Source organism: Mycobacterium sp. NGS68, from assembly GCF_059812195.1.
The window spans coordinates 114,897-203,385 of the sequence record NZ_JCALCE010000011.1 but is presented as its reverse complement, the minus strand read 5'-3'; the positions used below and the strand labels follow the sequence as shown (position 1 = coordinate 203,385).

The 88,489-nt window shown below is 68.2% G+C and carries 89 protein-coding genes and 3 pseudogenes (1 of these 92 running past the window's edge); 46 read left to right on the top strand and 46 right to left on the bottom strand.

Translation table 11 applies throughout. The features are described 5' to 3' along the window. The 6 genes from AC5Y5V_RS14910 to AC5Y5V_RS14885 form a co-directional block, all read right to left on the bottom strand. On the bottom strand, positions 1-360 hold a 360-nt coding region (locus tag AC5Y5V_RS14910; protein WP_499936417.1), incomplete at its 3' end, for a DUF222 domain-containing protein. A 143-nt stretch (positions 361-503) separates the two neighbouring features. Beyond that, complete coding sequence (locus tag AC5Y5V_RS14905) at positions 504-1,274, bottom strand: SDR family oxidoreductase (RefSeq protein ID WP_499936413.1); 771 nt, start codon at positions 1,272-1,274, stop codon at positions 504-506. Beyond that, positions 1,261-2,310 carry a 3,4-dihydroxy-2-butanone-4-phosphate synthase gene (locus tag AC5Y5V_RS14900; RefSeq protein ID WP_499936411.1) on the bottom strand — a complete coding sequence of 350 codons (1,050 nt, stop codon included), beginning with the start codon at positions 2,308-2,310 and terminating at the stop codon, positions 1,261-1,263. The genes AC5Y5V_RS14905 and AC5Y5V_RS14900 overlap by 14 nt, the downstream gene beginning before the upstream one ends. After that, on the bottom strand, positions 2,310-3,371 hold the full coding sequence (locus tag AC5Y5V_RS14895) for an alpha/beta fold hydrolase (protein ID WP_499936409.1): 1,062 nt from the start codon (positions 3,369-3,371) through the stop codon (positions 2,310-2,312). The genes AC5Y5V_RS14900 and AC5Y5V_RS14895 overlap by 1 nt, the downstream gene beginning before the upstream one ends. 13 nt (positions 3,372-3,384) lie before the next feature. Next, entirely contained in the window at positions 3,385-5,901 is a 2,517-nt protein-coding gene (locus AC5Y5V_RS14890) for an FAD-binding oxidoreductase (RefSeq protein WP_499936406.1), read from the bottom strand. A gap of 4 nt (positions 5,902-5,905) precedes the next feature. Further along, positions 5,906-7,015: an LLM class flavin-dependent oxidoreductase gene (locus tag AC5Y5V_RS14885; protein WP_499936404.1), complete on the bottom strand. Its 1,110-nt coding sequence runs from the start codon at positions 7,013-7,015 to the stop codon at positions 5,906-5,908. 236 nt (positions 7,016-7,251) lie between these two features. Between AC5Y5V_RS14885 and AC5Y5V_RS14880 the strand changes: the two genes are divergently transcribed. The 3 genes from AC5Y5V_RS14880 to AC5Y5V_RS14870 are packed head-to-tail and all read left to right on the top strand — an operon-like array spanning position 7,252 to position 10,516. Then, a complete protein-coding gene (locus tag AC5Y5V_RS14880; RefSeq protein WP_499936401.1) occupies positions 7,252-8,202 on the top strand; it encodes an enoyl-CoA hydratase in 951 nt (316 codons plus the stop codon). 12 nt (positions 8,203-8,214) lie between these two features. After that, complete coding sequence (locus tag AC5Y5V_RS14875) at positions 8,215-9,444, top strand: acyl-CoA dehydrogenase family protein (RefSeq protein ID WP_499936399.1); 1,230 nt, start codon at positions 8,215-8,217, stop codon at positions 9,442-9,444. Position 9,445: 1 nt separating this feature from the next. Continuing rightward, a complete protein-coding gene (locus tag AC5Y5V_RS14870; RefSeq protein WP_499936395.1) occupies positions 9,446-10,516 on the top strand; it encodes an acyl-CoA dehydrogenase family protein in 1,071 nt (356 codons plus the stop codon). Positions 10,517-10,563: 47 nt separating this feature from the next. On the opposite strand, the gene tpx is transcribed toward AC5Y5V_RS14870, so the two are convergent. Next, positions 10,564-11,058: a thiol peroxidase gene (gene tpx, locus AC5Y5V_RS14865; protein ID WP_499936392.1), complete on the bottom strand. Its 495-nt coding sequence runs from the start codon at positions 11,056-11,058 to the stop codon at positions 10,564-10,566. A gap of 128 nt (positions 11,059-11,186) precedes the next feature. Between tpx and AC5Y5V_RS14860 the strand changes: the two genes are divergently transcribed. From AC5Y5V_RS14860 to AC5Y5V_RS14850, 3 genes are all read left to right on the top strand, one after another. Next, the gene (locus AC5Y5V_RS14860; RefSeq protein ID WP_499936390.1) at positions 11,187-12,137 is read left to right on the top strand and encodes a GlxA family transcriptional regulator; all 951 of its coding nucleotides are present in this window, start codon (positions 11,187-11,189) and stop codon (positions 12,135-12,137) included. Between the two features lie 21 nt (positions 12,138-12,158). After that, positions 12,159-12,896 (top strand): DJ-1/PfpI family protein, encoded by a 738-nt coding sequence (locus AC5Y5V_RS14855; RefSeq protein ID WP_499936388.1) that lies wholly within the window; start codon positions 12,159-12,161, stop codon positions 12,894-12,896. 72 nt (positions 12,897-12,968) lie between these two features. Further along, positions 12,969-14,042, top strand: a complete 1,074-nt coding sequence (locus tag AC5Y5V_RS14850) for an alpha/beta hydrolase (RefSeq protein WP_499936385.1) — start codon at positions 12,969-12,971, stop codon at positions 14,040-14,042. Here the strand turns inward: AC5Y5V_RS14850 and AC5Y5V_RS14845 are convergent. Then, a complete protein-coding gene (locus AC5Y5V_RS14845) occupies positions 14,032-14,493 on the bottom strand; it encodes a nuclear transport factor 2 family protein (RefSeq protein WP_499936381.1) in 462 nt (153 codons plus the stop codon). The genes AC5Y5V_RS14850 and AC5Y5V_RS14845 overlap by 11 nt on opposite strands. A gap of 91 nt (positions 14,494-14,584) precedes the next feature. Here AC5Y5V_RS14845 and AC5Y5V_RS14840 point away from each other — a divergent pair, with 91 nt between their 5' ends. Beyond that, positions 14,585-15,295 carry a DUF4190 domain-containing protein gene (locus tag AC5Y5V_RS14840; protein WP_499936379.1) on the top strand — a complete coding sequence of 237 codons (711 nt, stop codon included), beginning with the start codon at positions 14,585-14,587 and terminating at the stop codon, positions 15,293-15,295. Between the two features lie 7 nt (positions 15,296-15,302). After that, entirely contained in the window at positions 15,303-16,070 is a 768-nt protein-coding gene (locus tag AC5Y5V_RS14835) for an SDR family oxidoreductase (protein ID WP_499936376.1), read from the top strand. Here AC5Y5V_RS14835 and AC5Y5V_RS14830 read toward each other — a convergent pair. Next, positions 16,067-16,825 carry a YqjF family protein gene (locus tag AC5Y5V_RS14830; RefSeq protein ID WP_499936372.1) on the bottom strand — a complete coding sequence of 253 codons (759 nt, stop codon included), beginning with the start codon at positions 16,823-16,825 and terminating at the stop codon, positions 16,067-16,069. The genes AC5Y5V_RS14835 and AC5Y5V_RS14830 overlap by 4 nt on opposite strands. Positions 16,826-16,851: 26 nt before the next feature. Continuing rightward, on the bottom strand, positions 16,852-18,687 hold the full coding sequence (locus AC5Y5V_RS14825) for a fatty acyl-AMP ligase (RefSeq protein ID WP_499936370.1): 1,836 nt from the start codon (positions 18,685-18,687) through the stop codon (positions 16,852-16,854). 142 nt (positions 18,688-18,829) lie between these two features. On the opposite strand from AC5Y5V_RS14825, the gene AC5Y5V_RS14820 reads away from it, so the two are divergent. Beyond that, positions 18,830-19,213 (top strand): hypothetical protein, encoded by a 384-nt coding sequence (locus AC5Y5V_RS14820; protein ID WP_499936368.1) that lies wholly within the window; start codon positions 18,830-18,832, stop codon positions 19,211-19,213. 24 nt (positions 19,214-19,237) lie between these two features. Further along, a complete protein-coding gene (locus AC5Y5V_RS14815; RefSeq protein WP_499936366.1) occupies positions 19,238-20,665 on the top strand; it encodes a TIGR00366 family protein in 1,428 nt (475 codons plus the stop codon). 86 nt (positions 20,666-20,751) lie between these two features. On the opposite strand, the gene AC5Y5V_RS14810 is transcribed toward AC5Y5V_RS14815, so the two are convergent. From AC5Y5V_RS14810 to AC5Y5V_RS14795, 4 genes are read right to left on the bottom strand one after another with little or no spacing between them, the layout of a single operon-like run. Then, positions 20,752-21,861, bottom strand: coding sequence for a serine hydrolase domain-containing protein (locus AC5Y5V_RS14810; RefSeq protein WP_499936364.1), 1,110 nt, complete (start codon positions 21,859-21,861; stop codon positions 20,752-20,754). Between the two features lie 22 nt (positions 21,862-21,883). Continuing rightward, entirely contained in the window at positions 21,884-23,176 is a 1,293-nt protein-coding gene (lipL, locus tag AC5Y5V_RS14805; protein ID WP_499936362.1) for an esterase/beta-lactamase LipL, read from the bottom strand. A 57-nt stretch (positions 23,177-23,233) separates the two neighbouring features. Beyond that, positions 23,234-23,821: a maleylpyruvate isomerase family mycothiol-dependent enzyme gene (locus AC5Y5V_RS14800; protein WP_499936359.1), complete on the bottom strand. Its 588-nt coding sequence runs from the start codon at positions 23,819-23,821 to the stop codon at positions 23,234-23,236. After that, the gene (locus tag AC5Y5V_RS14795) at positions 23,818-24,570 is read right to left on the bottom strand and encodes a lysophospholipid acyltransferase family protein (RefSeq protein WP_499936446.1); all 753 of its coding nucleotides are present in this window, start codon (positions 24,568-24,570) and stop codon (positions 23,818-23,820) included. The genes AC5Y5V_RS14800 and AC5Y5V_RS14795 overlap by 4 nt, the downstream gene beginning before the upstream one ends. A 190-nt stretch (positions 24,571-24,760) precedes the next feature. Between AC5Y5V_RS14795 and AC5Y5V_RS14790 the strand changes: the two genes are divergently transcribed. Beyond that, positions 24,761-25,219: an SRPBCC family protein gene (locus AC5Y5V_RS14790; protein ID WP_499936356.1), complete on the top strand. Its 459-nt coding sequence runs from the start codon at positions 24,761-24,763 to the stop codon at positions 25,217-25,219. A gap of 56 nt (positions 25,220-25,275) precedes the next feature. Continuing rightward, positions 25,276-26,871, top strand: coding sequence for an FAD-dependent monooxygenase (locus tag AC5Y5V_RS14785; RefSeq protein ID WP_499936353.1), 1,596 nt, complete (start codon positions 25,276-25,278; stop codon positions 26,869-26,871). Here the strand turns inward: AC5Y5V_RS14785 and AC5Y5V_RS14780 are convergent. The 4 genes from AC5Y5V_RS14780 to aceA form a co-directional block, all read right to left on the bottom strand. Next, a complete protein-coding gene (locus AC5Y5V_RS14780) occupies positions 26,841-28,010 on the bottom strand; it encodes an LLM class flavin-dependent oxidoreductase (RefSeq protein WP_499936351.1) in 1,170 nt (389 codons plus the stop codon). The two genes, AC5Y5V_RS14785 and AC5Y5V_RS14780, sit on opposite strands and share 31 nt — an antisense overlap. A gap of 64 nt (positions 28,011-28,074) precedes the next feature. Continuing rightward, entirely contained in the window at positions 28,075-28,482 is a 408-nt protein-coding gene (locus AC5Y5V_RS14775) for a hypothetical protein (protein ID WP_499936349.1), read from the bottom strand. Positions 28,483-28,755: 273 nt separating this feature from the next. Next, the gene (locus AC5Y5V_RS14770) at positions 28,756-28,956 is read right to left on the bottom strand and encodes a hypothetical protein (RefSeq protein ID WP_499936345.1); all 201 of its coding nucleotides are present in this window, start codon (positions 28,954-28,956) and stop codon (positions 28,756-28,758) included. A 176-nt stretch (positions 28,957-29,132) separates the two neighbouring features. Then, the gene (gene aceA, locus AC5Y5V_RS14765) at positions 29,133-31,433 is read right to left on the bottom strand and encodes an isocitrate lyase ICL2 (protein ID WP_499936340.1); all 2,301 of its coding nucleotides are present in this window, start codon (positions 31,431-31,433) and stop codon (positions 29,133-29,135) included. 229 nt (positions 31,434-31,662) lie between these two features. Between aceA and AC5Y5V_RS14760 the strand changes: the two genes are divergently transcribed. Further along, positions 31,663-32,031, top strand: a complete 369-nt coding sequence (locus AC5Y5V_RS14760; RefSeq protein ID WP_499936336.1) for a hypothetical protein — start codon at positions 31,663-31,665, stop codon at positions 32,029-32,031. A 7-nt stretch (positions 32,032-32,038) separates the two neighbouring features. Here the strand turns inward: AC5Y5V_RS14760 and AC5Y5V_RS14755 are convergent, their stop codons facing one another. Next, positions 32,039-32,752, bottom strand: coding sequence for an MBL fold metallo-hydrolase (locus AC5Y5V_RS14755; protein WP_499936334.1), 714 nt, complete (start codon positions 32,750-32,752; stop codon positions 32,039-32,041). Positions 32,753-32,802: 50 nt separating this feature from the next. Here AC5Y5V_RS14755 and AC5Y5V_RS14750 point away from each other — a divergent pair, with 50 nt between their 5' ends. The 5 genes from AC5Y5V_RS14750 (at position 32,803) to AC5Y5V_RS14730 (ending at position 36,721) form a co-directional block, all read left to right on the top strand. Continuing rightward, the gene (locus AC5Y5V_RS14750; protein WP_499936331.1) at positions 32,803-33,513 is read left to right on the top strand and encodes a hypothetical protein; all 711 of its coding nucleotides are present in this window, start codon (positions 32,803-32,805) and stop codon (positions 33,511-33,513) included. A gap of 30 nt (positions 33,514-33,543) precedes the next feature. Continuing rightward, positions 33,544-34,566: a hypothetical protein gene (locus tag AC5Y5V_RS14745; protein ID WP_499936328.1), complete on the top strand. Its 1,023-nt coding sequence runs from the start codon at positions 33,544-33,546 to the stop codon at positions 34,564-34,566. A gap of 38 nt (positions 34,567-34,604) precedes the next feature. Continuing rightward, positions 34,605-35,609 carry a zinc-binding dehydrogenase gene (locus AC5Y5V_RS14740; RefSeq protein ID WP_499936323.1) on the top strand — a complete coding sequence of 335 codons (1,005 nt, stop codon included), beginning with the start codon at positions 34,605-34,607 and terminating at the stop codon, positions 35,607-35,609. A gap of 68 nt (positions 35,610-35,677) precedes the next feature. Beyond that, positions 35,678-36,124, top strand: coding sequence for an SRPBCC family protein (locus tag AC5Y5V_RS14735; RefSeq protein WP_499936318.1), 447 nt, complete (start codon positions 35,678-35,680; stop codon positions 36,122-36,124). A 39-nt stretch (positions 36,125-36,163) separates the two neighbouring features. Continuing rightward, positions 36,164-36,721, top strand: coding sequence for a YbhB/YbcL family Raf kinase inhibitor-like protein (locus tag AC5Y5V_RS14730; RefSeq protein ID WP_499936314.1), 558 nt, complete (start codon positions 36,164-36,166; stop codon positions 36,719-36,721). A 35-nt stretch (positions 36,722-36,756) separates the two neighbouring features. Here AC5Y5V_RS14730 and AC5Y5V_RS14725 read toward each other — a convergent pair whose 3' ends face one another. After that, positions 36,757-38,334, bottom strand: a complete 1,578-nt coding sequence (locus tag AC5Y5V_RS14725; RefSeq protein ID WP_499936311.1) for a phytoene desaturase family protein — start codon at positions 38,332-38,334, stop codon at positions 36,757-36,759. Positions 38,335-38,371: 37 nt separating this feature from the next. Between AC5Y5V_RS14725 and AC5Y5V_RS14720 the strand changes: the two genes are divergently transcribed. Then, positions 38,372-38,980: a TetR/AcrR family transcriptional regulator gene (locus AC5Y5V_RS14720; protein WP_499936307.1), complete on the top strand. Its 609-nt coding sequence runs from the start codon at positions 38,372-38,374 to the stop codon at positions 38,978-38,980. 71 nt (positions 38,981-39,051) lie between these two features. On the opposite strand, the gene AC5Y5V_RS14715 is transcribed toward AC5Y5V_RS14720, so the two are convergent. Next, positions 39,052-39,825, bottom strand: a complete 774-nt coding sequence (locus AC5Y5V_RS14715) for a hypothetical protein (RefSeq protein WP_499936303.1) — start codon at positions 39,823-39,825, stop codon at positions 39,052-39,054. A gap of 135 nt (positions 39,826-39,960) precedes the next feature. On the opposite strand from AC5Y5V_RS14715, the gene AC5Y5V_RS14710 reads away from it, so the two are divergent. From AC5Y5V_RS14710 to AC5Y5V_RS14700, 3 genes are all read left to right on the top strand, one after another. Beyond that, a complete protein-coding gene (locus AC5Y5V_RS14710) occupies positions 39,961-40,593 on the top strand; it encodes a nitroreductase family protein (protein WP_499936299.1) in 633 nt (210 codons plus the stop codon). After that, the gene (locus AC5Y5V_RS14705; RefSeq protein WP_499936295.1) at positions 40,593-41,087 is read left to right on the top strand and encodes an SRPBCC family protein; all 495 of its coding nucleotides are present in this window, start codon (positions 40,593-40,595) and stop codon (positions 41,085-41,087) included. Before AC5Y5V_RS14710 ends, AC5Y5V_RS14705 begins: the two co-directional genes overlap by 1 nt. Before the next feature lie 67 nt (positions 41,088-41,154). Further along, positions 41,155-42,147 carry an MBL fold metallo-hydrolase gene (locus AC5Y5V_RS14700; RefSeq protein WP_499936293.1) on the top strand — a complete coding sequence of 331 codons (993 nt, stop codon included), beginning with the start codon at positions 41,155-41,157 and terminating at the stop codon, positions 42,145-42,147. A 15-nt stretch (positions 42,148-42,162) separates the two neighbouring features. On the opposite strand, the gene AC5Y5V_RS14695 is transcribed toward AC5Y5V_RS14700, so the two are convergent. Further along, on the bottom strand, positions 42,163-42,657 hold the full coding sequence (locus tag AC5Y5V_RS14695) for a CHAP domain-containing protein (protein WP_499936291.1): 495 nt from the start codon (positions 42,655-42,657) through the stop codon (positions 42,163-42,165). A 78-nt stretch (positions 42,658-42,735) separates the two neighbouring features. On the opposite strand from AC5Y5V_RS14695, the gene AC5Y5V_RS14690 reads away from it, so the two are divergent. Together AC5Y5V_RS14690 and AC5Y5V_RS14685 are read left to right on the top strand one after the other, a co-directional pair. Beyond that, positions 42,736-43,239, top strand: coding sequence for an Rv1352/Rv1906c domain-containing protein (locus AC5Y5V_RS14690; protein WP_499936287.1), 504 nt, complete (start codon positions 42,736-42,738; stop codon positions 43,237-43,239). Between the two features lie 17 nt (positions 43,240-43,256). After that, the gene (locus AC5Y5V_RS14685; RefSeq protein WP_499936284.1) at positions 43,257-44,219 is read left to right on the top strand and encodes an FAD-dependent oxidoreductase; all 963 of its coding nucleotides are present in this window, start codon (positions 43,257-43,259) and stop codon (positions 44,217-44,219) included. Between the two features lie 30 nt (positions 44,220-44,249). Here AC5Y5V_RS14685 and AC5Y5V_RS14680 read toward each other — a convergent pair whose 3' ends face one another. The 3 genes from AC5Y5V_RS14680 to AC5Y5V_RS14670 form a co-directional block, all read right to left on the bottom strand. Then, positions 44,250-44,672 carry an anti-sigma factor antagonist gene (locus AC5Y5V_RS14680; RefSeq protein ID WP_499936276.1) on the bottom strand — a complete coding sequence of 141 codons (423 nt, stop codon included), beginning with the start codon at positions 44,670-44,672 and terminating at the stop codon, positions 44,250-44,252. Positions 44,673-44,882: 210 nt separating this feature from the next. Then, positions 44,883-45,278: a phage holin family protein gene (locus AC5Y5V_RS14675; RefSeq protein WP_499936271.1), complete on the bottom strand. Its 396-nt coding sequence runs from the start codon at positions 45,276-45,278 to the stop codon at positions 44,883-44,885. A gap of 12 nt (positions 45,279-45,290) precedes the next feature. Continuing rightward, positions 45,291-46,358: an amidohydrolase family protein gene (locus AC5Y5V_RS14670; protein WP_499936267.1), complete on the bottom strand. Its 1,068-nt coding sequence runs from the start codon at positions 46,356-46,358 to the stop codon at positions 45,291-45,293. Positions 46,359-46,447: 89 nt separating this feature from the next. On the opposite strand from AC5Y5V_RS14670, the gene AC5Y5V_RS14665 reads away from it, so the two are divergent. Next, positions 46,448-47,659 (top strand): MFS transporter, encoded by a 1,212-nt coding sequence (locus AC5Y5V_RS14665; RefSeq protein WP_499936443.1) that lies wholly within the window; start codon positions 46,448-46,450, stop codon positions 47,657-47,659. Positions 47,660-47,691: 32 nt separating this feature from the next. Here AC5Y5V_RS14665 and AC5Y5V_RS14660 read toward each other — a convergent pair whose 3' ends face one another. Next, positions 47,692-48,975 carry a competence/damage-inducible protein A gene (locus AC5Y5V_RS14660; protein WP_499936265.1) on the bottom strand — a complete coding sequence of 428 codons (1,284 nt, stop codon included), beginning with the start codon at positions 48,973-48,975 and terminating at the stop codon, positions 47,692-47,694. Positions 48,976-49,164: 189 nt separating this feature from the next. Here AC5Y5V_RS14660 and lipJ point away from each other — a divergent pair, with 189 nt between their 5' ends. Then, positions 49,165-50,532 (top strand): bifunctional lipase/adenylate cyclase LipJ, encoded by a 1,368-nt coding sequence (lipJ, locus tag AC5Y5V_RS14655; protein ID WP_499936256.1) that lies wholly within the window; start codon positions 49,165-49,167, stop codon positions 50,530-50,532. Here lipJ and AC5Y5V_RS14650 read toward each other — a convergent pair. The 3 genes from AC5Y5V_RS14650 to AC5Y5V_RS14640 all read right to left on the bottom strand — a co-directional run bounded on the left by AC5Y5V_RS14650 (position 50,529) and on the right by AC5Y5V_RS14640 (position 54,220). Further along, positions 50,529-50,834 (bottom strand): hypothetical protein, encoded by a 306-nt coding sequence (locus AC5Y5V_RS14650; protein WP_499936252.1) that lies wholly within the window; start codon positions 50,832-50,834, stop codon positions 50,529-50,531. The genes lipJ and AC5Y5V_RS14650 overlap by 4 nt on opposite strands. An 88-nt stretch (positions 50,835-50,922) precedes the next feature. Then, positions 50,923-53,622 carry a PE family protein gene (locus tag AC5Y5V_RS14645; protein WP_499936250.1) on the bottom strand — a complete coding sequence of 900 codons (2,700 nt, stop codon included), beginning with the start codon at positions 53,620-53,622 and terminating at the stop codon, positions 50,923-50,925. 292 nt (positions 53,623-53,914) lie between these two features. Continuing rightward, positions 53,915-54,220 carry an MTH1187 family thiamine-binding protein gene (locus tag AC5Y5V_RS14640; protein WP_499936247.1) on the bottom strand — a complete coding sequence of 102 codons (306 nt, stop codon included), beginning with the start codon at positions 54,218-54,220 and terminating at the stop codon, positions 53,915-53,917. 30 nt (positions 54,221-54,250) lie between these two features. On the opposite strand from AC5Y5V_RS14640, the gene dtd reads away from it, so the two are divergent. The 3 genes from dtd to AC5Y5V_RS14625 are packed head-to-tail and all read left to right on the top strand — an operon-like array spanning position 54,251 to position 56,442. Further along, on the top strand, positions 54,251-54,682 hold the full coding sequence (gene dtd, locus AC5Y5V_RS14635) for a D-aminoacyl-tRNA deacylase (RefSeq protein WP_499936243.1): 432 nt from the start codon (positions 54,251-54,253) through the stop codon (positions 54,680-54,682). Between the two features lie 41 nt (positions 54,683-54,723). Next, the gene (locus AC5Y5V_RS14630) at positions 54,724-55,641 is read left to right on the top strand and encodes an SAM-dependent methyltransferase (RefSeq protein WP_499936240.1); all 918 of its coding nucleotides are present in this window, start codon (positions 54,724-54,726) and stop codon (positions 55,639-55,641) included. A gap of 15 nt (positions 55,642-55,656) precedes the next feature. Then, positions 55,657-56,442: an HAD family hydrolase gene (locus tag AC5Y5V_RS14625; RefSeq protein ID WP_499936236.1), complete on the top strand. Its 786-nt coding sequence runs from the start codon at positions 55,657-55,659 to the stop codon at positions 56,440-56,442. Here AC5Y5V_RS14625 and AC5Y5V_RS14620 read toward each other — a convergent pair. Further along, positions 56,439-57,464 carry an alcohol dehydrogenase catalytic domain-containing protein gene (locus AC5Y5V_RS14620; RefSeq protein ID WP_499936231.1) on the bottom strand — a complete coding sequence of 342 codons (1,026 nt, stop codon included), beginning with the start codon at positions 57,462-57,464 and terminating at the stop codon, positions 56,439-56,441. The genes AC5Y5V_RS14625 and AC5Y5V_RS14620 overlap by 4 nt on opposite strands. 10 nt (positions 57,465-57,474) lie before the next feature. Next, positions 57,475-59,418 carry a flavin-containing monooxygenase gene (locus AC5Y5V_RS14615; protein WP_499936226.1) on the bottom strand — a complete coding sequence of 648 codons (1,944 nt, stop codon included), beginning with the start codon at positions 59,416-59,418 and terminating at the stop codon, positions 57,475-57,477. 229 nt (positions 59,419-59,647) lie between these two features. On the opposite strand from AC5Y5V_RS14615, the gene AC5Y5V_RS14610 reads away from it, so the two are divergent. From AC5Y5V_RS14610 to AC5Y5V_RS14600, 3 genes are read left to right on the top strand one after another with little or no spacing between them, the layout of a single operon-like run. Then, on the top strand, positions 59,648-60,607 hold the full coding sequence (locus tag AC5Y5V_RS14610; RefSeq protein ID WP_499936222.1) for a metal-dependent hydrolase: 960 nt from the start codon (positions 59,648-59,650) through the stop codon (positions 60,605-60,607). Then, positions 60,604-60,792, top strand: coding sequence for a ferredoxin (locus tag AC5Y5V_RS14605; RefSeq protein ID WP_499936218.1), 189 nt, complete (start codon positions 60,604-60,606; stop codon positions 60,790-60,792). Before AC5Y5V_RS14610 ends, AC5Y5V_RS14605 begins: the two co-directional genes overlap by 4 nt. A gap of 5 nt (positions 60,793-60,797) precedes the next feature. Beyond that, entirely contained in the window at positions 60,798-62,006 is a 1,209-nt protein-coding gene (locus tag AC5Y5V_RS14600; RefSeq protein ID WP_499936216.1) for an NAD(P)/FAD-dependent oxidoreductase, read from the top strand. 174 nt (positions 62,007-62,180) lie between these two features. On the opposite strand, the gene malQ is transcribed toward AC5Y5V_RS14600, so the two are convergent. The 3 genes from malQ to AC5Y5V_RS14585 form a co-directional block, all read right to left on the bottom strand. Next, a complete protein-coding gene (malQ, locus tag AC5Y5V_RS14595) occupies positions 62,181-64,178 on the bottom strand; it encodes a 4-alpha-glucanotransferase (RefSeq protein WP_499936214.1) in 1,998 nt (665 codons plus the stop codon). 109 nt (positions 64,179-64,287) lie between these two features. Further along, on the bottom strand, positions 64,288-65,349 hold the full coding sequence (locus AC5Y5V_RS14590; protein WP_499936210.1) for an NAD-dependent epimerase/dehydratase family protein: 1,062 nt from the start codon (positions 65,347-65,349) through the stop codon (positions 64,288-64,290). A gap of 53 nt (positions 65,350-65,402) precedes the next feature. Next, the gene (locus AC5Y5V_RS14585) at positions 65,403-66,143 is read right to left on the bottom strand and encodes a glucose 1-dehydrogenase (RefSeq protein WP_499936206.1); all 741 of its coding nucleotides are present in this window, start codon (positions 66,141-66,143) and stop codon (positions 65,403-65,405) included. A 73-nt stretch (positions 66,144-66,216) separates the two neighbouring features. Between AC5Y5V_RS14585 and AC5Y5V_RS14580 the strand changes: the two genes are divergently transcribed. Next, a complete protein-coding gene (locus AC5Y5V_RS14580; RefSeq protein ID WP_499936202.1) occupies positions 66,217-66,678 on the top strand; it encodes a hypothetical protein in 462 nt (153 codons plus the stop codon). Between the two features lie 117 nt (positions 66,679-66,795). Then, the gene (locus AC5Y5V_RS14575) at positions 66,796-67,926 is read left to right on the top strand and encodes a nitronate monooxygenase (protein ID WP_499936199.1); all 1,131 of its coding nucleotides are present in this window, start codon (positions 66,796-66,798) and stop codon (positions 67,924-67,926) included. A gap of 18 nt (positions 67,927-67,944) precedes the next feature. On the opposite strand, the gene AC5Y5V_RS14570 is transcribed toward AC5Y5V_RS14575, so the two are convergent. The 3 genes and pseudogenes from AC5Y5V_RS14570 to AC5Y5V_RS14560 all read right to left on the bottom strand — a co-directional run bounded on the left by AC5Y5V_RS14570 (position 67,945) and on the right by AC5Y5V_RS14560 (position 68,923). After that, positions 67,945-68,175 carry an Rv1893 family protein gene (locus tag AC5Y5V_RS14570; protein WP_499936194.1) on the bottom strand — a complete coding sequence of 77 codons (231 nt, stop codon included), beginning with the start codon at positions 68,173-68,175 and terminating at the stop codon, positions 67,945-67,947. Positions 68,176-68,232: 57 nt separating this feature from the next. Then, positions 68,233-68,519: pseudogene (locus AC5Y5V_RS14565) on the bottom strand (hypothetical protein). Next, on the bottom strand, positions 68,516-68,923 hold the full coding sequence (locus AC5Y5V_RS14560) for a hypothetical protein (RefSeq protein ID WP_499936192.1): 408 nt from the start codon (positions 68,921-68,923) through the stop codon (positions 68,516-68,518). Before AC5Y5V_RS14560 ends, AC5Y5V_RS14565 begins: the two are co-directional and overlap by 4 nt. A 259-nt stretch (positions 68,924-69,182) precedes the next feature. Here AC5Y5V_RS14560 and AC5Y5V_RS14555 point away from each other — a divergent pair, with 259 nt between their 5' ends. Genes AC5Y5V_RS14555 through AC5Y5V_RS14545 form a run of 3 tightly spaced genes read left to right on the top strand, consistent with a single transcriptional unit; the run spans position 69,183 to position 72,031 of the window. Continuing rightward, entirely contained in the window at positions 69,183-70,448 is a 1,266-nt protein-coding gene (locus tag AC5Y5V_RS14555) for a cytochrome P450 (protein ID WP_499936190.1), read from the top strand. 24 nt (positions 70,449-70,472) lie between these two features. Further along, the gene (locus AC5Y5V_RS14550) at positions 70,473-71,486 is read left to right on the top strand and encodes an alcohol dehydrogenase catalytic domain-containing protein (RefSeq protein WP_499936188.1); all 1,014 of its coding nucleotides are present in this window, start codon (positions 70,473-70,475) and stop codon (positions 71,484-71,486) included. After that, a complete protein-coding gene (locus AC5Y5V_RS14545; RefSeq protein WP_499936186.1) occupies positions 71,483-72,031 on the top strand; it encodes a YceI family protein in 549 nt (182 codons plus the stop codon). The genes AC5Y5V_RS14550 and AC5Y5V_RS14545 overlap by 4 nt, the downstream gene beginning before the upstream one ends. A gap of 20 nt (positions 72,032-72,051) precedes the next feature. Here the strand turns inward: AC5Y5V_RS14545 and AC5Y5V_RS14540 are convergent. Continuing rightward, positions 72,052-73,044 (bottom strand): annotated as a pseudogene (locus tag AC5Y5V_RS14540) (DUF7159 family protein); the annotation flags it as partial. Between the two features lie 601 nt (positions 73,045-73,645). Between AC5Y5V_RS14540 and ag85B the strand changes: the two are divergent. Further along, positions 73,646-74,620, top strand: a complete 975-nt coding sequence (ag85B, locus tag AC5Y5V_RS14535) for a diacylglycerol acyltransferase/mycolyltransferase Ag85B (protein WP_499936183.1) — start codon at positions 73,646-73,648, stop codon at positions 74,618-74,620. 82 nt (positions 74,621-74,702) lie between these two features. Here the strand turns inward: ag85B and AC5Y5V_RS14530 are convergent, their stop codons facing one another. Next, positions 74,703-75,251 carry a lipoprotein LppJ family protein gene (locus AC5Y5V_RS14530; RefSeq protein ID WP_499936441.1) on the bottom strand — a complete coding sequence of 183 codons (549 nt, stop codon included), beginning with the start codon at positions 75,249-75,251 and terminating at the stop codon, positions 74,703-74,705. 73 nt (positions 75,252-75,324) lie between these two features. On the opposite strand from AC5Y5V_RS14530, the gene AC5Y5V_RS14525 reads away from it, so the two are divergent. The 8 genes and pseudogenes from AC5Y5V_RS14525 to AC5Y5V_RS14490 all read left to right on the top strand — a co-directional run bounded on the left by AC5Y5V_RS14525 (position 75,325) and on the right by AC5Y5V_RS14490 (position 81,683). Beyond that, positions 75,325-75,906 (top strand): chorismate mutase, encoded by a 582-nt coding sequence (locus AC5Y5V_RS14525; RefSeq protein WP_499936181.1) that lies wholly within the window; start codon positions 75,325-75,327, stop codon positions 75,904-75,906. Between the two features lie 111 nt (positions 75,907-76,017). Beyond that, positions 76,018-76,431, top strand: a complete 414-nt coding sequence (rpfC, locus tag AC5Y5V_RS14520) for a resuscitation-promoting factor RpfC (RefSeq protein WP_499936179.1) — start codon at positions 76,018-76,020, stop codon at positions 76,429-76,431. 45 nt (positions 76,432-76,476) lie between these two features. Continuing rightward, positions 76,477-76,949 (top strand): annotated as a pseudogene (locus AC5Y5V_RS14515) (SRPBCC family protein). Positions 76,950-76,961: 12 nt separating this feature from the next. Beyond that, positions 76,962-77,804, top strand: a complete 843-nt coding sequence (locus AC5Y5V_RS14510) for an SDR family oxidoreductase (protein ID WP_499936177.1) — start codon at positions 76,962-76,964, stop codon at positions 77,802-77,804. A 73-nt stretch (positions 77,805-77,877) separates the two neighbouring features. Continuing rightward, the gene (locus AC5Y5V_RS14505) at positions 77,878-78,312 is read left to right on the top strand and encodes a lipoprotein LpqH (protein ID WP_499936175.1); all 435 of its coding nucleotides are present in this window, start codon (positions 77,878-77,880) and stop codon (positions 78,310-78,312) included. 16 nt (positions 78,313-78,328) lie between these two features. Further along, positions 78,329-79,657, top strand: a complete 1,329-nt coding sequence (locus AC5Y5V_RS14500) for a cytochrome P450 (RefSeq protein WP_499936173.1) — start codon at positions 78,329-78,331, stop codon at positions 79,655-79,657. A 114-nt stretch (positions 79,658-79,771) separates the two neighbouring features. Then, a complete protein-coding gene (locus tag AC5Y5V_RS14495) occupies positions 79,772-80,218 on the top strand; it encodes a nuclear transport factor 2 family protein (RefSeq protein ID WP_499936171.1) in 447 nt (148 codons plus the stop codon). Positions 80,219-80,312: 94 nt separating this feature from the next. After that, entirely contained in the window at positions 80,313-81,683 is a 1,371-nt protein-coding gene (locus tag AC5Y5V_RS14490) for a phenylacetate--CoA ligase family protein (RefSeq protein WP_499936169.1), read from the top strand. A gap of 66 nt (positions 81,684-81,749) precedes the next feature. Here the strand turns inward: AC5Y5V_RS14490 and AC5Y5V_RS14485 are convergent, their stop codons facing one another. The 7 genes in view from AC5Y5V_RS14485 to bfr are tightly spaced (at most 30 nt apart) and all read right to left on the bottom strand, a layout consistent with a single transcriptional unit that may run on beyond the window. Then, a complete protein-coding gene (locus AC5Y5V_RS14485) occupies positions 81,750-82,184 on the bottom strand; it encodes an SRPBCC family protein (protein WP_499936167.1) in 435 nt (144 codons plus the stop codon). Continuing rightward, positions 82,184-83,017, bottom strand: a complete 834-nt coding sequence (locus AC5Y5V_RS14480) for a lysophospholipid acyltransferase family protein (RefSeq protein ID WP_499936165.1) — start codon at positions 83,015-83,017, stop codon at positions 82,184-82,186. The genes AC5Y5V_RS14485 and AC5Y5V_RS14480 overlap by 1 nt, the downstream gene beginning before the upstream one ends. A 30-nt stretch (positions 83,018-83,047) precedes the next feature. Further along, complete coding sequence (locus AC5Y5V_RS14475; RefSeq protein WP_499936163.1) at positions 83,048-84,154, bottom strand: amidohydrolase family protein; 1,107 nt, start codon at positions 84,152-84,154, stop codon at positions 83,048-83,050. Continuing rightward, a complete protein-coding gene (locus AC5Y5V_RS14470; protein WP_499936160.1) occupies positions 84,142-85,494 on the bottom strand; it encodes a type I glutamate--ammonia ligase in 1,353 nt (450 codons plus the stop codon). Before AC5Y5V_RS14470 ends, AC5Y5V_RS14475 begins: the two co-directional genes overlap by 13 nt. A gap of 10 nt (positions 85,495-85,504) precedes the next feature. Continuing rightward, positions 85,505-85,999, bottom strand: a complete 495-nt coding sequence (locus AC5Y5V_RS14465) for a carboxymuconolactone decarboxylase family protein (protein ID WP_499936157.1) — start codon at positions 85,997-85,999, stop codon at positions 85,505-85,507. Beyond that, positions 85,996-88,077, bottom strand: a complete 2,082-nt coding sequence (locus AC5Y5V_RS14460; RefSeq protein ID WP_499936439.1) for an MDR family MFS transporter — start codon at positions 88,075-88,077, stop codon at positions 85,996-85,998. The genes AC5Y5V_RS14465 and AC5Y5V_RS14460 overlap by 4 nt, the downstream gene beginning before the upstream one ends. Further along, positions 88,074-88,489 carry the 3' portion of a bacterioferritin gene (gene bfr / locus AC5Y5V_RS14455; protein WP_499936153.1) on the bottom strand. It continues 64 nt past the right edge of the window, so only the last 416 of its 480 coding nucleotides appear in the window; the start codon falls outside the window, past its right edge — the gene reads right to left on this strand; the stop codon is at positions 88,074-88,076. The genes AC5Y5V_RS14460 and bfr overlap by 4 nt, the downstream gene beginning before the upstream one ends.

Here is an 88,489-nt window from a genome sequence, read left to right as displayed (position 1 = left end):
CGCCTGTGCGGTGGCTTCCAGCCGCGGGGCTAAAGCTTCGCCGGTTAAGGCGCGGCGCGCACCGAGGTCTTCGGCTTCGGCGATCCGTCGTGAGGCCTCGGCTTTGGTGATGCGTAGCCGATCCGCGGTCGCCGCGCACAGTGTCCCGCCGAGTTCGTCCTGTCCGGCCTGGGCGGCGAGTTGGTTGATCACCGCGTGCTGGGGTGCACGCAGGCGCCGCGCGACGATCTCCAGGCGTTCCATGGCCCGCATCAACTCGGGGGTGGTGAACACGTCAAAAGTCAGCTCGCACAGCCGCTCCATCTGAGCATCGAGCGCGGTGAAGACCTCCACGATCTCCTCACGCGTGCTCGCTGCCATGCCCCACAGTCTAGGAACACCCACCGACAAGAAACCCACAGTGGCGCAGGGGGTTCCAGCCCCCGGCGAGCAGACGCAAACGCCCCCCGAAAGGGCCCAAGGCGGCTCTTGCGTCTGCTCGCGGGACCAGGGTTCCCGCGCGCTCACCACAGCGCGGCGATGGCTCCGCCGTCGGCGATCTGCGTGGTGCCGGTGATCATTGACGCATCGTCGGACAGCAGGAAAGCCACGATGCTGGCCATCTCCTCCGGTGCGGCCATCCGGCCCTGCAGCCGGGCGATCAGAGCGCGTGCGCCGCCGTCGCCGAGCGCCTCGTCGAACATGGTCATCGCGGTCTGCTGCATGGGGGTGTCGACGAACGCCGGCAGCAACGAGTTGGCGCGAATGTTGGCTGAGCGCAGTTCCGCTGCGGTGGCACGGCTCAGGTGGCTGATTCCCGCCTTGGACATGCCATAGGCCGCGCTGCCGCTCACCCCGATGTGGCCGGCCAACGAGGACATGTTGACGATCGCTCCCCCGCCGCGCTCGATCATCCGTGGCGCCGCGTATTTGGTGCACAGCCAGGCCCCACGCAGGTTGATGGCGACGACGCGATCGAAGTCCTCGACGGTGGTGTCGATCAGCGAAGCGAAGTGCACGACACCGGCATTCGCGACCAGTTTGTCCACCCCGCCGAACGCGTCGACACAGGCCCCGACCATGCCGATGACCTGCTCCTCGTCGCTGACGTCAGCCTGATGACCAACCGCGCCGCAGCCTATCTTCAGGGCGGCGGCATCGGCTGCGGCAGAGTCGATGTCCGCACACAGCACCTGGCAGCCCTCGGTGGCGAGGCGCTGCGCCACCGCCAGGCCGATGCCGGCACCGGCCCCGGTAACGATCGCGGCTTTGCCCGCAAGGTCAGGATGCCTCATGGATTACCTCGCGGATGGCGCCGAACAGGACCAGACCGAATCCTGGCATGTCGTCGGACAGTTTCAGGGCATACACCCCGAGATCGCGCAGGATCCAGCCGAGGACGTCGGATGTCTCAGCTGTCTCAGCGGCGGCGAACAGACCACAGGCGCGCGGTTGTCCAGCCGGCCTCAGGTACACGACCACGCCGCTGCCCTGCGCCGACATCCGAGCCAGCGCCCCACTCAGTTCCGCGCCGCAGCGGCACGCCTTCGATCCGAACACATCTCCGGTCAGACATTCGGTGTGGACGTGCAGCGGCACCGGCACGCCCGCGCCCGCGGTGCCCACGATGAGCGCGAGATGCTCACCGCCGCCAGACATGTCGCGAAACCCGATGACCCGCGCCTTGCCGGCCCAGGTGGGCAGGACGGTTTCGGCCAGGCGGACAACCTGGGGTTCGGTCCGGCGCCGGTAGGCCACCAGTTCGGCGATGGAGACCACGGCCAGGCCATGTTCGACGGCGAATTCGACCAACTCGGCGCCGCGGGCGATCAGGGTCGGATTGCGTCGGGACACGATTTCGCATAGCGCCGCGGGCTTTCCGCGGCCGGCCAGGTGCGCCAGATCGGCGGCAGCCTCGCCCGGGGCGCGGCGGCCCAGCACCCCGTCGTGGTGGGCGCGCAGCGGTACGACGTGACCCGGCCGCTGGAAGTCCGAGGCCGCGGACCTACCCGACGCGAGGGCGGCGATGGTCCGCGCCCGGTCGGCGGCCGAGATTCCGGTGCCCGTTCCGCGGACGTCCACCGACACGCAGTCCGCACTATCGCCGTGGCACATGGGCGGGAGGTTCAGCCGCGCACATTCTTTGGCCGGCAACGCGACTCGGACATAACCCGAGGTGTGGCGGATGGTGAAGTGCAGCAGCCGCGGGGTCGCGGCGTCGGCGGCGAACACCAGAAAGCCGTCCCCGTCGGTGCCGTCGGTCAGGACGACGGCCTGCCCCATGGCCATCGCGGTGATGGCACGACGCACCCGTAGGTCGGTCGTCTTCATTAACGCAGCCCGCCAAGAAAATCGAGCAACAGCCGGTTGGTCTCCCCGGGAGCCTCCTGCTGAATCCAGTGCCCGACATCGGCGATCATGTGCGTGCCGCGGTAATCCGACATGACCTCGTCGGCGCGCTTGACGGCCTCGAAGCCCCACGTGGTGCCGACGTCGTACTGGCCGCCGATGAACAGCGCCGGCGGGGTGAGCGGCTTGCCTTCCTGGTCGGCCAGGTCGTGCCAGTCGTTGTCGATGTTGTGGTAGAAACTCAGCGGCCCGCCGAAGCCGGATCGCTCGAATTCGCCTGTGTAGAAATCGACGTCGGCGTCGCTGAACCACGCGGGCATCGTCTCCGGATACACGAACGCGTCCTTGAGCCGTGCCCCTTCGGCCATGCAGAGCGGGCCCGCCCGGATCACGTCGATCGGGTCCATCGCGGCCAGGTCGACGCCCGCATCGACGGCCGCCTTGGTCGCCGCGATCATCCCCTCGCCGGAGACGGTGTACGTCAGCCCTAGCAGCCAGCTGCGCACATCCTCTTCGATCTCGGCGATGATTCCGTCCTGCGCGGAGAAATAGTCCTGGTACCAGACCCGGCCCTCACCGGCGAGCTCCAGGTGGTAGTCGTTGGGCCGGTGCTCACCGAAAGGGCTCCCTGGCAACCCGATTACGCCGCGGCCCGCGAACGGAACGCTGATCCCGACGACTCCGGCGCAGCGCTCGGGGTGCAGCCAGGCGAACGTCCATGCGACCGGTGCGCCCCAGTCGTGCCCGACGACGTAGGCGGTATCCGCCCCGTAGGCGTCCAGGACCCCGACGACGTCGCCGACCAATTCCTTGATGCGGTAGGCGGTCTGCACCCGGTACTTCGACGAACGCCCGTAGCCGCGCTGGTCGATCGCCACCACTCGGTAACCGGCTTCGGCGAGCGCGGGAATTTGATGGCGCCACGAATACCACGACTCCGGAAATCCGTGCACCAGCACCACCAAGGGCCCGTCGGTTCCGGGTGGGCCGGCCTCGACGGCGTGGATGCGGGTGCCCCGGCAATTCAAGATCCGGTGAAGCATGTTGGCCTCTTTCCTAATTCACGTCACCGGCGACCGCACCCACGAGCTGATTCTCGGGTTCGGCGGGCAGCGCGCGGTTTTCGTAGTTGCGGGCGATCAACGTCTTCTCACCCGACAGCCGGGTGCGCGCCCACTTGCCGATGACCCGACCGGCGATCCCCGGCTTCATCAGCGCCAGTGGCGGTTTGACGAGGTGGACGACGGCCAGGAACTCTCGGTAGGCGTCCAGGTCGTCGTGCACCAACTCCAGCAGCCGGTCCATGTACCACGTGAGCACGCCGAAATAGAAGGGGCGCTTCTTGTCCACGTCCTTCATCCAGTCGAACCGCAGGTTCTGCTCGCGGATCACGAACCAGGCGGTGTCGGCCATCTTGGCAATCGACCGGTAGTAGCGGCGCGGCAGATCGCCGTGCCCTGGGCCGTATTTGGCCAGCAGCACCTGCATCTGGCGAACCTCCTTGAGCGCCAAGCTCATACCCAGCCCGGAGACGGGGTCCGCGCTGGTGTAAGCGTCGCCGACGGCCAGCAGCGCCCGCGGCAGGTTGCGCTTCTTCTCGTAGTGCAGGCGCAGCATGTTGGGATAGCGGAAGTTGTAGATCGGGGAGGCCGGTTCCAGCCCGTCGATGTTCTCCCCGACGACTGGTGACGGCATCAGATCGGCGAACTCGCGGAACTCCTTGGCCGTGCGCGGCGGCGAATAACAGTTGTATGCCACCAGCGAGGTGGACAGCAGGGTGCGCGTGCTGTCGGTGTAGTACTGCGCCGCGTAGGTGTCCTCGAACGGGCGGTACGCGTAGCAGATCACCATCACCTTGTCCTGCCACTGTCGTTCGGGCGGAACCCGGTGTTGCATCGTCGAATAGAAGCAGTTGATGATGTCCTGCTCTACCTCCGGCGCGCCAATCCCGATGCGGTCCAGGAACTCCGGCACGCGGGTGTTCTTGCCCGACGCGTCCACGACGAACTCGGCGGGTATCAGTTGCGCGTCCGGTCCGACGGCGACACCGATCACGGCGTTGCTCTCGCGGTCGAAGACCAGGTCGGTGACTTCCGACTCGTAGCGGAAGTCGATCCTCGGCTCGTCGTCCAGCCGTCGCCGCACACACCACTCCAGCAGCGGCCGCCCGGCGCAGACGATCTCGATGTCGCTGGTGCCCGGCTTCTTCCAGGTGCCGCCCAGGCGGATCCGGTACTGCGCGGCCATGTCGACCTTGAAGGCGCCCTCGCGCACCATGTCGTCGACGATGCCGGGGAACAAGCGCTCCAACTCGATCTGGCCGGCGGTCAGCAGGTGATGCAGGTGCCAGCCCTGCGCGGCGCCCGGCCTGCCCTCCCGGCGGCGGTGCGGGTCGTCCTTCTCGAGCACGATGACGTGCTCGAAGGTTTCGCTGCACACCTTGGCCGCGGCGATCCCCGCGATGCTGCCGCCGATCACCACCGCGGTCCCCCGGCCGCGCCGGCGGACCGCGGCGACGTCCACGGCCGCATAGTCGACGCGCGCCGGGGTCCGTCGTCGCGCGGCCCCGGTGGCGACGAACTTCTCGTAGTACAGGCCCACGCCGTGGAAGCCGTTTTTGTCCAGCCACGTTCGGGTGGCTTCGACCATCGCGGCGGGGCCGCAGAGATAGATGTCGGCGTCGCCGTCGGCCAGCATGCGTGGATCCAGCAGGTCGGTGACCAGGCCGGTCGGCCCGTCCCATCCGGGGTTCGGGCGGGCGACGATCACATGCAGCTCCAAGCCCGCTACGCGACGCCTGAGCTCGGTGAGTTCGTCGAGCTTGCAGAGGTCTTCGGCGCCGGTCACCCCGTGCAGCAGGTAGACCGGCCGGCCGGGCTCGGCGGGCAGGCTCTGGGCCATGGCCAGGATCGCCGACAGACCGGTGCCGCCCGCCACCAGGATCACCGGTCGCACGACGGGACGCAGGTAGAAGTTGCCCTTGCTGCAGCGCAACGCGATCCGGTCACCCGGCTGCGCGCGCTCGCGCAAGTAGTTCGACATCACGCCGTCGGGCAGCAACCGGATGAGGAACTCCAGTTCGCCGTGCTCGGTCGCTGGGTGCGCGTAGGAGTAGTTCCGCCAGGCGTCGGTGCCCGGCACCTGCAACTGGGCGAACTGCCCGGCCTTGTAGTTCAGCGTGCCCGCCATGCCCGAGACGTCCACCCGCAGGATGGCCGTGCTGGGCGACACCAGATCGACCCCCGTCACCAGGCCGTCGCCGGTGACGAGCAGGGCGGCGTTGTCGTCGACCGGGTACTGCAGCTCGATCCGGCAATCGGACTCGGGAAAGGTCTGGCACGTCAGGATCTTTCGCGCTGTCCGCTCGACGTCGGACAGGCCCTCGGTGCGGCCCATCTCGTAGCGGCCCGCGGTGCAGGTGGCCACGCACGTGCCGCAGATGCCGCTCTGGCATTCGTTGACGATCGCGACGCCGTGTTCCTCGGCGGCGTCCAGGATCGACTGGTCCGGCCGCACCGGCATCGCCTTGTGTGTTCCGTCCGAATAGCCGACGGTGACCTGACGATCCGCCATGGCGCTAGACGACCAGCGCCAGAGGTTTCTTGGCGATGCGAGCGTTGAGTCTTGGCATGACCTCCTCGGCCAGCAGCCGCAGCGACTCCTTCCAGGGGTCGGGGTTCTCCCGGTAGTCGAAGCCGAGGACCAGCAGGTGGCCGAACCCGCCCACCTGGTCGTAAGTGGCCTCGAGCTTGTCCACCACAGTCTCCACCGACCCGACCACGAACGTTTTCTCGGCCAGGTATTCCGGCGTGACGTCGTCGTCGGGCACCGAGGGATTGTGCTTGTAGAACTTGGTCATGCCGAACATTCGGAACGTCGGCAGCACGTATTCGCGCATCGCGCGTCCCATCGTGCCGTCCACGGCGTAGCGGAATGCCTGCTCGTCGGTCTCTGCGACCATCACCTCACGCACCAGGCGCCAATCGCGGCGATCCGGGGTGCGGCCACTGCGTTCGGCGCCTTCCAGCACCGCATCCCAATGTGTGGCAACGTACTCCGTGTTGAGGTCCAGACTCATTGGTAGATAACCGCGTTCACCGGCCAGCTTCAGGGTTTCCGAGCCCGCGCTGAATCCCGTTACCCCGATGGGCGGGTGCGGCTTCTGGTACGGCTTGATGTGGCGCTTCATCAGCCCCTCGAACATCGGCGCGATTCCGTTGGCGTTCCAGTACTTTCCGCGATGCTCCCAGGGCTCGTCCTCGGTCCAGATGCGCAGCATGATCTCGAGCGCCTCGCGCGTCATCTCGCGGTGCTCGCCGTTCTTGCCGTCCACGTCGTACAGGGCCCAGTCGCCGGGGATGCCGCTGGCGCCGACGCCGAGCATGAAGCGACCCTGCGCCAGGTGGTCGAAATACGCTACGCGGTGGGCGAGTTCGACCGGGTGGTGGTACGGCAGCAGGTGGGCGCCCGGCGCGAGCTTGATGCGCGACGTGCGCAGCAGCGCTTGGGCGAGCAGCAGATCCGGTGCGCAGATGGGTTCCCACGGCACGGTGAAGTGTTCGCCGACCCACGCTTCGACGTAGCCGAGCTGATCAGCCAGCTCGATGATGTCGAGGTCCCACTGGGTGGCGTCATACAGCGTCCGCTCCGGTGGGTGAGCCGGCATGAGGAAAATTCCGATCTCCATTTTCAACCCTTCTCGGTTGTGCCCGGGCCGGCTCTCCGGCACCCTGCGATGACGTCTGAAGTAGGTATACCACAGTACTAGCAAGATACTTTGCTACTTACAAGAGCCATTTTGCTTGGGTTTTTATGTGAGCACTCGGCGGATCAGGCCGTATTGGCTATGGACATGTTGACGGAACGCCGCGTAACCTCGCACACGTCACCCGTAACGCGCGCAACGAGCACTAAGGAGCCGCCATGAGCGTCACCGGGGTCAGGCCGGTTGATCGCAGGTCCGACGGGGAGCAGACCGCACCGGATTTCGACTACGTCCGTTACGACACGATCGACGACGGTCGCATCGCGGCGATCACCCTCGACCGTCCGAAACAACGCAACGCCCAGACGCGCGGAATGCTGGTGGAGTTAGGTGCGGCATTTGAGCTCGCCGAGGCCGACGACACGGTCCGAGTCGTCATCCTGCGCGGAGCCGGCCCCGCCTTCTCGGCCGGCCACGACCTGGGCTCCGTCGACGACGTCCGCGAGCGCGCGCCGGGGCCGGAGCAGCACCCCACCTATCAATGCAACGGCGGCACCTTCGGCGGCGTGGAGTCGCGCAACCGGCAGGAGTGGCACTACTACTTCGAGAACACCAAGAGGTGGCGCAATCTGCGCAAAATCACCATCGCCCAGGTGCATGGCACCGTGTTGTCGGCCGGCCTGATGCTCGCGTGGTGCTGTGACCTGATCGTCGCCAGCGAGGAGACGGTGTTCGCCGACGTCGTCGGCACCCGGCTCGGCATGTGCGGCGTCGAGTATTTCGGTCACCCGTGGGAGTTCGGGCCGCGCAAGGCCAAGGAACTCCTGCTCACCGGCGACTCGCTGGGCGCCGACGAAGCCCACCGGCTCGGGATGGTCAGCAAGGTCTTTCCGGCAGGCGAATTGGTAGACAGCACAATCGAATTCGCGCGGCGAATCGCCAGGGTGCCGACGATGCCGGCGCTGCTGATCAAGGAATCGGTGAACCAGTCCGTCGACGCCATGGGGTTCACCACGGCGCTGGACGCGTGCTTCAAGATCCATCAGCTCAACCACGCCCACTGGGGCGAGATCACCGGCGGCAAGCTGTCCTACGGGACGGTGGAGAACGGGCTCGACGACTGGCGCGCGGCGCCGGAGATCCTGCCCGCCGTCAAGCAGCGACCCTGACCCGCCGACGCCGTGGACGTTGACTACCCACTCCAAGCGGAGGCCTTCCGCGGCCGGATCCGCGAATTCCTGGCCGAACACCTGCCGGCCGGCTGGTCGGGCCCCGGCGCCCTCGACCCCGACGAACGGGCGGCCTTCGCACGGCGGTGGCGGCGCTGCCTCGCCGACCACGGACTGATGGCGGTGTCCTGGCCGAAGCGGTACGGCGGCAGTGGCCTCTCCCCCGCCGAACAGGTGGTGCTCGCCGAGGAGTTCGCCCGCGCGGGAGCGCCCGAAGGTGACGAGAACGACCTGCTGGGTATCGACCTGCTGGGCAACACGCTGATCGCGCTGGGGTCCGAGGAGCAGAAGGCGCGTTTCCTGCCGCGCATCCTGTCCGGCGCGGATCGGTGGTGCCAGGGGTTTTCCGAGCCGGAAGCCGGGTCGGACCTGGCGGGGGTGCGCACCCGCGCCGTCCTCGACGCAGGGCAGTGGGTGATCAACGGACAGAAGATCTGGACGTCGGCCGGGCCCACCGCGAACTGGATCTTCCTGCTCGTCCGCACCGATCCCGAGGCGCCCAAACATCGTGGCCTGTCATTGCTGCTGGCGCCGATGGACCAGCCCGGCGTGACGGTTCGGCCGATCGTCAACGCGGCCGGGCACGCGTCGTTCAGCGAGGTCTTCCTGACCGACGCCCGCACCGCGTCGGGCAACGTGGTCGGCGGCGTCGGCAACGGATGGTCGACGGCGATGACCGTGCTGGGATTCGAGCGGGGGTCGCAGGTCATGACCGCGGCCATCGAGTTCGGCCGCGACCTGGAGCGGCTGTGCGAACTGGCAGCCGAACGCGGCGTGCACACCGACCCGCGCATCCGGGATGGCTTGGCGTGGTGCTATGCCCGGGTCCAGATCATGCGGTACCGGGGCTATCGCGACCTCACCCTGTCGCTGCAGGGTGGCTTGCCGGGCGCCGACGCCCCGATCTCGAAGGTCATCTGGAGCGAATACTTCCGGCGCTACACCGATCTGGCCGCCGAGATCCTGGGTCCGGACGCGGTGTGTCCGCGCGGACCCGGCAATGGCGGGGCCCGGCTGGTGCCGCAGGTGGGCACCCCGAATTCCCCCGCGTGCTGGATGGACGAGCTGCTCTACGCCCGTGCCGCGACGATCTATGGCGGCAGTGCGCAGATCCAGCGCAACCTGATCGGTGAGCGACTGCTGGGGCTGCCGAAGGAGCCGCGTGTGGAAGTCGCTCGCTGACATGGACTTTCGGTACGGAATCGAGCAGGACGACTTCCGCGCGGCGCTGCGTGGATTCCTCGGCAGCCGCGGACCGTCGGCGCGGATGCGCGCGGCGGCCGACCGGCACGACGACGGGCTCTGGCATCGGCTGTGCGCCGAGCTGGAACTGCCCGCGTTGCACACCCCGGCCGAATACGGCGGTGTGGGCGCGTCTTTGGTCGAGACCGCGATCGCGTTCGACGAGCTCGGCCGGGTGCTCGCCCCGGTTCCCTTCGCCGCGACGACGTTTGCGATCGAGGCGGTGCTGCGGGCCGGCGACGACGAGCAGCGCAAGCGCCTGCTCTCCGGCCTGCTGTCCGGCGAAGTCATCGGCGCGATGGCCGACCCGTCGGCGGCGACGGTGCGGGCGAATCGGATTGCCGGGGGCAGCGCGCTCACCGGTGAGTGCGGCCTCGTCCTGCACGGGCATGTGGCGGGCTTGTTCGTGGTACCCGCCGTCGCCGACGACGTCGTGGCGCTGCACATAGTCGCCGCCGATGCCCCCGGGGTGACCGTCGAGCGGCTGCCGTCGTTCGACCTCACCCGACCGGTGGCCCGGCTGCGGCTGACCCAGGCCCCCGCCGAGGAGTTGGCGGCAGGCTCCCCGGACGACGTCGAGCGGGTGCTGGACGTGGCGCGGGTGCTGCTGGCCGCCGAGATGCTCGGCGGAGCGGAGGCGTGTCTGCAGATGGCGGTCGAATATGCCCGCAGCCGAAAGCAATTCGGTCGGCCGATCGGATCCTTCCAGGCGGTCAAGCACCTGTGCGCCGACATGATGATCGAGATCGATGCGACCCGGGCGGCGGTGATGTTCGCCGCCATGAGCGCCGCCGACGGGCGCGAGCTGCCCATCGCCGCGCCATTGGCCAAGGCGCAAGCCGCCGAAACTTTTGCGCTGTGTGCCACCTCGGCCATCCAGGTGCACGGCGGTATCGCGTTCACGTGGGAGCACGACCTGCACCTGTACTACCGCCGGGCGAAGACCACCGAGGCGCTGTTCGGCAGTAGCGCGCAGCACCGGGCGCTGCTCGCGGACCGCGCCGGGCTGTAGCGAGGCGACGCAGAGGTGCCGCACACTCAGTACAGCTAGGCCCGCAACTAGCTCAGAGCGGCCAGGGCGGCGTCGTAGTCGGGCTCTTCGGCGATCTCCGGTACGAGCTGGGTGTAGGCGACGTTCCCGTCGGCGCCGATCACCACGACCGCGCGGGCCAGTAGCCCCGCCATCGGGCCGTCGGCGATGGTGACGCCGTAGTCCTCGCCGAAGCTGTCCCGAAACGCGGACGCGGTCTGGACGTTCTCGGTGCCCTCGGCGCCGCAGAACCGCTTCTGGGCGAACGGCAGGTCCTTGGACACGCACAGCACCGTCGCACCGGTCGCGCCGGCGCGCTCGTTGAAGGTCTTCACGCTGGTCGCGCACACCGGCGTGTCAACCGACGGAAAGATGTTTAACAACACGGATTTGCCGCGGAACTGGTCGTTGCTGACGGTTCCCAGGTCCGCGCCGGTCAGGCCGAAGCCGGGGGCCGGGGACCCGACAGCGGGCAGGTCGCCGACGGTGTTGATCGCATTTCCGCGCAAGGTTATCTGTGCCATGCGGACAGTCTGCCAAGGCCGGGCACGCGTCCGACGGCCAGGTCCGCCTGCGTGGCCACCCGACGGATGTCCCAAATTGTGGGGTGCATGGCGTAGACGACATGGCGTGGCCGGCCAACACTGAGTTCATGGTGCGCAAGGTGGTCATGCTCGGCTTCCCCGGTGTGCAGGCGCTCGACGTGGTGGGCCCGCATGAGGTGTTCAGCGGCGCATCGTTGCTGACCAACGGCGCCTACGACGTCGTCTTCGCCTCACCCGGCGGCCTCCCGGTGACCAGCCCGAGCGGCCTGGCCTTCGTGGCGGATCCGCTGCCGGCTCCTGACGATCCGGTCGACACCGTGGTGATCCCCGGCGGTATCGGCGTCGACGCGGCGCGCTCCAACGCCGAACTGGTCAGCTGGATCAAGGCCGTCGCGCGCACCGCCCGGCGCGTCGTCACGGTCTGCACGGGCGCCTTTCTGGCGGCCGAGGCGGGGTTGCTGGAGGGTCGACGCGCGACTACGCACTGGGCTTTCGCCGCCAGGCTGGCCGACGAGTTTCCCAGCATCGACGTCGATCCGGACCCGATCTTCATCCGCAGCTCCGAGACGGTGTGGACGGCCGCCGGTGTCACCTCGGGCATCGATCTCGCGCTCGCGCTGGTCGAAGACGACCATGGCACCGAGGTCGCGCAGACCGTCGCCCGCTGGCTGGTGCTGTATCTGCGCCGCCCCGGCGGCCAGACGCAGTTCGCCGCGCCGGTCTGGATGCCGCGGGCCAAGCGTGCCCCCATCCGCGAGGTGCAGGAGTCCATCGAGGCCCAACCGGGTGCCGCGCACAGCATCGACGACCTGGCCCGACGGGCCGCGATGAGCCCCCGCCACTTCACCCGGGTGTTCACCGACGAGGTCGGCGAAGCGCCCGGCCAGTACGTCGAACGCATCCGGACCGAGGCCGCACGCCGGCAGTTGCAGGAGTCCGACGACACCGTCGTCGTGATCGCCGCCCGATGTGGCTTCGGCACCGCGGAAACGATGCGGCGCAACTTCATTCGGCGTGTCGGCATCTCGCCGGACCAGTACCGCAAAGCCTTCGCCTGACACGAGAAAGGAAGACAACTAATGACGCAAATCGCCTTCGTGGCCTACCCCGGGTTCACCGCGCTGGACATGATCGGTCCCTACGAGGTGCTGCGGCAGCTGCCGCAGGCCGACGTGCGCTTCGTGTGGCACGAATCCGGACCGATCACCGCCGACTCCGGTGTGCTGGTGCTCGGCGCCACGCACTCGCTGGCCGAAACACCTTCTCCCGATGTGATTCTGGTGCCGGGCGGACCCGCGACGCCGGTGCACGCACGTGACGAGAAGCTGCTCGAGTGGCTGCGGCAGGCCCATCGGACCGCCAGCTGGACCACGTCGGTGTGCTCCGGCTCGGTGATCCTGGCGGCCGCCGGCCTGCTCGAGGGCAGGCGCGCCACGTCGCATTGGATCGCGCTGCCCGCGCTGAAGGCGTTCGGCGTCACGCCCGTCGGCGACGAGCGCATCGTGCAGGAAGGCAACGTGATCACCAGCGCGGGCGTGTCCGCGGGGCTCGACCTCGCGCTGTGGCTGGCCGGACAGGTGGGCGGCGAGGCCCGCGCCAAGGCGATCCAGCTCGCCATCGAATACGACCCGCAGCCGCCGTTCGACTCCGGTCACATGTCCAAGGCCAGGACGTCGACGAAGGCGGCCGCCACGGCGCTGTTGTCCAAAGAAAGCGTCACACCGGCCACGCTCAAGGCCACGACGATGCTGGCGTGGCAGCAGGCGCTGAACGCGGCCCGGTCGCGGCGGCGCAAACGGCAGCCGGTGAACGCCTGAGATCCCCCGGCTCGGCGGGGCTGCTAGCTGCGTTCCAAGGATTCTTTTAGGTGGCTTAACAAACATAGGCGCATGACCACGCTAGCCACTTGGGAAACCCCCTACACCAGCGACGAGTGCTCGCCCAACGGACGCGGCTCCCGCTTCGACGACGGCGACCCGGTTGAGGTTGTCGAAGGTGCCCCCAGTCTGGCCGGTCGGCTGCTCTCGTTCGGCGCAAAGCTCGCCATCCGCCCGGCGCTGTCGTTCGGCAGCCAGTTGCCGGTTCCGTGGCCCTACGGCGCACTCGATTTCGTCGCCCGCGCGCTGGTGCCCGCGCCGGGAACCGTGCGCTCCACGGTGGAGCTGGCGAACTGCGGCGCCGAACTGGTCCGGGCCAAGGGCGTGCGACCGGCCAATGGCAAGGGCCGTGTCATCCTCTTCCTGCACGGCGGCGCTTTCCTGGCCGGCGGCAACCACACGCACGTCCGGCTCGTGTCGATTCTGTCGCGGTACGCCGACGCGCCGGTGCTGATGGTGGACTACCGCTTACTGCCCAAGCATTCGCTGGGCCAGGCGATCGACGACTGCGAGGACGGCTACTACTGGCTGCGCGAGATCGGCTACCAGCCGGACCAGATCGTCGTCGCGGGTGATTCCGCCGGCGGCTACCTTTCGCTGGCACTGGCCGAGCGGCTGCTGACCGACGGCGAACGACCGGCCGGCCTGGTCGCCATGTCACCGCTGCTGCAATTGCGCGCCGAAGCCAAGCAGGCCCACGCCAACATCGCGACCGATTCCCTGTTCGCGGCCGGGGTTTTCGACTTCCTCAACGGTCTCATCGAAAAGGCCGCCGCCCGCCGCGTCGTCGACGGTGCCGCCGAAGACGTCATCGAGCCGCTCGACCGCGTCGAATCCGGGCTCCCGCCCACGCTCATCCACGTGTCGGGTTCGGAAGTCATGCTGCACGACGCGCGTCTGGGCGCACGCCGCCTGGCCGATGCCGGTGTGCCGGTCGAGGTGCGGATCTGGCCGGGACAACTGCACGGCTTCCAGATCGCGGCCGGGCTTGTCCCGGAAGCCGACCGCTCGCTGCGCTACATCGCCCAGTTCGTCCGCACGGCCACCAAGGCGTCGGCCGCGCCGCTCAGATCGGTCAGCCGATAGGCGAACGTAGCGTGCCGCCTGCCTGCAGCCACTCGCCGACGACCCGCGGCGCATCGCGGTTGGGGTTGTAGATGTCTTCCTCGCTGGAAAACAGGCCGTTGCCGGCGTAAACCAGCCGCGTCCAGTTCGGGAACCAGAAGGGTTCACCGTTGGGGTCGGTCGGGTGGTCGAGCAGGTTCCTGATCATCATGACCACTGCGTCGTTGTCCTCGTCGTAGGCGACCCAGTCGCTGGGGAAGCGCATGTGCGGGAACGGCGCCATCACCCCGACGATCCAGTCCCGCACCGCCTCTCGCCCGTGAAAGACCCCGTAATGGTGTTCGGTGTAGACGACATCTTCGGTGAAGAGGTCGGCAAAGGGATTCCAGTCACCGGAGGCGGAGCACTCCGCGGCGACGGTCGTGTAGTGCCTGACGGCTTCTTCGATTTCAGCCCTGGTGAACGTGCCCATAATCGACACAGTAGGGCGTGGCCCACCGAGTTGGGACCAGTCCGCGCGAAGTTGCTGCGCAGGGTGCCTCGACGGTTTGTACCCTTACGCAATGACGCAACCACCTGCAGGTCCGCCGTACCCGTACCAGCCACCGGGCGGAGAGCCGTACCAGCCGCAGCAACCGGGGGGTCAGTACCCCGCCCCCTACCCGCCGCCGGCGCCCGGGTATGGCTTGCAGCCGGGACCGCAGTTCCAGACCACGAGCGGGTTCGCCGTCGCGTCGCTGGTGCTCGGCATCCTGGGGGCGTGTCTGCTCGCCATTCCGTTCGGCATCATCGGCCTGATCAGAACCAGGCCCGGCGGCCAGAAGGGCCGGGGCCTGGCCATCGCCGGTCTGGTGTTCTCGGGTTTGTGGTTAGTAGCTATCGTCGCCCTCGCCGCTCTCGGCGCCTTCGCGTCGAACGGCAGTCATTCCACCAGTGTTCGCAACATCAAGGTCGGTGACTGCTGGTCCGAACTGCCCACCGGGGACCGCGTCAAGCACGTGGACACCATCAGCTGCGATCGAATGCACAGCGCCGAGGTGGTCGGGGTGCTGAGGATGCCGGGCGGATCTTTCCCGGCCGAGTCGGTATTCGACGAGTACCGGCACAAGTGCCATGACGCGCTTTCGTCGTATGCCCCGAGTGCGTCCGACGACACCTCCGGTACCGGCTTGGCTTTCATGCCTCCATCGCAGGAGTCCTGGAAGCAGGGAGATCGCGAGATGGTTTGCATCGCAACGTTTTCCACTCAGCGCACGGGGTCGATCAAGGGCTGAGCGCAGCATGAGCGTATTGGACTTGTTCGACCTGAGCGGCAAGCGGGCGTTGGTGACCGGGGGCTCCAGCGGTATTGGCAGGCGGGTGGCGCAGGCCTATGTCGAAGCGGGGGCGCAGGTCGCCATCGCAGCGCGGAGATCCGACGGCTTGGAGCGGGTAGCGGCTGAACTCGCCGCTGCGGGCGGCACGGTGGTGCCCATCCGCTGCGACGTCACCGACGAGGAGCAGGTGACGAGCATGCTCGACCAGGTGACCGAGAAGCTGGGCGGGATCGACATCGCCGTTTGCAACGCCGGCATCGTCTCCGTCACCCCGATGTTGGAGATGTCGCTCGAGGAGTTCCAACGCATCCAGGACACCAACGTGACTGGTGTCTTCCTCACCGCTCGGGCGGCGGCCCGGGCGATGGTGCGGCAGGGAGAAGGCGGGGTCATCATCAACACGACCTCGATGTCCGGGCACATCATCAACGTCCCCCAGCAGGTCGGGCACTACTGCACGTCCAAGGCGGCGGTGATTCACCTGACCAAGGCCATGGCCGTGGAGTTCGCGTCGCACAACATCCGGGTGAACAGCGTCAGCCCGGGCTACATCCTCACCGAGCTGGTGGAACCGCTGGCCGAGTACCACGCGCTGTGGGAGCCGAAAATCCCGCTTGGCCGCATCGGCCGGCCCGAGGAACTGACCGGCCTCTACCTCTACCTGGCGAGCGCGGCATCCAGCTACATGACGGGCTCGGACATCGTGATCGACGGCGGGTACACCTGTCCTTAAACGAGCTGGGGTCGGCCGAAATGCGTTGCCACACCGGGTGAAAACAGCGCGTCCAGCCTCGCGCCGGCGGGATGCACGCCGCTGGCCCCCAGCAGTTCGTCGTGCAGTTCGACGACCTGCGCCGCCCGAAAGGGCCACGGCTCATGCTCGTTCGGCACCCACCAGGTGCGGCCGGCCTTGCGGGTGTGTGCGCCCCAGCGGGCGGTGAGCCACACCTGCAGCGGCGTCGGCTCGACGACGTCGCCGACTGCCACCGTCACCCTGCTGCGCAGCCCACGCCGCGGCCAGCGCCGCACGCTGTCGTAGGTGATCCGGTCGGCTGAGCGCGTCACCCGCATCTTCGCCCACGTGTACGGGACACCCAGGGTGATGCGGGTGAGCGGCACCACGGCCAATCGCTCCGTCTCTAACGACCGGAACAGCACGCCGTGGCGCCCCGCGTCATCGACCGAATAGAGCCGGATGTTGGTCTCGGCGAAGCGGCCGAAGTACGGCAGCGGCAGTGCCGTTCCGAGCTTGGTGCTCGTCATCACGAACGGAATCAGCCCGACGTAGGTGTTGCCGTCGGCGAAGACGTCGGGACGGGTGCCGGGCGGGTACAGGTCGGCGACACCCTCCGGCCGCACCGGCCAGTGGATAAAGGACACGTCGCTCCAGCGCTGGTCAAACGTGACCGGGCGCGGCAGCGGCGGCGGCGTCACCGGGTAGCCCGCCAGCTCCGGATTCGGCTCGGCGGCAGACGGACTCGAGGTCACCGCTCCATCGTGGCATGCGGCCCGCGTTAGTGGGCGCCCAATTCGCCGTCGAGGTATTGCGCGCGGCAGGCCCGGCGGGCCAACTTCCCGCTGGTCGTGCGCGGAATTGCGCCGGCCGGCAGGAATACCACGTCGGCCACCGACAGCCCGTGCCGCTTCGACACCGCCGCGCGGATGGCCTCGATCGCCGGCGCCGGGTCGGCGCGGCTGGTGCCGGGCGCCCGTTCCGCGACGATCACGAGCCGCGGGCCGGCATCACCGGGCACCGCGAACGCGGTCACGTATCCGCGTCGGACCAGCGGCGACGCTTCCGCGGTGGTGGCCTCGATGTCCTGCGGATAGTGGTTGCGCCCGTCGATCACGACGAGGTCGGCGATCCGCCCGGTGACGTAGAGCTCGCCGTCGAGGTACACGGCCAGATCCCCAGTGCGCAACCACTTTCCGTCGATCTTCGCCCCGCCCGCGTGGCTGCCCTCTTCCAGCCGGGATTGCAGCGTGGCGCCGAACGCCCACCGGGTGTCCTCGGGCCGCCGCCAGTAACCCCGGCCGACGTTGTCGCCCTGCAACCAGACCTCGCCGACGACGCCGTCGGGCAGTTCGGTTCCGGTCTCCGAGTCGACGATGACTGCCCATAGGCTGCGCGCGACCTGACCGCACGAGACCTGTACGACGGCGTTGGGATCATCGGCCGCGACACGCACCGCGCGGCCCGCGCCCAGCTGTTCCCGGTCGAGGTGGATGACCGACGTCTCGGCGGCGTGGTCGATGGTGGCGATCATCAGCGTCGCCTCCGCGATGCCGTACGAGGGCTTGAACGCGGTGCGCGGTAATCCGTACGGGGAGAACGCTTTATCGAACGTCGTCACCGCGTCGATGCTGACCGGCTCGGACCCGATGATCAGGACGACGTTGCCCAGGTCGACGTCATCGCCGGCCGCCGGCAGCCCACGTTGCGCGGTCCACTCGTAGGCGAAGTTGGGCGCCGCGGTGACCACGCGTCCGGTGCGGGACCCGGCGGACAGCGCCTGGATCCAGCGCAGCGGGCGGCGGACAAATGCCGTCGGGGACATCAGGGTGGTGTGCCCGCCGTACACCGTCGGGAAGCCGATCATGGACAGGCCCATGTCGTGGTAGAGCGGCAACCAGCTGACGCCGTGGGTGTTCCGGTTCAGCAGGTCGATCGACAGAATCATCTGCACCAGGTTCGTGCCGACGGCGCGGTGGGTGATCTCCACGCCGACCGGCGGCCGCGTCGCTCCCGACGTGTATTGCAGATGCGAGACGGCGGCCATCTCCAGTTCGACCGGGGTGAACAACTCCCCCGCCGAATCGGGAATCTGGTCGATGTAGGCGACATGCGGCCGTGGCACGCGCGGGTGGTTGGCCAGAAACGACTCGACGGCGTCGCGCGCCGCCGTCGTCGTGAGCACCAGCGTGGGCGCGGAATCGAGCAGTGCCGTTTCCAGGCGTTCCGCGTGGCCCGGCAGTTCGGGGGCAAAGAGTGGCACCGCGATGGCGCCGGCCTTGATCGCCGCGTAGAAACCGGCTACGTAGTCGATCCCCTGCGGCGCGAGAATCGCGACCCGGTCGCCCGCGCCCGCGAACCGTTGCACCGCGGCGCCGATGGCCTGCAGCCGAACGCCGAGTTCGGCCCACGTCACCTCGTGGGCCTGCCCCTCGGTGCGGGCGTAGTCCAGGTAGCGGAAGGCCACGAGGTCGCCGACGTTGGTGACATTGCGTTCGATGAGCGAGATCAGCGTGGTGCCCGCGGGCAACGCGATGTTGCCGTCGGCATCCAGGCAATCCTCGATCTCTAGCAGACCTTTTGGAGCCACGGAGTCCTGGCGGGAACCGTAATCCATGACCGAAGTCTATGCAGACGCAATTCGCCCCGCGGCGATCGCGATCGCGATCGCGTCCCGCGCCGAGACTCAATCCAGCGCGAACGTTGTCGGCGTGTCGCGATCGTTAGCGCGGTGGAGTCGTGCCGACTACAGTCCGTGCGTGGACTCCGGCGGCCAGAGCACGGCGCAGAGCGCGCGCGAGGCCGCGCTCGCCCGGGTGCTCGCCTACCGCGAACGCGGTCGGGCCAGGCCGACGGTCGTTCGGGTGGGCCTCGCGGTGCTGGCAGGCGTGCTGCTGCTGGTGTGCATCCCGCTGGTTGTACTGCTCCCCGAGGCCGGTATCCCCGCGCTGCTGATCGCCTTTCGCCTGCTGGCCGTCGAGGTCGACTGGGCCGCCCGCGCCTACGCCTGGACGGACTGGCGCTGCATCCAGCTGCACCACTGGTTTCGCCGTCAGTCCGGATTTGCCCGCGCGTCGATCCTGGCAGTGCTATTGCTGGTGGCCGCGGCCCTCGTGGGGCTGATCGTCTACGAATTCGTGTAATCCCACTCGACAAAAGGCAGGTCGATGACGGCGACAGAAGACCGCGAGGTCCCGCTCCCGGACCGCGAGCGGCGCGGGGTGATGCGGCACCTGACCACGCTGTGCGTGCGCTACGTCGAACGCTTCATGCCGGACCCGTACCTGTTCGCGGTCATCCTCACGGTCATCGTGGCGGGGCTGGTGGCGCTGCTGGTCGCGGGCGCGACGCCGTCGGGCATGCTCAGGGCCTGGTACGGCGGGGTGTGGGGCCAGCAGAACATCTTCACCTTCGCCTTCCAGATGGTGCTGATTTTGGTGACCGGCTACACGCTCGCCGAGGCCCCCGTCCTCAAGCGGGCCATCGTCAAGATCGCCGGCAAGCCGCAGAACCAGGCGCAGGGGGCCCTGCTGTGTTTCGGTGTCAGCGCGGGCCTGTCGCTGCTGAACTGGGGGCTTGGTCTGGTGGCGGGCGCCCTGGTCGCTCGTCAGGTCGCGAAAAGGCTTGCGGGGGGGCATTTCGGCTACCTGATCGCCGCGGCGTTCATGGGCTTCATCGTGTGGACACAGGGGCTGTCTTCATCGATAGCGCTGGCGAACACCGACAGCGCCAGCCCAATCAACGTGATACACAAGCTAACCGGCGCGAACGTGCCGCTGTCGCTGACCATCTTCCAGCCCTACAGCTGGGTGGCGGTGATCGTGGTGCTTGCCCTGCTCGCCCTGGCGATCTGGCGGATGGCGCCGACGCAGGGCCTGGAACCCGATCCCGCGGTGTTCGAGGAGGAACCCGAGCCCGTCGCGGAGGCCGAAGGCGCCAAGCGCACGTTTGCCGAGTGGCTGGAGAATCTGTGGATCCTCAACGTCCTGATCTTCGCCGCGGGCATAACGTACTTCGCGCTCAGCCGATTTGCGCTCAACATCTCGTCGATGATCATGCTGTTCACCGTGACCAGCGCGTTGCTGCACCGCACCCCGATCCGTTTCATCCGCGCGTTCTCCGGCGCCGCCAAGGTGTCCGGTCCACTGTTGCTGCAATACCCGCTCTATGGGGGGCTGGTCGGCCTGCTGGGCTATGTGCCGTCGGGCTCGGGCAAGCCGCTGCAGACCGTGCTTGCCGAGGCACTCGTGACGGGCGCCAACCAGTACACGCTGCCCTTCCTGACTTTCGTTGGGTCGCTGATCATCTCGTTGTTCGTGCCGTCCGGCGGCGGCCACTGGGCCGTGCAGGGGCCGGTCGCGGTGGACTCAGCGCTGGCCGTCGGTCAACACTCGCCGGCCTACCTGGGGCTCATCTCGATGTCGGTCGCGGTCGGAGAGGGCGTCGCGAACATGATTCAGCCGTTCTGGCTGCTGCCGCTGCTGGCCATCGCGAAGCTCAATGTTCGTCAGGTGATGGGATTTACGATCATCGCGTTCCTGATCGGATTCGCGGTGTTGGGTGCCGCGGTTCTCATTGCGCCGCACGTGCTCTGACGTGGCACGTCGATGCGGGTGAGTATGCGTTGACTGCGGTCGCTACTCGATCTTTTCCGCAGTGGACGCAGAGTCAAATGCCGGCCCTAGTACATCCAGAGTTTCGCCAGTGCGTCGGCCAGGGCTTCGGTGTCCTGCTTGTCGGTGTTGCAGCTGACGGCCAGCTCCTTACCGCGATCGGCGCTGATGCGGAACGCGGTCAGGAAGCCGCCCCAGGCTCCGTCGTGGTCGAGTGTTCCGTTGGACATCAAGTAGATTCCGGCGCCGTAGCGGTTCGCGCCACCGGGTTCGGTTTCTACCGCACCGGCCAGCTGATCGTCGAGGAGCCTCCTGCCGCCCACCGCCCCGGTCCGATAGTTGTCCGCCCAGCGCACCAATTGGCTTGGCGTGGTTTGGATACTGCCGTCGCCGACCTGCTCCCAGGGCGAGTCGGCAACCTGGTATCGGCCCTCGGCCCTTTCGTACGAGACGGCCTTGTGTGGAACCCGCCCGACCGGATCCACGACCATGGCCAGGCCGAGCGGCCGGAAGATGACGGCGTCCAGGTGCTGGGGCAGCGGCTGGCCCGATAACCGCTGCACGATCTCGCCGAGCAGCAGGTAGTTGGAGTTGGAGTACTCGAAGCTGCTGCCGGGCGCGAAGTCCAGCGCCGACACGCCCGCCAACGCCTGCAGGGCCTGCTCCTGCGTGGTGCGGTCGTGGATCCCGTAGCCCTGCGCTTGCAGCAACCCGGTGTAGTCGGGAATGCCGCTGGTGTGGTGGATCAGCTGCGTGACGGTCACGGTCCTCGCCCACGCCGGCAGGCTGGGCATGTGCTGCGACAGCGGGTCGTCCAGCGTGAGCTTTCCGGCTTCGACCAACAGCAGAATCGCGGTTGCCGTGAATTGCTTTGAGACCGAGGCGATGTCGAACACCGTGTCGGCGTTGATCGGCTCACCGCTCGCCAGGTTCGCCAAGCCGCGCGCCCCGGTCCAAACGGGTTTACCCTTCACGCCCACCGCGGCCGAACACCCCGGTGCGCCGGCCTTGACGGCGGCATCCAGCACCCGCTCGCTGCCCGCGACGACGGCAGGGTCGGTTGTCGTGAGCGCGGGGTCGGATGTCGTGGTGCCGACGACCGCGCCGTGGCCGCCGCACGCGCCGAGCAACAGTGCGACCGTGACGACGAGCGGAAGCCGTATCACGTTGTTGCGCAACGTCGGTAAGGGGGCTTACCGGTCAGGACGCACTGCCGGAGGCCGCATCCTGCGGGGCGGACCCGGCGGGCTCGCCGTAGCCCGCACCCATGTGCGGCACCTCGAGTGGCTCATCCTTTCGCGCGGCCGCGATAGCGCCGGTCAGCAGGGGTGCCAGCCCGGCGAACGACCCCACGTCGAACAACATCAGCGTCAGCAACCGGTTGTGGACGTACGCAAGCGAGCTCCCGGTGGCCGGGTCGGCCCACCCGACCGTGCCGCCGAGACCGATGTGTCCGTACCCGGGCAACAGTCCTGGCACGGGCGACGATTGATAGCCCTTGTGGTAGGTGAACGGGATGCCGAGGTTCAGATCCGGTGTCAGGTCGGGCTTGCCCTGGAGTTCGTCCACCAACCCCGACGACAGCAACCGCGAACCCTCGATCTCGCCACCGTTGGCGATGGCGCCGTACACCTTGGCCAGCGCACGTGCGGTCACGACGCCATTCACGGCCGGGACCTCGCCGTCCAGAAACGGCATGTCCCCCTGCAGCAGCGAGAGGATACCGGGGAAGTAGATCGAGCCGAGCAGCCCGGAGAACGACAGGCCCGCGATCTTCGGCGCGACAAAGTCGAGCACCGGCGTGGGGAACTTGGTCTGCGGCAGCAGCGTCTGGGCCGCGGTGGTCGGAGCGTCGGCCGGCGGCCGGCCCAGGTGCAGGCCGTCGGTGTCGAGGGTTTGGGCCAGCTCTTCGCGGAACAACTCGCGCATGCCCTTGCCGGTCACGGCGCGGGCCAACCCGGACAGCAGCCATCCGTAGGTGATGGCGTGATAGGCCAACTTTCCGTGCTGGGAATCCAGCGGCGCCGCGGCCAGCCGTGCTTCCATCCCGAGGTGATCGAGGATCTCCTCCTTGCCGACGCCCTTGAGATGCGCCAGGCCCGACCGGTGCCGCAGCACGTCTTCGACGGTCACCTCGGACTTGCCGTTCTCGCCGAACTCCGGCCAGTACTCGGCGAGGGGCACGTCGTACTCCAGCAGCCCGCGGTCCACCAGGCGGTGGATCACCGTCGCGGCCAGGCCCTTGGTGGCGGAGAACACCATCGCGCCGGTGTCGGCGGTCCACGGCACCTTGCCGTTGCGGTCGGCAAACCCCGTCCACACGTCGACGACCTGAACGCCCTCGACATACACCGACAGCGCACCGCCGCCGAACAGGCGCTGAGGGAACAGCGCGGAGAACGCCTTGATCGCCGCCGAGAAGCGTGAATCGCAGGCACCTTGGACGCCGGAGGGCAGGCCATTGTCAGGGGTGAGGACAGCCGCTTTCGCCATACGTGCATGATTGCGCCCCGAGCTGCCCGGCGCACGGGAAATCGCGATTTACAGATTTCAGTTGGGCCGCGCGGCACCGCGCCAGGACGGATCCCGGCCGAGGCGGGCCAGCAACCTCGATTGCAGGTCGGCGTCATCGGAAACGGCGACCGGCGCGGCGAACATCCCGGAGCCGGCCAGGGCGTCGGGATCGGCCGGCAGCTGGTCCCAGAAGATCGCACACCACGCGGGATCCAGCGAATCGTCGGCGCCGACTGCGCGCGCCAGGTCCCAGGTGTGCACCAGCACGTCCCGGGTAAGCCGAGGGACCAACGTGTCCGCATCCAACCGCGTGGCCGGTCTGTTTCCGATCGGCGGCACGTCAACGACGCGACGGAAAAGTTCTCTATCGTCCAGAGCCTGCCGGACGCTTCGGTAGGTCAGCTCCCACCGTCGCAGCGGATCATTCTGGGGGCGTTGCGGTTTACGGCCCAGCGGTCGCAGCAGCAATACGTCGTGGAAGCCGATCACGTGCTCCAGCACATCCCTGGCATGCCAGCCAGCACATGGTGATTCGCAATTCCATTTGCCGTCCGCTGCTGCGACCGCGGAGCCGAACCGGCGGCATACCGCCAGGTGCAGGTCGGCGCCCGCCGGAAACGTCACTTGTCCGACCGCAGCAGCCTGCCGACCAGCGAACGGTTCGGGTCGGCGTCGCGCTCGGCGAGCATCAGCTCGATGCCCTTTTCGACCGCGGCGGCGGTGCGCTCGCGCACCTTGCGCGCCAACGCGTCGTCGGCCTCCTGGCCCTTGAACGCTTTGGTGGGGATGGGCTTACCGAACCAGTAGTACTGGCGTTCCGGACGCGGCAGCGGCGTCAGGCCCACACCGCGGACCACAATCGGGGCGTCCGGCGAGCCGAGGAGCTTCTCGGTGAGGAAGCCGACCGGCGCCAGCAGCTTGGAGTCGCCGTCGAGCAGGATGTCGATGCCGTGTTCGGCTCCCACCGACGCGAACGGCACGATCGGATAGCCATGCTGAATTGCCAGGCGCGCGAATCCGAGTCGGTTCTTCCACACCAATTTGTATTGCTCGTTCTTGCGCTTGTTGACCTCGCGTCCGCCGCCGGGGAATACCATGACCAGCTCGCCGCGCCGCATCAATTCCGACGTGATCTCCCGAGTGCCCTCGACCACACCCATGCGCGTCAACGCATCCCGCCAGCCCGGGATCTTGAAGTGCGCGTGGTCACCGAGCGAACGGACCATCCTGCCCTGCTTCCACAGCTCTGCGGCCAGGAACGGCGCGTCGACCATGCCCAGCGTGTTGTGGTTGCCGACCAGCAGTGCCCGCTTGGTGGGCACGTTCTCGATGCCGTAGACCTTGGGCTTGATCACCCTTCGCAGCGGCTCCATCAGTCGCAGGACCGCGGCGACGTCGGCCTCCGTGGGCGCGGGCGGAACGGCAAGGGTGGCGGCGCGACTCACACGGCGAGTATGCGCGCGCTCCCCCGCTGAAGGCAGCGTTTTCCGACGGCACCGGCACAGGTAGGGTACGCGGCAGTCCCAGTCAGGGTCGTTCGGTCGTTTCACCAGGGAGTCGGGCATGTCGGGTCGGAAGTATTCGTTCGAGGTCAACAAGACCAGCAGCGCGCCGCCGGCGACGGTGTTCCGGTTGGTGACCGACGGGGCCAACTGGTCGAACTGGGCCAAGCCGATCGTCGTCAGCTCTAGCTGGGCGCGGCAGGGAGATCCCGCGCCGGGCGGCGTCGGGGCCATCCGCAAGATCGGCGCCTGGCCGGTGTTCGTGCAAGAGGAAACCGTCGAGTACGAGCAGGACCGCCGCCACGCGTACAAGCTGGTAGGGCCGGCGCCGGTCGACGACTACTTCGCCGAAGTGGTCCTGACCCCGAATGCAGCCGGCGGCACTGACATTCGTTGGACAGGCTCCTTCGTCGAAAAGGTGCGTGGGACGGGTCCGTTGGTGCGGGCCGGCATGGGCGGCGCAGTGAAGTTCTTCGCGGGAAAGCTGGTGAAGGCGGCCGACCGCGAGGCGGGTCGGTAGCGGTCCGGGAGCACCGCCGTTTGTCGGCGTCGGCCGAAACTACTAAGCTGGGCTAAGTGATTGACGTCCTGATCGCGGGCGCCGGGCCCAACGGGCTGATGCTGGCCGGCGAGCTGGGGCTGGCGGGTATCCGGCCGGTAGTGCTGGACCCGCTGCCTGGCCCCAACCCGGAGCCTCGGGCCAATGGCGTTGTGGGTCAAGGGGTTCGGGTCTTCGACCACCGAGGCTTGTACGAGGAGCTGTCCGGTCTGGCGGGTCGGCCGCAGCTCGCGCCGCGCGCCATGTTCGCGGCCTTCGCGCTGGATCTGGCTCTGGCGCCGGATTCTGAACTGTTCATGCTCCCCATCCAGCAGCCCCGACTGGTTCGGCTGCTCGCGCAGCGCGCCAGCGATAACGGCGCGGACATTCGCTGGGGTCACGTGCTGACCGGATTCGACCAGCACGACGGCGCCGTCACGGCACACATCACCGGGCCCGACGGCGCCTACGACCTGAAGGCCAGATACCTGATCGGCGCGGACGGCGGCACCAGCACGACCCGCAAGCTCGCGGGTATCGAGTTTCCCGGCATGTCGTCCCACGACGCCGTGGCCAGCATGGGCTTTGAGGTGCTGCCGCCCGCCGAATGGGTCGATCCGATCAGCGGCGGCCTGGACGTGCCGGGGTTCGGGCGCGTCCCGCCCCTGCAGTTTCAGCGCGTGGAGCGGGGCGTCTTCGCGTGGGGTGCGCTCGGTGGCCGTGCCGCGGTGATCGTCTTCGAATTGGACGGCACCGCCCGCGAAGACCCTGGCCTCATCAATCGCGGCGACGGTGTCGACCCGCCGATGAGCCTGGCCGAGCTGGAGGCCAGCGCCAAGCGAGTACTCGGCGCGGACATACCGTTGCGGCCCACCTCCCCCGGCGCCCCGCTCGACCTGCGCCGGTTCTTCGGCATCAACTCACGACAGGCGTCCCGATACCAGGTGGGACGGGTGATTCTGGTCGGCGACGCCGCTCACGTGCACTCGCCGATGGGCGGACCGGGGCTGAACCTCGGTCTTCAGGACGTGATGAACCTGGGCTGGAAGCTGGCCGGCGTCCTGCGCGGGCGCGTGGGGCCTGAGTTGTTGGCCACCTATGAATCCGAGCGCCGGCCGGCCGCCGAGCGGGTCATCATGCACAGCCGCGCTCAGCTGGCGCTCGTCCGGCCCGGTCCCGAGATCACCGCGCTGCGGCAGCTTTTCGCCGAACTGCTCACCGATCCCGCCGCGGTGCGTCGCCTCACCGAGCTGGTGTCGGGGGCGGAGAACCGCTATCCGGCAAACCCGGGTGCGCATCCGTTCGTCGGGGGGTGGGTGCCCGATTTCGCTATCGAGATCTCCTCCGAAAAAGGTTATGTGACACGGCGTGTAGCGGAGCTGGCCCGCAACGGACGTCCACAGCTGCTCGACCTCACCGACCGAGGCGTGGTGGCGGCCGCGCTCCCCGGTGTCGACGACGGGCTCAGCGTCACGGTCGGACGTGCGGTCGGCGATGTCGACGCGACTGCCCTCCTGGTGCGCCCCGACGGCTACGTGGCCTGGGCATCATCCGCCGGCGCACCCGCCGCCGACGAATTGCGCGAACTGCGTCGCCTGCTGACCTATTGGTTCGGCGTGGCGACCTCGTCCTGATACTTCTTCGTCATGTGCTCGACGGCCTGCAGCTGCGTCTGCGCGAGACCGTCCCGGACCTGCCCGGCCCGCGCCGCCGCGTCCAGCGTGGGTTGCGCCTGACCCTGAAAGTGCGGGATTACTTCGGCGGCGAACAACTCGGCGGACCGCTTCGTGGCTGCGGGGTTGGCCCACTCGTGGCCCATCTGCAGGAAGCAGCCGAATCCGCCGGACTGGTCCCACAGCCGTTGCACCTGGGCTCGCGCCCGTTCCGGGCCGCCGATGACACCCGCGCCGCTTTCGTTGATGATGTCGATCATCTCGTCGAGCTGCTCCCCCGGCATGGTCATCTGCGGGAACGCGGCAACCTTCTGGAAGTAGTTGAACCACGACTCGATGCCGAACTTGACGTCTTCCCTGGCCTGCGCGTCGGTCTCGGCGATGTGCATGGGGCCAACCAGGCTCCAGCTGCCGCGGTCAACCTGCGTGCCGAAGGTCGCGGCGCGCTCTTCGACGATGTCCCAGTGGTAGGACAGCGCGTTGAAACCGTCCACGATCAGCGTCGCGCCGATGGACAGCAAGCCGATGCCGTGCTTGCCGGCCAGCCGCGCGCCCGTCGGTGAGGCGACCGCGGCCACCGCCAGCGGGATGCCGCCGTCCGAGTACGGGGCCAGCTGCAGCTGCGCGTCGAACAGCTGATGCGTGGCGGTCTTGGCGCTGACCGTCTCCCCCGCCAGCAGGCGTACCACGATGTCGAGGTTGGTTTCGAGAAGCTCACGCGTGTCGGTAGGAGTCAACCCGATCATCGCGGAATCGGTGGGCAGCGAGCCCGGCCCCACGCCGCCGATCACCCGGCCGTGGGTGAGGTGATCCAGCAGCATCAGTCGGTCGGCGACCCACAGCGGATTGTGATACGACAGCGAAATCACGCCGGTGCCGAACCGGATCCGCTTGGCGCGCTCCGCGGCTGCGGCGATGAAAACCTCAGGCGAACTGATGATTTCGCTACCGGCCGAATGATGTTCGCCCAGCCACACTTCGTCGAAGCCCACCGCATCCAGGTGCTCGATGAACTCCAGGTCGCGCTGCAAAGCGAGCGTCGGGTTGGTGCCGGCCCGGTGGAATGGGGCGATAAAGTATCCGAATCTGAGCTTGCCCATGGCGGAACCTTAACGCGAATCGGTTGACCGCCCCAGCCCCGGACCTGGCCGGTATGGGCTCAGATCACGGGGTGCCCCCGCAGATCGTGCCGACGCAGCCGCCGCCACCGCCCGGACCGCCGCCGCCACCGCCGACGCCGGGAATGCTGCCGCCCCCGCCGTTGGGCCCGCCACTGCCGGTGGGGCCACCCGGAATGCTGCCGCCTCCGCCGCCCGGGCCGCCACCGCCGGTGGGACCGCCCGGGACGCTGCCGCCTCCGCCGTTGGGTCCGCCGCCGCCGGTGGGACCCCCGGTGCCGGGCGCGGTCGTGGGCGCGCCACTGGTTGCGGGGGCGGACGTCGACGTCGTAGGAGTCGCCGGGGTCGTGGAACTGCTGGGACCCTTGTTCTCGCTACCGCCGCAGCCGACCAGCAGGACAAGCATCGCCGCGCCGCCGAACACCGCAGCGGCCGTACGAGTTTCAGTTCTCATCGGGCTCCCCTAAGTCTCGTTCAGTTCGTGAGTGTGCCTACCCCGTCGCCCGCGGGCGCAAACGGAACGATGAGGACCCGGACGGCCGAGGACGCCAAAGCGCCCGCACGCGGTGCGTGCGAGCGCTTTGGCGTCTAACCCGAGAAGGCACTAGGCCGCCGTTGGGTTGAGGGGTGCAACCCAACGGCGGCCTAGTCTCATTGACGGCGACCCGCTGCGCGCGGCCCTGCCGCGCTGGCGGTCGCCTTGGTCGGGGCCCGCCGATGCGGGCGGCTAGCAGGGGCTCAGGCCGGCGATGCAGCCGGCGGCGAGGTCGGTGGTGTGCGCGCCGGTGCTGGGAGCCACGTGATACGCCGGGTTCGGGGTCGTCATCGCCGTGGCGAAGGTGTTGACGGCGCTGCCGCCGAACCCGACCGTCAGCGCGATCGCCGCGGCCCCACCGAACATCGCGGCCACTTTCTTGATTCCAGTCATTGCGCTCTGCCTCTCTGTTTGAAGCTTGTTGCCGATGGGTAAACAGTATCCGTCTGCAACTGTTTCAGCAAGGGAGACTTGCATCACTAAATAGTGTGCTGTGCCGAGCAGACGCGAAAGCCCCCATTTCGGTCCCGAAATGGGGGCTTTCGCGTCTGCTCGCGAGGGGTGGCCCGCTACCCCTCCTTGAGGATCAGCCGGCGCAGCGCCTCACGGTCAGGCTTGAGCAGCTCTTCGATCCGCGGGTGATTCACCTCGGCGACGATGATCTCGCCGACCTCCGGGTAGACCTCGGTGAAGATGCCGTGCGACTTCATCTTCTCGGTCTGGTACAGGTTGTCCTCGGTGGGCGTGACGTAGTACACCGCGTCGGCCTTGAAGCGGTGCACCAGCCAGAGGTGGATCAACGTCATCAGCCGCTTCTGCCGCAACTTCTCGGCAAAGGTGTTCTGGTCGCGCACCTGCAGGATGCTGCGGCCGTGCCGATCCTTGATGGGGTCGACGACCACGTTGGCCAGCTGCTCGTCACCGGTGCCGTAGATGCCCAGCTCGAGCACGTCGGACCCGGCACGGCGGGGCCGCAGCGTCACGCGGAGCTTCTCACCCAGCTTGTAGTGGTCGCTCCACAGCGCCAACCACTCCTCCAGCAGCTTCTTGGGCACCTCGGTCTGCACCAGGTGCTGATGCTGCGTGGAGCCCTTGCCCATGGCCTTGGTGGTCGCGGTGCGGCCCGACGAGGCGGACAGCGCGGCATCGCTGCGCGGACCACCGACCAGCGTCTGCGGTGTGCGGTACGGCGATTCGACCAGCCGCATCTTGCGCTGCAACCGAGCCAGCGCCAGCATGCCGTCCTGCCTGAGGTTGGTGGCGAACTCCTCGGCGGCCACGCCGTCGATCTGGTGCCCGCCGTAGGTGATGAAGTTGAAGACAAAGCCCATCTTGCCCAGTTCCGCCGGGAACTGCTTCATCTCCTCGTCGGTCATACCGGTGGTGTCCCAGTTGAACGATGGCGACAGGTTGTAGGCCAGCATCTGGTCGGGGAACACGGCGTGGATCGCGTCGGCGAACTGCTTGGCGTCGGCGAGGTCGGCGGTCTTGGTCTCCATCCAGAGGATGTCGGCGAACGGCGCCGCCGCGAGCGACTTGGCAATCGCGTACGGGATCCCGCCGCGGATCTGGTAGTAGCCCTCGGGGGTCTTGGTCAGCTCGCAGTCCCACGGCGGGTCCACGCCCAACTCCTTGGCCTTCGCCCGCGCGGTGTAGAGCGACGCCCGCTCGGCGAACGCGCGCCACTCGTCGGAGCTCATCTCGGCCGGCTCGCCCTCGCTCTGGTCGAAATCGAGCACCTCGGCTACCGCCTCGGCGTAGGTCATCACGCCGGCGTCGTCCTCCCAGGCCGCCACGAACCGCGACTCGGCATGGTCGAAAAGGTCGTCGACCGAACCCTTTTCGTTCTCCCGCCACGCGTTGACGGCCTCGGAGATGACGCCCATGATGCCCTGCCGTTCCAGCCAGGCGGTGGCGGCGGCGTACTCACCCTCGGCGAGCGCGTAGAGCAGATGGCCGTTGAGGTCCTTGACACCCAGCTCGTAGAAGCGCCGGACCATCGCCAGGAAGCACGACTTGTACGACGGCACCTTGAGGTTGGTGGCGCCGAGCAGGAAGGGCTGGTCGCGCTCGTCGGCGCGGCTGTCGATCAGGTTCGCTGCCTCGGCGTCGGTACGGGCGACGATGATGCCGGGCACCCGCATGACGTCGAGCTGGAAGCGCGCGGCGTTGAGGCGCTTGATCTGCTCGTCCGACGGCACCAGAACCTTGCCGCCCTGGTGGCCGCACTTCTTGGTGCCCGGACGTTGGTCCTCGATGTGGTAACCCGGTACGCCGACTTCCACGAAACGACGGACCAGGTTGCGCACGTGTGGGTCGCCGCCGTGGCCGGTGTCGGCGTCGGCGATGATGAACGGCCGGAAGTCGAACTCCGGGGTGGTGGCCCGCTGCTGTTCGCTCATGTTCAGCCGCAGGTACTGCTGATTGCGGTCGGCGGTGAGCAGCGCGCGCACCAGCACCGCCGCGTCGTCCGGCACTTGGCTCAGCGGGTAACTGGCCAGGTCCGGGCCGGGGTCTTCGGTGACCGATCCCTTGGCCGATGTCGCCCATCCGCCGAGGTAGATGCCCTCGATGCCCATCCGCTTCATGCTCACGGCCTGGCCCGGCGAGTAGGGGCCGAACGTGGTGATGCTCTTCTTCTCGGCGAACAGTTCGCGCAGGCGCTCGTAGAACGCCGCTGCCGCATTACGCGCGACGGTGTAGTCGGTGGGGATGGTGCCGCGCTGCTCCACTACCTGGCGGGCCGTGTAGAGGCGGGTTATCCCGTTAAACCGCGGGCCGTCGATGTATCGCTGCGTGGCGGCTACTTCATTGTCAAAGTTTTGTTCGAAAGGTGAATGGACCTCGGTGTCCGATTCGACGATGGCCATCGGTTTACGCTCCCTCTTCAGCACGGTTCCGCTGACTGACAGAGTGTATCCCCGGCCCGGGCGATTAAATCATCGGTCACTAGGGACTCATCGCTTCGACTGTTGAATCCTTGGGCCGTAACTGTTTTCACCGAGGCTGACGCCGGCGGTCGCGGGTTGGCCGCGGCACCTGCCGGGGCGTCTCGCCACAGCGGTCCCAAACGGCCCGGCGGCGAGTAGTGTGTCCGCCGTGCAGCCGGAATTGCGCTTTGACAGTTGGTACCGCCCCCTGGCGGTGCCCGTGGGCCTCGGACCGAAAAACAGCGAGCTCCGCATCGAGGGCGGAACCCTGCGCGTGAAGATGGGCTGGGCGTTCACCGCCGACATTCCCCTCGCGTCGATCAGGCAGGCCGAACCGAGCAACGAGCGGGTGTTCAGCGCCGGCGTGCATGGGCTGGGCTCGCGCTGGTTGGTCAACGGGTCGCGTAATGGCTTGGTGGCGCTGACGATCGAGCCCCCGGTCCAGGCGAAGGTCTGGGTGAGGTCGGTGCGGCTGAGCAAGCTGGTGCTCAGCGTGACCGACCCGGACGCGTTCATCGCCGCCTGCACCACGAAGTAGCTGGCGGCTACCGGGACCGGCCGCCCGGCTGTCGTCGCAGCCAATCCCGCTGACGGCGTACGAATTCCGCGTCGACGGCACTGCCGTGGCCGGGGACATAGATGCCGTCGGGTCCGCCGAGCTCCAGCACCCGGTCCAGCGTTGCCGGCCACGCGGCCAGGTCCGAGTCGCGGTCGATGGCGGGGTCGGCGGACTCCTCGACAAGATCGCCGGTGAACACGACGACCCGACCGTCGGTGCCGGGAGCGACGACGACCAGGTCCGCGGTCGTATGGCCACCGCCAGGGTGGCGCACGGTGACGCGGCGGTCGGCGAGATCGATTACGGCGTCGTGGATTTCGTGCTGCGGTGGCCGCAGGGCGGCGATCGCGCGGTCGATCTCGTCGGCGTCCGCGCCGTGGTTCAGCGCGTCGTCGCGAATCAGCCCGGTGCCCGACGCGAGGTAGCTGGCGACCTCGGGAGCGCAGTACACCTCCGCCCCGGCAAAGTGCGACGAGCCGAGCACATGGTCGAAGTGCTTGTGCGTCAACACAATATGGCTCACCGGGCCGCCGGTGATCCGCCGAACGTCGGCCTCGGTTGCGGCGGCTTCGGCGAGTGTGCTGCCGGTGTCGACGAGCAGTGCCCCGGCACTCCCCCGCACCAGCCCGACGCTGACGTCGCAAAAGGGCAGCCGACAGCGATATACGCCGTCCGCCAACCGTTCCCAAACGAAATTCATAAAAAGAATGCTGGCCGCAGTCGCGCGAGACGCGTCGGTAGGATTCGCGCATGGGGTGGAAGTCTCCGAGCCGGATCATCCTCGTGGTGATCGCCCTCGTGGTCGTGGTCGTGGGCGGCGCGACGTGGTTGCTGATCCACTTCAACAAGATGCCCACAAACGACGGCGGCTCGCTGCATCCGACCGCAATGAATGGCACTCACGTCATCATGGTCGTCGCCGTCGACGCCAACGGGCAACCGGCCAACGGTTACCGGCTGCTGCCCGGTTCGGACCCCAACACCGTCGCCGAGGTCTTCGACTGCACGGTGTCGCCCTCGACGGTGGCCGGCAACGTCTACTTCTGCGCGCCGAGTGCGGCGGCGGCCGACGTGTGCTGGGCGGGAACCCCCGGGTCCCTGCTGTGTCTGAACGATCCGTGGGACAAAGGGCTGCACCGCGTGACCTACACCGGAGAGCTTTCACACGTGAAGGCGCCGACCTCGCCCGAGCCGTTTGCGCTGGAACTCGAGGACGGCACGCGATGCCGGCTGCGCAACGGCGGCGCCTGGGGCGGCCGCGACGACGGTCTGGTAGGCGTTTACGGGTGCAACAACGCAAACCTGAACGTACTCGGATCGGGGCCGGATGCCCGCAGCACGGCGATCGACCGGTCGCAGCCGATGTGGTCGGTCAAGGTGGGCGCGCTGGGCGCCGGCAATCCGCAGCTGCCGTCGCCGCAGAACCGCTCGGTGAAAACGGCGTGGTACGCCGGCACGTGAGCACACCGGGCGGCGCGATGGCGCACCGGAATGTTTGAGGGCGCGACCGCCGAGCAGGCCCACGCGATCCTCGCCGCCGCACACCGTGTGGTGCAACAGATTCCGGTTGCCGACGATCCGCGCTCGGGTCGCGGCGACGGGGTCGTGGTCGCCGCCGGACGGCTGTTGTTCCGCCCGGCTCTGCACGTCGACGTGAGCACGCTGCCGCGCATTGAACCGCAGGACCTGGCGCGCGCGGTCGGGCCCGACCGGGAGCTGGCCGAGCACGCGGCCGCGCTGATCGCCTGCGCCGCACTGGCTGACGGACACATCGATGCCGAGCGGCTGCGCAAGGTGGTCGAGTACGCCCACGCGATGCACGTTCGTGCGGGCTGGGTGCGCGACATCCTGCAGGTGGCGCGCGGACATCTGGCATGGGCGATGGCCGACATGACACGTCGCAACCGCTCGACGTTCCCGGGTTGGGGTACCCCCGACGACGTGCTTGCGCCGATGACGCCCTATACGGCGCAGACCGACGAGGACAAGCGGCTGGCCGCCCGGTTCTGGGCGCTCGAGGAGCTGCCCAAGCGTAGCTACGGCCATCAGTTCTGGGCCCATTTCCGCAAGCACGGGTTTGCCTTTCCCGGTGAAACAGACGCCTTCACAGAACTTTTCGCCGTTCCGCACGACGGCCTGCACGTGTTGTCGGGCTACGGCACCTCGATCCAGGGCGAGCTGCTGGTCAGCACGTTCACCGGCGCGATGCACCGGCGGGACGCGCTGCGGGCGCACATCCTGCCGGTGATCTTCGAATGGCATGTGGGCCACGAAGTCAACGGCATCGGAGCCCAGCAGGGCGCGCTGGACCCGATCAAATTCCTGATCAGCTGGCAGCGCGGCGCGTCGACCACCACCGACGTGCTGTCCGAGGATTGGGATTTCTGGGCCGCGGCCCCGCGCGACCTCGACGAACTGCGCGCCGAATACGGCATCCAGCCGCTGCTGCCGGCCGACGCCGCGTCCGGCGACGAAGTGGTCGTCGCCGGCAACGCGGACCCGTACGCTAACTAAGCCCGCGTCGAGGCGGCGCCCGGCTCGAGGAGGCAATAGTGCGTGCAGTTGTCATCACCAAGCACGGCGACCCGTCCGTCTTGCGGGTGCAGCAGCGGCCCGACCCGCCGCCGCCGGGTCCCGGGCAGCTGCGGATCGCGGTCCGGGCCGCCGGTGTGAACTTCGCCGACCACCTCGCCCGCGTCGGTTTGTATCCCGATGCGCCGAAGCTTCCGGCGGTGGTCGGTTATGAGGTGGCCGGGACCGTCGACGCCGTCGGCGACGGCGTCGATAAAGCCCGGGTGGGCCAGCGGGTCCTGGCCGGCACGCGGTTCGGCGGGTACGCCGAAATCGTCAACGTCGCCGCGAGTGACTCGGTGCCGCTGCCCGATGCGCTGAGCTTCGAACAGGGCGCGGCGGTTCCGGTCAACTACGCGACGGCCTGGGCCGGGCTGCACGGCTACGGGTCGTTGCGCCCCGGCGAGCGGGTCCTGATCCACGCCGCGGCAGGCGGGGTGGGCACCGCGGCGATCCAGTTCGCCAAGGCCGGCGGGGCCGTCGTGCATGGCACTGCTTCCCCTGGAAAGCATCAGCGGCTGACCGAGCTGGGCGTGGACCGCGCGATCGATTACCGCCGCGACGGCTGGTGGAAGGGTCTTGAGCCCTACGACGTGGTGCTCGACGCGCTGGGCGGCACGTCGCTGCGCCGCTCCTATGATCTGCTGCGCCCGGGTGGACGGCTTGTGGGCTACGGGGTTTCGAACATGCAGGAGGGCGAAAAGCGCTCGCTGCGCAAGGCGGCGCCGCATGCCCTGGCGATGCTGCGCGGCTTCAATCTGCTCGACCAACTCTCTGACTCGAAGACCGTCATCGGCCTGAACATGCTGCGACTGTGGGACGATCGCGGCACGCTGGAACCGTGGATCACGCCGCTGGCCGAGGCGCTCAACGACGGAACGGCCGACCCGATCGTTCATGCGGCCGTGCCGTTCGCCGAAGCGCCCGAGGCACACCGAATCCTGGCCGCACGGGAAAACTTCGGCAAGGTGGTGCTGGTGCCCTAGGCAAACCCTAGGCCGGCCCTAGGCCCGCACGGTGTTTTTGGCACCGCGAATCTGGCAATATCTGCGCAATGGCAGTCAGAGATAACCGCGACATCGTCATCGAAGCCACCCCGGACGAGATCCTGGACGTCTTGTACGACCTCGAAAAGTTGCCCGAGTGGTTCCCGACGACCAAGTCGGTCGAAGTCTTGGAGCGCGACGAGGAGGGCCGTCCGCTCCTGGCCAAGCAGGTCGTCAAAGTCGTGGGCATTCCTGACGAGCAGGTACTGGCTTATGCGTCCGAAGACGACGGGGTGAGCTGGACGCTGGTCAGCGCCAAAGGGCAACGCGCGCAGGAGGGCCGGTACACGCTTACCCCGCAGGGCGATTCCACCAAGGTCCACTTCGACCTGATGATCGACCTCACCATCCCGGTCCCTGGATTCCTGATCAAGCAGGGAACCAAGGGAATCATGGACCTGGCCACCAAGGGCCTGCGCAAGCGGGTGCTGGAGCAGAAAAAGCGCGCCAAGTAGCGCTGGCGATGCGAATCGCGGTCAGCAAGACTGTCCTCCATGGGTAATGCATCTCGGCGCATCGGAGGGCTCGGTGCGGGGCTGGCACTTCTGGCGGTGCTCGGCCTCGGTGGTCCCGTCGGGCCCGCCGCGGCGGCGCCCGCCGACGTGCCGTTGACGATCACCAGCCCAGCGTTCGCCGACGGCGCCGCGATTCCGGTGCAGTACACCTGCAAAGGGACCAATATTTCGCCGCCGTTGGCCTGGTCGGCGCCGACGGGTGCGGCCCTGGTCGTGGACGACCCGGACTCCGCGGGCGGGGCGTACGTCCACTGGATCGTGACGGGAATTCCTCCCGGCCCGGGCAGCGTCCCGGAGGGGCAGATTCCCGGTGGGGGCAAGGTGCTGCCGAATACCAAGGCGCAGAAGTCTTATAGCGGTCCCTGCCCGCCGGCGGGCAGTGGTGTGCACCACTACCGGTTCACGCTGTATCAGCTGCCCAACGACTACAAGATCCCCGGCCACGTGGCCGGCGCCCAGGCGGCCCAGACGATTGCCGGCGCCGCGACCGGGCATGCCCAGCTCACCGGGACCTTCGAACTCGCGCTGCACGGGTGAATCAGGTTGTACGAATAAGGCTTTGACAACCGCCGCTAGGACGCGTCGTCCAGCGCCTGATAACCCGCGTTGTAGCCCGGCGTGAAGGTGATCCCCGGGCCGCCATGGCAGCCCGCGCCGCCGAGGTAGAGACCGTCGATCGGAATCGCCATGTCGAGGAAGCCCTTGGGGCCGGGGCGGTTGGGGCCCATCAGATCCGGGTGCAGCAGGCCGTGGCAGAAGTCGCCGGCGGGGGCACCGAACATGGTGTTCATGTGATACGGCGCAAAGGTGATGTGACGTATCACGATGTCCTTGAAGTTCGGGGCTAGCCGCGTGATCTTGTCGATGACCCGCTGTGCCATCTCGTTTTTCAGGTGCCCATGTTGATTCCGACTGGCTTCCACGGGAAACGCGTAGGCGTAGGCGCTGGCGGCGTGCTTGCCGGGTGGGGCCATCGCCGGATCGTGCACCGACGGTATCTGCATTCCCATCGACGGGTTGTCAGGGATGAGGCCCCGGCGGCAGGTTTCCCATTGCAGCTGTTGCTCTTCCGGGGAGCCGAAGATGCCGACCGACTGCTGCATGCCCTCCTCGTTGAGCAGCTCGTACGGCGGGGCGAACTCGGGTAGCCCGTCCAGCGCGAAGTGGATCTGCACGAACGAGGCCCGGTGATCCCGATCCGACACCCGCGAGATGAGTTCCGCCGGAACATGTTCGGAGGCGATCAGTTCGGTGAGCGTGCAGTCCGGCGACAGGTTGGACACGACGATCGGCGCGGACAGCGTCGAGCCGTCCCGTAGGCGTACGCCGGTCACCGCGCCGCGCTCGACCAGGATCTCCTCGACCCTGGCGCGAAAACGGATCTCACCGCCGTGCGAGATGAACAGCTCGCGCAGGTGTTCGGTGAGCGCGCCGATGCCACCCCTGAGTTTGGTCATCATCGCGGTGCTGTCTGTATCGTCCTGGGGCACCGCCAGCGCGAACGCCAGGCATGTGGCGCTGCCCGGGGTGTACGGCCCGCGATAGGTGGAGTTGACGGCCAGGAAGGCGAGCATCCCCCGCATGACCGCGTGCCGGTCCTTGTCGGGCAGGTACCGGTCGATCACGTCCATCGCCGAACCGAACAGCATCTCGTGGATCGCGCGACGCTCGGCGTCGTTGGCCGCGCAGGCATACATTTCGTCGATCGTTTTGGGTGGCTGGCGAACATCGAAGCGGCCCAGCGCTTTTGCGGGTCCCTGGCTCCAGCCGATCAGCTCGGCCATGCCGGTGACGGCGTCGAAGCCGTGCTTCTCGCCGAGGTGGGCCATCAGCCGCATCGGGTCGCGGTAGAAGACCATCGGCTCCTCGCCGTGGTCGCCGATGTTGGTCGACATCACGTCCGGCTCCACCGTGGGCAGCGTGTCGAGCCCGAGGTCCTTGGTGATCTGGCTCGCTGTCGGGAACTGCACAGAGCCCGCGATCTCGTAGCGGAACCCGTCGATCAGCTCGACCGTCGCCGCCATTCCGCCGGCGTAGGTGTTGGCTTCCAGGCACACCGTGCGCAGGCCCGCGCGCTGCAGGATCGCCGCGGCCGTCAGCCCGTTGTGCCCCGCGCCCACCACGATCGCGTCATAGCCCGTCTCGCCCATAGTGGCAACAATATGTCAGTACTGACATGATTGGAAGGTGTCAGAACCGACCGCGCCGACCAATCGCCACGAGCTGCGCCGACGATCCACCCACGAGGCGCTTCGTCAAGCTGCGCTGAAAAGCTTCGCGCGCAAGGGATTCACCAATGTGACCGTAACGGAGCTGGCGCAGGAGGCCGGCGTCACCGAGCGCACCTTCTTCCGCCACTTCCCCACCAAGGAGGCGGTGCTCTTCGGTGACTACGAGACGCACCTGGAATGGCTGGCCGAGGCGCTGGGCGGGCGTCCGGCCACCGAGCCGCTGTTCGACGCGGTGCTGGCCAGCGTCGCCGCCTTCCCCCACGACCTGGAGCTGGTCCGCCAAGCGGCGACGGCGCGTGCGGAGCTGATCAGCGCGGAGCGTATCGCGGGCCATCTGCGGGTGGTGCAGTCGTCGTTCGCGCGGGTGCTGACGGAATTCGTCCGCGGCCGGCACCCCCAGGCGCCGAACCCCGACCTGACCGCCGAGGTCGCGGGCGCCACGCTGGCGGCGGCTCTCGTTGCGGCGGTGGAGCATTGGGGCCGCAGCGGGTGCGACGGCGACCTCGGGGAACTGGTGGCGACGAGCCTGGACCTGGTGCGCTCGGGCCTGGCGTCGCTGACCTAATGGGTGTCGGCGGCCAGCCGGATCAGTCCGCGGCGCAACGACGTGTCGCGCTTGCCGGCGGTCGCTGACGCTCAGTACAGGGGTGACCAGGCGGACGTGCGCAGCAGCCGGCTGGTCCACTGATCGCGCAGGTCCAGCGCGTCGTGCAGCCAGGTGCCGGGGGCGCGGTGTTCCGGCGGGACGTGGCTGCGCAGCAGCTCGAGGAGCGCCTCCGGGCGGCGGATGCGCTGCATCAACGTCACCTCGCGGCGCAGATGGCTGCCCAGCGCCGGCTGGAAAGCCGCCTGGATCGACATCATCGCCGAGGGGCGCTCGAGGCTCTTGGCGTACACCAGGCCGCAGCGTTCGATGTACTCCTCGAACTTGTCCTGGTAGGGCCACATGGTGTCTTCCATGTAGAGGCTCAGTTCGTGCTCGCGCCCGTCGACCGGCACCTCGCGCAGCGACACGTCCTGCAGCGGCGACCACGGCAGCGGGACCAGCAGCTTGGCCTCGACGTCGTGGCGGAGTTCGTCCACGCGGCGCACCCACTTCTGCAGGTCGCCCTGCTGCACGCGCAGGGCCAGGCGCTCCCAGGCCGCCCCGCCCTGGATCGCGGTGACGGTGACGACGGTATAGGCGGGTCCGCTGCCCTGCGCGTGATCGGCGTACCAGAGCAATCGGGCGTCGTCACCGTCGGCGAGCATCGGCATCCAGCCGTCCCGGTAAGCGGCCTCGAAGTCGTCTTCGGCGCGCCCGCGCACTTTGTGTACCTCGTGCATGAACAGCACGCCGAGCCCTCCCGGATGCAAGGCGCTCTGCTCCGAACGCTCTTCGTTGCTACGGACGGTATCCCCGGTGGTCACGCCTGTCGACTCGGGGCCACGTGTGCGCCTTCTATGACCTACGTAGGCGCGGCGGCGCTGGGTTCAGCACCGTAGACAGCTGCGCCGAAAATCTGGTTTGCTCACGCTTAGACATCGACGACAGCTGAGGTTCGAGTGGACATTGCATCGGTTGACGAACTGCTCACCACGACGCGGTCGGTGCGCAAACGGCTGGACCTGTCCCGGCCGGTCAGCCGCGAGGTCATCCTCGAGTGCATCCGGCTGGCGATGCAGGCGCCGACGGCCAGCAATGCCCAGGACTGGCGGTGGTTGGTGATCACCGACCCGGGCAAGCGCGCCGCGATCGCCGACGTGTACCGCAGCATCGGCGAGCAGTATCTGGCCTACGCCGCCAACAGCGCGACAGATCCGCAGACGCGGCGCGTGTATCAGAGCGCAATGAGCCTGACCGACACGCTGGCCCAGGTTCCGGTACACGTCATCCCCTGCCTGGACCGCCGCATCGACACCGCCGAGCTGGGCATCGCCGCGGCGGCCTGGGCGTCGATCATTCCGGCGGGCTGGAGCTTTCTGCTCGCACTCCGGTCGCGCGGGCTGGGATCGGTGTGGACGACGATGCACCTGTTCAAGGAGCAGGAGGTGGCCGCGTTGCTCGGCATCCCGCCGACCGTGACGCAGGCCGCGCTGTTCCCGGTGGCCTACACGATCGGCACCGACTTCCGGCCTGCCGCCCGGCCGCCCGCCGAGAGCATCACGTACTGGGATGCCTGGGGTGATCCGGGCTGATGCAGTCCTACACCGTGCGCTTCCACGTCGATGCGCCCCCGAGGAAGGTGTGGCGAGTGCTGCATCCCCCGGCGCCGCCGAACTCGCCGCGCCCGCGGGTCCTCGAGTGGCCTGGCGGCAGCATGGAGATCCTGCACGAGGGTGACGAAGCCGGTGAGGGCCTGGTCCGCACCTGCATCTACGAGGTGCCCAAATACCTGCTCTCCGGCGGTCGGGCGCGGTCCTGGGAGACCGTGACCGAGGCCAAGATGCACAAGCTGTCCCGCTACGTGGCCGTCGGCGCGCCGCTGTGGTCGCGTGCGGAGGGCTACCACGAGCTCGAGGAACAGCCCGACGGCAGCACGGTGCTGACCTTCCACGAGACGTATCACGCCTACCACCCCGTGCTGCGGTTCTTCCTGGAACGTCCTGTGCACGCGAAGATTTCGCGCGACAACCTCAAGACGTACGAGCATGCGCTGGCCTATGCCGGGCAGGTGCGGCGGCTGCCCTGAGCGCGCCGATTCGGGCAGGACGGCGAAAACGCAGCCCCCGGTGAGACCGGCATGGGAAGGTGCCGTCATGGCCGAGGACGCTGACGTGCTTGTTCCGCTCGATTCCCTGGTTGTCGAAGTCCTCAGCGACAACGTCAGCGACAACTATGTGACCAAGACGCCGTTCGCCACGTCCGAGTTCGCGAACGTGGTGGACGCCGGCGCCACCGTGATTTCGGGTCGAAACCTGCTGGTCGCCAACCTGGGCTACGGCCTGCGGTTGACGTCGAGGGTCGGGTCCGTGGAACACGTGATCCTGTTCGACACCGGCACGGAGGGTGCGGCCTTCCTGCGCAACTGCGCCAGCCTCGGCATCCGCCTTGGCGACGTGGAGGACATCGCGGTCACCCACGGCCATTGGGACCACATGGGCGCGCTCGTCGACGCGATCGATTCGATCGTCGCGCAGCGCGGGTCGGTGACCGTTCATGTCAACCCGCTGATGTTCCGGGAACGCGCGGTGACGCTCGCGGACGGGCTGGTCATGCCGACCGAAAAGGTCCCGACACCCGCGCAGATGCGGGCCCACGGCGCTGTCGTGGTCGACGACGCCGGCGAACGCAGCCTGCTCGAGGGCCATTTCTACTACAGCGGCGAGATTCCACGGGTCAGTGCGTTCGAGAAGGGCCGGTCGGATCACCTTTGCCGTACCGCCGACGACGCCGCCTGGGAGCCCGATCCCCTGCTGCTGGACGAAAGGATGTTGGTGGCGCATGTGCGCGGCCTGGGGCTGATCGTCTTCAGCGCGTGCTCGCACGCCGGCATCGTCAACGTGTGCACCGAGGTGAACCGCCGCTTTCCCGGCATCCCGATACATGCGGTGATGGGTGGTTTGCACCTGGGCGGGGTGATGGAACGCATCATCGGCCAGACGGTGCAGGCCTTGGCGCCGTTCGGGATTCGTCACATCATCGCCGGCCATTGCACGGGTTGGCGGGCTGTCCATGCGCTGGCCGACGCGTACGGCGACCGGGTGAGCCAATCCGCCGTGGGGACCAGTTACCGTTTCGCGGACGCGTGAGTCCGGCGGCACGCCTCAGGGGATCAGGATGAAGCTCATCCCCGGCCAGGCTTCGGTGGTGAGCACGTCGAATTCGTTGAAGCCCGTCGAGCGGAATCCGTTGGCCTCGCTCGCCCCGGTGCCGTTGTTCATCTCGATGAGCGTGATGCGGTTGCCGCTGACGGCGTCGACCCAGGCGACGTGTCCGTAGCCCCCGACCAGCGCTGTGCTGTAGACGGCGATCGAGTGCGGCTCCGGGTCGCTGACCACCGTCCAGCCCGCCGCCCTGGCCTGGTCGGCCCAGTCGGTGGCGTTTCCGGTGAGTGCTTTTGCGTAGTAGCCGGTGTGCTCGTGTATCTGCTCCTGGGCGCCCCAGGTGCAGTACCCCTCGTAGCCGCCGAGGGGGTTGCGGTCGGTCGTGGCGCCTTTGGTCCGATCGGCGCTCGCATCCGACGGTGTGGCCAGCGAGAGCACGCAGCCCATCGCAACGGCGGCCACAACTCTGCGGCACCAACGCGTCGGCGCGTTCACGTTGGTTTTGTCGCCGCGCGGCCACCATTCGTTTCAGCGGATTCGAAATGGGCTGCTCATCCCGGTAACCTGTTCGCTATGTGGTTCAAGTCGGCTTCGGATGCGAAGAGGCTTTTGGCGGCGGGGCTGCTGGTCGCGGGCGCGGTCGCGTCCGCGGGAGTCGCCGGCGCGGATCCGGAGCCGTCGCCGTCCGGGCCCCCGCCGGGTCCCGCACCGGCGCCCGCCGCCGCACCCAAGCCTGCTATGGACCACGACGGCACCTACCTGGTCGGCAAGGACATCGCGCCGGGCACCTACAGCTCCGGCGGACCGGTCGGCAACGGCACCTGTTACTGGAAGCGGTTGGGCAACCCCGACGGCAACCTCATCGACAATGCGCTGAGCAAGAAGCCGCAGGTAGTGCAGATCGAAGCGACCGACAAGGCATTCAAGACCAACGGCTGCCAGCCCTGGCAGAACACCCCTGGCGCGGCGGCACCGCCGGCCGTGCCCGGACCCATCGCCGGAGCCCAGCTCCAAGGTGACCTGGGCGCCCTCAACGGCCTGCTCGGCCCCAACGGCCAGCGAGTGCCGGGGACCTGACGGGCCCCGATTCCGCCATGACGGCCCCCCAGCAGGTGGTCGTGATCGGTGCCGGCGTGAGCGGTTTGACTTCTGCGCTGTGTCTGGCCGAAACGGGATGGCCGGTGCGCGTGTGGACGGCCGCGCCGCCGCGACAGACGACGTCGGCGGTGGCGGGCGCGGTGTGGGTTCCCCCGCGGCCGGGCAAACGTGCCGCCGAGACGCTGGCCTGGTCCGCGGAATCGCTGGGGGTGTTCCGTGAGCTGGCACAGGACCCCGCCACCGGCGTGCAGTTGGCGCCCGCGCTGACTGTCGGCGATCTGACCGGTGACGACGCGATGTCGTCCGCGGCTCATCTGATTCCCGACCTGCGTCCGGCCGATGCCGGTGACGTCCCCGACGGTTTCCGCGTCGGGTTTCACGCCACCGTGCCGATGATCGACATGCCGCACTACCTCGACTACCTCACCGGGAGATTGGCCGCGGCCGGCTGCGAAATCGAGATCCGACCAGTGCGCTCGCTGACCGAGGCCGCCGACGCCGCGCCGATCGTGGTGAACTGCGCCGGGCTGGCCGCCGGGGCGCTGACCGGCGACGATTCAGTTCGCCCGCGGTTCGGTCAACACGTCGTGCTGTCCAATCCCGGTTTGCGGCAACTCTTTCTGCAGATCGACAGCGACCCGGAGTGGACCTGCTACTTCCCGCACCCGCGGCGCGTAGTGTGCGGCGGCATCAGCATCGCTGACCGCTGGAACCTCACTCCCGATCCTGCGCTGACCAATCGCATCCTGCAGCGCTGCCGTCGGATCCAGCCTCGGCTGGCCGACGCGGAGGTGCTCGAGACGATCACGGGACTACGGCCAGACCGGCCGACGGTGCGGGTGGAGGCCGAGTCGCTCGGGCGGGCCCGTTGCATCCACAACTACGGCCACAGCGGCAACGGGGTGACGTTGTCGTGGGGATGCGCGCGCGACGTGCTGCGTCTGATCGCCGGAACGTGAAGCTGGCCGCACGTTGGGCGGCCGGAGCTGTTAGCCGGTGGGCGACAGCGCGTTGTCCACCGAGGAATACATGGGCAGCAGTTGATGCAGTCCGCACGCGGCGATGGTCTGCGCCACCACCGGCTGACTGGTGACCAGTCGCAGCAGGACACCGCGCTGCTCACAGCGTTCGGCCTCCTGGGCCAGCACGGCGTAGCCACAGGACCCCATGAACTCGAGTTCGCGGACGTCGATCACGAATGGACCCGGTGCGATCGCGATGGATGCGCTGCGGCTCAGCAACCGCTGCCAGGAATTCTCGTTGCTGGCGTCGATATCACCGCCCACGTGAACGACGACCGCGGAGCCACTGCATTCGGTGAATGCCCGGAGACCACTCTGGGTGTCACCGAAATGTGGGCGTAACCGCGTGCTCGAACGGGCGGGAAATGCGCCGATCCCAACAGCGTCCATCCTGTGCGGGTTCCCGTCTTTACGTGGTGCGGGGGGTGCATATAGGTGACGCCTTCCTGTGTGCCAGAAGGGCCACCAGCGGCGTTGCGTCATGGGAAAGGTATGCCCGTTTTCGCGGTGTTGCTAAGCATATGTGCAACAAGGGCTGACAACCAGCGCTGTCAACTACCGAAATTCGGAGGTCAGAGGCGGTGGTCGGGCGATCGAGTTTTAGGTGCTTCGCCGGATCCGCCGCGTCACCAACGACAGGATCCAGCTCACGATCGACAGCAGGATCGCCGCCCAGATTGCGTCCCACCAGAAGTGGTCGACCTGCAGTCCCCAATGCGTGGTGTGCTCGGTGATCCAGGCGGTGAGCCACAGCATGAAGCCGTTGATGACGATGTGGAAAAGGCCCAGCGTCAGGATGTACATCGGGATCGACAGGATCTGCACTATCGGCTTGACGAACGCATTGACCAGCCCGAAGACCACCGCGACGGCGAAGATGACGCCGATCTTCTGCGCGTCGTTGTGATAGCCGACGAAATGCAGGCCTTTGACAAACAGTGTGACCAGCCAAAGGGCGAGTCCGGTTAACGCGGCACGCAGCAGGAAGGGGCCCATACGTCGATCCTTTCAGTTCAGGCTGTAAAAGCGTTGCGCATTACGGCCGCCGATCTTTTCTCGGGATTGTTCGCTGATATCGGGGCGGGTGCGCAGATGTTTCGTGCTTTCGGGCCACTCTCCGTCCCAATGGGGGTAGTCGCTGGCGAACATGATGAAGTCGTCGCCGAGCACGTCGATCACACCGGGCAGGATCGGCTCCTCGGGCTCGCAGGTGACCCAGATGTTGCCTGCCTTCAGGTATTCGTGCGGGTCGCGGCGCCAGCCACGCTCGACCCAGTCGCCCCGCTTTTCGTAGTGCTCGTGCAGTCGGTCCATGAAAAACGGCACCCACCCCGCGCCGGCCTCCAGGAAGGCGACCCGCAGCTGCGGATGCCGCTCGAACACCCCGCCGGAGACCATCGCCGTCATCGCCGTCATCTGGTCGAACGGGAAACTGACGCAGTGCACCTGAATGTAGTTGGTGAACCGGTCGACGCCGATCTTGGGCAGGTGCACGCCGGGTGCGCCGTGGATGCCCAGCGGCATCTGCAAGTCCACGGCGGCGGCGTAGAACGGGTCGAGGTCGGGGTGGTCGAGGTTGCGGGTCTTCAGGGCCGGCGGCACCAGGGTCGCGACCAGGCCCAGGTCCTTGGCCTCGCGCATGATGTCGATGGCCACGTGGCCGTGTTCGACGGGTGTCACGGCGACGCCCCGCAACCGGCCGCCCGTCGGCGCGCAGAAGTCGGCGATCCACTGGTTGTAGAGCCGCGCGAAACCGGCAGCGAACTCGGGCTCTTCGAGGCTGGGCACGCACAGCCCGAGACTGGGATAGAGCACCATCGTGTCGAGGTGGTCGCGGTCGGCGTCGCCCAGCATGCCCTCCGCGGTGGCGCAGTTAAGGCCAGCCGCCTTGGTGATGCCGTGCTGGACCGGACAGCCGGCGCCCGGTCCCTCGTCCTCGGGGTACCGGCGGCCCTCGATCACGAGCCGGGGCCGCTCCTCGGTGCTGATGCTGACGTGCTCGGGCCAGCGCTTGAGCGCTTCGGCGGCCAGCGTCGGGTTCTCGGCGACGTGTCCGTCGGCGTCGATGATCCGCATATCTGGCGAACTTACTCGCGCTAGGCAACGATGCTGACGTGGCAACGCAAAAGATCACCGGTGACCAACGCAATTCGTTCGTCGCAGCGATGCTCGGGTGGACCATGGACGCCTTCGACTACTTCATCGTGGTGTTCGTCTACGCCGATATCGCCAAGACGTTCGGCCACAGCAAGGCCGAGGTCGCATTCCTGACCACCGCCACGCTGATGATGCGGCCCGTCGGCGCCCTGATCTTCGGGCTGTGGGCCGACCGGGTCGGCCGGCGCCTGCCGCTGATGGTGGACGTGATCTTCTACTCGATCGTCGGGTTCCTGTGTGCGTTCGCGCCCAATTTCACTGTGCTGGTGATCTTGCGGTTGCTGTACGGCATCGGGATGGGCGGCGAATGGGGACTGGGTGCCGCGCTGGCGATGGAGAAGGTCCCCGTCGAGCGGCGCGGCTTCTTCTCCGGGCTGCTGCAGGAGGGCTACGCGTTCGGCTACCTGCTGGCCAGCGTGGCGGCGCTGGTGGTGATGGATTGGCTGCACCTGTCGTGGCGCTGGTTATTCGGGCTGTCGATCGTGCCGGCGCTGATCAGCCTGATCATCCGGTACCGCGTGCAGGAATCCGAGGTGTGGGAAGCGGCCCAGGACCGGATGAAGCTGACCAGCACCCGGATCCGCGATGTGCTGCGCAACGGCGCCGTCGTGCGCCGGTTCTTCTACCTGGTTGCGCTGATGACCGCGTTCAACTGGATGAGCCACGGCACCCAGGACGTCTACCCGACGTTCCTGCATGCGACGGCCAACCAGGGCGCGGGGCTGGCCAGTTCGACCGTCAAGTTGATCGTGGTGGTTTATAACGTCGGTGCGATCATCGGCGGCCTGTTCTTCGGCACGCTGTCGCAGCGGTTCAGCCGCCGCTACACCGTGGTGTTCTGTGCCCTGCTGGGTCTGCCGATCGTGCCGCTGTTCGCGTTCTCGCGGACCGCGGCGATGTTGTGCCTGGGCTCGTTTCTGATGCAGATCTGCGTGCAGGGCGCGTGGGGCGTGATCCCCGCACACCTCACCGAGATGTCGCCGGACGCCATTCGCGGGCTCTACCCCGGCGTGACCTACCAGCTGGGTAACCTGCTGGCCGCGTTCAATCTGCCGATCCAGGAACACCTGGCCGAGACGCACGGCTACCCGTTCGCACTGGCCGTGACGATCATTCCGGTGTTGATCGCTGTCGCGGGCCTTACGCTGATTGGCAAGGACGCCACCGGGATTCAGTTCGGCACCGCCGAGAGTTCTTTCCTGCCAAAGGGAGCGACTTAGCCGAGCGAGGGGCCTCGCGCCAGGGGGCCTCGCTACAGACTCAGCGCGCGGCGCAACATGTGCATCGCCACCGTCGTCGAGCGTTCGCGGACATCGGAGCGATTTCCCGGCAGTCGGATCGTCCGGGTATCCAGGGACCCTTCGGCCAGGGCCACGGTGAAACAGACTGTGCCCACCGGCTTTTCGGGCGTGCCCCCGGCGGGGCCGGCGATCCCGGTGATCGCGACGGCGGTGTCGACGCCGAAGCGTTGCAGCGCACCGGCGGCCATCGCCTCGGCCACCGGCTCGGACACCGCCCCATGCTCCTCGATCAGCGCCGGGTCGACGCCCAACAGCTCGGCCTTGGCCTGGTTGGAGTAGGACACCACGCCGCCCATCACGTAATCCGACGACCCGGCCCGGTCGGTGAGCCGCGCGGCCAGCAGGCCCGCGGTGCAGGACTCGGCGGTCGCGATCCGGCGCCCCGCCAGCAGTCGGGCGACCTGGTCGTCGACGGTGGAGCCGTCTTCGGAGTAGAGCTGATGACCGTGCTTGTCCCGCAGCAGTTGGGTCAGCCGGACGTAGGCGTCGGCAGCGTCGGGCTCGTAGCGGGTGACCATCTCCACCTCCCCGCGCCGCAGGCAGGTGGTGATCTCGAGCCGCCCGAAGCCGGGCACCGCGGTTTCGGCGTCGCGCAGGGTTTCGGCCAGCCCGGACTCGGGCAGCCCGAACATCCGCAGCATCTCCTGCCGGTAGACGGTCCGGCCGGCGATAGCGTCCTGCGCCGCGGGCGCCTCGATGGCGGTGTGCCACATCGGCTGCAACTCGCGCGGCGGGCCGGGTAGCACGACGACGGTCGGTTTGCCGGGTACGACGACGCCCGGCGCGGTGCCCACCGGGTCGAGCACCTGTGCGCCGGCGGGAACCATGGCCTGCTTGCGGTTGGCGGCGCGGATCGAGTCGAAAGTGCCTGGTTCCAAGGCGGATTGGAACGCGGGGTTGCGACCCATCAGCTGCCTGAGGATGTTGGCGATCTTCTCCTCGACCACTTCGTCGAGCACTAACTCGCGACCGCAGAAGCGGGCGACCACCTCGACGGTCATGTCGTCGGCCGTCGGGCCGAGACCGCCGCTGGTGACGATCAGGTCCACGCCCTGGTCGGCCATGAAGCGCAGCTGCGCCTCGATGTCGGTGGGACGGTCGCCGCAGATGGTGATGTGGGCGAGTTCGACGCCCAGCTCCAACAGTCGGTCCGCGATCCAGGGGCCGTTTCTGTCCTGCACTCGGCCGGTGAGGACTTCGGTTCCGGTGACCACGATGCCCGCGCGTGCGCTCACCCGGACGAGCCTAAAGCGTGCCGGTTGCCCCGCGCGCAGCCCCCGTCGACTCAGCCGGGGCTGCTGCCCGTCGCTGCCGAGTTCGCCAAGCATATTCAGCTATCACTCGGCAGGGATCATTGAATTTGCTTTTCGGCCAGGGCGCCGTAAGCCACAGGCGCCGTTTCAGCATGATCTAGCCTGAGCCTCGTGGCACAGGCCCCGCGAACTCGGTACGCCAAGTGCGGCGACATGGATATCGCTTATCAGGTGCTGGGTGAAGGCCCGAGCGATCTGCTGGTGTTGCCCGGCCCTTTCGTCCCGATCGACTCGATCGACGACGAGCCGGCGCTGCACCGGTTCCACCGGCGGCTGGCGGCGTTCAACCGGGTGATCCGGTTCGACCAGCGTGGCGTCGGCCTGTCCTCGCGAAATCCAGCGATGAACATGCTCGAGCCCAAGTTTTGGGCCGAGGACGCGATCGCGGTCCTGGACGCGATCGGCTGCGAGACGGCGACCATATTCGCGCCCAACTTTCACGCGATGAGCGGGCTCGTCCTGGCCGCCGATTACCCCGAGCGAGTACGCAGCCTGATTGTGGTCAACGGCTCCGCTCGCGCGTTGTGGGCGCCTGACTACCCGGTCGGCGCGCAGCCGGATCTGCTGGATCCGTACCTGACGGTCGCCCTTGAGCCGGACGCCGTCGAGCGGGGTTTCGACGTGCTTCGCATCGTCGCGCCGACGGTCGCCGACGACGTCGTGTTTCGCACGTGGTGGGATCTTGCGGGGAACCGCGCCGGGCCGCCGAGCATGGCACGGGCGGTGGCCAGGGCGTTGTCGGAGGCCGATGTGCGGGATGCGCTGGCGCGCATTAGCGCCCCGACAATGGTTCTGCACCGCGTCGACGCGAAATTCATCCCCCTTGGACAAGGCCGTTACATCGCTGAGCACATCGCGGGATCGCGGTTTGTCGAATTGCCGGGCGCCGACGTCCTGTACTGGGTCGGCGACGCCGCGCCGATGCTCGATGAAATCGAGGAATTCGTCACCGGGGTACGCGGGGGTGCCGACGCCGAGCGATTGCTGGCGACGGTCATGTTCACCGACATCGTCGGGTCGACGCAGCGCGCCGCCGCGCTCGGGGACGGCCGCTGGCGCGACCTGCTGGACAACCACGACACGATCGTGCGCCACGAGCTGCATCGGTTCGGCGGACGTGAGGTGAACACGGCCGGAGACGGCTTCGTGGCGACGTTCGTCAGCCCGAGTGTCGCGATCGCGTGCGCCGACGAAATCGTCTCTGCAGTACGCGTTTTGGGTATCGAGGTGCGGGTCGGCATTCACGCCGGCGAGGTCGAGGTGCGCGGGGTGGATGTCGCTGGCCTGGCGGTGCACATCGGCGCGCGGGTGGCGGCGCTGGCGGGCCCGAGCGAAGTGCTGGTGTCCTCGACGGTGCGTGACATCGTCACCGGGTCACGGCGCAGATTCGTCGACCGCGGTAAGCACGAACTCAAGGGCGTGCCGGGACGCTGGCGGGTGTACGCGCTGATACGCGACGAGGTGGTCGCGGGGCCTTAGCGGCCGGGCTGGCCGGGCTGGCCGGGCTGGCCGGGTTCGCCGGGCTGGCCGGGTTCGCCGGGCTGGCCGGGCTGGCCGGGGGCGCCGCCCTGGCCGGGTGCGCCGCCGGCACCACCCTCCCCGCCTTGACCAGGCTGGCCACCGCGGCCGCCGTCACCACCGCGGCCACCGTCGCCACCGCGGCCGCCGGCACCACCCTGTCCGCCGGCACCACCGCGGCCGCCGGCACCACCACGACCGCCGGCACCACCCTGTCCGCCGGCACCACCGGCACCACCCTGTCCGCCGGTACCTTCAGTCATCTCGTGTCCGCCTTTCGGGTCGTTCAGAGTCTCGTTTTGCCTGGCGGCCACCGCCGAGAGACGCACCGTCTTCATACTCCCCCGGGAATCAGACCTGAACGCCGGGTTGTCCGGGACCACCGGGAACGATGACGGCCGTGCCGGGTTCGCCGGGGGCGCCGTGGCTGCCACCGGCACCACCGGCTCCGCCGCCGCCACCGTGGCCGCCTCCGCCGTTGGCCCCGACGCCGCCCCCGGACCCGACGCCGCCCGAGCTGCCGCCGGCGTGGTAGTTGCCGCCGTCGCCCCCGGTGCCGCCGCTGGTGCCCTGGCCGCCCTTGCCGCCTGTACCACCATCACCGCCGTCGAAGCCTTCGCTGTTGGCGTCGCCCCCGCCGCCGCCCACACCGCCGTCTCCGGCCGCACCGCCGTCGCCGCCCCTGCCGCCGTTGCCACCGGTCAGGCCGGTGCCACCATGCCCGCCGGAGCCGGCCGCGGCGGCATCACCACCGTTGCCACCGGTACCACCGATCCCGGCGGGTCGCCCGGCCGATTTGGTTCCGTCGGCGCCGCCACCGCCGGCACCACCTTTGCCGGAGTTGCCGCCACCGCCACCGTCGCCACCCTTGCCCGCCTGCTGGGCATCGCCGCCGGCCCCGCCGGTGCCGCCGGCACCCGCACCGCCGCCGTTGCCCCCGGCGCCACCGTCTGCTCCGTTACCCCGGGTCAGGCCGCCGTCGCCACCGATGCCACCGTCCGAGCCGATGCTGGCCGCCCCGCCGTTGCCGCCGTTACCCGACCCGAAGGCCGTACCGCCGGCCCCGCCGTCACCGCCGCGGCCGCCGTCACCTCCGATGCCGCCCAGGCCGGAGTCACCCCCAAAGCCAGAAGTGCCGCCGATGCTGCCGGCGCCGCCTCTGCCCGCAACACCTCCGTCGCCGCCGGCGCCGCCGCTGCCCGCGCCCACAGCGCCGCCACCAACTCCCCCGGCTCCGGCGTTGCCGCCATGGCCGCCGTCGCCGCCCTTGCCTCCGTCGAGCAGGGAGTCCGCGGTGCCCGCGGCGCCGCCCAGACCGCCCCCGCTGCCAGCGCCGCCGTTCCCCCCGGTCCCACCTGCACCGGTGCCTTGGCCGGTGCCACCCGTCCCGCCTGTACCGCCGTTGCCTCCGTCGCCTCCGCGCCCGCCATCGCCCCCATTTCGGCCCGCGGATTCGCCGGAGACCCCTTGCCCACCGTTGCCGGCGATTCCAGCGTCGCCGCCGTTGCCTCCAGCTCCGGCGCCACGGTCCAGGCCTACGTTGCCTTGATGGGCGACGCCTGTCCCCCCGCCCAGACCACCGGTACCGCCGTCGCCACCATTGCCACCGTTGCCGGCATTACCGCCGTCGGCCGCGTTACCGCGAGGATTGCTGGCGCTGACCAGGCCGTTGGCCCCCGCACTGCCGTCGCCGCCAGCGCCTCCGTTACCTCCGGTGCCAGCCGCGCCGCCATCGCCGCCGTTGCCCGACGCCGAGCCACCGGTACCGCCGTTGCCCCCGTTGCCACCGTTGCCGCCCTTGCCGCCGTCGCCCCCGTCAGGGCCTGGGTTGGCTGGGGCCCCGGCGTTGCTGCCGTGGACGCCGACCGCTCCGTTGCCGCCGTCGCCGCCGACGCCGCCGTTGCCGTATTTGCCACCGGTACCGCCGTTTCCGCCATTGCCGCCGTTGGTACCGGGATTCGCGCCAACCTCGCCGGCGTTGTAGCCAGCCCCACCGGCGCCGCCGTCGCCGCCGGTGGTGACCGCGTGGCCCGATGCGCCATTGCCCGCGGCGCCCGATCCGTTGCCTCCGGTCGCTCCGCCGTGCCCGCCGGTACCCACTACCGTTCCAGGATCACCGCCCTTGCCGCCGTTGCCGCCGTCGGGGTGGGCCGCGGTGCCCTGCATTCCTGCGCCGCCGGTGCCTCCTTGGCCGGGGTCGCCGCCGTTTCCGCCGTTACCCCCGTTGCCGTTCGCGCCGACATGCCCGCCGAACGTCGAGCCCTTGCCGCCGGCCCCGCCCGCACCGCCATTTCCGCCGACGCCCCCGGCGCCGCCATTGCCCGCATTGCCGCCATCGACGCTCGGATTGGCCGCACTGCCGCCGAGGGCGCCGTCGGCGCCGCGGCCGCCAACGCCACCGACGCCGCCTTGGCCACCCTGGCCGCCGGCGCCGCCGTTGCCGTGCAACAGCCCGCCGTCGCCACCGGCCCCGCCCCTGCCGCCGTTGCCGCCGGTGCCACCGGTAGCGCCTTCGCTACCCGGCGCGCCGGCCACCGGGGTGGTGCCCGCGCTGCCGGTGCCGCCCGCACCACCGTTGCCGCCGTTGCCCCAGAGCCCGGCATCACCGCCCCTGCCGCCGGCCTGCCCGGCCCCGCCGGCGGCACCGTCGCCGCCGTTGCCGAACAGCCAGCCGCCGTCACCGCCCTGGGCGCCCGCGGCGATACCGTTGGCACCATCGCCGACCAGCGGACGCCCGGTCAACAACTTCCACGGCGAGAACCACCCAGCGCTCGCCGCGTCGGTGGCGGCGTAGTCCTCGCCCGCCCGGCTCAGTGTCTGGACGAAGTGGTCGTGGAACACCGCCACCTGACGGCTCAGCGCCTGATACTGCCGGGCGTGACCGGAAAACAACGAGGCGACCGCCGCCGATATCTCGTCGCCCGCGGCGGCCTGCATCGCGGTCGTTGGCGCGGCGGCCGCGGCATTGGCCGTGCCCAGCGAGGAGCCGATGCCGGCTACATCGTTCGCTGCCGCGGTCAGCAGGTCGGGTATTGCGATCAAGTGGGACATCAGCGCCTCCGACTTGGTGGTTTGCGTCGGCTCAGTATCGCCTTACCTACCCGTTAATTGCTGGCTTTTGCGGGGACCGCCGGCGCCGGCATTGCCCCTGCCGAAGACAGGGGCTGCACCGGCGTGACCGACACCGAGCCACCCGGCGAACCGATGCCGCCACGTCCGCTGCCGCGGCGACCGGCATGCCCGGTGTGGTGATCGGAAGTGACATCGCATGTGCGCACTCGACCAAACTCTGCCGTGTGTCGTGTGTAGGAGCCCGGCGGGCCGCCCGGTGAGCGGTACAGGCCTAACTCGGCGACAGATACCGCTCGACGGACTCGACTTTGTGCGTCATGGCGTCGACGGCCCCGGCCCGCAGATCCGCCTTGATCACCGTGCTGACCCGGGGCGCGCGGGCGGCGACGGCCTCGACCGCGCGCTGCACCACCGCCATCACCTCTTCCCAGGTATCGCCCTCGATCGTGGTGAACATCGAATCAGTCTTGCTGGGCAGGCCAGATTCGCGGACCACCCGCACCGCGTCGGCGACGATCTCGCCGACGCCCTCGCCCACCCCCATCGGAGTGACGGAAAACGCGACCAGCACGGACATCCATCGAGCGTACCTGGCAGCATCGAGGCCATGCGGGTTCTGGTGCAACGGGTTTCGTCGGCGTCGGTGTCGGTCAACGGCGAGGTCGTCGGCGCCATCCGGCCGGCGGGGCAGGGCCTGCTGGCGCTCGTCGGCGTCACCCACGGCGACGACGACGGCAAAGCCCGCCGGCTCGCCGAAAAGCTCTGGAACCTAAGGATTCTCTCCGACGAAAGATCCGCCGCCGACGCCGAGGCGCCGATCTTGGTGGTCAGCCAGTTCACCCTCTACGCCGACACTGCCAAGGGCCGTCGGCCGTCCTGGAACGCCGCGGCTCCCGGCGCGGTCGCCGAGCCGCTGGTAAGCGCGTTCGCGGACGCGCTGCGCGAGCTGGGCGCCCAGGTGGAAACCGGCGTGTTCGGTGCACATATGTGTGTCGAATTGATCAACGATGGACCAGTAACGGTGATTCTCGAGCTTTGACGGTGCCGCTGCGGGTATTTTGGCGGCATGACGGGCGTCCGATGACGGCACCTGAGTTCGGCTCCCTGCGATCCGACGACGACCACTGGGACATCGTGAGCGGCGTGGGTTATACCGCGCTGCTGGTGGCCGGTTGGCGCGCATTGCACGCTGTCAGCCCGCAGCCGCTGGTGCGTGACGAGTTCGCGAAGCACTTCGTCGAAGCCACCGGGGACGCGTTTTTGTCGGGGGTGCTTGCCAATCCAGGCACCTCGGCGGACGAGACCGCCTTCCCCCGCCTCTACGGGGTGCAAACCCGGTTCTTCGACGACTTTTTCGACGCCGCCGCCGCTGCCGACGGCGCGGGCATCCGGCAGGCGGTGATCGTCGCCGCCGGATTGGACTCCCGCGCCTACCGGCTCGACTGGGCCGACGGGACAACGGTTTTCGAGATCGACCTACCGAAGGTCCTGGAATTCAAGGCCCGGGTTCTCGACGAGCGCGGCGCCGGACCGAAAGCGCAACGACGTGAGGTTGCCGCCGACTTGCGCACCGACTGGCCAACGCCGTTGCAAGCGGCGGGCTTCGACCCCAGGCAACCCAGCGCCTGGTCGGTGGAGGGAATCCTGCCGTACTTGACCGACGACGCGCAGCACGCGCTGTTCACCCGCATCACCGAGTTGTGCGCGCCGGGCAGCCGAATCGCCATCGGCGCGTTGGGATCACGCCTGGACCACGATCAACTGGAAGCCCTGGAACGCGACCATCCCGGTGTCAACATGGCCGGCGACGTGGACTTCTCCGCGCTCACCTACGAGCCGAAGACCGACCCGGCGCAGTGGTTGGCCGCGCATGGCTGGGCCGTCGAACCCGTTCGCAACACACTGGATTTGCAAGCCGGATACGGCATGACCCCACCGGATGTGGACGTGAAGATCGACGCGTTCATGCACTCGCAGTACATAACGGCTACCCGGTGAGGTGTCGCGATGGTAATGGTCACCAGGCTCTCCCCGGCCGATGCGATGGCCGAGATCAGCGCCAGTTCACCCGGACCGTGCGTCGGGGCATTCTTCGACCTGGACGGCACGCTGGTCGAGGGTTTCACCGCGGCGGTGCACGTCGGTGACCGGATCCGGCGGCGGCAGGCCGGAATTGGCGAGCTGCTGGGGGTGTTCGAAGCCGCGTTGCGCTACAAGTTCGGCCGGCTGGAGTTCGAGCGCCTGATCATCCGGGCCGCGGGTTACCTGCGGGGTGAGAACCTCGCCGTGCTCGACGAATTGGGTCAGCGACTGTTCGTCGAACGCGTTGCGCCGCGGGTCTACTCGCACATGCGCGACATCGTGCAGGCGCATCAGGAATGCGGGCACACCGTGGTGCTCAGTTCATCGGCGCTGTCCATCCAGGCGCTGCCCGTCGCCCGATTCCTCGGTATCGACAACGTGCAGTGCAACCATTTCGAACTGGACGAGCACGGCCGGCTTACCGGCGGAATCGTCAAACCCGTCGTCTGGGGCGTCACCAAGGCCGCCGCGGTCCAGCAGTTCTGTGTCGACAACGACGTTGCGCTGCAACAGAGTTACTTCTACGCCGACGGCGACGAGGATGCGGCGTCGATGACGCTCGTGGGTTGCCCGCGGCCGGTCAACCCGCGCTCGGGTATGGCGGCGCAGGCCGCGGTCCACGGCTGGCCGGTCATGTGTCTCGTCTCGGGCCGCCGCGGGCCGGTGCGCAGATTGCGGCACTTTGCCGGTCACGTGCTCCGGCAGCCGGAAGACTAGGGCGTCAGCAGCACTTTGACGCTGTCCCCCGACCGCGAAGCCGCGGTCGCATACCCCTTGGCCGCCTCGTCCAACGGCAGCGTGGTGGTGAAGATGCCGTCGACGTCGAGCCGGCCGGACTGCAGCAGTGGGATCAGCTCCGGCCAGGTGCGCTGCACCGGCGCCGTGGTCATTCGCAGGGTGGTGCTGCGAATCAGGCAGCCCAGCGCGTTGAGGGGGAACGGATTCAGGTCGTGCACGCCGACAACCGAGACGGTGCCGCCCGGCCGGACGGCGTTGAGCGCGTCGGTGAGTGAGGCATCCGTGGCGACGGCGTCGATCACCGAGTCGACGCCGCGACCGCCGGTCGCGGCCAGGATCGCCTCGAGCGCAGGAACCTTGACCGGGGTCGCCCCCCAACCGGCCGCGCGGTCCAGCCGTCCGTCGACCTGATCGACGGCGAAAACGGTTGCGGCGCCCTGGAAGAGCGCGCTACGCAGCGCGCAAAGCCCGACCGCGCCCAGTCCGAACACCGCGACCGTGCCGCCGAACGGAATGTCGGCGCGCTGCGCTCCGGCCCAGCCGGTGGCGAGGTTGTCGGTGAGTAGCAGCGCCTGCTCGGTGTTGATGCCGTCGGGCATCTTGAGCAGCTGGAAGTCGGCCGCGGGAACGGCGAGCAGATCGGATTGTGCGCCGCCCAGCACGCCACCGCCGAAAATCTGAAAGCCGGAGTGGCAGAGCACCGGGTCGCGGGTGGCACACCCCGGGCAGGCACCGCAGCCGGTCACCGACGACACGATCACCTGGTCGCCGACGCGGACGTTGCGCACCTGCGGCCCGGCCTCGACGACCGTGCCGATCGCCTCGTGGCCGAGGGTGATCGGGTCGGGCATCACAAAGTCGGCCTCGTAGAAATGCAGATCCGATCCGCAGATGGCGGCGGCGCTGATCTCGACGATCGCGCCGTCGGGACCCGGCAGTGCCGGATCGGGGCGGGTGTCGACCCGGATGCTGGCGGGTCCGTCAACGACTACCGTGCGCATATCGGCATGCTCACTCTCGTTCTTGTGCAATGAATTGCGCCCAGTCGGGCTGGCGCACCGCGGCCCAGTACTCGTTGAGGCGCCACGGGCTGACGGTGTGGATCTCCCCGTCCGCGTTCTTGAAGTACGAGTGCTTGACGGCGGGGTGCGACCACACCATCTTCCGGATCTCGGTCTGGGTCCGTTCATGCCAGTCGGTGGCCGCCGCGGCCGTCGGCTCCAGCGAATGCAGGTTCTCTTCCGCCAGCCGCCGCAGGCACTGGTCGATGTAGCGCATCTGCAGTTCGGACTGGAAGATCAGGCTGCCGCCGTGGGCGAGATGCGTTCCCGGCCCGTAGATCAGGAAGAGGTTGGGGAAGCCCGGCACGGTGATGCCGAGGTAGGCGTACGGGCGCGAGCCCCACATGTCGTGCAGGTCGATCCCGTTGCGGCCGACAATTTTCAGCGGCCACAGCACGTCCGTGTGCCGGAACCCGGTGGCGTAGACGATGACGTCGACGTCGTGTGCCACACCGTCTTCGGTGACGATGCCGCGTGGCGTGATCCGCTGGATCGGGGTGCGCACCAGTTCGACGTTGTCACGCTGCAGCGTCCGCAGCCAGCTGCCGTTGTCCTGCAGGGTGCGTTTGCCGGTGGCGGGATAGTCCGGCATCACCTTGGTGAGCAGCGCTGCGGAGTCCCGGGAGCCCTCGTCCACCTGACTGGTGATCCACTGGGAGAACATCATTCGCGCGGCGGCGTTGATGTCGCTGACGGCATAGCTCTGATCCGCGTAATCCGGGTCGCCGCGTGCGGCGTCGAGTCCCTTGTCGGCGCCGGGCCACAGCAACAGGAACCGGTACCACCGGCCGTAGAACGGAAGATGGCGCATCGCCCAACGCACGCCGTCGCCGACTTCGTCGTGATACATCGGGTTCGGGAACATCCACTGGGCGGTGCGCTGGAACACCGTGAGGTGCGCGACGTCGTCGGCGATCGCGGGCGCGATTTGGAAGCCGCTGGCCCCCGCCCCGACGAGGGCGACACGCTTGTCCGTCAGGTCGACGGAATGGTCCCACGCCGCGGAGTGAAACGACGGCCCCTCGAACGTGTCCGCCCCCTCGAATTCGGGCAGATGGGGCCGATTCAGCTGCCCGACGGCGGTGATGAGAGTCCGCGCGCGCACGGTGCTGGTCTGACCGTCGGCCGAACGCAACGAGACCCTCCAGACGCCGTCGTGATCGTCCCACTCCGCCGCGAGCACTTCGGTGTTCCACCGCACGTGCTCCGCCAGGCCGTGCTTGGCGATCACCTGGGTGAAGTAGTCCTGCAGCTCGGGCTGTTCGGCGAAGAAATGGGTCCAGTCGTTGTTCGGTTCGAAGCTGTAACAGTAAAAATGGTTTGCGACGTCGACGCGGGCGCCGGGATAGCTGTTCTCCCACCAGGTTCCGCCCGGACCGGCGTTCTTCTCCACGATGGTGAACGGAATGTTGGCCTGCGTGAGACGGATTCCGGCCAGGATGCCGGATTCCCCGCAGCCGACGACAAGGGCCTCGATCTCCGCCGCCGCGTCGACGGGCAGAGCCGCGGGACGGCGGGGGTCGACGCCGTCGAGGTCCATCTCTTCCAGCACCATGGGCAGGTAGTCGTCGGAAACCTGCTCGCACGCGGCCCAGTCCAGCATTTCGCGGATGAGTTCGGCGCTCAGCGCAGCCGGCTCGGGGCAGCCGCGGTCACGGTAGTCCGCGAGCACCTGCACCGCCTCGCCGCGGGCCCGGGCCTTGTCCTCCTCGGACATGAACCCCTGCACCTCGTTGAGGAACAGGCCCATCTGCTTGTAGTCGCGGATGAAGCGCGGGTCGCCGGTGATGTGCACCAGCGACAGCAGCAGCGTCGGAATGCTGACGTCCTGCAGCGCCTCGGCGATCTCCGGTGTGGACGTGGTGAAGGGCAGGCCGGCGTACAGGCTGCGCATCGCGCCAATCCTTTCGGTGGACCACAATTACGCTACCCATAGTTGCGTAATGCGTGCACCACGCTACCCCGGTGTGCCCGGCGCGATCAAGGGTGGCCGCCCGAAAACGGCGTCGTCTGATCACACAGCCAACTGTCAGAAAAACCGGGACCGCCGGTACGCATAACCGGCCGTACACACGGGTACGAGTCGAGGTGAACCAAGTCACACATCGCCCGAAGGGGTTCTCATGCCAGAGGTCGCGCTGCACCACGACGGACATCCGAAATATCGGCGGATGGTCCGCTTCGACTGGACGGACACGCCGCTGCACTGGGTGCCGGACGACCCCTTCTCGACGCACATGATGAACGTCCTGCACCTGCTGCTGCCGGAGGGCGAGCGGCACTTCATCAAGGCCGTCCTCGAGGCGTCATCGATGGTCGACGACCCGGAGCTGGAGGCGGCGATCAAGCCGTTCATCCAGCAGGAGTCGTGGCACGCCTGGGCGCATCAGGTGGTGCTGGACCACCTTGCCGAACAGGGCATCGAGACCACGCCGTACACCGACCGGCTCGGCAAGACGCTCTCGGTGAGCCTCGGTGATCCGCCCAAGTTCTTCCCGCCGGCGATGAAACGCTGGTGGTTGTACCGCCGGTTGGCCGATGTGGCCGCGCTGGAACATTTCACCGCGATGTTGGGTGAATGGGTGCTGACCAATCGCGGGCTGGACTACGCGCGGACCGACCCGATGATGCTCGATCTGCTGCGCTGGCACGGCGCTGAGGAGGTGGAGCACCGATCGCTCGTCTTCGACGTCTACCAGCACGTCTGCGGAAACTACTTCATCAGGGCGTTTTCGATGCTGATGACCGCCCCGCTGTTCGTCGGCTGGTGGATCGCCGGAGCGAAGTACCTGATGGAGAAAGACCCGACCATCGACGACAAGTGGCGCTGGCGTGACTGGCTGCGGGCAGCGCGGCAGTACCGGCTACCCGGTCCGTGGAAGCTGCTGGTGACCTCGCCCATCCGCTATATGCGGCCCAGCCACCATCCAGGCGGTGAAGCGTCCACACAGATGGCGATCGACTACCTGGAGTATTCGCCGGTGGCCAAGGCGGCGCGCGAGCGTGCGCGCCAGATAAGGGACGGCGCGCACGTCGAATCGCCGAGGCCGTCCGACGAGACAGCGGAGGTCCAGGTCCGATGAAGGTTTCGGTCGATCTTGACACCTGCGACGGCAACGGCGTCTGCATGAGCATCTGCCACGAGGTGTTCGACGTCCGGGAAGACGGGCTTCACGTCCTCGACGACGCCCCGCCCGCTGAGCTGAACCAGAAGTTGAAGGGCGCCGAAGTGTCCTGCCCCACCCAGGCGATCACGGTAAAGGACTGATCCGCATGCCGCCAGATCGGAAGTTCAGGCACGTTGTCGTCGTCGGGTCCGGCGTGGCCGGAACCCGGGCCGCCGAGACCCTGCGCCAGGACGGCTATGACGGCGAGCTCACCGTCGTCGGCGCCGAGCGACACGCCCCGTACCACCGGCCGCCCCTGTCGAAAAAGCTTCTGACCGGCAAGGTGCACCGGGCCGGCGTCGACCTCGCAGCGCAATTCGACTTCGAGGCGCGTGTCTTGCGCGGGGCGTCGGCGTTGAAGCTGGACACCGGTTCGCGCACCATCCACGTGCGCGACGCCGATCGGGACACATCCATGACATACGACGGCCTGGTGATCGCGAGCGGCGCCTTTCCGCGCGAGTGGCCGGGCGGTCCCGTCCCCGACGGGGTGCTGCTGCTGCGCACCGTCGACGACTGCCTGGCCATCCGCGAGCGGCTCGGCTCCCGCCCAAGGGTGGTCGTGGTCGGCGGCGGGTTCATCGGTGCCGAGGTCGCGGCGAGTTGCCGATCGCTCGGACTGGACGTCGTGCTGGTCGAAAAGGCCGACGGCCTCCTGTCGGCCGCACTGGGCGACGAACTGGCGCCGTGCTGGGCCCAGCTGCATGGCCGGCACGGTGTCGACATCCGTCTCGGCGTGAGCGTCGACGAGTTCGTCGGAAACGGCCGGGTGGAGGGCGTTCTGCTGACCGACGGCTCGCAGGTCCCCGCCGACCTGGTCGTCGTGGGTCTGGGCGTGACTCCCGCCACCGACTGGCTGGACGGCTCGGGGTTGCGGGTGGACGACGGCGTGGTCTGCGACGCCACGGGCCTGGTCGAGGGCGGCACCGATATCGTCGCGGCGGGCGATGTCGCGCGCTGGTGGCACCCGGTGTACGAGCGGCACCTGCGCGTCGAGCATTGGGACCACGCCGCGCGTCAGGGCGCGGCCGCGGCCCGAACGCTGCTCGCCGGCCCGGACGGCGCACCGGCGTACGACGAGCTGCCCTACTTCTGGTCCGACCAGTATGACGTCAAGATCCAGATGCTCGGCGTGCCAACCGGTTACGACGCGCTCGAAATTGTCGAGGGCGACTCGAAGAGTCCGGAGTTCGTCGCGGCGTTCGGGCGTCAGGGCCGCACCGTCGCGGTCCTGGGGACGGTTCCCGGGCGGGTATACGCCTACACCGACGCGATCCGCCAGCGCGCCGCCTTCCCTCCGAGGCCGTCCGACTGAGTCCCGTCGCGTGCTCGCGAGCGTGCGCAGATGTGCGGCGACACGCCGTAACCTCGGTCGCACGAGTCTCGCGTGCCAAAAGAAAAGCGGCATATGGCTTTTGCCCGCCTCGCAGCGACACCTTGATGCGCGAAAGGTGGGCAAACCGGCACATCCTGCCGACCGAGAACAGTCTCAGCCGCCGTCGCGGAAGAAGCCGACGATCTCGGCGACGGCGGGGTCGCGGCGCAGCTGCTCCAGTGTTTTCGGCAGTGGGAGCCGCCAGTTCGGATACTCGTCGACCGTGCCAGGCAGATTGGGCTGTCGGAGTTCGGCGAGCACGTCGTAGGGCGAGACCAGCTTCAGCCGGCACGGCGTCGCCGCCAGGAACCGATGCATCGCCGCGATGATCGCCGCGTCGTCCGGCTCGGATTGCTGCAGCAGCCCTTCGGAACGCAAGAGTGTCAGCCATTCGGCGCGTTCTTTTTCGGCCGCGGCGAGCTCGGCCGGTACGTCGGTGAGCAGGCCCAGCTCGGCGCGCACCCGGACATGTTCGCCGTGCAGGAAACCCGCGGCGGTCGGCAGGTCGTGGGTGGAGATGCTCGCGGCGGCTCTCGCGGGCCATTTGTCCGGCGGCAGCAGGGGCTCGTCGGGCGCGGAAAGGTCGCGGGTGAACCACGACACCGCGCAGCCCAGCATGCCGTTGTCAGCAAGCGCCGCAGTGACTTCGGGCTCGACGGTGCCCAGGTCCTCGCCGACGACGGTGGCGTTCGCGCGGTGCGCTTCCAGTGCCAGGATCGCGAGCATGACGTCGGCGTCGTAGTGCACGAAGGTACCGCGATCCGGGCCGTCGCCGGGCGGGATCCACCACAGCCGCCACAGGCCGGCGACGTGGTCGATCCGCAGACCGTCCGCGTGGGCCAGCACGGCGCGCACCATGTCGCGCAGCGCCGCGTAGCCCGTGGCGGCCAGTCGGTCCGGCCGCCACGGCGGCAACCCCCAGTCCTGCCCGCGCGGGGTGAAGTTGTCGGGGGGCACCCCGACGCTCACCCCGGTGGCGAGCACGTCGGCCAGTGCCCACGCGTCGGCGCCACCGGGGTCGACGCCCACGGCGAGGTCGTGCAACACGCCCAGGCTCATGCGGCCCTGGCGCGCGGCATCGCGCACGGCGGCAAGCTGCTCGGCACACCGTTGCTGCACCCACGCATGAAACGCGATGCGCGGCGCCAGGTCCCGGCGCGCCTCGGTCACCGCCGGCCCCGCGACGTCCCGCAGCGGCTCCGGCCATTGCGTCCACCGGCCGCCGTGCCGCTCGGCCAGCGCGCAGTAGGTGGCGAAATCACGCAACGCCTGCGAGTCCGGTGACCCGTCGAGCGTGCCTGGCCGGCCCTCGGCGCGCCAGAGCAACTCCAACGCCGACCGCTTGGCCGCCCACACCAGGTCGTGGTCGATGCGCTCGGTGGTCGCCGAGACGCGCAGCGCGTCCACCTCCGCGCGGGTATCCGGATCGGCCCGGTCGTAGGCGGCGAGGTCCTCGATGCGCAGGGCCAACGGGTTGGCGAACCGTCGGCTGGACGGGGTGTAGGGCGAGGCCTGCACCGGATGCGTGGGTCCGGGCGCGTGCAGCGGGTTGAGCAGCACCGCGCCGGCTCCGTGCTCGGCTGCGGTCCACTGGACGAAACCCCGCAGATCACCCAGGTCGCCGATCCCCCACGAGCGGTCCGAACGCAGCGCGTACAGCTGCAGCATCCACCCCCAGGTGGCCGGCGCCAGCGGAACCCGCGGAGGCGCGGCGATCAGGGTGACCTGCTGGCCGTCGCGCGTATGCAGCCGGTACCAACCCGGTGGCAAGTCGCGGGGCAGCTCGTCGCGCACGTCGATCTGCCCGCCATCCTCGCCGACCAACAGGGCCGCTCCGGGCATCGGTTGCGGCCGCCCGTCGACCCGCACGGCGACGGTGGGTGCGAGCACGCCCGCGCGGCCGCGTTCGTCCAACCGGGTCAACTCCGCGCGGCGGTCGGCCTCGGTGCCCGCCTCGACCTCCAGCAGTCCAAGCACGCGGATCACGACGTCGGCGTCGACCGTCACCGGCTCGCGCCGCTCGTTGCGGTAGGAGCTGGCCACACCGTGTGCGGCGGCCAAGCGGCGCAGGTCGTCGGGTATCGGTTTGGGAAGGCGCTGGTGTGAGACCACGCGGACCGTATACCCGACCCTCCCCTTCCGACACCGATTGGCGCCGTTTCGGTCAGCAAAACTGCTCTGCCAGCTGCCATCTCGGGTTCGCCGCTTCAGCCGGCGAGTCTCATTCGGGTCTGACGATGTCCGGCGCCGTATCACCGAACCTGGCCCGCAAGGCTTTCCACACGTCGGTGTAGGGTCCGGGCTCGTTGCGATAGGCCGCTTGGCGCTTCGTGACCTGACGCGCCAGGGGGGCCAGCAGTCGCCGCGGGTGGCGTTTCCACCCGGCGTGTGCGCGCAACTCGGCCAGCATGTCGGGCCACGAGTGATGCTGAAATCCCAACAATTGCTGCGCGCGGGTGACGTCCATCCAGTCGTTGGGAAACCACTGATCATCGGCGTCGTCGGGGTTACCGGGCCGGCCCCGCGGCATCAGCCCCGCCATGCCCTGAACGGCCGCCATAGCCGCCCCTATCTCCCCCTGGCGCAGCAGGAATGTGTCGTCACCGGCGATCAACAGGATTTCCCCCACGACGTCCGCCCGCGCGGACACCGCGAAAGCCGTTGCGACATCCCGGGTGTCGACGCAGTGCACCCGGCAGTCGGACTGCAGCGCACTGCCGAAGTACACGATGTCGGGGCTGAACGGCATGGCCGACGGGTCGGCGCTGAGGACCCCGCCGAGCCGCAACACCACCCAGTCCAGTTTCGAGGACCGCACCAGTTGCTCGGCTTCGAGTTTCTGGGCGCCGTACAGCTCGTTGGGCCGAGGCGGGGTGTCCACGCCCACTCGGTCGGCATGGCGGTGCGGATTGCGCCCGCCGTATATCGCGCAGCTCGACGCGTGCAGGAAACGCGGTGGGCGTGGCTGGTTTTCGGCCGCACGCAGCAATGCCGCGGTGGCGTCGACGTTGACCCTGCGCGCGCGTTTGGCGTCGCAGTACACCAACGGCGGGATGACGGCCGCGAGGTGAACGACGACGTCGGGCGAAACCTCGGACACCAGGGCCTCGACCTGCGCCGAATCAGTCAGGTCGACCCAGCGGGTCTCGACGCCGCGCGGCAATTCTTCGTCGGCCTGGCGGTGGGCCGTGGCGACTACCCGCCAGCCGTCGGCCGCGAACCGCCGGACCGCTTCCGTTCCGACGAGACCGAAGGCGCCGGTGATGAGCACGGTCTCACTCATGACGGAAAAATAACTCACTCGCTGGGGAATTACGTCAGATTCGCCGTCCGCCGCTACCCATTCTTGTGCGAAACCTCTTCCACCAGGCCGCCGTCCACGACGAATTCGGCGGCGGTCGCGTATGCCGACTCGTCGCTGGCCAGGAACAGGACGAACGCCGACACGTCCTGGGGCTCGCCGGCCCGCCCCAACGGGATGTTGAGCGCGTCCTGCGGAAGCTTTTCCGTCATCGCCGTCCGGATGAAGCCCGGATGGATCGAGTTGACCCGAATGTTGTTAGGCGCCAACTCCAATGCCGCCGACTTGGTGAGGCCGCGGACCGCCCACTTCGAGGTCGCATAGGCATGCACCCACGGCCCGCCCCGCAGGCCCTCGATGGACGAGATGTTCACGATCGAGCCGCCACCGGCGGCGATCATCGGATCGATGACGGCCTGGATGCCCAACAGCGTCCCCGTGACGTTGACGTCGAGGACTCGTTGCCACTTGGTCAGGTCGAAGGTTTTCAGGGGGCCGTAGTTGATGATTCCGGCGTTGTTGACCAGGACGTCCAACGTGCCGAACTCCGCCACGGCCGCCGCCGCCGCGCCCGCCCAGGCCGACGGGTCGGTGACGTCGAGACGCACATATCGCGCCGCGTCGCCCAGGTCGGCGGCCAGCGCCGCGCCCTCGTCGTCGAGGATGTCGCCGATCACCACCCTGGCGCCCTCGGAGACCAGAAGCCGGGCGTGCGACGCCCCCATGCCCCTGGCGCCGCCGCTGATCAGGGCCACTTTGCCGGCCACCCGTCCCATGACCGGTCACGCTACCCGAGGCGCGCACAGACCTGTTCTAATCGGCGAGGGCGGCCGATCGGAGGTGAGCGTCATGGCCCCGTTGATCACGGCCTGCGCCGGCTTCCTGCTCGCGGTGCTGTGGATGGACCTGATCTTCGACAGCCAGGTCTGGGGGCAGGCGCGCGGTGACGAGCTGCCCGAGCCGGTGCTGGCGTCGATCGCCGACTATTACCACCGTGCCACCACCACATCGCGCCCGATGAGCCGGCTCATCGCCCTCGTGATGGTGGTCCTTTTGGGCGCCTTAACTTTTGAAGCAACCCGCGACCGCGACCCGGGCTGGCTGCTGGTCGCTTCCGCCGCGCTGGCGGGGGTCCCGGTGGTGTTGGCACTGACGCACACCGTGCCCGGCGCCGTTCGGCTGGGCAAGCGCGACGACGGGACGGTCGAACAATCCCGCTTGGCGCGAGCGATCGGCCGCGATCACGTCGTGTGTGCCGCGTGCATGCTCACGCTGCTGGCCCTGTGGCTGGCGCGGACGCTGACCGTCTGACGGGCGCCGGGCGACGGGTAGTAGTCGCCACACGCGGGACCTGTCTGGCCACGGCCACGGCGGGCGTACTAAACTAGAACACGTTTCAATTCGGCGAGCGCCCTCAGGAGCACAGGCATGCACACTGCCATTTGCGACCAACTCGGTATCGAGTTCCCCATCTTCGCCTTTACCCACTGCCGCGATGTCGTGGTCGCGGTCAGCAAGGCCGGCGGCTTTGGCGTGCTCGGGGCCGTCGGCTTTACGCCCGAGCAGCTGGAGATCGAACTCAAGTGGATCGACGAAAACATCGGCGACCACCCCTACGGCGTCGACATCGTCATCCCCAATAAATACGAGGGCATGGACTCCCACCTGTCGGCCGAGGAACTCGCCGAGACGCTGCGCAAAATGGTGCCGCCGGAGCACCTGGACTTCGCCAAGAAGATCCTCGCCGATCACGGCGTGCCCACCGAGGACGCCGACGGCGACAGCCTGCAGCTGCTGGGCTGGACCGAAGCCACGGCGACCCCGCAGGTCGAGGTGGCGCTGCGGCATCCGAAGGTGGCGATGATCGCCAACGCACTCGGCACTCCCCCGACCGAGATGATCAAGCACATTCACGCCGAGGGCCGCAAGGTCGCCGCTCTCTGTGGATCGCCGTCGCAGGCCCGCAAGCACGCCGACGCGGGCGTCGACATCATCATCGCCCAGGGCGGCGAGGCCGGCGGCCATTGCGGCGAGGTCGGCTCGATTGTGTTGTGGCCCCAGGTCGTCAAGGAGGTGGCGCCGGTTCCGGTGCTGGCCGCCGGCGGCATCGGCAGCGGGCAGCAGATCGCCGCGGCCCTGGCGCTGGGCGCGCAGGGCGCGTGGACCGGCTCGCAGTGGCTGATGGTCGAGGAAGCGTCCAACACCCCCGTTCAACAGGCCACATACGCCAAGGCGAGCAGCCGCGACACCGTGCGCAGCCGGTCGTTCACCGGCAAGCCGGCGCGGATGCTGCGCAACGATTGGACCGAGGCCTGGGAGAACCCGGACAACCCGAAGCCGCTCGGCATGCCGCTGCAGTACATGGTGTCCGGCATCGCCGTGCGGGCCACCAACAGGTACCCGAACGAGAGCATCGACGTCGCGTTCAACCCGATCGGCCAGGTCGTCGGCCAGTTCAACAAGGTGGAGAAGACGGCCGCGGTCATCGAGCGGTGGGTGCAGGAGTATCTCGACGCCACATCCCGACTCGACGAACTCAACCAGGCCGCCACCGTCTGACGGCGGCCCGCTTACGCGTTAGTCGAGGTCTTCCAGGTCGTCCTCGTGGCGGCCCTTGATGACATCCATCGTCCTGCCGGCCGCGTGGGTGGCGATGTCGATCGAGTTCTGCACGATGCCGCTGACTCCGCCGGAGAGATCGCCACGAATGATGTCGCTGGCGTGCTCGACGATGTCGGAAGCCTTTTCGACCGCGTTGCTGGCGATGTCGCGGACCGCGTCGACTGCGTCTTTGGGGTGGATGGCCATCGAAGTCTCCTCTGGGGTTGCCCGAATCCAAACGACTCGCGTATGACTCTAGCCCCGTCAGTAGTTGACCAGCGTGCGCCAGTAGTCCTCGATATCTCGCCGCCGGACCGCAAAATCCGTGCCAGGCCGACGGCCATCGCGATGCCCAGCAACCCCAGCCACAGGCCCGCCGCCGCGATCAACCACCACAGCACCATGGTGAGCAGCGGCCAGGGCGCCAGCACAGCCAGCACCGGCGCGAAGAAGAAGCCGGCGCCGATGTACCACGCCGAGCCCGCGCGATCGGAGGCCATCACGAACCGCAGCCAGCGTGGGACCGGCGATTCGGCTGGCCGGGCGGTCATGACTCGGGCGGGAAGAACCCGGCGCCGGTGAACCATCCCTCTTGCCAACCCTGCGCCCCAAGGCACAGCATCGGCAGGCCCCTGGACGACTGGGCCGCGGACTGCGGGCCCGGGCACTTCGCGCCGGCCTGCTGGACTCCGTACAGCGGGTAGGAGATCACCCAGTAGCCAGTGGTGGCCGCCGGGAATTGGTTGGGCGGTGGGAAATGGCACGCTTCGGCCTGGCCACTGGGGCCGCGTCCGAAGATGTGGTGCTCATAGTTGTCGCACGGCGCGCCGAGCGACGCGTCATAGTTCATCCCGGGCACATCGCCTGGCCAGGGCCCGGGGTCGGCGACGGCATACGGCGCGACGGCGACTGCGGCGCCCGTGACGGCCGCGGCGGTAAGTAGTTCGCGAATCATGTTCCACCCTCGGTGTCTGTCTTCCCGGTCCCCAAAGCCCGCCGGTGACCTGCACCAAAGCATAACGATTGTCCCGTGCGCCACAAGAACGTTTTGCCGGGTTGGTCCGCCGGACGGTGAACAGGTGCCGTGAACACGTTGCAGTTCGGCTCGGACGAGTTTGCGTTGGTGCTTCCCAACCGCGGTGCGGCAATGGTTTATTTGGCACTAGAACCTGACTAGAAGAATTCGTATCGATACGTACCGAGGAGTGGGCCTCATGCCGAACCCCAATCTGCCTCCAGGGTTCGATTTCACCGACCCGGACATCCACGCCGAGCGACTGCCGGTGGAAGAGCTGGCCGAGCTGCGACGCACCGAGCCGATCTGGTGGAACGAACAACCCCTCGGGGTGGGCGGATTCGACGACGGCGGGTTCTGGGTGGTCTCCAAACACAAGGATGTCAAGGAGATCTCGCGGCGCAGCGACGTGTTCTCCAGCCTGGAGAAGACCGCGCTGCCGCGCTACAAGGACGGGACCGTCGGCGAACAGATCGAGCGGGGCAAGTTCGTCCTGCTCAACCAGGACGCCCCGCATCACACCCGGCTCCGCAAGATCATCTCCCGCGGCTTCACGCCGCGGGCCGTCGAGTGCCTGCGTGACGACCTCAACGAGCGGGCCAAGAACATCGTCGCCACCGCCGCCGCGCAAGGCTCCGGTGACTTCGTCGAGCAGGTGTCGTGTGAGCTGCCGCTGCAGGCCATCGCCGGCCTGCTGGGCGTGCCGCAGGAAGACCGGATGAAGCTGTTCCACTGGTCCAACCAGATGGTGGGCGACCAGGACCCGGAATTCGCCACCAACGACGCCATCAGCGCCTCGGTGGAACTCATCATGTACGCGATGCAGATGGCGGCCGATAGGGCGCAGAACCCCGGCGAAGACATCGTGACGAAGCTGGTCCAAGCCGACGTCGACGGTCACAAGCTGTCCGACGACGAGTTCGGGTTCTTCGTCATCCTGCTGGCCGTCGCCGGCAACGAGACGACGCGCAACTCGATCACGCAGGGCATGATGGCCTTCACCGACTTCCCCGATCAGTGGGAGCTGTACAAGCGGGAGCGCCCGGTCACCACCGCCGACGAGATCGTCCGGTGGGCCACCCCCGTCACGTCGTTCCAGCGCACCGCACTCGAGGACTACGAGCTGTCCGGTGTGCAGATCAAGAAAGGCCAGCGGGTGGTAATGGTCTACCGCTCAGCCAATTTCGACGAGGACGTATTCGACGACCCGTTCACCTTCAACATCAAGCGCGACCCCAACCCGCATGTCGGATTCGGTGGTACCGGCGCGCACTACTGCATCGGGGCCAACCTGGCGCGGATGACGATCGACCTGATGTTCAATGCGATCGCCGACGCGATGCCCGATATCGAATCGGTCGGCAGACCCGAACGGCTACGGTCGGGTTGGCTCAACGGCATCAAGCACTGGCAGGTCGACTACCACAGCAACAGCACTGCCGCGCAGTGCCCCGTAGTGCACTGACACGGCTCACGACAGGGGAACCGCATGCCCACTCACAAGGCTGTCCACATTCAGTCGGCGGGCGCGCCGTTGGAGGTCGTCGACGTCGAAACCCCGCCGCCGGCCCGGGGCGAAGCGCGCATAGCGATCAACGCGTGCGGTGTCTGCGGCACCGACGTGCACTTCGTCAACGGCGGCTTCCCTGGGATGTCCTGGCCGTTGACTCCCGGGCATGAAATCGCGGGAACCATCGCCGAACTGGGCGAAGGGGTCGAGGAGTTCGCCGTCGGCGATCGGGTTGCCGTCGGCTGGTTCGGCGGCTGCTGCTACCACTGCGATCCCTGTCGCAAGGGGATCTTCATCCACTGCGCCAACGGGAAAGTACCGAGTTGGCACTATCCCGGCGGCTACGCCGAGTCCGTCACCGTGCCTGCCAACGCGATGGCCCGGATTCCGACGGACCTTTCTTTCGCCGAGGCCGCTCCGATGGGCTGCGCCGGCGTCACGACCTACAACGCGTTGCGGCACACCAAGGCGTTGCCCGGTGATCGGGTCGCGGTCCTCGGCGTCGGCGGACTGGGCCATCTGGGCATTCAGTTCGCGCGGGCGATGGGGTTCGAGACCGTCGCGATCAATCGCGGCACCGCGAAAGCCGACGACGCTCGAAAGCTGGGCGCCCATCACTACATCGACGCCACCGCCGGCGATGTCGCCGAGGCGCTGCGCCGACTCGGCGGCGTCACCGTCGTACTGGGCACCGCCGGGAACTCGCAGGCGATGGCCGACACGGTGGGTGGGCTGCTGCCGCAAGGTGAATTGGTCACCATCGGGGTTACTCCCGAGCCGCTGCCGATCAGTCCGGTACAGCTGATCAACCCGGGGCTGAGTGTGGTTGGTCATCCCTCGGGAACCGCCAAAGATGTCGAAGAGACAATGCATTTCGCGGTCGTGTCCGGGGTGCGGGCGTGGATCGAGGAGCTGCCGCTGGCGCGCGCGGCCGACGCCTATGCGGCACTGGAGCAGGGACGTGCGCACTACCGCACCGTCCTGACCATGTGACCGAGACGTGGACCCTCGATGGATCCGAGGGTGAATTGCTCCTTCACACAGGCGTTTCCGGCAAGGCCGCACGGATGGGCCATCGTCTGACCATCGCGATGACGCGTTGGCAGGCCACGGTGGATTGGGACGACGGCCGGCCCGTCACCGCCGAGCTGGTGGTCGAGGTCGAGTCGTTCGACACGCTTCGCGGCGAGGGCGGGGTGAAGGGACTGTCCGGCGCGGAGCGGGCGATGGTGAAGTCGAACGCATTGAAGTCCTTGAGCGCCAAGCGTTATCCGCAGATCCGCTTCGCCGCCGACCGGATCGAGCGGACCGACGACGGATACCGGCTTTGTGGGAACCTGCGGATCCGCGGCAAGTCGCGGGAACACGTAGTCGAATTGCGCACAGAGGATCTCGGCGACGTATGGCGGATGTCGACCGAAACGCGGGTTCGCCAGACCGATTACGGCATCAAGCCCTACTCGATGCTGCTGGGGGCAATGCAGGTCACCGACGAGGTGACAGTGTCCTTCACTGCCGAGTTCCCGAAGGGCGGTTAACGACCGTTCGGGCCACCGGCGTCCGGCTCGGTGACCGGTTCGTCGGAGGTAAGCCGCAGCGGCGGCGCGGGGCGGGGCGCCTGCGACCCGGCTGCCGGGGGCGGGGTGACGGCCGGCGTGACGGCCTCGGCGACCTGCGGGGACGTCGTGCGCACCACGTCCTGCGAGCGTCCCCGGTCCGGGGCCAGCTGTAGGCCGATGGCCAACGACAGCGAGACGACGAAGGACAGCGTGCCCGCGGCCAGGGCGGTTGCGGCCCCGGCGTAGGACAGCCGTCGCGAACGCGCCGGGGCGGCGGCGGGTTCGTCGGTGTCGAGCACCAACTCCTCGTCGGTGAACTCGGTGCTCTGCGCGGCGGCCAGCGCCGCGCCACGCGCGATCGTCACCTGTGCCATGGATTGGCCGAAAACGGGCACCGGCAGCGCCTTTTCGAGTTGCCACGAGAATGCGTCGATGTCGCCGTCGGAGCCGACGACCACCACCCCGGCGGGGCGCCAGGCGTTGCGGTTGAACATCCCGGTCAGCCAGGACGTCAGGCCGTCCAGGCCGCCGCGCACCTGCTTGACCGCGGTCTGTGTTTCCCCGCCCTGGCTGTCGACCATGACGACGGTGGCCCATTCGTGTTCGAGGATGCACACCGCGGTCTGTTCATAGCCGACGACGGGTGCGAGCGCCCGTGCCAGCGTCTCGACGGACTCGAGCATCCGGATGGGCACCACATTGTCGAAACCGGCGTCCGTCAGCGCCTCCAACAGCAGTGCGGCCTGTGCCGAGGCATCGTCGTTCCATGTCACTCCGATGACGCGCAGCCGGTGATCACTCGCCGCCGCCGACGCATGCACCCGCAGGACCTCATCCGTCACCTGCTCCGCGGTACCGACTGCTCGCACGCCCGTGCCGCCCCGCAGTTTCAGCTCCCGGTGGTCCAGGATGGTGCCGTCGGCGCCATGCCCCTCGGCGAGGACCCACCCGACGGTTGTCGGTGTCACTGACAGTCCTAGTACCGCGTCCAAAATCTGCACCCTCAATCATCCCCGGGCCTGCTCGACGTCCCGGGCTCCCCGAGCCCACACCGGGCTCCTGGCCCTTGGCGCTGCGCACCATGAATGCGGGTCCATAAGACGGAACGGACCTCCGGCAGCGTGGTCTCCATCGGCTTGCTTCGTGAGAGCCTACGCGGTCGACGCAAATTGGGCCGCCCGGGTGCCGCGGCCCCACCGGCCGCCGACCTCCCGGCCGGCCGCCGCCTATGTCCAACGCGTCAATATTGGCGAGCGCGGCCCTGGTCGCCCGCAGACGCATTGCGCGACCCTCGGAGGCCACCGGAAAACGGGCACATGATTTTGATTAGGTCAGCTTTGTACAGTGCGCCGGACACCGTCTGTTCGGCGTGTTGTCGGCGTGTGCTACCGCCATTTTGGCTGGTCCTGTGGTTCTATATCCGCTGTGGGGCGTTGCTACGAGGTTTGCCGCGCGTATATCACAGTTGTTGTATTCGTGGGAGTAATCGATACAAAACTGAGATAGCTTCGCACCCAGATCGACATTCGGGCGATTGTCACGGTAAATTCTGCCGGGAACGCGCGACGGACAGTAAGGATAAGGGGCGCAGGTATGACAGTAGTGAGCGAGAAGGTCCGGGCCTGGGGGCGCCGGCTTTTGGTCGGTGCTGCGGCGGCGGCGACGCTGCCTGGCTTGGTCGGTCTTGCCGGCGGAGCAGCGCCCGCGGGAGCGTTCTCGCGGCCGGGTCTGCCTGTGGAGTACCTGATGGTGCCGTCGGCGGCCATGGGCCGCGAGATCAAGGTCCAGTTCCAGAGCGGCGGCAACGGTTCGCCCGCCCTCTACCTGCTGGATGGCCTGCGCGCGCAGGACGACTACAACGGCTGGGACATCAACACCCCGGCGTTCGAGTGGTACTACCAGTCGGGCATCTCGGTCGTCATGCCGGTCGGTGGACAGTCCAGCTTCTACAGCGACTGGTACAAGCCAGCCTGTGGTAAGGCCGGCTGCACCACCTACAAGTGGGAGACGTTCATTACCAGCGAGCTGCCGAGCTGGCTGTCCGCCAACCGGAGTGTCAAGCCCACCGGCAGCGCGGCCGTCGGTCTCTCGATGGCCGGTGCCTCGGCCCTGATCCTGTCCGTCTACCACCCGCAGCAGTTCATCTACGCCGGATCGATGTCGGCCCTGATGACCCCGTCGAAGTCGCAGGGCTGGATCGGCCTGGCGATGGGTGACGCCGGCGGGTACAAGAAGGAAGACATGTGGGGCCCGGAGAACGACCCCGCGTGGCAACGCAACGACCCCACGGTCCAGATTCCCGCGCTGGTGGCCAACAACACCCGCCTGTGGATCTACTGCGGCAACGGCAGCCCGAACGAGCTGGGCGGCGGCAACATCCCGGCCGAGTTCCTGGAGAACTTCGTCCGCGACAGCAACCTGAAGTTCCAGGAGCAGTACACCGCCGCGGGCGGCCACAACGCCGTGTTCAACTTCCCGCCGAACGGCACGCACAGCTGGGAGTACTGGGGTGCGCAGCTCAACGCCATGAAGGGTGACCTGCAGGGCGCGCTGGGCGCACACGCCTAACCGCACGACGCACGACAGTCCTACTGCGCCTGACGGCCCGGAGCAATCCGGCCATCAGGCGCAGTAGGCGTTTCAGGGGCCGCTACCGGGGTTTGAGCTGGTCGGTGACGTCGGTCCAGCCTGAGTGGCGGTGGTCGTTGACGTTGCGGCACTCGCCGTGGATGCGCAGGACGCCCATGGCCGGTTGGTCGTCGTTGCGGTAGACGGTCGCGGAGACCTCGTCCTTGGACAGGCTCCGGCCGAACGCGCGCGTGGCGGGCGGGGCCTCTTCGGCCCAGCCGTGAGTAACCAGCGTGGCGGCGATCGCCGGGAAGTAGACGTCAGCGGGTACGTCGGCGGGCGTCGCAAAGTCCAGATAGATCGTGCCCCGGTAGGGCGGATCGTGTTCGTTCATGCAGGACATCGGCAGATAGCCGGCCGACGTGGTCCGCAGTCCCGCGAGGTCGACGATCTGTCTGGCCGCGTCGACCACCTGGGCCTGACTCTGACCGTCGGTAAGCGGATTGGCCGGCCACTTCGGGGTGGCGGATCGCGACGGATGCAGCTCGTCCACCACGAGATACGCCGCGCCCAGCGACAACGCGACCAGAAACGCGGCGGCGATTAGCGCCCGGGCCCGCCACGAGCGCAGCCAGCCGACTCTCGGGTTCTTGGCAGTATCAATGCGCCCAGGCTAGTCGCCGATCCGGGCCATGATTGGGTGCATGAGCACCAGACGCCGTCTGCGCGCCCTCCTCACCGTCCTGGTCGGCCTGTCGCCGCTCATTGGCCCGACGCCCGCGCGGGCCGAGGGTGCCGGACCGCTGACCGGGCTGGTCGACGCGGCGGCACGCCGGCTGCAGGTCGCCGAGCCGGTGGCGGCGTTCAAGTGGCACGCCGGCCTGCCCATCGAAGATCCGGGCCGCGTGCGTCAAGAGCTCGCCAGGCTGCGGGCCGCGGCCGGCGCGCAACACCTCGACCCGGACTACGTCGCGCAGGTCTTCGGTGACCAGATCAACGGCACCGAGGCGCTGGAATACAGCCGGTTCGCGGACTGGAAGCTCGACCCCACCACCGTGCCGGCCGCGCCACCGGACCTGTCGGCGTCGCGGTCCGCGATCGATGCCCTCAACCAGGAGATGTTGCACCAGTTGACGCTCGACTGGGACGTATTGCACTCGGCGGATTGTGCCGCTCAACTCGACGCGGCGCGCGGTGATGTGATAAGAGCACACCAGCTCAACAGCCTTTTTCAGAGAATACTCTTAATGGTTTCTCATTCCTATTGTCAGGGCCCGCCGGCCTGATTTCCGGGGGTATTTTGGCCGCTGACCTGCCGATCTCGATGCCATAGATTTCTTATCTCGCGGAATATTCGGATCGGTAACACTTTAGACACGCCGGGCGAAAAACTTGACATGACCAAGTTCCGCAAGTCGCTCGCCGCGTCCGCAGTGTTCGGCGGGCTAGTCGCAGCTTCGATGACCCTGTCCACCGGTGTCGCCAGCGCCGCTCCCACGCCCAACTGGGACGCCGTTGCGCAGTGCGAGTCGGGTGGGAATTGGCACGCCAACACCGGTAACGGCGCGTACGGCGGGCTGCAGTTCAAGCCGCAGACCTGGGTCGAGCACGGCGGCGTCGGCAACCCCGCCGCCGCGTCCCGGGAGCAGCAGATCGCGGTGGCCAACCGGGTGCTGGCCGACCAGGGCCTGGACGCCTGGCCCAAGTGCGGCACCGCATCTGGCCTGCCCACAGCGGTGTGGTCGAAGCCGGGACGCGGAATCACCTCGATCATCAACCAGATCATCGCGGCGGCGACCCCGCGTCAGTAGAGACCCGCGTCGGGCCGGCAGGGAGGGCTATCACCGGGCGCCAACCTGTGTTTGGATCAGGCCATGGAAGGTTCGGCGACGGTTCACATGGCGGCGTCCGCGGACAAGATCTGGGATCTGATCGCGGATGTGCGTAACACTGGGCGCTTCTCCCCCGAAGTAATGGAGGCAGAGTGGTTGGGCGGCGCGACCGGCCCCGAACTCGGCGCCCGCTTCCGGGGGCACGTCAAGCGGAACGAGATAGGACCCGTCTACTGGACGACATGCGAGGTGACCGCCTGCGAACCCGGCCGTGAATTCGGCTTTGCGGTATTGCTGGGCGACCGCGCAGTTAATAATTGGCATTACCGCTTAGCCCCGGCCGGCGACGGCACCGAGGTGACCGAGTCATTTCGGCTGAATCCGTCGCCATTTAATTCCATCTATTGGGTATTCGGCGGATTTCTTCGTAAACGCCGCAATGTCCGCGATATGACTAAACGCTCCAGCGGATCAAAGAAGTAGTCGAAACGGCGTAAGGGGGCCAGCTCATGCCGGGCGTCGTCAAATCCGTCTTCATCACCGGGGCCGGCAGCGGCATGGGCAGGGAGGGCGCGAGACTGTTCCATGCCAAAGGCTGGCGCGTCGGCGCGGTGGACCGCAACGAGGAAGGCCTGGAATCACTGAGCGTGGAGCTCGGCGCCGGGCTGTGGACCCGAGTCGTCGACGTGACGGACAAGTCGGCCCTGGATTCCGCTCTCGCCGATTTTTGTGCCGGAAACGCGGGCGGCGGCCTCGACATGATGTGGAACAACGCCGGCATCGGCGCCAGCGGCTGGTTCGAGGACGTGCCCTACGACGACGCCATGCGGGTCGTCGACGTGAACTTCAAGGCGGTGCTGACCGGCGCCTACGGGGCACTGCCGTATCTGAAGAAGACGCCGGGCGCCCTGATGTTCTCGACGTCGTCGTCCTCGGGCACCTACGGCATGCCGCATCTGGCGGTCTATTCGGCGACCAAGCACGGGGTGAAGGGGTTGACCGAGGCCCTGAGCGTGGAATGGCGGCGGCACGGTGTGCGGGTCGCCGACGTGCTGCCCGGCCTGATCGACACCGGCATCCTGACCTCGACACCCAACCACTCCGACCCCGGTGCCCCGCAGATGTCGGCCGAGCAGCTGCGCGCCACCGCGCCCAAGAAGGGCATGTTCCGGCTGATCCCCGCCAGCGCCGTAGCCGAGGTGGCGTGGCAGGCCTACCAGCACCCGACCCGGCTGCACTGGTACGTGCCCAACAGCATTCGCTGGATTGACCGGTTCAAGGGGCTCAGCCCCGAGCTAGTGAGAAATCAAATGGCGAAGGCACTACCTCGACTGATGCCGAGACAAAGGTAGATTTTCGTAGCACACTTCGCTCACGAGCTGGCGTGGGCCGCTGCGACGGGATGGACGGGATGGAGGTGACCGGGTGACACACCGATGGGTCAAGGTGGCTGGCATTGCTTCGCTCGTCGTCGCCGGCGTCGTGGGGTGCGGAGGTACCGAGACGGTGCCCCGCGCGGCCGGACACCTGACCCTGGACGGCGCCACGCACCTCACCAGCCCACCCGCGTGCAGTCGGGTCGGCGCCGACAAAGGGCAATATCAGACCATCGACATCCGCCAGCACGAAGGCCACGTGGAAGCGGTAATGCTGATCACCGGCGATAAGGCGATCCCGAAATATGTGAAGATCCACAACGTCGACGGGTTCAACGGCAGCGCCTGGGCGGGTGGCGTGGGTGAGACCCGCGTCGACCACGCCAAGAGCACCTACACGATCACCGGCAGCGCCTACGGCATCAACAGCAAGAATCCGAACAAGGTCGTGACGACGGACTTCAAGATCGTCGCCGACTGCTAGCCCGAACGGTGAAGCGGTGAAGCAGAGATTGCACTGGCTTGCGCTGCATGGGTTTGTCCGCAGCGTCGCGAAAGTCGGTGTCCGCCAGGGTGATCTGCAGGCCAGGCTGATCGCCGATCCGCTGGTGCTCGCCGACCCGGAGGCGTTCTACGACGAGCTGCGGCCGCGCGGCCCGCTGCTGAAGAGCCGCGTCACCTACCTGGCCATCGGCGACACCCTCGCCCACGACCTGCTGCGCTCCGACGATTTCCGGGTGCTGATGGTGGGGTCGAACCTGCCCGCCCCGATGCGCTGGCTGGAGGCCCGCGCGCGCGACGATCTGCTGCATCCGCTGCGGCCGCCGTCGCTGCTGGCCGTGGAGCCGCCGGACCACACCCGCTACCGCAAGACGGTGTCGGCGGTGTTCACCAGCAGGGCGGTCGCCGCGCTGCGTGATCGCGTCGAGCTGACCGCGAGCAACCTGCTGGATCAGCTCGGGTCCGGTGGTGGCGTCGTCGACATCGTCGGGGGATATTGTTCGCAGCTCCCGGTCGCGATCATCAGCGACATCCTCGGTGTGCCCGAAAAGGATCGACCGCGCGTGCTGGAGTTCGGTGAGTTGGCCGCGCCGAGCCTGGACTTCGGCCTGCCGTGGAAGCAGTACCGCCGCGTGCAGGACGGTATCGCCGGATTCAACCAGTGGCTCGGCGAACACCTGGGGCGGCTGCGGCGCAACCCCGGCGACGACCTGATGAGCCAGTTGATCCAGCGTTCCGAGAACGGCCCCGCCGAGGCGCATCTCAGCGAACCCGAGCTGCAGGCGCTGGCCGGCCTGGTGCTGGCGGCGGGGTTCGAAACCACGGTGAACCTGCTGGGCAACGGGATTCGGATGTTGCTGGACTACCCCGAGCAGCTGGCCAAGCTGCGGCAGCGCCCCGAGCTGTGGCCCAACGCGGTGGAGGAGATCCTGCGGCGGGATTCGCCGGTCCAGCTCACCGCGCGGGTTGCGCTCAACGACGTCGAGCTGGCGGGCAGGCATCTCGAGCGCGGCGAGTTGGTGGTCGTATACCTGGCCGCGGCCAACCGGGACCCCGAGGTGTTCCCCGATCCGCACCGCTTCGACGTCGAGCGCGCCAACGCCGGCCGTCATCTGGCGTTCTCCGGCGGCCGGCACTTCTGCCTGGGCGCCGCCCTGGCCCGCGCCGAGGGTGAAGTGGGGTTGCGGACGTTCTTCGAGCGTTTCCCCGAGGTGCGGTCCGCGGGCGCGGGAAGCCGGCGTGACACCCGGGTATTGCGGGGGTGGTCGTCGCTGCCGGTGAATCTAGGGGCGAGCAGACGCAAAAGCACCCATTTCGTGCCGAACTGAGGAACCTTTGCGTCTGCTCGCGGGGGTCGAGCGGGGGTTCAGGGGCACATCCGTTGACACCCGGGTCCCGGCCGGGTGTTATTGGCAGCTATGGCACTTAAGACAGAGGGTTCTATGAATACCGTCGAGGCCGAGGCGGTACTTGGGCTGTGGCAGGCGCTGTCGCGGCGGGACTGGGATGCGGTCAAGTCGTTCCTGTCGCCGGACTGCCTCTACGTCGACATGCCGATGCCCGCGGTGTCGGCGCGCGGTCCCGAAGACATCGTCACGCGGCTCAGGCTGGGCTTGGAGCCGCTGGCCGGCTACGAGAACCACGCCGGAGTGCTGGTGTCCAACGGCCCCGACGTGATGTACGAGCATTCGGAGACCTGGACGTTCGACACCGGCGAAACGGGGCGTCTGAGGTTCGTCTCGGTCCACAAAGTTGTTGACGGCAAGATCACTGTGTGGAAGGACTATTCGGACTTCAACACCCTCTACAGCTTCGCGCCGGCGAACTACTTCGACGACCTGGCCGCCGGGGACACCAGCTGGATTTTCGACGCGTCGGGGATCGTCTGACGCCATCGTCCGCTCAGAGCGGCATGGGCGCGCAGCGCACAGGGTGACACAAGTCCATGCACGGAACCCACAACCGCGTGCCAAACTCACACTCATGCAGACGGCGCGGGCGGCCTACGAGCGCATGCGCGCCGCGCACCTGAGCGCGGTGCAGGCCGGCCTCGAGGACCACGTCGCACGCCTGGACTGGACGCGCCGGCAGATCGAGGGCTACCAGACGCATCGGCTGCGGGCGCTACTGGCCTACGCGCGGGAGCGGTCGCCGTTTCACGCCGAACGCCTGCGGGGCCTGGACCCGGCCGACGCGACGGTTGCCGACCTGGCGCGGCTGCCCGTGATGACCAAGCAGGACGCCCAGCAGCGGTGGGATGCCGTCGTCACCGCGCCCGGCCTCGACCGGGCCGGTGCGGAGCGCATACTCGTTGAGCAGCAATGGTTTTCCTACACCGCTCGCGATCAGCAGATCTTCAGCTCCGGTGGCTCCAGCGGGGTGCGCGGCGTGTACGCGTGGGATTGGGACTCGTTCGTCTCGACGGCCTGCGTGGCCTGGCGCACCCAGGTGCGTGAGGAGCGTCGCGCGTCCGGTTTCGCCGGCCCCGCCCGGCTGGCCGTGCTGGAGGCCGGTGTCCCTCCGCATGCCAGCACCCCCCTGTTCGACATGCCGACCACGGCGGACATGGAGACGGTCGTAATCCCCGCGGGCGCACCGTTCGACGACGTACTGGCCGCGGTCGCCGCCGCCGCACCCACCCACCTGGTGGGCTATCCGTCGGTGATCGGGCGGCTTGCCCGCGCCGCGCTGAGCGGTGACCTGCGCATCACGCCGGTTCGGGTGAGCACCAACTCCGAGCCGCTGCTCGACGAGGACCGCGACGCCATCGTGGCGGCCTGGGATCCCGCGCTGCACAACGTTTGGGGCTCAACGGAAATCGGCGTCCAGGCGGTGGGCTGCGGGTATGGCCAGGGCCTGCATGTGTGCGAGGACGAGGTCATCCTCGAACGGGTCGACGACGACGGGAACCCCGTCGGCCCCGACCAGCCGGCGGCGCGCACGTTGGCCACCGGCCTGGCCAACCGGACGTTTCCGTTTATCCGCTACGACCTCGGCGACCAGGTGCAGGCCTTGGGCGGACGCTGCGCCTGCGGCAGCGCCTTCGCGCGCATCGCCGACGTCGGCGGTCGCCGCGACGACGACTTCCGTTACGGCACAATCCTGGTGCCGCCGATTGCGTTTCGCCACGTGCTGGGCACCGACCCGCGGGTGTCCGAGTACCAGGTCACCCAGACCGTAACGGGCGCAGACGTTGTGGTCGTCGGGCGGCCGGATGTTGCGGCCGTGGCCGCCGCGCTGACCGCCGCGCTGCGGGCCTACGGGCTGCCCGAGCCGACGATCCAGGTCCGCGCCCTCGACAGCCTGCGGCGGCACGAGGCCAGCGGAAAGCTGCGGCGGTTCGTCCCGCTCTAACGGCGAGCAGACGCAAAAGCCCGCAGTTCGTGCCGAAATGAGGACCTTTTGCGACTGTTCGCGCAACTAAGTCTCGACGAGGCGCTTCAACGATTTCAGGGTGGCGGCGACGTTGCGGCCCACCTGACGCACCGCGATCCGGTCGGCGATATAGCCGAACAGCCCCCCGGGTGCCTGATACGACAACCGGAACGTCACTTTCGTCCGGTCCTCGCCGGCCTCGCGCAACCGGATCCGGCCGCGCAGGGTGATACCCGTGATGCCCACCCAGGCAATGTCGCGCTTCTCGTCGAATTCGACCACCTCGATCAGACCGCCCACCGGCACCGAGCCGACCTTCCAGTGCACGGTATAGCGGGCCCCGACACCGGCCGGTTGGTCGTTGGCGGTCTCCCAGCGCTCGAGGTTCGTCATGAACGACGGGTAGCGGTCCGGGTCGCTGACGACCTTCCAGACCACGTCGCGGTCCGCGTCGATCACGCACTGCCGTTCGACGCGCATCAGCCGAGCACCGGGAATCGCCGCTTGGCGGCCAGCCGGTCGACGCCCTCCTGCAGGCTGGCCATCACCTTGTCATGCACCGCCTCGTCGTCACCGTCCGCCTCGATCGGCTCCTGCACCTCGATCGCGATCTTCGACGGCAGCGGGATGTGCCCGGCCAGGTCGCTGATGTTCAGCCCCCACGGCAGCGCCAGCGAGATCGGTATGCTCTTGAGTCGCAGCAACTTATCCGCCATCAGCAGCTTGGCCAGCCATTGCCCGCGGTTGAGGAACAGCGCGCTCTCCTGGCCGCCGACGCTGGCGACGGGGACGATCGGCACGCCCGCATCACGGGCCAGTCGCACGTAGCCCATCCGTCCACCGAAGTCCACCTTGTGGCGCTCCCACGAGGGCCGGAACACCTCGTAGTCACCGCCCGGATAGACCAGCAGCGCGGCCCCGGATTCCAATGCGAGCCGGGCATTTTCGTGGTTGGCGGCCACGGTGCCGAATTTGCGGAGCCAACCCAGCGGCGGCGCCGAGACCACGAGGTTGTGGGCCAATTGATAGAAGGGACGCTCCACGCCGAAATAGGAGCAGAAGGCCAGCGTGAAGACGAACGTATCGGGAGGCACGTTGCCGCCGCTGTGGTTGCCGACGAGCAGCACGGGCCCCTCGGCAGGAATGCGGTCCAGCCCGGTCACGTCCGCGCGAAAATACAGCGACGCCAGCAGCCAGGTGCCGGGCAGCTGGTCGCGGATGTAGTCGGGGTCGCGCTGGTCGAGGTCGGCTTTGGGGACCCGGGATGACACTTGCTTGCGCGTCCAATCCAAGACATCGCCCACGGCGCTCATAATCGCCCTCATACCCGCCGTCGCCCAAGGTCAAACGCCGTATATCCGCGCGGCGTTGGCGTGCGCAATCAGGTCGACCACCCGCATCGCGTCCGCCTCGCTCCAGTCGCCGTCCTCCACGAACCCGCTCAGCACCCGGTGAATACCGTTGCGCCACAGAGCCGCACCCAGATAATGCAGTTCCGCGGGGCCGTAGCCGTCCGAGGAGTAGACGATCTTTGCGAACGGCGAGAGCTCCAGCAGTCGGGCGACGAACGCCGGAGCGCGGGCGCCCAGATAGTTCACGCTGAGCCCGCCGTCCAGGTAGACGTTGTTGAAGGCCTGCGCCAGGTAGCCCGCCTCGCGTTCGTACGGATAGCAGTGCAGCAGCACGATCGGGGTATCGCCGGACTGCCGCAGAAAGTCGAGCAGATACAGCGGGTTGGTCTTGTGCAGGTCGCAGTCCCGGTCGCCGAGGCCGACGTGAAATTGCAGCGGCTTGCCCAGCCGCAACGCCCGGTGCAGTCCGAACCGCAGCAACACCCGGTCGCACAACCGGACGCCGCCTTCGTCGCGCCACCGGGCCGCGGCGTCGGCGACCTGCGCCGCGGACGGCTCGCTCAGGTCGCCGTCGAAGCCCCCGCGGTAGGCCAGGACGGACTTGGTGCCGACGGCGCCCGCCGCGCGCCGGCGCAGGATTTCGTCGAACGCCGACGCGTAGTCGCCGGGGGCGGCCGCGGCCTGCTCGGCCACCTGCTCGAGGCGGACCACCTCGTGGGCGCGACCCCCGGACAGCTCCGCCAATTCGCCGAGGCCCGCGGTGTCGGTGCCGATTCCGGTGTCCACCAGCCAGTCCGTCACACCGGCGGCCGACAGGAACAGGCGGGCCAGTTCGGCTTCGCCGAGGCTGCTGCGGTGCTCCCAATACGCCTGCGGCTCACTATGTCTCGGCAGGCCCAGCAGCGGGGCGCAGTGGGTGCGGACGGCGAACCCGAGTTGCGAGTCGAAGCCGGAGTGGGTGATCGGCTCGGTGTTGGCCTCGTTGAGGGCGTTCTCGAACCGCGACCGGTCCCCCGCCGTCAACCAGCAGCCATGCACATGCTGGTCGATCAGGGCGACGTCGGCGATGTGCCCCGCCAGGTCGCTCACAGACTCCACGCCATCCGGAACTTGTCCGCCAGCGACTCGGGGCGCAGCTTCGCGTAGCGGTCGTGTTCCATTCGCCGCACCGCCACCACCATGTCGACGACGGCGTCGCCGAGTATCCCCCGCACCAGCCGCGAACCATCCAGCGCGGCAAGGGCTTCGGCTTGGGCTTCGGGCAGCCGCAGGATGCCGGCGCGGCGCCGGTCCGAGTCGGAGAGCTTGGCCGGATCCGTCGTCGTCTCCGGCGGTAGTTCGGAATTGCCGCGGATCCCGTCCAGCGCCAGCCCGAGGATCACCGCCGACGCCAGGTACGGATTCGCCGACGGGTCGACGACCTTCACTTCCACGTTGCCCCCGTGCGGGTTGCCGGGTCCGCCCTTGACGAACCGCACGGCAGCTTCCCGGTTCTCGGTTCCCCAGCACACGTAGGCGCCCGCCCAGTTGCCCGGACGCAGCCGCAGTCCGGACACGATCGACCCGCACAGGATGCCCTGCGCCTCGCGCAGCCCGCGCAGCACGCCCATCACCGCGCTCTCCCCTTGCGGGGTCATGCCGTTCGCGCCGGTGCCGTCGGAAAAGAGCGGCCCGTCCGACGTGCGCAGCGAGAAGTGCTGGTGGGCACCGGATCCGACGCTGCCGGCGAAGGGCGCCGGCGACAGGCTGATCCGCAGCCCGTGCCGGCGGGCGGCGCGACCGAGGATGAGCCGGGTCAGCACCAGCTGGTCGGCGGCGGCCACGGGCGCCAGCGGCGCCAACGAGATCTCGAACTGGTTGGGCCCGTATTCGGCGTGGAACTGCTCGATACCTACACCGGCCGCGGTGGCCGCGATGTTGACGTCGCGGACGAAGTCCTCGTACTCGAGCACCCCGGCGAGGCCGTATTGCGCCCACAGCGTCGACGGCAGCCGCCCCCCGTCCGCATCGACCAGCAGGAACTCGATCTCGTGGCCGACCGCCGCCTCGACACCGGCGTCGGCGAGCGCGGCCTGGACCCGCTGCAGCGTGCCCCGGGTGCAGGCCGGCACGGGCGCGCCGTCCTGCTCGAAGAACGCGCCCGGAGCCCAGGCCAGGCCGTCGCCGACGATGCGCAGCGCAGAGAGGTCGATGCGGACACGCTGGTCGCCGACGACGCCGACGTCTCGGGTGAACGCGATGCCGGTCTGGTCGATGGCGAAGGCGTGCCACGACGGGCTGGCCCCGAGGCCGGGGTCGGCAAACGTATTGGTCCGGCGGATTGGCACCGTCTTGGCCTGGGTGAGCCCGGCCGGGTTCACCACGGTGCCGATGACGGTGTCGACGCCCTCGGCCTCCAGTTGGGCGATCGCCGCCGCGGCGAGGGGCGTCGCGGTCATGAGCGCTCGATCAGGCGCGGCTGGGCAGCGTCAGCTTGCAGGTCTGCCCGATATCGAGAGTCCGCAGCATGCGCCCCATGCCGACCCATAGCGCGCAGGACATCGCGAGGTCCGCAAGCAGCTCCTCGGAGAAATGCTCGCCCGCCCGGCTCCAGAAGTCCTCGTCGTCGCGCAGCTTGGTGTGCTCGGTCGCGAATCGGTGCGCGAACTCGGCCGCCAGGCGCTCCTGCTCGCTGTACCCCGGCCAGGTGCGCCACTCGGTGGCGTGCTCGTAGAGCTCTTCGTCGACACCGGCGGCCGGGCCGTCGGCGTCGCGGGTGTTGGCGCACACGACGCATTCGTTGGCGTCGGCGATCACCGCCCGGGCGAGTTCGCGAGTGCGCATCGGCAGCCGGTTCTTGGTGTAGACCGCCTGGCTGAACTTGGCGATCGCGCCGCCGAGATCCGGGGACACGGTGGCCCAGCTGTAGATGTCGTCGTCGGCGAACTGTCCGATTCGGCTCATGGCGTGATGGTACGCCCGGGCCGTCGCAACGCGACCGTCGGCGCCTCGTCGTTCCAATCGCGTTGGGCCAGAACCCGATGCGCGACGCGCTGCAGAGCGGCCTCGACCTCGCCGCGGTCCGGACGGCCGGCAAAGCCGGGTGAGCGGGACAGCTTGTCGACGATCCAGGCCAACAGCAGCGAGTGCACGTAGGCGACCTGCTGGGTCCCGGCGGGGGTCAGCCACATCCGGTCGCCATCGCGCTGCACGTAGCCAGTGGCGACCAGGCGGGCGAACGTCGGTTCCAGCACCTCGAACGGCAGCCGCTGGTATTCGGCGATGTCGGTCAGCCGCGCCGTCCCGTACATCTGCGCGTAGCGGTAGGTGCGCATCACGCCCCACAGCCCGGCCACGTCGAGGCGGCAGTCGGGCCGCATCGCGATGCTGCGCAGCCGCACCCCCGGCTCGCCGCGCAGCATGCGGGCTATCGCGTTCTCCAGCATCCGTTCCGGCGTCTCGGGGTTGGGCATGCCGAACCCGTCGCCGAGATCGACGGCGCTGTTGTGGATGTCGCGCAGCGGCACCTCGCGCAGGAACAGCGCCAGCACGAACCCGACGGCGGCAACCGGGGCCGCGCACAGGAACACCAGGGTCAGCGACTCGGAATAGGCCGCCACGATCGGCGCGGCCACGGCATGCGGCTGCCGGTGCAGCACCGCCGGAGAGCTGACGGCGTCCGCTCGTGCCCCGCTTGCCGCAATTGCCGCGCCCATCCGGCGGTTGAGGAAGTTGACGAACAGCGAGCCGAATATCGCGGCGCCGAACGAGCTGCCGATGGTGCGAAAGAACGTCACGCCCGACGTGGCCACGCCGAGGTCTTCGAAGTTCGAGGTGTTCTGCACGATCAGCACCAGCACCTGCATGGACAGCCCGATGCCGGCGCCCAGGATGAACAGGTAGACCGATTGCACCAGGGCCGGTGTCGACACCTCCATCCGCGACATCAGCAGGAACGCGACGGCCATCAGCGCGGTGCCGGTCACCGGAAAGACCTTGTAGCGCCCCGTCCGTCCGACCAGGGTGCCGCTGCCCGTCGAGGTGATCAGCATGCCGACCACCATCGGCAGCGTGCGCAGGCCCGACGTGGTAGCCGAGACACCGTTGACGTATTGCATGTAGGTGGGCAGGAACGTCATCGCGCCCAGCATTGCGAACCCGACCACGAAGGCCAGCACGCAGCAGACGGTGAACACCGGACTGCGGAACAGCCGTATCGGCAGGATCGGTTCGGGCGCGCGGTTTTCCGCCCAGACGAACGCGGCCAGCGCCACCGCGGCGCCGGCGAATAGCCCGATAATCATCGGCGAGGTCCATGGGTAGCGCGTGCCGCCCCAGCTGGTGGCCAGCGTCAGGCCGGTGGCACCCAGCCCGACGAGCGCGATGCCGGGGTAGTCGATCACGGGCTTGGCGGACGAGTCCCTCTCGGCGATGACCGGGAGGGCCACCGTCGCCACCATAATGACCACGACCGAGACCGGCACGTTGATCCAGAACGCCCACCGCCAGGTCAGGTAGTCGGTGAAGTACCCGCCCAGCAGCGGGCCGATGACGGTGGTGACGCCGAAAACCGCGCCGAGGATGCCCTGGTAGCGCCCCCGCTCCCGCAGCGGCACCACCTCGCCGATCAGCGCGCTCGCGGTGACGGTGATCGCGCCGCCGCCGATGCCCTGCAACGCGCGCGCCCCGACCAGCATGGTCATCGACTGCGCGAGCCCGCACAATACCGACCCGATGACGAAGCAGACGACCGCGACCTGGAACACCCGCTTGCGCCCGAACAGGTCGCCCAGCTTGCCCACCAGCGCGGTGACGACCGTAGAGGCCAGCAGGTAGCTGGTCACCACCCAGGATTGGTGGCCGGCATCGCCGAGGTCGGCGACGATGGTCGGCAGCGCGGTCGCGACGATCGTCTGGTCCAGCGCCGCAAGCAGCATGCCCAGCGCGATCGCCAGGAAGATGAAGTTGCGGCGCTGTGGGCTGATCAGCGTCGCATTGCCGGAGTCCGCGGCGGTGACCTGGCCGCCTCGTGTGCCCGTCAGCTCGGCGGACGCGAGACGCACTGCGCCGAGTACAGCGCCTCGCCCAGCTTGTCCATCAACTCCAGCTGCGTCTCCAGGTAGTCGACGTGGAGTTCCTCGTCGGCGACGATCTTTTCCAGCAGGGTGGCGCTGGTGCTGTCCTGCTTCTCGCGGCACATGATGATGCCGGGCCGCAGCCGGTTCAGCACGTCGTATTCGATCGCCAGGTCGGCCTCGAACTGTTCGCGCAGGGTCTGCCCGACGCGCAGTGACCCGATGCGCTGGTAGTTCGGCAGGCCGTCGAGCAGCAGGATGCGATCGGTGATCGCCTCGGCGTGCCGCATTTCGTCGAAGGACTCCGCGCGGGTGTGCTCCGCCAACTCGGTGAAACCCCAGTTGTCTTGCATCTTGGAGTGCAGGAAGTACTGGTTGA

Bases quoted from the DNA above. Each gene is read 5' to 3' on its own strand.
- AC5Y5V_RS14905 (WP_499936413.1), bottom strand. From the start codon at position 1,274: ATGAGGCATCCTGACCTTGCGGGCAAAGCCGCGATCGTTACCGGGGCC.
- AC5Y5V_RS14900 (WP_499936411.1), bottom strand. From the start codon at position 2,310: ATGAAGACGACCGACCTACGGGTGCGTCGTGCCATCACCGCGATGGCC.
- AC5Y5V_RS14895 (WP_499936409.1), bottom strand. From the start codon at position 3,371: ATGCTTCACCGGATCTTGAATTGCCGGGGCACCCGCATCCACGCCGTC.
- AC5Y5V_RS14890 (WP_499936406.1), bottom strand. From the start codon at position 5,901: ATGGCGGATCGTCAGGTCACCGTCGGCTATTCGGACGGAACACACAAG.
- AC5Y5V_RS14885 (WP_499936404.1), bottom strand. From the start codon at position 7,015: ATGGAGATCGGAATTTTCCTCATGCCGGCTCACCCACCGGAGCGGACG.
- AC5Y5V_RS14880 (WP_499936401.1), top strand. From the start codon at position 7,252: ATGAGCGTCACCGGGGTCAGGCCGGTTGATCGCAGGTCCGACGGGGAG.
- AC5Y5V_RS14870 (WP_499936395.1), top strand. From the start codon at position 9,446: ATGGACTTTCGGTACGGAATCGAGCAGGACGACTTCCGCGCGGCGCTG.
- tpx (WP_499936392.1), bottom strand. From the start codon at position 11,058: ATGGCACAGATAACCTTGCGCGGAAATGCGATCAACACCGTCGGCGAC.
- AC5Y5V_RS14860 (WP_499936390.1), top strand. From the start codon at position 11,187: ATGGTGCGCAAGGTGGTCATGCTCGGCTTCCCCGGTGTGCAGGCGCTC.
- AC5Y5V_RS14855 (WP_499936388.1), top strand. From the start codon at position 12,159: ATGACGCAAATCGCCTTCGTGGCCTACCCCGGGTTCACCGCGCTGGAC.
- AC5Y5V_RS14850 (WP_499936385.1), top strand. From the start codon at position 12,969: ATGACCACGCTAGCCACTTGGGAAACCCCCTACACCAGCGACGAGTGC.
- AC5Y5V_RS14845 (WP_499936381.1), bottom strand. From the start codon at position 14,493: ATGGGCACGTTCACCAGGGCTGAAATCGAAGAAGCCGTCAGGCACTAC.
- AC5Y5V_RS14840 (WP_499936379.1), top strand. From the start codon at position 14,585: ATGACGCAACCACCTGCAGGTCCGCCGTACCCGTACCAGCCACCGGGC.
- AC5Y5V_RS14835 (WP_499936376.1), top strand. From the start codon at position 15,303: ATGAGCGTATTGGACTTGTTCGACCTGAGCGGCAAGCGGGCGTTGGTG.
- AC5Y5V_RS14825 (WP_499936370.1), bottom strand. From the start codon at position 18,687: ATGGATTACGGTTCCCGCCAGGACTCCGTGGCTCCAAAAGGTCTGCTA.
- AC5Y5V_RS14815 (WP_499936366.1), top strand. From the start codon at position 19,238: ATGACGGCGACAGAAGACCGCGAGGTCCCGCTCCCGGACCGCGAGCGG.
- lipL (WP_499936362.1), bottom strand. From the start codon at position 23,176: ATGGCGAAAGCGGCTGTCCTCACCCCTGACAATGGCCTGCCCTCCGGC.
- AC5Y5V_RS14795 (WP_499936446.1), bottom strand. From the start codon at position 24,570: ATGGAGCCGCTGCGAAGGGTGATCAAGCCCAAGGTCTACGGCATCGAG.
- AC5Y5V_RS14790 (WP_499936356.1), top strand. From the start codon at position 24,761: ATGTCGGGTCGGAAGTATTCGTTCGAGGTCAACAAGACCAGCAGCGCG.
- AC5Y5V_RS14780 (WP_499936351.1), bottom strand. From the start codon at position 28,010: ATGGGCAAGCTCAGATTCGGATACTTTATCGCCCCATTCCACCGGGCC.
- AC5Y5V_RS14775 (WP_499936349.1), bottom strand. From the start codon at position 28,482: ATGAGAACTGAAACTCGTACGGCCGCTGCGGTGTTCGGCGGCGCGGCG.
- AC5Y5V_RS14770 (WP_499936345.1), bottom strand. From the start codon at position 28,956: ATGACTGGAATCAAGAAAGTGGCCGCGATGTTCGGTGGGGCCGCGGCG.
- aceA (WP_499936340.1), bottom strand. From the start codon at position 31,433: ATGGCCATCGTCGAATCGGACACCGAGGTCCATTCACCTTTCGAACAA.
- AC5Y5V_RS14755 (WP_499936334.1), bottom strand. From the start codon at position 32,752: ATGAATTTCGTTTGGGAACGGTTGGCGGACGGCGTATATCGCTGTCGG.
- AC5Y5V_RS14750 (WP_499936331.1), top strand. From the start codon at position 32,803: ATGGGGTGGAAGTCTCCGAGCCGGATCATCCTCGTGGTGATCGCCCTC.
- AC5Y5V_RS14745 (WP_499936328.1), top strand. From the start codon at position 33,544: ATGTTTGAGGGCGCGACCGCCGAGCAGGCCCACGCGATCCTCGCCGCC.
- AC5Y5V_RS14735 (WP_499936318.1), top strand. From the start codon at position 35,678: ATGGCAGTCAGAGATAACCGCGACATCGTCATCGAAGCCACCCCGGAC.
- AC5Y5V_RS14730 (WP_499936314.1), top strand. From the start codon at position 36,164: ATGGGTAATGCATCTCGGCGCATCGGAGGGCTCGGTGCGGGGCTGGCA.
- AC5Y5V_RS14725 (WP_499936311.1), bottom strand. From the start codon at position 38,334: ATGGGCGAGACGGGCTATGACGCGATCGTGGTGGGCGCGGGGCACAAC.
- AC5Y5V_RS14705 (WP_499936295.1), top strand. From the start codon at position 40,593: ATGCAGTCCTACACCGTGCGCTTCCACGTCGATGCGCCCCCGAGGAAG.
- AC5Y5V_RS14700 (WP_499936293.1), top strand. From the start codon at position 41,155: ATGGCCGAGGACGCTGACGTGCTTGTTCCGCTCGATTCCCTGGTTGTC.
- AC5Y5V_RS14690 (WP_499936287.1), top strand. From the start codon at position 42,736: ATGTGGTTCAAGTCGGCTTCGGATGCGAAGAGGCTTTTGGCGGCGGGG.
- AC5Y5V_RS14685 (WP_499936284.1), top strand. From the start codon at position 43,257: ATGACGGCCCCCCAGCAGGTGGTCGTGATCGGTGCCGGCGTGAGCGGT.
- AC5Y5V_RS14680 (WP_499936276.1), bottom strand. From the start codon at position 44,672: ATGGACGCTGTTGGGATCGGCGCATTTCCCGCCCGTTCGAGCACGCGG.
- AC5Y5V_RS14675 (WP_499936271.1), bottom strand. From the start codon at position 45,278: ATGGGCCCCTTCCTGCTGCGTGCCGCGTTAACCGGACTCGCCCTTTGG.
- AC5Y5V_RS14670 (WP_499936267.1), bottom strand. From the start codon at position 46,358: ATGCGGATCATCGACGCCGACGGACACGTCGCCGAGAACCCGACGCTG.
- AC5Y5V_RS14665 (WP_499936443.1), top strand. From the start codon at position 46,448: ATGCTCGGGTGGACCATGGACGCCTTCGACTACTTCATCGTGGTGTTC.
- AC5Y5V_RS14650 (WP_499936252.1), bottom strand. From the start codon at position 50,834: ATGACTGAAGGTACCGGCGGACAGGGTGGTGCCGGTGGTGCCGGCGGA.
- AC5Y5V_RS14645 (WP_499936250.1), bottom strand. From the start codon at position 53,622: ATGTCCCACTTGATCGCAATACCCGACCTGCTGACCGCGGCAGCGAAC.
- AC5Y5V_RS14640 (WP_499936247.1), bottom strand. From the start codon at position 54,220: ATGTCCGTGCTGGTCGCGTTTTCCGTCACTCCGATGGGGGTGGGCGAG.
- dtd (WP_499936243.1), top strand. From the start codon at position 54,251: ATGCGGGTTCTGGTGCAACGGGTTTCGTCGGCGTCGGTGTCGGTCAAC.
- AC5Y5V_RS14630 (WP_499936240.1), top strand. From the start codon at position 54,724: ATGACGGCACCTGAGTTCGGCTCCCTGCGATCCGACGACGACCACTGG.
- AC5Y5V_RS14625 (WP_499936236.1), top strand. From the start codon at position 55,657: ATGGTCACCAGGCTCTCCCCGGCCGATGCGATGGCCGAGATCAGCGCC.
- AC5Y5V_RS14620 (WP_499936231.1), bottom strand. From the start codon at position 57,464: ATGCGCACGGTAGTCGTTGACGGACCCGCCAGCATCCGGGTCGACACC.
- AC5Y5V_RS14615 (WP_499936226.1), bottom strand. From the start codon at position 59,418: ATGCGCAGCCTGTACGCCGGCCTGCCCTTCACCACGTCCACACCGGAG.
- AC5Y5V_RS14610 (WP_499936222.1), top strand. From the start codon at position 59,648: ATGCCAGAGGTCGCGCTGCACCACGACGGACATCCGAAATATCGGCGG.
- AC5Y5V_RS14605 (WP_499936218.1), top strand. From the start codon at position 60,604: ATGAAGGTTTCGGTCGATCTTGACACCTGCGACGGCAACGGCGTCTGC.
- AC5Y5V_RS14600 (WP_499936216.1), top strand. From the start codon at position 60,798: ATGCCGCCAGATCGGAAGTTCAGGCACGTTGTCGTCGTCGGGTCCGGC.
- AC5Y5V_RS14590 (WP_499936210.1), bottom strand. From the start codon at position 65,349: ATGAGTGAGACCGTGCTCATCACCGGCGCCTTCGGTCTCGTCGGAACG.
- AC5Y5V_RS14585 (WP_499936206.1), bottom strand. From the start codon at position 66,143: ATGGGACGGGTGGCCGGCAAAGTGGCCCTGATCAGCGGCGGCGCCAGG.
- AC5Y5V_RS14580 (WP_499936202.1), top strand. From the start codon at position 66,217: ATGGCCCCGTTGATCACGGCCTGCGCCGGCTTCCTGCTCGCGGTGCTG.
- AC5Y5V_RS14575 (WP_499936199.1), top strand. From the start codon at position 66,796: ATGCACACTGCCATTTGCGACCAACTCGGTATCGAGTTCCCCATCTTC.
- AC5Y5V_RS14570 (WP_499936194.1), bottom strand. From the start codon at position 68,175: ATGGCCATCCACCCCAAAGACGCAGTCGACGCGGTCCGCGACATCGCC.
- AC5Y5V_RS14560 (WP_499936192.1), bottom strand. From the start codon at position 68,923: ATGATTCGCGAACTACTTACCGCCGCGGCCGTCACGGGCGCCGCAGTC.
- AC5Y5V_RS14555 (WP_499936190.1), top strand. From the start codon at position 69,183: ATGCCGAACCCCAATCTGCCTCCAGGGTTCGATTTCACCGACCCGGAC.
- AC5Y5V_RS14550 (WP_499936188.1), top strand. From the start codon at position 70,473: ATGCCCACTCACAAGGCTGTCCACATTCAGTCGGCGGGCGCGCCGTTG.
- ag85B (WP_499936183.1), top strand. From the start codon at position 73,646: ATGACAGTAGTGAGCGAGAAGGTCCGGGCCTGGGGGCGCCGGCTTTTG.
- AC5Y5V_RS14525 (WP_499936181.1), top strand. From the start codon at position 75,325: ATGAGCACCAGACGCCGTCTGCGCGCCCTCCTCACCGTCCTGGTCGGC.
- rpfC (WP_499936179.1), top strand. From the start codon at position 76,018: ATGACCAAGTTCCGCAAGTCGCTCGCCGCGTCCGCAGTGTTCGGCGGG.
- AC5Y5V_RS14510 (WP_499936177.1), top strand. From the start codon at position 76,962: ATGCCGGGCGTCGTCAAATCCGTCTTCATCACCGGGGCCGGCAGCGGC.
- AC5Y5V_RS14495 (WP_499936171.1), top strand. From the start codon at position 79,772: ATGAATACCGTCGAGGCCGAGGCGGTACTTGGGCTGTGGCAGGCGCTG.
- AC5Y5V_RS14490 (WP_499936169.1), top strand. From the start codon at position 80,313: ATGCAGACGGCGCGGGCGGCCTACGAGCGCATGCGCGCCGCGCACCTG.
- AC5Y5V_RS14485 (WP_499936167.1), bottom strand. From the start codon at position 82,184: ATGCGCGTCGAACGGCAGTGCGTGATCGACGCGGACCGCGACGTGGTC.
- AC5Y5V_RS14480 (WP_499936165.1), bottom strand. From the start codon at position 83,017: ATGAGCGCCGTGGGCGATGTCTTGGATTGGACGCGCAAGCAAGTGTCA.
- AC5Y5V_RS14470 (WP_499936160.1), bottom strand. From the start codon at position 85,494: ATGACCGCGACGCCCCTCGCCGCGGCGGCGATCGCCCAACTGGAGGCC.
- AC5Y5V_RS14465 (WP_499936157.1), bottom strand. From the start codon at position 85,999: ATGAGCCGAATCGGACAGTTCGCCGACGACGACATCTACAGCTGGGCC.